Origin of the sequence: Mycolicibacterium hodleri (assembly GCF_025822245.1) — a bacterium.
In the GTDB taxonomy this organism is placed as follows: Bacteria; Actinomycetota; Actinomycetes; order Mycobacteriales; family Mycobacteriaceae; genus Mycobacterium; species Mycobacterium hodleri.
The window spans coordinates 1-114,253 of record NZ_JACKTL010000052.1 but is presented as its reverse complement, the minus strand read 5'-3'; the positions used below and the strand labels follow the sequence as shown (position 1 = coordinate 114,253).

The window sequence follows — 114,253 nt, the reverse complement described above, 5'->3', positions numbered from 1 at the left end:
GGGCGGCGACTACCTCGCCGACCAGGATGCCGTCGAGATCATGTGCAAGGAAGCCATCGACGCGGTCTACGACCTCGAGAAGATGGGCATGCCGTTCAACCGCACGCCCGAGGGCCGCATCGACCAGCGCCGCTTCGGCGGGCACACCCGGGACCACGGCAAGGCCCCCGTCCGGCGTGCCTGTTACGCCGCCGACCGCACCGGTCACATGATCCTGCAGACCCTGTACCAAAACTGCGTCAAACACGACGTCGAGTTCTTCAACGAGTTCTACGCGCTGGACCTGGTCATGTCGGACACCCCCGGCGGCCCGGTGGCGACCGGCATCGTCGCCTACGAACTGGCCAGCGGCGACATCCACGTGTTCCACGCCAAGGCGATCGTGTTCGCCACGGGCGGTTCCGGCCGGATGTACAAGACGACGTCCAACGCGCACACCCTGACCGGTGACGGGCTGGGAATCATCTTCCGCAAGGGACTTCCCCTGGAGGACATGGAGTTTCACCAGTTCCACCCGACCGGTCTGGCCGGGCTCGGAATTCTGATCTCCGAGGCGGTCCGCGGCGAGGGCGGGCGTCTGCTCAACGCCGACGGTGAACGCTTCATGGAGCGCTACGCCCCGACCATCGTCGACCTGGCGCCGCGCGACATCGTGGCCCGGTCGATGGTCCTCGAGGTGCTCGAGGGCCGCGGCGCCGGACCCAACAAGGACTACGTCTACATCGACGTCCGCCACCTCGGTGCCGACGTCCTGGAGGCGAAGCTGCCCGACATCACCGAGTTCGCCCGCACCTACCTGGGCGTCGACCCGGTCACCGAACTGGTGCCGGTCTACCCGACGTGCCACTACGTGATGGGCGGCATCCCGACCACGGTCAACGGACAGGTGTTGCGCGACAACGACTCCATCGTCCCCGGCCTCTACGCCGCCGGTGAGTGCGCATGCGTGTCGGTGCACGGCTCCAACCGGCTGGGCACCAACTCGCTGCTGGACATCAACGTCTTCGGCCGTCGGGCCGGCATCGCGGCGGCCAGCTACGCGCTCGGACACGACTTCGTGGACATGCCCGCCACCCCGGCGAACATGGTGACCGACTGGGTCGGCGACATCCTCTCCGAGCACGGCAACGAGCGGGTGGCCGACATCCGTGGCGCCCTGCAGCAGTCGATGGACAACAACGCCGCCGTCTTCCGCACCGAGGAGACCCTCAAGCAGGCGCTGACCGACATCCACGGCTTCAAGGAGCGGTACGCCCGAATCACCGTGCAGGACAAGGGCAAGCGCTACAACAGCGACCTGCTCGAGGCGATCGAGCTGGGCTTCCTGCTGGAGCTGGCCGAGGTCACCGTGGTGGGCGCGCTCAACCGCAAGGAGTCCCGCGGCGGCCACGCCCGCGAGGACTACCCGAACCGCGACGACACGAACTACATGCGTCACACCATGGCGTACAAGCAGGGCACCGACCTGCTCAGCGACATCCGGCTGGACTACAAGCCGGTCGTCCAGACCCGCTACGAGCCGATGGAACGGAAGTACTGATGAGCCGCTTGCGCGAAGAGGAGACTGCACAGTGAGTGCGCCCGTTTTGGACAAGCCCAACACCGGCGACTCCGCCACCCCGCCCGTTCCCGAGGGCGCGGTGATGGTGACGTTGAAGATCGCCCGGTTCAACCCCGACGATCCCGACGCCCAGGGCTTCCAGAGTTTCCGCGTCCCGTGCCTGCCGACCGACCGGCTGCTCAACCTGCTGCACTACGCCAAGTGGTACCTCGACGGCACGCTGACCTTCCGCCGGTCGTGCGCGCACGGCGTGTGCGGTTCCGACGCCATGCGCATCAACGGCGTCAACCGGCTGGCGTGCAAGGTGCTGATGCGCGACATGCTGCCCAAGAAGCCCGGCAAGCAGCTGACGATCACGATCGAACCGATCCGCGGGTTGCCCGTCGAGAAGGACCTCGTCGTCGACATGGAACCGTTCTTCGACGCGTTCCGCGCCGTCAAGCCGTTCCTCATCACCAGCGGCAACGAGCCGACGCGCGAACGCATTCAGAGCCAGACCGACCGCGCCCGCTACGACGACACCACCAAGTGCATCCTGTGCGCCTGCTGCACCACGAGCTGCCCGGTGTTCTGGAACGAGGGCTCCTACTTCGGTCCTGCCGCGATCGTCAACGCGCACCGGTTCATCTTCGACAGCCGTGACGAGGCCGCCGCCGAGCGCCTCGACATCCTCAACGAGGTCGACGGGGTGTGGCGCTGCCGCACGACGTTCAACTGCACCGAGTCGTGCCCACGCGGCATCCAGGTCACCAAGGCGATCCAAGAGGTCAAGCGCGCGTTGATGTTCGCCCGCTGACCGTCTGATCTCGCCAGGACTGTCACACAATCGGGGGCTGTCTCGTCCGATTGACATGACCAGCCAGACACCCCGTATAGCTCCCCTGCCCCCGAAGAAGGCCTCGCTGACGGCGCGATTGATGTACCGCTACGCCAAGCGCCGATTCGGCGAGGTACCCGCGCCGTTCGCGGTGGGCGCGCACCACATGCCGCTGCTCGTCGCCAACGCCGTGCACGAGACGTTGGTGGAGCGCGGCTCGACGAAGCTGCCCGCCGCCGTCCGCGAACTGGCGGTGTACTGGACGGCCCGCACGGTCGGCTGCTCGTGGTGCGTCGACTTCGGCGCCATGCTGATCCGCTTGGACGGGCTGGACGTCGAAAGACTCGCCCACGTCGACGACTACGCCACCTCCCCGCTCTTCACCGACGACGAACGCGCGGCCATCGCCTACGCAGACGCGATGACCACCGACCCGCATCTGGTCACCGACGAGCAGGTGGCCGATCTGCGGCGGCGCTTCGGCGACGCCGGCGTGATGGAGCTGACCTATCAGATCGGCCTGGAGAACATGCGCGCCAGGATGAACACCGCGTTGGGAATCGCCGAGCAGGGCTTCAGCTCCGGGGACGCCTGCCGGGTTCCGTGGGCCGACCCGTCGAGTGTGCGCTGAGATCGCGATTCGGGCGGATACCCCGATCTCACAGCACACGCGATGCGGTCAGGGAGCGCCGAGCGGCGACGCCGTGAACTTGTCCGGGTTGGCGACGTCCCAGATGGCGCACACCCTGCCGTCGCGGACGGTCAGCGCCTGAATGTGGGGCTGCATGGCGGGCCCGTCGCCGTCGGCCTCGAAGCCGGTGGTCAGCAGCCCCAGCTCACCGTTGACCAACACCGGCTGGGCCGACTCGAGGAACCGCGGCCCGTACCGCTGCGCCAGACCGAAGACGAAGCGCGCCACCTTGTCCGCGCCGTGGATGACGCGGGCGGCGGTGGGCGCCTTGCGGTTCGAGTCGCCGGTGAACGTGACGTCGGGGTGAAGGAGGGCGACGACGGCGGCCATGTCGCCGACGGCCATCGCCGCCGTCAGCTTCCCGACGACCTCGTCGTGTGAGGGATCACGGGTGGGGGCGTCGGCGATCGTCCGCCTGGCCCGGGACGCGAGCTGCCGCGCCGAGGCCGCGCTGATCCCGAGCACGTCGGCGACCTCCCCGAAGGGCACCGCGAAGCCGTCGTGCAACACGAACGCGACGCGCTGGTCCGGGGTGAGCCGTTCGAGCACCACCATCGCGACGAAGCGGGCGTCCTCGTCGGCGACCACGGCGGCGAGTGGGTCCGACCGGTCCAGTGGCGTCACCACCGGTTCGGGCAGCCACTCGCCGAAGTACGTCTCGCGGCGGTGCGCTGCCGACCGAAGTCGGTCGAGCCCGATCCGGCTGACGACCGTGGTCAGCCACGCCCGCGGATCGGTGATCCCGTCCTGCGCGGGGCCGAGCGCCTCCCAGCGCAACCAGGCGTCCTGAACCGCGTCCTCGGCGTCGGCGTAGGTTCCCACGAGCCGATAGGCGACCGCCAACAGATGCGAGCGCAGTGGCTCGAACTCGTCGCGGCGTCGGGCGGAGATCACCAGCTCAGGGTAGTGACGCCCGCCCCGGTGAGCCGATTAGCAAACCGTTGCACATTGGCACTTCCATGACGGATTCCATCCTGTGAAGTGTCTGTGAGAACTAATTTCGTCGTCAGCGAGCGGTTTGGCAACTGAAACCGTATTCTCCAACAGTTCGTCTTGGTGGAACGAGGGAGATGCGATGACTGCGGTCGACACGGGTAATTCGGGGACCGCCGGGACGGTCGACAGCAAGGGCCTCAAGGGCGGTTCGCTCGGACTCCTCTCCAGTGTCGTGGTCGGCATGGCGTCCACCGCCCCCGCCTACAGTCTGGCAGCAGTTCTCGGCCTCATCGTGGCGAGCGGCGCAGGTGTCAAGGCGGCCTCGATCGTGCTGCTGGCCTTCGTCCCGATCTATCTGATCGCCGTGGCGTACCAGGAACTCAACAAGGCCGAACCCGACTGCGGCACCACCTTCACCTGGGCGTCACGCGCCTTCGGCCCGCTGATCGGCTGGATGGGCGGCTGGGGCATCATCGCCGCCGACGTCATCGTGATGGCCAACCTGGCGCAGATCGCCGGTGCGTACTCGTTCACCTTCGTCGGCGACCTCGGCTGGACGGCCGCCGCCGACCTCGCCAACAGCACGCTGTGGTCGACCGTCGCCGGCGTCATCTGGATCGCCGTCATGACCTACATCTGCTATCGCGGGATCGAAGTGTCGGCCCGCCTGCAGTACTTCCTCCTTGGCTTCGAGGTCATCGTCCTCGTCCTGATCTCCATCTACGCCCTGGTGAAGGTCTACACGAGCCACGCGCTGCCCGAGTCGATCCATCCGTCGCTGTCCTGGTTCTGGCCCGGCGGCCTGGACTTCGGCACCGTGATCGCCCCGGCCATCCTGATCGCGATCTTCATCTACTGGGGTTGGGACACCGCGGTGGCCTGCAACGAGGAGTCCGACGATCCCGGCACCACCCCCGGCAAGGCCGCCGTGCTCTCGACGTTCCTGCTGCTGGCCACCTACGCGATCGTCACCGTGGCCACCGTGGCCTTCGCCGGAGTCGGGGAAACCGATGCGGGACTGGGCAATCCGGACAACTCGGCCGACGTGTTCGCCGCCATCGGACCCGCCCTGTTCGGCAACAGCGTCATCGGCCACATCGGTCTGCTCGCACTGTCGGCGACGATCCTGACCTCGGCGTCGGCGTCGACGCAGACCACGATCCTGCCGACCGCCAGGACCACGCTGTCAATGGGCGTCTACAAGGCCCTGCCGACGTCGTTTGCGAAGATTCACCGCAAGTACCTGACCCCGACGGTCTCCACGGTCGTGATGGGTGTGGTGTCGATCTTCTTCTACGTGCTGTTCACCCTCATCAGCAGCAGCCTCCTGCTGGCTCTCATCGGTTCGGTGGGCCTGATGATCGCCTTCTACTACGGCATGACCGGCTACGCCTGCGTGTGGTACTACCGCAAGACGCTCACGACCTCGGCGCGCGACTTCATGATGCGCGGGGTGGTGCCGCTCCTGGGCGCCATCATGCTCACGGTGGTCTTCGCCTACGGACTGATCTCCTACGCCAAGCCCGACTACCTCGTCGACGACGACGGCAACGACGTCACGATCCTCGGCTTCGGTGCGGTTGCCGTGGTCGGCATCGGGGCGCTCGTCCTCGGCGTAATCCTGATGTTCGTGTGGTGGGCGATGTCGCCGAGCTTCTTCAAGGGTGAAACCCTGCCGCGCCGTTCGGATCTCCTGCTCGAGCCCGCCGTCGGCTCGGTCGCCCACTTCGGCCTGCCCGACTCCGGTGACATGCCGACCGTCATCTCGCAGGATCTGTCGAACCTTCCGCGCGGCGAACGGGCCGTCGACCCGTCCACCGGGGAGGAATTCACCAGATAGGGCTGACCGCTCACAGGATTCTCGCAGTACCCAGCCAGGTGGTTCGCAGAACCGTATATTCCCTCGCATGGCGATCGCGGAACCGGCGGCAGGTCCCGTCACAGGAGGCAAGGGCCTGCAGTCCGGGGCGCTCGGCCTGGTCGGCAACGTCGTCATCGGGCTGGCCGCCGTGGCGCCGGCCTACAGCCTGGCGGCGACGCTCGGGTACGTCGTACTGGCCGTCGGGGAGAAGGCTCCCGCGATGTTCGTGCTGGCGTTCATCCCGATGCTGCTGGTCGCCTTCGGCTACAAGGAACTGTCCCAGGACACCCCCGACTGCGGCACGACGTTCACCTGGGGCACCAAGGCCTTCGGCCCGTGGATCGGCTGGATCGGCGGGTGGGGGCTGGCGGTGTCGGCGATCATCGTGCTGGCCAACGTCGCCGAGGTCGCCGCGATCTACCTGTACCGGTTCCTCGGCCTTGAGGAGCTCGCGGACAACCTTGTGGCCAAGGTGCTGCTCGGCTCCTTCTTCATCATCGCCATGACGCTGGTCAGCGCCCGCGGCGTCGCCGTGTCGGAGAAGATGCAGAACGTCCTCATCGCCGTCCAGTTCGGCGTACTGATCATCGTCAGCATCATCGCGCTCATCCGGGTCTTCGCCGGAAACGCTGGCGCGCAGGCGATCACGCCGCAGCTGTCCTGGCTGTGGCCGGGCGGGCTGGACCTGTCGTCAATCGCTGCGGCGATCATCCTGTGCATCTTCATCTATTGGGGCTGGGACGCCTGCCTTGCCGTGGGCGAGGAGACCAAGGACCCCGGCAAGACGCCGGGCATCGCGGCCGTCGTCACCACCCTGATCCTGGTGTGCACCTACGTCCTGGTGGCCTACGCCATTCAGTCCTTCGCCGGTTTCAGCGACGTCGGCATTGGCCTCAACAACGCCAACAACACCGACGACGTCCTCACGGTCCTCGGTGAGCCGGTGGCGGGCAGCGTCGTCGCCTCCCTGCTGCTGCTGACGGTCGCCGTATCGGCCCTGTCGTCGACTCAGACCACCATCCTGCCGACGGCGCGCGGCACCCTGTCGATGGCGGTCTACGAGGCCATCCCCAAGCGCTTCGCGAGCGTGCACCCCAAGTACATGACGCCTGCCTTCGGCACCATCGTGATGGGTTGCGCGGCACTGTTCTTCTATCTGGTGCTGACGTTCCTCTCGGAGAACGCCCTGGCCGACTCCGTGGCGTCGTTGGGCCTGGCCGTCGCGTTCTACTACGGCGTCACCGCATACAGCTGCGTGTGGTACTTCCGCCGCACGCTGTTCTCGTCGGTGCGAAACCTGTTCTTCCGCGGCGTCTTTCCGCTCTTGGGTGCCATCTCGATGACGTGGGCGTTCGTCTACAGCGCGATCGAGATGATGTCACCCGACTACGGCTACACCGCCTTCGGACCGCTGGGCGGGGTCTTCGTGCTCGGCGTCGGCATGCTGGTGCTCGGCATCCCGCTGATGCTGGCCTGCTTCGCGTTCGGCACCAAACGCTTCTTCCGCGGTGAGACGCTCGACGCCTCGACCGAGGTCAAGGTCCCCGACACCTTCTGAACCACTCCGAAAGGGCGTGAACGGCAATGCACTTGACCGTGGGCTACCTGGCAACGCCGACCGGTGAGGACGGCGTCGCGTTGGCCGGCGCATTGGCCAACACCTTCGACGCGACGGTCGACGTCGTACTGGTCGTCCGCGAGGAGTACCCCGACGGCCACCCCGGCCGGGCGGAGTATCAGCAGTTGCTGGTCCGCAAGGGCGAGGAGTGGGCCGACCAGGCCGTCACGGCGCTGGCCAAGGTCGGCGTGGCCGCCGCAGCCCACGTCCTGGTGGGCGAGTCCTACTCCGAGACGCTGATCGCATTCGCCGAGGAGAAGCACTCCGATCTGATCGTGATCGGCGGCGCGCGGGACGGCATCTTCGGCGGCCACGTGATCGGCTCGGTGGCCGGCGCCCTGCTGCACTGCTCCCCCATTCCGGTCGCGCTCGCCCCGCGCGGCTACCACGACGACCCGCCCTCGACGATCACGTCGGTGACGGCGGCGGTCCCGACCAAGGCCGGCGACGACAATCCCCTGCCGTTTGCGCTCGTGCTCGCCAGCGCCGCCGGAGTGCCGATCCGCATGCTGTCGCTGGTGTCCGGTGAGAGCATGGCCCACCTGGACAGCCCGAAAGACGTTCGGCAGGCTCAAGTCACGGCTGCCGAGTCGAATCTCGTCCTCGCCGCGCGCGCCGTGCCCGATGCTCCCGAGATCGAATCCCTGGTGGCCGACGGCGCGACGCTGGAGTCGGCACTGAAGAAGCTCAACTGGGACGACTCCGACGTGTTGGTGATCGGGTCGAGCCGATTCGCCGCCCCCAAGCGCCTTTTTCTTGGGTCGACGGCAGCGCGCATCCTCGCCGGCGTCGACGCGCCGGTGATCGTGGTGCCCAAGGAGGAGTAGCGCTCCGCCGTGCCGACGACGGGATCGCTGCGCGCGCCGGCCGGGGATGCGCTACATTTTGCGGGCTAGAACGCGGGAGCTCGGAGATACCGGGCTGAGAGGGTGGCTGTCGAGCCACCGACCGCTTGAACCTGACCGGGTAATGCCGGCGTAGGGAGAGTGAGCTTTGATGTCCGTCGTCATGCGCCGTGTGCGCCCATCCGGCCGGCGTGGTTCCGCCAACGAGGTCCCGACCACGCTGGTCGAGCCGGCCCCCCGCGTGCTGGGGGTCTTCGACCAGCTGGGCCTGTGGGGAAACCTCGGGGTCAGCCTGCTCGGATTCACCGGCGCGGCAGTCGTTCTCCAGCCGGGCGGCCCCGGAACGCCGCAGCTGTCGCTGATGGCGGCGCTCCTGGCCACCGTCGTCGGGACGGTGCTCGGCGCGGCCGCGATCGCGGCGTCGGCGATACCGGGAGCGCAGACCGGTGCGCCTGCGATGGTGCTGCTGCGTGGTCTGCTGGGCGCACGGGTGTCCTACCTGCCGACGGTGCTCAACATCGTGCAGATGATCGGGTGGGGCACGTTCGAGTTGGTCACCATCGCGACGGCGGCCGCCACCGTGCTGCCCGCCGTACCGCAGTGGATCTTCGTCGTCGTGGGCGGTGTCATCACGACCGGCCTGTCACTGTATCCGCTCGGCGCGGTCCGCGTGCTCCGCAAGTACGTCACCGTCGCCGTGGTGATCGCGTTGGCCTACTTGTTGTTTCAGCTGCTGGCCAAGCCGCTGCCGCCGTTGACGCAAGGCACCTGGTCGGGATTCAGCGTTGGCGTCGACACCACCGTTGCGGTGGCGGTGTCCTGGGTGCCGATGGCCGCCGACTACGCCCGGCACTCCCGGAGTTCGGCGGCGGCGTTCACCGGGGCCTTCTTCGGATACGGACTGACCCAGATCGCCTGCTACGCACTCGGCCTGCTGGCGTTGGTCACCGTGGCCGCCGACGGGGACCAGATCTTCGCCGCGTTCATCGCCGTCCCCCTCGGAGGGCTGGCCTTCGCCGTGCTCGCCATTCGGGAGATGGATCAGTCGTTCGCCAACGTCTACTCGGCGACGGTGTCGACGCAGAACGTGCGGCCCCGGTGGGACCGTCGGTACGTCGCGGTCACGGTGGGAGTGCTCATCACCGTGCTGGCGCTCGTGGTGAACATCTACGGCTACGCCAGTTTCCTGTCGCTGATCGGTTCGGTGTTCGTGCCCTTGTTCGCGGTGCTCACGATCGACTACTACTGCTTCTCCGGTAGGCAGGGGTGGGATCTGACGTCGGAGTCGGCCGCACGCTGGCTGATGCTGGTGCCGTGGGCGCTGGGCTTCGTGACCTACCAGCTGATCTACCCGGGTCAGGTCGGCTGGTGGGCGCAGGCCTGGGGCGACCTCGCGCAAGCGATCGGCTTCGTCGCCCGCCCGTGGATGAGTGCCTCGATCTTCTCGTTCGCCGTCGCGGCGGCACTGACGCTGGTGGTCGGCGGTGCGTCGCGGTGGGCCCGTCGGCGTTCGCCCACCCAGCCGGTCAGCGCTTGCTGACGATGGTGCGGTGCCAGTCCCCTTCCGCCGTGGCGGTGGCGCCGTGCCGCGCGGCAGTACATACCGCCCCGCCACCTAGTGCCTGCCCAGGACGTGCGGCCCCGACCTTGCCGGCGCCCCGTCCGCGAAGCGCGCCAACGACAGTGCCGCCACGTCCTCGTCGGGCGTTCTCCCCTCGGCGAGGTCGGCCAGGACCTCGCCCATCAGCGCCGAGTACTTGAACCCCTCGCCGGAGTCGCCGCACGCGAACACCACGCCCCCTGGCAGACGGTCCACCACGAAGCTGCCGTCGGGCGAGTCGGTCCAGACGCACACCTGCTCGTCGACCACGGTCGACGGTACCGATGCCAGGCCCGCACGTACGAAGTCACGAATGGCGTTGGTGCGAACCGGGTCTGGCACTCGGTTTACGTCGGACTGCTCGTAGTTGCGAAGCGGTGTGTCGAGGCCGATCTTGTAGCCCCGGCCGGGTGTCGGCATGCCGTAAACGCCCGGCCGGTGACCGGTCGGCCCGTCGAACAGACCGGGAAGCGCATCGCTCGAGTGTGGGTCGGCCGGATCGCCGAAGTGCACCACCTGTTCGAGATACGGCTGCAGGTCCACGTCCACGCCGACCCGGCCGAGCAGGGCGGCCGCGCCGGGACCCGCCGCGAGCACCACGACGTCGGCGTCGACGAACCGGCCGTCGGCGAAGGATATTCGAACGCCGGACGTCCGGGTGGCGACGTCGACGACGTCGTGGCCGAACAGCGTTGTGCCCGTGAACAACCCCAATTGCGCACGCAGCGAGATCTCGGCAAGGACGACGCCGGCCACTGGCTGCCACACCGCGTCGCGACCGTCGGGCCGCAGCCCGGGGAAGAACCGCTCGACGTCCTGCGCCGACACCTCGGTGTGCTCGACGTCCTGCTCTGCGAGCGTCTCGAGAAGGGCGGGCAGCGACACGTCGTCGCGCCACACCAGCCCCCGGGTGAGGAACACCTCGATGTTCGCGCGCTCGGCGAGCCGTCGCATCGCCTCCAGCCCGCGACGGGCCAACCTCACCCGGGCCGGATTGGGGTCGGCGAGTCGCCACAGCCGCGAGTGACCCACCGACGACGACAGCGCGTTGAACGGACCGTGGCGGTCGACGAGGATGACGTCGTGCCCGCGCCGGGACATTTCTGCCGCCGCGGGCAGACCCCATGCGCCCGCACCGATCACGATGCACTTCACTGCTCGAACTGATCGCAGACCAACGATCAGCGCTTACTGAAGATGATCCGGTGCCAATCCTTTTCGGCCTTGGCGGTGATGTCGCTCATCACGTGCTTGATGGTGAGGTACTCCTCGAAGGAGTAGTCGCTCATGTCCTTGCCGAAGCCGGACGCGCCGACGCCGCCGTGCGGCATCTCGCTGATGATCGGAATGTGGTCGTTGATCCACACGCACCCGGCGTGCATCTCGCGCGAGGCCCGCTGCGCCCGGTAGACGTCCCGGGTCCACGCCGAGGCCGCCAACCCGTACTCGGTGTCGTTGGCCTGCCGGATGCCGTCGTCGTCGTCGGTGAACGGTCGCGCGACGAGCACGGGCCCGAAGATCTCGCTGCGGTAGGCCTCGGAGCGTTCGTCGACGTCGGCGATCAACGTCGGCCGGTAGAACGAACCGGGCAAGTCGGGGGCGCTGCCCCCGGTGACGATGCGCCCGCCCTCCCCGGGGGCGCGGTCGACGATGCCTGCGACCTTGGCGCGGTGTGCGTGGGTGATCAACGGTCCCAGATCGGTGTCGGGATCGTGCGGGTCGCCGACGACGATCTTGCCCATCAGCTCGCCGACACCCGCGACGAAGTCGTCGTAGAGGTCGCGCGCGACGATGGCCCGGGTGGCGGCCGTGCAGTCCTGTCCGGTGTTGATCAGCGACGCGGCGACGGCACCGTGGATTGCGGCGTCCAGGTCGGCGTCGTCGAACACCAGGAACGGTGCCTTGCCGCCGAGCTCGAGCTGGGTGCGGTGCCCGTGCTGGGCCGCCGCCGCCATCACCTTGCGGCCGACGGCGGTCGAGCCGGTGAACGTCACCAAGTCGACGTCGCGGTGCCCGGCCAGCGCCGTGCCGACGTCGCCGCCGGCACCGGTGACGACGTTGAGCACGCCGGGCGGCAGGCCCGCCTCGCTGGCCAGCCGGGCCAGCGTCAGCGTGGTCAGCGGCGTGACCTCGGCGGGCTTGATCACCACCGAACACCCGGCGGCCAGCGCGGGAATCACCTTCCACACCGCCATCTGCAGTGGATAGTTCCACGGCGTGATCGTGGCGACGACGCCGATGGCCTCGCGACGGATGCTCGAGGTGTGGTCGGCGGAGTACTCCGCGGTGGCCTTGCCGTCGAGGTGCCTCGCCGCGCCGGCGAAGAAGTCGATGTTGTCCACGCTGCCCGGCACGTCGAACTCGGTGGCCAGGCGAACCGGCTTGCCGGTCTGGCTGACCTCCTCGGCCACCAGCGCCTCGGCGTGCGCACCGGCGAGGTGGGCCAGCTTGGCGAGGACCGCGGACCGTTCGGCGGGGGTGGCGGTGGCCCAGCCCGGCAACGCCGACCGCGCCGAGGCAACCGCGACGTCGACGTCGACGGGCGTCGCCAACGCGCAGTCGGCAACGACGTTTCCGGTAGCCGGATCGACGATCTGGTGCATCCCGCCGCCCGTCGTCACCTCGGCGCCGTCAATCCAACTACTCGCGATCGTCATGACTTTTACGCTAGCCGACCTTGCCCGGGCCAGCTACGCATATCCCCCGTGAAGACCGGGTAAAACGAACGATTTCATGCCATTGGTTGCCCTGAACGACGGATTCCGTGCACAATCGTCGTCATGGTCGAAAGGGATGCTCAGCCGGGCGTCCAAGCTGTCTCGTTGCGAATCAACCATTCTCGCCCTGGCGCCGCCTTTCAGCTCGACGAACTCTCCAAGGCGATCATCGAGAAGCTGCAGCAGGACGGTCGACGGTCCTACGCAGGCATCGGCAAGGCGGTCGGCCTGTCGGAGGCAGCGGTCCGTCAGCGCGTGCAGCGGATGGCCGACGCCGGCGTCATGCAAATCGTCGCCGTCACCGATCCCATGCAACTTGGCTTCGCCCGTCAGGCGATGATCGGCATCCGGTGCACCGGCGACACCACCAAGATCGCCGACAAACTCGCCGCCATCGAGTCCGTCGACTACGTGGTGCTCACCGCCGGATCCTTCGACGCCATCGTCGAAGTCGTCTGCGAAGACGACGGCGACCTGCTCGACCTGCTCAACACGAAGATCCGCGCCGTACCAGGGGTGATATCCACCGAAACTTTGGTTTACCTCAAACTCGTTAAACAGCAATATAATTGGGGCACACGATGACTCTCGTAGAATCAGATCCAACCGTATCCACCGACCTGGGCACCAAGGCCAACCGTCACTTGTGGGGCCACTTCGCCCGCCACGGCGAAGGCATCACCCCGACGATCATCACCCGGGGTGAGGGCGTCCACATCTGGGACAGCAACGGCAACAAGTACATCGACGGCCTGTCCGGGCTGTTCGTGGTGCAGGTCGGCCACGGCCGCGCCGAGTTGGCCGAGGCCGCGGCCAAGCAAGCCGAGTCGCTGGCGTTCTTCCCGCTATGGTCCTTCGCCACCCCGCCGGCCATCGAATTGGCCGAGCGCATCGCCAATTACGCTCCCGGCGACCTCAACCGCGTGTTCTTCACCACCGGCGGCGGCGAGGCCGTCGAGAGCGCGTGGAAGCTCGCCAAGCAGTACTTCAAGTTGACCGGCAAGCCGGGCAAGTACAAGGTCATCTCGCGGTCCATCGCCTACCACGGCACACCGCAGGGCGCGCTGGCCATCACCGGCATCCCCGACTTCAAGGCGCCGTTCGATCCGCCGACCCCCGGCGGTTTCCGGGTGCCGAACACCAACATCTACCGGGCGCCCGAGCAATACAGCACCGATCCCAAGGCGTGGGGACGCTACTGCGCCGACCGCATCGCCGAGGCCATCGAGTTCGAGGGCCCCGACACCGTCGCCGCCGTGTTCCTGGAGCCGGTGCAGAACGCGGGCGGATGCTTCCCTCCGCCGCCCGGATACTTCGAGCGGGTCCGCGAGATCTGCGACGAGTACGACGTGCTGCTGGTCTCCGACGAAGTCATCTGTGCCTACGGCCGGATCGGTTCGATGTTCGCCTGCGACGACTTTGGCTACGTGCCGGACATCATCACCTGCGCCAAGGGACTGACGTCGGGCTACTCGCCGATCGGCGCGATGATTGCCAGCGATCGGCTCTTCGAACCGTTCAACGACGGCAAGACCGTCTTCGGGCACGGCTACACCTTCGGCGGGCATCCCGTCTCGTCGGCGGTCGCGTTGGCCAACCTCGACATCTTCGAGCGCGAGGGCATCAACGACCACGTCAAGGAGATGGCGCCGGCGTTCAAGTCGACCCTGGAAAAGCTGTATGACCTGCCGATCGTCGGCGACGTCCGCGGCGAGGGCTTCTTCTACGGCATCGAGCTGGTCAAGGACAAGACGACCAAGGAGACCTTCAACGACGAGGAGTGCGAGCGGCTGCTGCGCGGCTTCCTGACGCCGGCTCTGTTCGAAGCGGGCCTGTACTGCCGCGCCGACGACCGTGGCGACCCAGTCGTCCAGTTGGCTCCCCCGCTGATCAGCGGTCAGAAGGAATTCGACGCGATCTACGACATCCTGCACGGTGTGTTGAGCGAAGCGGGGCGGCTTCTCTAGTCCCCCCGGTAGCCTCGTGGCGGTGACCCAGGTACCGCGACCGTCGATCGATCCCGTCCGGTGGCAACCTCCCCGGTCCAGGCGCCTTCCCGAGCCCGACCTTTCGGCTCGGCTCGGAATCGTCGCCCTGCCGGGCTTCGCGCCAGAGGACGTGGTCGTCGACGGCCGCGGTGGCGTGTACACCGGGGTCGTCGGCGGCGACATCCTGCGCGTCGACGCCGAGTCCGGGACACCCGAGGTCGTCGGCAACACCGGTGGTCGTCCGCTAGGCCTGGCCGTCGCCGGTGACGGCCGGCTGCTCGTGTGCGACAGCCATCGCGGGCTGCTGGCGATGGACGTCACCACCGGCGCAGTCGAGACACTGGTCGACTCCTTCGAGGGCAGGCAATTGACGTTCTGCTCCAATGTCGTCGAGGCATCGGACGGCACCCTCTTCTTCACGGAGTCGACCGACCGCTTTCACTACGAGCACTACAAGGGAGCGGTCCTGGAGGCGCGGGGTTCGGGGTCGCTGTTCCGACGGGACCCCGACGGCACGGTCACGCGGCTGGCGTCGGGGCTGCACTTCGCCAACGGCGTGACGCTCACCTCCGACGAGTCGGCGGTGGTGTTCGCCGAGTCGTTCGCCGCCAGGGTGTCGAAGTTTCGGCTCACCGGCGCGGACGCGGGCACCGTCACGCCGTGGGTGGAGGAGCTGCCGGGTTACCCGGACAACATCTCGACCGGTCCCGACGGCCGCATCTGGGTGGCCATGGTGTCCGGCCGCAACGCCTTCGTCGAGCGACTGGTGACCATGGCCCCGATCCTACGAAAGCTGATGTGGCGCTTGCCCTATCACTGGCTGCCCGGCGTCAAGCCGGTGGCGTGGGTGCTGGGCCTCGACCCCGGCGACGGACACGTGGTCGCACAGTTCCGCGCCGACGACCCCTCCTTCGGGGCGACGACGGGCGTCGTCCAGGAGGGCAATCGGGTGTGGCTCGGCGGCATTGGTGCGGCCACCATCGCCTACTTCGACCTGCCCTGACCCGACGCCGACTGCACGGTTGTCGTACGCATCGCCCGAGAAGGTGCGTGAACAACCGTGCGGTCGGCGCAGGGCGCATTCCCATGGGTAGCACCGGCCACTTTGGTAACAGCGTGGCAACTCCGGAAACCCGCGGCCGTCGCCTAACCTGCAGACACCATGGCGACGTTTCACACCGTGTCCCGACGCGCTGCTGCGTTGGTAGCCACTCCCCTCCTGGCAGCCTTCTGCCTGCTCGGCAGCCCAGCGCTGGCCAACGCCGACGACGCCTGCCCGTACCGGGTGGTGACGCCCCCGGCCGTCGACTCCTCCGAGGTGCCCGAGTCCGGCGACCCGCCCGCACCGCTGCCCGTGCCCGCCAAGCCGCTCGGCGGCGACGCCCTGTCCGGATGCGGAATCATCACCGCACCCGGAACCCCGCCGGTTCCCGACGACGTGTCGGCCGAGGCGTGGGTGGTCGCCGACCTCGACAGCGGCGACATCGTCGCGGCCAGAGACCCGCACGGCAGGCACCGCCCGGCCAGCATCATCAAGGTTCTGGTGGCGACGCAGGCGCTGCGGGAGCTCCCCATCAACAAGCAGGTCATCGGCACCTCCGACGACGCGGCCGCCGAGGGCACCCGGGTCGGCGTCGACAAGGGTGGCAAGTACACCGTCAACGACCTGCTGCACGGATTGTTGATGCATTCCGGCAACGACGCGGCACACGCCCTGGCCGTCCAGCTCGGGGGGATGGACACCGCCCTGGCCAAGATCAACGACCTGGCGGGCAAGCTCGGCGGCCGCGACACCCGCGCCGCCACCCCGTCCGGCCTCGACGGCCCTGGCATGAGCACCTCGGCCTACGACCTGGGGCTGTTCTATCGATACGCCTGGCAGAACGCGGTGTTCGCCAACGTCGTGGCCACCAAGACATACGACTTCCCCGGTCACCCCCGCGACGGCCAAGAGGACAGCCCCGGCTACCAGCTGGAGAACGACAACCAGCTGCTCTACAACTATCCCGGCGCCCTCGGCGGCAAGACCGGCTACACCGACGACGCCGGGCAGACGTTCGTCGGAGCGGCCGAGCGTGACGGCCGACGTCTCGTGGTGATCATGTTGCACGGCACCCGGCTGCCGATCGCCCCCTGGGAGCAGGCCGCGCACCTGCTCGACTACGGGTTCGCGACCGCACCCGGCACCAAGGTCGGCACGCTGATCGACCCCGATCCGTCGCTGACGGTGCGGGCGGCCAACCCGCTCGGCGACAACGTCCCCGCTCAGGACGTGGCGGCGTCGCCGTTGGCGAGCGCCGACGCCGTACCCGTTCGAGTCGGAGTGGGCGTGGTCGGCTCGGTCGTCGTGCTCGGACTCATCATGGGTGCCCGGTCGCTCAACCGGCGGCCCACCGAATCCCGGCGCTAACGCCGCCGCGTCAGCCGCGAAAGGCCAAGGGCGCCAAGCGCACCGACACCGACCGCGGCGATGGCTCCCCGCACGCCGAGCCCGTCGTGCATCTCCACCCGGGTGACGATCTCGGCCGGATCGGGCGGCCCGACCGGTGCCGCCGCGAGATTGTCCGGCGCCGTGGCGGCCCATGCGGTCGCGAACAGGATCAGGCGGGCGGTGATGTAGGCGAACACCATCAGACCGAGGACCGGACCGAAGGTGGCGCCCGCCGGCCCGCGAATCACCGAGGCCAGATAGACCGAGGCCACCAGCTTGAAGACCTCGAAGGCCACCGCCGCGAGAAGACCGGCCCGCGCGGCGCTGCGCAGGCTCACCGACTCCCGCGGCAGCCGGGCGATGATCCAGGTGAACAGCAGCCAGGAGATGCCGAGTGACACCACCATGGACGCGATGCGCAGCAATACTCCCAACCCGGTGAACTCGGGGATGCGGAGGAACTCGACGACGTTGCTCATCACCGTCTTGTTGCCCAGCAGCGACAGCGCGACGGTGAGGACGATCGCCACGAAGGCCGAGAGCAGCGCCAGCAGATCCGACAGCTTGGTGCTCACGAAGCCGCCGGGCTCCCCTCGCTGGTGCCCCCACATCTGGCTGAGCGCCTCCCGGAGGTTGGCCATCCAGCCGAGCCCCGCCCAAGCGGCGGTGGCCAGTCCGATGACGCCGACCGAGGTACGCGATTCGATGGCCGACTTCATCAGGTCGACGAGTTGCTTCCCGAGGTCACCGGACACCGACCCCATGATCTTCGCCTCGACCGTCCCCAGCAGATCCGGCCGGCTGGCGAGCACGAACCCGCCGGCCGCGAACGCGACCATGAGCAGGGGAAAGAGCGCGAAGATCGTGAAGTAGGTGATGCCGGCGGCGTAGAAGTCGCCCTTGCTCTCGTCGTAGCGCCCCTGCGCGCGCATGACGCGGTCGAACCAGTGGTACCTGGCTCGGAGCCGGTCCAATACGCCGGGTTCGGCCGGTTCGGTCACGCCGGTCTCCTGGTGGCCTAGGAACGCTTGTTGAGAAATCCCAATTGGTCGTATACCCGCACGAGCGTCTTTGCAGACACCTCGTTCGCCCGCTGTGCGCCCGCAGCCAGCACGGACTCCAATTCCGCGGGATCGGCCAGCATCTCGTCGACCCTGGCCTTGATGGGCGTCACGAATTCGACGACCGCGTCGGCGGTGTCGGCCTTGAGGTCCCCGTACCCGCGGCCGGCGTACCCCTCGACGAGCGCGTCGACGTCGGTGCCGGTGACCGCCGACTGGATCGTCAGCAGGTTGGACACCCCCGGCTTGGCCTCCCGGTCGAAGCGAATCTCGCGCTCGCTGTCGGTCACCGCCGACCGGATCTTCTTGGCGGTCCTCTTCGGGTCGTCGAGCAGGCTGATCAGTCCCGCGTCGGTGGCGGCCGACTTGCTCATCTTGGCCGTCGGGTCCTGCAGGTCGTAGATCTTGGCCGTCGCCTTCTGGATCATGGGCTCGGGCACCACGAACGTGCCGGGGAAGCGCGCGTTGAATCGCTGCGCCACGTCGCGGGCGAGCTCGAGGTGCTGACGCTGGTCCTCACCGACCGGCACCAGGTCGGTGGCGTAGAGCAGGACGTCCGCCGCCATCAGGACCGGGTAGGTGAACAGGCCGACGGTGGTGGCCTCAGCGCCTTCCTTCTGCGACTTGTCCTTGAACTGCGTCATCCGCGACGCCTGCCCGAAACCCGTGAAACAGCCCAGCACCCAAGCCAATTCGGCGTGCGCGGGCACGTGGCTCTGCAGGAAGACGGTGGCGCGGGCGGGGTCGACCCCCAGCGCGAGGTATTGCGCTGCCGTCACCAGGGTGCGCTGGCGCAACAGCTTGGGGTCCTGCGGGATCGTGATCGCATGCAGGTCGACGACGCAGAAGAAGGCGTCGTAGCCGTCCTGCAGTCCGACCCACTGACTGACCGCCCCCAACGCATTGCCGAGGTGGAGGGAGTCGGAGGTGGGCTGCACGCCGGAGAAGACGACGCGCCGATTCGAGGCACTCATGATGGCGTTGATCCTTCCACCCCCGTCATCCGCCGTGATCTTGGGTCAGGCGTACTCGACGGTCACCGGGGCGTGGTCGGACCAGCGCAGCGCATACGCCTCGGCCCGCTCCACCCGAGCGGTGACGACGCGACGCGCCAGTGTCGGGCTGGCCAGCTGGTAGTCGATGCGCCACCCCGCGTCGTTGTCGAACGCCTTGCCACGCCACGACCACCAGCTGTACGGGCCCGCAACGTCGGGATGCATCGCCCGGACTACGTCCACCCAGCCTGTGGCCAGCAGATCGGTCACCCACTGCCGCTCGGCGGGCAGGAAGCCGGCCTTCTTCTGATTTGCCTTCCAGGCCTTGATGTCGATTAACGCTGCCCGAGGGCACCTTATCGTCGCGGCATGAAAACCGCTTGCTACCTGCGGATGTCCGCCGACCGCGAGCTAGGGATCGACCGCCAACGTGAGGACTGCCTAGCCCTCATCGAAGCCAACGGATGGACACCCGTCGAGTACACCGACAACGAACGTAGTGCCACCCGTGGGGTGCGCCCTGCGTACCAACAGATGCTCACCGACATCGAAGCGGGAGCCATCGGTGCAATCGTCGCGTGGCACCCTGACCGGCTCTACAGGAAGTTGTCCGACCTCCTCCCCCTGATCGACCTGTGCAACGCGAGAGGCGTCACGATCACCACCCATCAGGCGGGGCTCATCGATTTGGGCACCGACGCGGGGCGGCTGAACGCAAAGATCCTCGGTGCCGTCGCGGAGAACGAAGGCGAACGCCGCACGGCACGCCAGTTGCGGGCCTTGAGGCAACGCGCCGAGGCGGGCAAGGGGTGGGGTACCCGCGCGTTCGGATACACCGCCGACGACGCCCTGATGCCACCCGAGGCCGACGCTGTTCGCGAGGCGTACACGGCGGTGCTGCAAGGTGCCACGTTGTTCCGTGTGGCGCAGACGTGGAACGACGCTGGCCTGTTCACGGCGAAGGGTGGCAACCGTTGGGTGGGGTCGAGCGTGCGCCGTGTCCTGCTGAACGCCCGCTACAAAGGCATCCGCGAGTACCACGGCCATGAGTACCCGGCGCAGTGGGAACCTGTCGTTACGAACGACGTGTGGCAATCCGCGGCTGCGATCCTCAACGATCCGAGCCGCCGCAACGGGAAGCGTGTCCGAGTTCATTTGATGACGGGTCTGATGCTTTGCGGAGAATGTCAGCGGCCCATGGGGGTTGGCACCTGCGGTGACCGTTCACACCCGCAGCGCAAGGTGTACATGTGCAAGGCCGTCGGATGCCGCAAGCTGGCCCGAGACTTCGCGAAGGTCAACGCGCTGATAGCCGACCGAGTGGTTGAGCGTCTATCACGCGATGATGCGGCCGACCTCATCGCAAGCGAAGCCGTGGACATGAACTTGCTTCGGGCCGACGCCGCCTCGATCCACTCGCGGCTAGATGAACTGGCCGACGCCCTGGAGCAGGGCTGGACCGTTGCACAGGTAGGCCGCGCCACCCGAACCGCACAGGCGAAGCTGGACGCCATCGAAGCCCAGATGATTGACGCCAACGCCGCACGGATCTTCGACGGCCTAATCGGTGTACTTGACGTACGCGCAGCGTGGGCCGCGCTGAATGTGGACAGGCAACGAGCCGTGGTCGACGCCCTCATGGTCGTAACGGTGCACCCCACCAAGCGTGGACGCGGCTGGCATCCCGAGCACATCGTCGTTGCGTGGCGCAAGGCGGAACACGCTCCCCTGTAATCCCTAAATCGCCCCCCCTAACCTGATGAAGACCGGAGTTGGCGATAGCAAACTCCCCGAGATTAAAGTTGTGGCTTACAATTAGTAGTAGAAGGGGGTGCGAGCTACATGTCCGAGACCAGAGTCATTGGCGGGCGCACCTTCACCGTGACGCACCTTCCCGCTCAGCGGGGATGGACGCGGAACGTCATAGCGCACAAGGGAGCACGTGGCGGCAGACGTGCGATTCATCGCACTGGCCGACCGGGTCCGATCAGAGTGGGCTAGTAGTACCTGAGCAGTAAGGCGGGCAGGCTCAGCGCCATAACTGAGCGTGGTGGACAACCGGGTGCCTATCGTCCCAGACCTAAGCAGCGTTGAGCTGTGAGCGACCCCCAGGCCGATCTTGCAAAAGATCAATCCCGTTGGGACGCATGTATGCCCAAGAGCGAACGGCGAAGCCCCAGAACACCAAGACGGTTGGCCCCCATCGTGAATTCGATTGGTGTTCAGCGTAGTTCGACTCCCTATACCCGAGGAGAACACGGGACATGGAGGCAATGGGGACAGAGACGTTATCCCCTCTCCCGAGCCCGTAATACAGAAGCCACTCACCAGTAGGAGCAGACCCGTGGCGCACACCGATGAACTTTTCACAATCGAGGAGGCCGCCTCGTATCTCGGCCTCGGCACGTCCCGGCTGTATCAGCTTCGGGGGACGGGTGAGGGTCCGGTTTCCTGGCGGCTAGGCAAGCGCCTGGTCTACCCGCGAAGCGGGCTCGACGCATACCGGGCGGATCAGCGGCAGCGGACCATGCGGGGGCATGGCGTGGTGACGGTGTGACCGCACCAGCCGGGGCGGTCCAGGCCGCGAAGCTCGTCAAGATGAACGGCAAGTTCGTCGTAGTCCAGTGTCCGTTTTGCGGTTGTCAGCATGCTCACGCGTCCACGTCACGCGGCTCAGCTGAGGTAGTCGCTCTGTGCCACAAACCATTCCAGCCGTTGCTGACCTACGCCATTCCCCGCGACTACACAAAGAGGACGAACTGATGGGCTATATCGCCATGGCTGACTATGAGTCGACGCCGCGCATCACCGACCCCACCGAGCTGCTGGCCGAGGAGAAGCTGAGGTCCGCATGGCTTCGTCAGCTCCTCGCCGAACGTGACGCCGAGCTGGCGGCACGGGAACGTGCCATCAACGCGGCGTACCTCGACTCACTGGGCTAGTGGCCGACGCACTCCCGCGAGCATGTATCGAATGCGGGACCGACATCGCGACCGGCTCACGGTGCCGTGACTGTCGGCTACCCCGAACGCCCCAGCCTAGCGCCACCGCCCGTGGCTACGACCACCGATGGACCGTGCTGAGCCGACTAGCGAGACAGCAGCAACCCTGGTGCACAACCTGCGGAGCCCCGAACACCGCCGACAACCCGCTTGGGGTGGATCACACCCCAGCCGCTTGGGCGAAGCTCGCCAGCGGTAGACGGCTGACCCTCGCCGACTTCGAGTCAGGTCTGTTAAGTGTGGAATGCCTCCGATGCAATGTCGCCAAGGGCAACGCTCGCGGCAGCAACGTCAACAGGCCCTCAGATCGCCTGTAGCGCAGCATCGCAGCGCCCCAGGTCCATCTCTCCAGCAAACCCCTGAACGCCTGCCAGCGTGGCGCACAGCCCCGGCGATCAGCAAAGGGGTGGCGGGGTGCCCCAAGCTGCCTCGCCGCAGGACGGACGATGCAAAGCGCGAAGCCAATTACTCTCTGGGCGTCGAGCTAGACATCGGTCATCGTCGCGGCAGAGGAACCGCCTTCTAGATTGTCGTCGGCCAGTTCGACCCATGCGCCAGGTGCGAGGTAGTGATGCGCGGTCTGGGTGCCGTCCTTGTTATCCATCGTGATGTGGAGGACACCGCTTTCCATGACCTCGTAGGTGTTCTTATCGGACTTGTAGGTCCGCTTTCCTGACTTGTGTACGACCGTGAATGCCATTTTTGCAGTCTGTCAGAGGCCACCAGTGCTACTTCTCGGCGGCTCTTGGCAGGGTGAACCGCGACTTCAAGGGATAGGCGCTGAACCGCTTTCCTTGTGTCATGCGGTCGAGGTGCCGGTTCATCGACGAGGTTGTGCGCAATGCACGCCGGAGCGCGTTCTGATAGTTCGTCATTGCCCCCTCGACCAGCTTCGCCCGCTCGTCGGCAGGCACTACAAACTGCAGGTCACTCTCCACGTCAACGGCCCAATTCATCACGCCGAGGATGGCGTCTATGAGCACCGATAGATGTCGCTCATTAGGAACCAGGAGCGTCCTGCGCAAAACCATGAGGGCGTTGTACTCGGTCCATAGTTCGGATCGAATGCCCTCATTGAGCATGTGCCCCCCATTTGCGAGACCGAGTGCCTCCCGACACAGCTCGCCCACCTTGTCGATGTGTTCGCCCAGTTCCTTGCGCTTCTCTCGCTGGTCTTCGGTGTAGGGCTTACGCGAATCCCGTCGCCAATTCAGCAGATTCACGCCGAGACTTCCTAGCCCCGCTAACCCTCCGATTTGCGTCAACGTCTCAAACCACCCCATAGGAGCAATGCTGTCATGAGTGCCGGCCCAAAGAGAGCTGTGGACGCTTCGCCGCTGCCGTGGCGTCCACGCTCTTCGGGTTCCGCGCGCTTCGAGGCATTTTGCCTCCGATTCATCAGGGTTCCGAAGGGCGCGGGGGCGCTCGCTCCACTTCGGCTTCGCCCCTGGCAGATAGAGCTAGTCGGTAGCGTTCTAGACGCCGAGCGGACTCCCCGCATTGCCGGATGGGCGCTGCCTCGTGGGCAAGGAAAATCCACTCTCGTCGCTGCTTTGGGCCTCTACGAACTGATGACCGGTGGCGAGGGAGCCACGGTCATCGTCGCGGCGGTTGACGAGCGCCAGGCAGGCATTGTCTTCGGTATCGCCCGCCGAATGGTCGAGCTGTGCCCTGAGCTTGAGTCGCGGGTGCAAGCGTTCAAGGACAAGTTGGTAGTGCCGAGTCGCGGTGCCTCGTTCCAGTGCTTGCCGTCCACCCCGGCATCCCTTGAGGGTCTTGACTATTCGCTCGCAATCTGCGACGAGATCGGACGACAGGATCCCGAGACGTGGCAGGTGATCGCCTTGGCGTCGGGCAAGCGGGAGCGATCGACGCTGATTGGCATTGGTACACCCGGCCCACGGGAGGACAACGTCCTGGCGCAGCTTCGCGCCTATGCCCAGGAGCATCCGGAGGACGGTTCGCAGGTCTACGTTGAGTTCAGCGCAGCGGGCTTCGAGCACGTCCATCCCGTTGACTGTGCGCATTGCTGGGAGCTAGCCAATCCGGCGTTGGATGACTACCTCTACCGCGACGCCCTCCAGGCGCTGCTGCCACCCAAGACGAGCGAGGCCAACTTCCGACGAGCTCGGCTGTGCCAGCCCGTTCACACGAACAGTGACCCGCCGCTGCCACCTGGGGTATGGGACGGCCTGGCTGACGGGGGAGAGATTCCCGCCGGATCGCGGGTAGTCATCGCGTTCGATGGAAGCTACAGCGGTACCGACGCCACGGTGCTCGTGGCCGCGACGGTCTCGCCCAAGCCACACGTACAGCTCATCCAGTGGTGGGGTCGGCCTGATCCGAAGGACACCGAGTACCGCGTGCCCATCCTGGAGGTGGAGCAGGCCATCAGAGACGCGTGCCGCCGTTGGGACGTAGTCGAGATAGCCGCCGATAGTTACCGCTGGCAGCGGTCCCTGGCTGTGCTGGAGGCAGATGGCCTGCCCGTCAGGGACTTTCCCCAAAGCATCTCCCGCATGTCGGCAGCCACCTCGGGATTCCTTGACGCCTGCCGCAACGAACAACTGAGTCATTCAGCCCACCCACTGATTGGCGAGCACCTGAACAACGCCGTCCTGACAGAGGACGGGCGCGGTGGGCGACTGGTGAAGGCCAACCGGTCCCGACATGCGGGCCGTATCGACGCCGCAGTTACCGCCGTGATGGCGGTATCGCGGGCCACCTGGCACGCCACCAAGCCGAAGAAGTCAAAGAAAGCGTGGAGTTTCCCGTCGTGAGTTCACCCCTACTGATCGAGATGCAGCAGCGCCTGTCAGCCGGTCTGCACCGTCGATCCGAAAACCGTTCCTACTGGGATGGCAAGCAACCTCTGGCGTTCCTGGCCCCCGAAGCCCGTGCCGCACTGGGCAGCCGCTTCGGGACACTGTCGGTCAACTTCGCTCGCGTGTCGATTACCGCACTGACAGAGCGGGTGCGGCTGAATGGCTTTGACGGCGTGCCGGTTTGGGACGATCTGCTGGCCCTGGACTACGACCAGCTTGCAGACACCCTGCACCGTGAAGCTCTCCTGCAGGGCGAGGCGTTCGCCCTGGTGTGGGCCGACGAGCAGGGCAATCCCACGATTACCATCGAGTCCGGTGAGACCGTGACCGTCAAGCGCGACGACGTGACCCGCAAGATCGTCGCCGGTATTAAGCAGGTCACGGTGAACACCACGCCAGCGACCGACGGACATACCGATGTCTGGCTCTTCACTGCCGAGACCGTGGAACATTGGCGAAGCAACACCCCGAACGGTGGCGGGGAGTTCCAGCTACTCGACACAGTTCCGAACACGCTCGGCGTCGTTCCCATCGTCAGCTTCACCAACGCTGACCTCCTGCCCTCGACCTGGCGAGGCACCCCGTACCTAGAGTACTCAGGCGAGTCGGAGATCGAACCGCTCAAGTGCCTCATCGACGGACTCGCCAAGACCATTGCCGATCTCGCGGTCGCGCAGGAGTTCACGGCCCGCCCGCGCCGTTGGGCCACGGGCATCGAAGCGGTTGAGGAGGTCATTCTCGACGCTGACGGCAACCCCGTACTTGATGACGACGGCAACCCAAGTACCCGGTCGGTCAATCCTATTCCGGAGGGCAGTCGGGCGATGCTCTCGGCGAATGACCAGGCCCGGTTCGGCCAGCTCGACGGCGCGAACCTGGCGGGATTCCGCACCTCTGTAGACATCTGGGTGCAGGCCATCATGACCGTCTCGGCCGTGCCGCCGCACATGGCCGGGTGTCACCACGGCCAATCCGTCGACCAGTGAAGCGATGCAAGCTGCGGAAGCTGGTCTGACCGCGCGGGCTGAGAGCAAGGCCAAGTTGTTCGGGCGTTCCCATGAGCAGGTGGCTCGCCTGGTCTACGCCATCCGACACGGCGTGGACGTACGGACCGTCAAGGTGCGAGCCATCTGGGGGCCGTTCGATGTGCGCAGCGAATCTGCCGCCGCCGACGCCGCCGCGAAGCTGATGGGCAGTGGCGTCATGAGTCGTCGCCTGCTGTTGGCGCGAATGGGCCTGTCGCAGGACCAGATCGAACGTGAGATGGCCGAAATCAACTCCGACGCACAGAATGCCCGCGACATCACCATGGGCCGCTACGTAGCCGGTCTGCAGGACCGTTAGCCCCACTCACTCCACCCGCACCCCAAAGTCGCTCAGCGTCGCTCCCAGGGGTGCGCAATCGCACCACATAAGGACAGGCATGCCAGAAGAGAACGCCCAAGAGGTTGTCGAGAATCCCGCCCAGGTCATCGCCGATGATCCCGCCGACGAACCGAAGACCTATGACGCCGACTATGTCAACGGTCTCAAGAAAGAGGCAATCGACCACCGGCACAAGGCCACCACTCTGGCCACCCGCTTGCACACCGAGTTGGTGCGCCAGACGGGACGCCTGGCCGATCCCGCCGAACTTGGATTCGACCCCACTCATCTGGACGACCCCGAGGCGCTGAGCGCCGCAATCGACGAACTCCTCACGCGCAAGCCGCATTACGCCGCCCGCACCCCGCACGGCAACGTCGGGCAGGGGGCGAAGGACCAAGGTGCGCAGCCGGGGAATCTCATCTCAACCCTCAAGTCGTTCGTGTAGTTCCATGAGATAATGGTGGAAGCGGGAGTGATTCCCGCGCCATTCTCATTTCGGGTGCGATGCCCATTCCCGCCGGACGTGATGTCCGCCGCAATGCAGGGCGTGATGCCCTAGCCGCATGCGATGAAAAGTTCTATCTCGGAAAGAGATTCCCTCATGGCAATCGCCATTCCCACCGGCAACACGTCGGCAATCAACGCTGCACTGTCCCAGGCCGTCGTCGGCCCCCTGCAGGAGAAGTCCACCTTCCTGTCCCTGCCCGGTATCAACATCGTGGACACCGCCGCACCGCTGCGCATTCCGCTGTCGGCGACCACCGCACCGGCAGCCGCGTTCACCGCCCCCGGCGACGAGATCGCTCAGCAGAACGTCGGCCTCACCGAGAAGGTGCTACTGCCCACTGAGCGAGTCGGCATCAAGTCGCTGACCGCCGTGTCCAACGAGCTGATCCGCATGGCTCAGCTCAACCTGGAGTCGGTACTTCAGCAGCGCATCGTTGAGGACGCCGCCGTGGTCCTCGACGCCGCCCTCTGGAACGGCGCTGGCACCGCCGACTCCATCACCGGCGTCCTGCACGGCGTGACCGCCACCAGCTCCGCTGACCTGCTGACCGATCCCGACGTGCTCATCGACGCCCTGGCCGAGATGGCCGAAAGCTATGTGACCCCAACGGTTCTCGTGATGCGTCCGACTACGTATGCGGCGCTTCGTAAGATCAAGGTGTCCAGCACTGACAACCGCTACGTGATCGACCCCGCCGCTGCGTTCGCCGTTGGTCAGCAGAACCTCTTCGGCGTGGCCGTGGTGACCACCACCGCGGTACCCGCCAACAGTGTGGCCATCCTCGACACGTCGCACATCTGGGTTGGTCGTGACATCGACTCCTCGGTCGTGGTCCTCACTGAGGCACTTGGCACCAAGGACAGCATCGGCATCCGCGCCGTCTCCCGCTACGACGTGCTGACCACACACGCGGCGGCAGTCCAGCTCTACAAGGCCAGCTAGCAATGGCGGCACCGGACAGTGCCGCTCTCGCCGCGTTCCTCGGCAGGTCCGTGAACTCAACGCAGGCCACGGCGGTACTCCAAGTGGTGACGGCACTCGCGAAGTCCTACACCCGTGGACAGGGATTCACCGCCGACGGACCTGCCGAGGACATCGCAGCGGCCATCCTCACCGCGTCAGCACGATTGATCAGCAACAGTTCAGGTCTGCTGTACGACGAGACCGAAGGACCGTCCTCGGTGAGTTACCGGTCTGCGTTCCAAGGGTTCTCAGTCGGTGAGCAGTCGACATTGAACCGGTACCGGGTACGGGCACTGTGATCGGCACCGTCTACCGCGCATCAAAGCGGGACGCACATGGAGACCCGGTCGACCAGCACGGCAACGCCGTTCGCCTCAGCGGTGACGGCGCGAAGCTCGGCACCATCGACGGAATGATCATCGGTGCCCGCACGTCGGACACCCTGGCCGTTCGCGGTGATGTTGTGTCGACCGCTGGTCTGATCGGTTGGCCCGCGTCGTCGGAAATATCCCCGCAGGCGGGTGACGTGGTCGAGCTGGACGGCCAACGGTTCGCGATCACCGGCCCCACCATCTGGGGCAGGCCGCACTCGTTGACGGGATCACCGGCCCGCTACTGCTGGATAACCGCCAGCGCGAACTAGAAGACTTGCCGTCCGTCCAATAGTCCTATGACGGGGATGAACACGGGCGGCACCCAACACGCCACCGAACGCGCCTCACGGCGCAAGGCTGTAAGGCAGCCTGCCAATCGGTGGCCAGGCGGGACTCAATCCCCCGCCGCACGCCCCTGGTCGGATGGGACCGATGCAGGGGCACATACTTCCCGAGAGTCGGTCTCGGGTGTGTGCGCCGTCCTCCACCTGGCAGCACCGCCAAACCCCCGCTGGTCCGCCAGCGGGGGTTTGTGCATTTTGGGTGCCCACATCATCGGGGGAAGGAGGGCTTTGTGGCACCCAAACATATTGCACTGCTTGATGATTCGTGCGCGCGGAGTTAGTGTCCTGGCCATGAATTCATCGGAGACCACTCACTGCCCCACCTGCCTGATCCGGATGCCCCACGGCCACCGCGTACCCGCAATGACGCCCGTGGCGCTCACCGACTCAGAACGCGCACTGTGGGAGAAGGTTAAGCCACTACCCCTGGCCTGAGTCCACGGCAGGCGAGACGTTCTCGATAGGCAAGCCCTGCGCCCATTCCTTGAGGTGCGGTGATCGCAGAGCGTTCTCAAGGACAGTGCGATTCTCAACTGGTACCTCACCGCTATTCGCGTACGCCTGGATGAACCGTTGAAGAACCGGCACATCCTCAATGTCGATGGTGTGTTGGTAACTGACGCCCCGCATGTCGCCGTGCAGGCTCATTACAAGGTTGATGACCGTCGAAAGTTGGGAGCCAATTAAGTCTCCACTCCCGAGCAGTGTCGGCACATCGGGGACGTTCGTTAACGGAGTCTCAACGAGAGCGCCTTGCTCGTAAGCTAAGACCATCTCCTGGAGAGTGCGCTTCGCTTGGGCAACGCTTTCGAGGTCCTGGTAATCGAGTGGGATAGTCCGGTAGACCGTGACGTCGAACGGAAGGGGCGAACCATCGCTGATCTGGATGTAAGGCTTATTGGCGGCGTGCCGGATGGCGAGTTCGTAGAAAACGTTGGCGTTGTTGCCGGTCAGGTCGAAGATCGCGATATCCGCCGATACAACGTGGCTCATGATCTGAGTCGTGATTGACCCGGCGACGGCGAGTTGATCAGCCCTGTTGACTGTGTAACCCATCGGCTGAACCGTCTCCGCGATGACGTGTTCCAGAATGAGGTCACTCCTCTTCCTGATCTCCGAGTTGTCCGGTCCAATTGGGGACGCCACGAAGCACGTCTTGCCCCGATCCGGCTCACCCGACAGTTGCGCAACGTTCATCTCAACCACCTGAGACCTCCTCTACTTTCCAGACTTAACCATGTCCGCGGATTCCCGTGCCGAACGCAACGCGAAATGGTCCCTTCGTGCACGTCAGACTGCTGTCGTTGCGCCGAGTAAGTTGATTGCCATGCCTAATCACGAACCGCTCAAGATCGTGGGAACCGAAGCCCACACCCCGGAGGGTCGGCGCTACGACTCGGAGAAGTACACCGTGCGCCTGACCCTCAATCGGCAACTGACCGACTTTGAGCGCCAGTGGATCAACACCACCGCGTATCAGACCGGTGCCCGCCCGTTGGGTATTAGCGGGGCCAACCCGCAGACCTTGCCGCGCACATTGATGATTTCCGACACGACACTGGAAGAGGTCGCCGCCGCCCGCGATGACATCAAGGCGTTCGTGGCAGCAGTCGAGACCAATGGTCACGAAGCCGAGCGGCAAGCACTGGACGAGGCGGATGCGTATGTCAACGCCGCCCGCGCCGAAGAGATCCGCCGCAAGGCCATTGCCGACTCCATTGACTGGACGTAGCCAAACACTCGTTGTGATGCAATTAACAGCGGCGTTGTCGCAGGTCAGCGCCCTAGGCCAACATTAGTGCCCGCGAACATCCTTGATGTCGTTCTCGGTGTGACCGATGTTCCAGTCGCCGCACAGCACGGCGTCGCGTCCCGCGCGCAGCAGGACCGCCATCCTCGCGGCGATCGCAGCCAGGAAGCGCTCCTTCTCGCGCTGACGCTCCGTCTCGGCCTCCCCGGTGGGCACGTAGACACTCGCGACGGTGAGGCCGGCGGTCTCGACCTCGACGTAGCGGCCGTGAGCGGCGAACTCGTTGGCACCCGGACCGATCAGGGTGCGCGTGATCGGGTGCCGGCTCAACACGGCAACACCGTTGCGGCCCTTGAGGTGTGGATCGGCGGACGCCAGGTGCCAGCCGCCGCCGAGGGCAGGGGCCAGGGCCTCGGCGAGCTGATCGTCGTCGGCGCGGGTCTCCTGCAGACAGACCACGTCGGCCGACGTCTGGTCGAGCCAGGGCAGGAGGCCGAGGTTCTCGGCGGAGCGTTCCTTGACGGCGGCGCGGATGCCGTTGACGTTGACGGTGCTGACGATCACGAGGGACAGACCCTAGCCGACGAGCCCGTCACCATTCTTGCGGTACCGCCGGTATCACCTTAGGGTCGGCGACATGACGACGCGTGACCCGATCCACCTCGGCGACCCCGGCGGAGAGCCGATCCTGATGCTGCATCCATTCCTGTGCTCGCAGGCGGTGTGGCGCACGGTCGCCGAGCAGCTGGCCGACACCGGCGAGTACGAGGTGTTCGCACCGACGATGGTCGGCCACCACGGCGGCCCCAAGGCGAGCTCGTGGTTCATGGGCACGTCCGATCTGGTCGACGACGTGGAACGACGGATGGACGAGCTGGGCTGGGACACCGCCCACGTCGTCGGCAACTCGCTGGGCGGCTGGGTGGCCTTCGAGCTGGAGCGCCGCGGCCGCGCCCGGTCGGTGACGGCGATCGCGCCGGCCGGCGGCTGGTCGCAACACTCGCCCACCAAGTACGAGACGGTGCTGAAGTTCCTCGCCGGCGGGCCCGTGCTGCTGGCGGCGCGCCTGCTGGGCCCCCGAATCCTGGGCCTGCCGTTTGCGCGACGCATCGCGACGCTGGCCGTGAGCGGTCCGGCGGACGGGCCAAGCCATCCGGATCTGGTCGACCTCGTCGACGACGCCACGCACTGCTCGGCCTACTTCCAGCTCTTGGTGAAGACGTTGCGCCTGCCCGGACTGCTGGAGTTGGCCAACGTCGCGGTCCCCACGCAACTGGTGCTGTGCGAGAAGGACCGGGTCTTCCCCACCCCGCGCGGCAACCGATATCTCATCGACAACCTGCCGCCCGACACCCAGGTGGTCCGTCTCGAGGGCCTCGGTCACATCCCGATGCTGGAGGCGCCGGGTCGGGTCACCGAATTGATCGCCGACTTCGTCGGGTCGCTCGCCGAACGCGAACGGGAGATTCCGCCGGCGGGTTAGGGCATCGGGTCAGGCCAGGGCCCTCTTGAGGTGATCGGCGATGGTGGCCAGGTACTCCTCGCTGGTCTGCCAGCTCTGCTCCGGTCCGATCAACAGCGCCAGATCCTTGGTCATGTAGCCGCCCTCGACGGTGCCGATGACCACCTCCTCGAGGGTCTCGGCGAACTCGACGACCGCCGGGGTGCCGTCCAGCTTGCCCCGATGGGCCAGGCCCCTGGTCCATGCGAAGATCGAGGCGATCGGGTTGGTCGAGGTCGGCTTGCCCGCCTGGTGCTGCCGGTAGTGCCGGGTGACGGTGCCGTGCGCGGCCTCCGCCTCGACGGTCTGCCCGTCGGGTGTCATCAAGACCGACGTCATCAACCCGAGTGAGCCGTAACCCTGTGCGACGGTGTCGGATTGAACGTCGCCGTCGTAGTTCTTGCACGCCCAGACGTAGCCGCCCTCCCACTTGAGACAGGAGGCCACCATGTCGTCGATGAGGCGGTGCTCGTAGGTCAGGCCCTTGGCGTCGAACTCGGCCTTGAACTCCTCGTCGAAGATGCGCTGGAACTCGTCCTTGAACATCCCGTCGTAGCCCTTGAGGATCGTGTTCTTGGTCGACAGGTAGACCGGATAGTTCTGCTGCAGACCGTATCTGAACGACGATCGGGCGAAGTCCTGGATCGACTTCTTGAAGTTGTACATCCCCATGATGACGCCGCCCTCGTCGGGGATTTGCACCACGTCGTGCACCATCGGCTCACTGCCGTCGGCCGGGGTGAACGTCACGGTGAACGTACCGGGCCCGTCGACCTTCGCGTTGAAGGCCCGGTACTGATCACCGAACGCATGCCGGCCCATGATGATCGGCTTGGTCCAGCCGGGCACCAGCCGGGGCACGTTGTGGATGACGATCGGAGCACGGAAGATCGTGCCGCCGAGGATGTTTCGGATGGTGCCGTTGGGCGACAGCCACATCTGCTTGAGCCCGAACTCGGAGACCCTGGCCTCGTCCGGCGTGATGGTGGCGCACTTGACGCCGACGTGGTGACGCAGGATGGCATTGGCCGCGTCGACGGTCACCTGGTCGTCGGTCTCGTCGCGGTGCTCGATGCCCAAGTCGTAGTACTCGAGGTCGACGTCGAGATACGGCAGGATCAGCGTCTGCTTGATCAGCTTCCAGATGATGCGGGTCATCTCGTCGCCGTCGAGTTCGACGACCGTGCCGTCGACCTTGATCTTGGACATGTGAGTCACATTACAAGGACCACCGTCACGCGTCAGCCGTGCGCGGACTCCAACGCCTCGTTGAACGTCTTGCTCGGGCGCATCACCGCCGTGACCTTCTCGACGTCCGGGTAGTAGTAACCACCGATGTCGACCGAATCACCCTGCACGCCATTGAGTTCGGAGACGATGGTCTCCTCGTTGTCGGCCAACGCCTTGGCCAGCGGCCCGAAGTAGTCGGCCAGCTCGGCGTCCTCGGTCTGCGCGGCGAGCTCCTGCGCCCAGTACATGGCCAGGTAGAACTGGCTGCCCCGGTTGTCGAGCTCGCCGGTCTTGCGCGACGGGTTCTTGTTCTCGTCCAACAGCTTTCCGGTGGCCGCGTCCAGCGTCGTGGCGAGGATCTTGGCCTTCTGGTTGTCCTCCTTGGAACCGAGCCCCTCGAGACTGGCGGCCAACGCGAGGAACTCGCCGAGGGAATCCCAGCGCAGGTGGTTCTCCTCCACCAGCTGGCTGACGTGCTTGGGTGCCGACCCGCCCGCACCGGTCTCGTACAACCCGCCGCCGGCCATCAGGGGCACGATGGACAGCATCTTCGCGCTGGTGCCCAGCTCCAGGATCGGGAACAGGTCGGTCAGGTAGTCGCGCAGGATGTTGCCGGTGGCGGCGATCGTGTCCTGGCCGCGCATCGCGCGTTCGATGGTGTGCCGCATCGCCCGCTCTTGGCTCATGATCGAGATGTCGAGACCCTCGGTGTCGTGGTCCGCGAGGTAGGTGGTGACGAGTGCCCGCAGCTCGTTCTCGTGCGGGCGTTCCTGGTCGAGCCAGAACACCACCGGCATGCCGGAGTCACGCGCCCTGGTGACCGCGAGCTTCACCCAGTCCCGGATGGGGGCGTCCTTCACGACGGGCATGCGCCAGATGTCGCCCTCCTCGACGTTCTGCGTGAGCAGCACCTCGCCGGTGTCGACGTCGACGATGTCGGCGACGCCGTCTTCGGGAATCTCGAAGGTCTTGTCGTGGCTGCCGTACTCCTCGGCCTTCTGCGCCATCAGGCCGACGTTGGGCACGGTGCCCATCGTCGTGGGGTCGAACTGGCCGTGGGTCTTGCAGAAGTTGACGATCTCCTGGTAGATGCGGGAGAACGTCGACTCGGGGTTGACGGCCTTGGTGTCCTTGAGCTTGCCGTCGGCGCCGTACATCTTGCCGCCGGCGCGGATCATCGCCGGCATGGACGCGTCGACGATCACGTCGCTGGGCGAGTGGAAGTTGGTGATGCCCTTCGCCGAGTCGACCATCGCCAGCTCGGGGCGGTGCTCGTGGCAGGCGTGCAGGTCGCGGATGATCTCTTCGTGCTGCGTCGCGGGCAGCGACTCGATCTTGGCGTAGAGGTCGCTCAAGCCGTTGTTGACGTTGACGCCCAGTTCGTCGAACAGCTGCTGGTGCTTGGCGAACGCGTCCTTGTAGAACACCTTGACGGCGTGTCCGAAGACGATGGGGTGGCTGACCTTCATCATCGTCGCCTTGACGTGCAGCGAGAACATCACGCCGGTCTCGTAGGCGTCCTGCATCTCCGTCTCGAAGAACTCACACAGCGCCTTCTTGCTCATGAACATGCTGTCGATGACGTCGCCCGCGTCGAGCTTCACCTCGGGCTTGAGCACCAGGGTCTCGCCGCTCTTGGTCTTCAGCTCCATCCGCACGGTGTGGGCCTCGTCCAGCGTCAACGACTTCTCACCGTGGTAGAAGTCGCCGTGCCTCATCGTCGCCACGTGGGTGCGCGAGGCCTGCGACCACTTCCCCATGCTGTGCGGGTGCTTGCGGGCGTACTCCTTGACGGCCTTGGGCGCGCGGCGGTCCGAGTTGCCTTCGCGCAGTACGGGGTTCACCGCACTGCCCAGGCAGGTGCCGTAGCGCTGCTTGATCGTCTTCTCTTCCTCGGTCTTCGGCTCGCCCGGATAGTCCGGAAGGTCGTAGCCCTTGGCCTTGAGCTCCTTGATGGCGTTCAGCAGCTGCGGCACCGAGGCGCTGATGTTCGGCAGCTTGATGATGTTGGTCTCCGGCAGCTGCGTCAGCTTGCCGAGCGCGCCAAGGTTGTCCGGCACCCGCTGCTCTTCGGTCAGGTAGTCGGAGAACTCGGCCAGGATGCGGGCCGCGACGGAGATGTCGCTGGTTTCGACCTCGATGCCGGCGGCGCCGGCGAAGGCGCGCAACACCGGGAGGAAGGCGTACGTCGCAAGCAGCGGCGCCTCGTCGGTCAGCGTGTAGATGATGGTCGGCTGCTCAGTCACTTGTCTGTCTCCCGGCGTCACGGTCGGTCTGCGTTCACGGTCATTATCGCGTCGAGTACGAACCTACGCGTAGCTCTCCTGCCGTAGATGGCGTGGGTGACCCGCGTCGACCCGACCACCGACCGGTACATGCCGCCGGTCACACCGTCGACGAATCGCGCCTAATTGACGCAAGGGAAAGTTACGATGCCGCCTCGTGAGGCGACTACTGGCAGCGGCCACCGCAATCCTGACGATGGTGCTGACGGCCAGCTGTGGCACGGAGCCCGCCGCACCGCAGGAACCCCAGAAACGTCCGGCCTCCCAAGCCGTCGTGATCGTCTCCGGCGGGGACGCGACCAGCCCGTTCACCACCCCCGACCAGGCCTGCGCCACCGGTCTGGCCGCCGGCAACACCGACACCGCCCTGCGCGCACACCTGCTGAAGCAGGGCTACGCCGTCTTCACCTCACCGGCCATGGCCGGTCGTGGGCAGGTGGTGGACCAGACCGGTTTCGGCCCCTTCGGAATCTGCCCGGTCACGCTGCCGGAGAACATGACGGTCGACTCGACCGCCAGCATCGACACCGCCGGCGAACACCTGGCCCGCTTCCTCGACTGGCTGCACGCCAACAAGGGAGTCACCGACGTCGACGTCGTCGCCCACTCGATGGGCGGCCTGTACTCACGGGCCGCCATCCGGGTCCTGACCAGCACGAACTCACCGGTGCACGTCCGATCGCTGACCACCCTGGGCACGCCCTGGCAGGGCTCCTACCTGTCGGACTACGCCAACGGGAACCTGCCCCTGAGCGACTGCCTTGGCAACCACCTCTGCGAATCCGCGATGACGGGCATGAAGGACGAAGTGCTGCGCCTGATGTCCGGCAGCGGCCGCGAGGTCAACCAGGCCTTCCTGATGGGCGCGAACGGGTGGAACCAGTTCCAATCCGGGGTGCTCGACCAGATCCCGGTCGTGTTGATCGCCGGGAAGAGGTTCACCATGCCGGGCAAGGTCAATCCCGCCGTGTGGCCCAACGACGGACTGGTCGCCCTGTCCAGCGCGCACGCGGTCGACGTCGCCGACTCGGTACTGCCGCACCGTCGCTGCTACACCGTCGACGACACCCACAGCATCTTCGTCTCCAATGCCGCCGGGCTGGAGTGGAATACGGCGATGACGTGGGACCCACGGGTCCTCGACCTGGTGCACCAATCGATCGAGGACGCCCCCAAGGCACTCGACGCGCCCACCCGCCAGGGCTGCCCCACGTAGAACCCACTGGCACCACCAACGGATCACGAGATACGCTTCGTTTCGGTCATGAGTGCCAGCGTCAAGCCCCGGCTCGCTGGCCGGCAACCCTCCAACCGCGGTGGGGTGCCCCGGGTGATTGACCAGGTTGAGTAGTCGTTCGGACGACACCGAACGGCTACACGGCAAGCGCGGGCCCGCCATGACGGGCCCCTTAGTAGACAGGGAAACCTGATGCGGAGGCCCCCGTTGTGTTGTTGACGCTGAACCATTCCCACACCTGATTCGTGCCGCCAGGGCACCCCCATCTCATTTCAGGAGACATTCCTTCATGACCGACGACTTCGACCCGACTGCCACATGGGCATTCGAGACCAAGCAGGTGCACGCCGGCCAGAGCCCCGACGTCGCCACCGGCGCGCGTGCGCTGCCGATCTACCAGACCACGTCGTATGCCTTCCGAGACACCGACCACGCGGCGGCCCTGTTCGGGCTGGCCGAGCCGGGCAACATATACACCCGCATCATGAACCCCACCCAGGACGTCGTCGAACAACGCATCGCGGCACTGGAAGGCGGTGTCGCCGCGCTGTTCCTGTCCTCGGGGCAGGCGGCCGAGACCTTCGCGATCCTCAACCTCGCAGGCGCGGGAGACCACATCGTGTCCTCGCCCCGGTTGTACGGCGGCACGTACAACCTCTTCCACTACACGCTGCCGAAGTTGGGCATCGAGACCACCTTCGTCGAGAATCCCGACGACCTGGACTCGTGGCGGGCGGCCGTGCGGCCCAACACCAAGGCGTTCTTCGGTGAGACCATCTCCAACCCGCAGATCGACGTCCTCGACATCCCCGGCGTCGCGGCGGTGGCCCACGAGAACGGCGTCCCGCTGATCGTGGACAACACGATTGCCACGCCGTACCTCATCCAGCCGATCGCCCACGGCGCCGACATCGTGGTGCACTCGGCGACCAAGTACCTGGGCGGGCACGGCACGGCGATCGCCGGCGTGATCGTCGACGGCGGAAACTTCGACTGGACCCAGGGCCGTCACCCCGGCTTCACGACCCCGGACCCCAGCTATCACGGCGTGGTGTTCGCCGAACTCGGACCGCCGGCCTACGCCCTGAAGGCGCGGGTGCAGCTGCTGCGCGACCTCGGCTCGGCGGGCGCACCATTCAACGCCTTCCTCATCGCCCAGGGCCTCGAGACCCTGAGCCTTCGCGTCGAACGGCATGTCGCGAACGCCCAGCGGGTCGCCGAATTCCTCAGCGCTCACGACGGCGTGGTGTCGGTCAACTACGCGGGGCTGCCGACGTCGCCGTGGTATGGCATCGGAAAGAAGTTGGCGCCCAAGGGAACCGGCGCAGTGCTGGCCTTCGAGCTGGCCGGCGGCATCGAGGCCGGCAAGGCGTTCGTCAACGCCTTGACGCTGCACAGCCACGTCGCCAACATCGGCGACGTCCGGTCCCTGGTGATCCACCCCGCCTCGACGACACACGCGCAGCTCTCACCCGCCGAACAACTCGCCACCGGCGTCACGCCCGGGCTGGTCCGGCTGGCCGTCGGAATCGAGGGGATCGACGACATCATCGCCGACCTCGAGCAGGGCTTCGTCGCCGCCAACGCCGTCTCCGCGGCCCCGCAGGCCACGGTCTCGGTGTGACGGTGAACCTCGTCGTGAGAGAAGAGAAGTGACGATCATCGAAGCCCCCGACACTCCCCTGGTGACGCTGCCCGCAGAGGGCGAGATCGGCATCGTCGACGTCGGTTCACTGACCCTGGAGTCCGGGGTGGTTCTCGACGACGTCCGCATCGCGGTGCAGCGGTGGGGTGAGCTGTCGGCGAATCGCGACAACGCCGTCGTCGTCCTGCATGCGTTGACGGGCGATTCCCACGTGACCGGCCCCGCGGGACCCGAGCACCCCACGCCCGGTTGGTGGGACGGAGTGGCCGGACCCGGCGCACCCGTCGACACCGACCGCTGGTGTGCGATCGCCACCAACGTGCTGGGCGGCTGCCGCGGCTCGACCGGCCCCAGTTCGATTGCGCCAGACGGAAAGCCATGGGGGTCGCGGTTCCCCGCGATCACGGTGCGCGACCAGGTCACCGCCGATCTCGCGGCCCTCGCGGCGCTGGGCATCACCCAGGTCGCCGCGGTCGTCGGCGGATCGATGGGCGGTGCCCGCGCACTGGAGTGGATCGTCGGACATCCCGAGACCACCAGGGCGGCACTGGTTCTGGCGGTGGGAGCGCGCGCGACCGCCGATCAGATCGGCACCCAGTGCACGCAGGTGGCGGCCATCAAGGCAGATCCCCACTGGCAGAACGGCGACTACCACGGCACCGGCCGCTCGCCGCAGGACGGCATGGAGATCGCCCGCCGCTTCGCGCACCTGACCTACCGCGGCGAGGCCGAGCTCGACGAGCGGTTCGGCAACGACGCCCAGGGCAACGAGAACCCCGTCACCGGCGGGCGCTACGCGGTGCAGAGCTACCTCGAGCACCAGGGCGGAAAGCTGGCCCGCCGTTTCGACGCCGGCACCTACGTCGCGCTGACCGACGCGTTGAGCAGTCACGACGTCGGCCGCGGCCGGGGTGGGGTGGCGGCAGCCCTGAACCGGGTCACCGTGCCGGTGATCGTCGGAGGCATCACCTCGGATCGCTTGTATCCGTTGCGATTACAGCAGGAGCTGGCTGACCTGCTGCCGACGTGCACCGGGCTCAACGTCGTCGACTCGGCCTTCGGTCACGACGGCTTCCTCGTCGAGACCGACGCGGTCTACGCGTTGATCAGGCAGACACTGGAGTTCGCGGCGACGTGACCACCGACGAAACGCGGCAGCGTTCCCTGTCCTTCGGCGAGGAGGCCGCGGCCTACGAACGGGGCCGACCGTCCTACCCGCCGGAGGCCATCGACTGGCTTCTTCACAGCGGTGCACGCAACGTGCTCGACCTCGGCGCCGGCACCGGCAAGCTGACGATTCGGCTGGTCGAACGCGGGCTCGACGTCATCGCCGTCGACCCCATCCCCGAGATGCTCGAGGTCCTGAGCCGGTCGTTGCCCGACACCCCCGCGCTGCTCGGCAGTGCCGAGGAGATTCCGCTGCCCGACGACAGCGTCGACTCGGTGCTGGTGGCCCAGGCCTGGCACTGGTTCGATCCCGAGCGCGCCATCAAGGAGGTCGCCCGGGTGCTGCGTCCCGGCGGACGCCTGGGCCTGGTATGGAACACCCGCGATGAACGCCTGGGCTGGGTGAAGGATCTCGGCCGCATCGTGGGCCACGAGGAAGACCCGTTCAGCCGCCAGGTCACGCTGCCCGCGCCGTTCGTCGGGCTGGAGCGTCAGCAGTTCGAGTGGACGAGTTACCTGACGCCGCAAGCGCTCATCGACCTGGTGGCGTCGCGGAGCTACTGCATCACCTCCCCTGCCGCGGTGCGCTCCAAGACCCTCGAAGACGTGCGCACGCTGCTGGCGACGCACCCCGCTCTGGTCAACACGACCGGCTTGGCACTGCCGTACATCACGGTGGGGGTGCGGGCCACGCTGGCCTGACCCCCGCCGACTGCACGCACGTTCACGGGGTCTCTCGACGGATGCGTACGTCATGCGGGCGGTCGGCGGGCAGTCCTCCGGTGACCACGTCGCGGACCAGCGGAACGCCGGGCCGATAGGCCAGGTGGACGTACGACGGCGCGTCCAGCACGACGAAGTCCGCCCGCCGACCGACTGCGAGGACCCCGACGTCGTCACGGCGCAACGCCTTGGCGCCGCCCGCGGTCGCCGACCACAGCGCCTGCGCCGGGGTGAAGTACATGTCGCGCACCGCGACGGCGATGCAGAACGACATGCTGGAGGTGAACGACGACCCCGGGTTGCAGTCGGTCGCCAACGCGACCGTGGCGCCGGCGTCGAGGAACCGTCGGGCGTCGGGCCACGTTGCGCGAGTGGAGAACTCCGCGCCGGGAAGCAACGTCGCGACCGTCGTGTCGGCCGCCGCGGCGAGCGCGGCGACGTCGGCGTCGGCGGCGTACGTACAGTGGTCCACCGAGGCCGCCCCCAACTCGACGGCCAACTGGATCCCCGCGCCCTGCTCGAGCTGACCCGCATGCAGCCGCGGCACCAAACCCGCGGCCATCCCCGCCTGCAGGATCGTTCTGGTCTCGTCGACGTCGAAGGCGCCTCTGTCGCAGAAGACGTCGACCCAGCGCGCCAGCGGCGCACACGCCTGCATCATCGGGCCGACGACCAGGTCGACGTACCCGTCGCGGTCGTCGCGGTACTCCTGGGGCACGACGTGGGCCCCGAGGAAGGTCGTCTCCTCGGTGAACGCGCCCGCCAGCCGCAACGCCCTGGCCTCGTCGGCGACGGTCAAACCGTAACCGCTCTTGGTCTCGAACGTCGTGACGCCACCACGGAGGAGTTCGTCGGCTAGCCGCTGGAGGCCGTGATCGAGGGTCGAATCGTCGGCAGCCCTGGTGGCCGCCACCGTGGTGGCGATGCCGCCGGCCGCGTAGGCCTGCCCGCTCATCCGCGCCGCGAACTCCGCGGACCGCTCCCCCGCGAACACCAGATGCGCATGGCTGTCCACGAATCCGGGGATCACGCTCGCGTAGCCGAGGTCGACGCGGGAGTCGGCGTCCGGGGCGTGCTCCCGTTGCCCGACCCACGCGATGCGGTCCCCCTCGACCACCACCGCGCCGTCCCTGACGATGCCGAGGGCAGTTCCGTCCCCCTGGCTCGGGTCGTTGGTGACCAGTTCGCCGATTCCGGTGTACAACGTGGTCATCGAGCGGACTCCTCCATCAGCGCCGAAATGGTCTCGGCCAGTGCGCCGCCCACGTCGTCGACGCCGCGGTGCCGCCGATCGGCCACCACGACGCGACCGTCGACGACGACGTCGGTGACGTCGGCGGCAGTGGCCGCGAACACCACGTTCTCGACGGTCGCACCGCCACCGGCGGTGCGCACCGACGCCAGGTCCACCGCCACCAGGTCGGCGCGCGCACCGACGCGCAGGACACCCGCGTCCGCCCACCCGAGGGCCTGATGTCCGTCGAGAGTGGCTGCGGCGAGCAATCTCTCGGCCGCCACGATGCCCCGTTCCCGGCGGGCCAGGCGCTCGTCGAGTTCGGTGGCGCGGGCCTCCTCGAACAGGTCGACCACCGCATGGGAGTCCGACCCGAGACTGAACGGCCCGCGGCCGGCCAGGAGGGCGGCGGCCGGCCCGATGCCGTCCCCGAGGTCGCGCTCGGTGGTCGGGCAGAAGCACACCCCCGTGGCAGTTCGGTCGAGGTCGACGAGGTCCTCGTCGGTCAGGTGCGTGGCGTGCACGGCGGTGGTCCGGGGACCGAGTACGCCCGCGTCCCGCAGCAGCGCCGTCGGGGTGGCGCCGTGCACGGCGAGGCACTGGTCGACCTCGGCGGTCTGCTCGGAGGAGTGCACGTGCAGGGGGGCGCCGTGCGCGTCGGCCCACTCGACGACCGCCGGCATGTGCTCGAGTGGCACGCCGCGCACCGAATGCAGTGCCGCGCCGACGACGACGTGGTCGTCGGAGACCTGCCGGTGAAGCTCCTCCACCCGCTCGGCCCAGCGGTCGCCACTGCCGTCGCCGAAGCGCTCCTGCGGCCCCGGGGCCAACGGTGCGCCGTCGACTCCCGCACTCAGATAACACGTGTCGAGCAGGGTCAGCCGCACGCCGGCGTCGGCGGCAGCGGCGATCAGAGCCTTGCCCATCTCGTTGGGGTCGGCGTACGGCACGCCGCCGACGTCGTGGTGCAGGTAGTGAAATTCGCCGACCGCCGAGATCCCGGCCAGGGCCATCTCCGCGTACACCGCCGTGGCAAGCCGTCGATAGCCGTCGGGGTCCAGCCGACCCGCGGCCCGGTACATCAGGTCGCGCCACGTCCAGAACGACCCGCGATCCCGCTGGGTGCGGGAGCGCAACGCGCGATGAAAGGCGTGGGAGTGCGCGTTCGCCAGGCCGGGCACGACGAGACCCGCCAGCCGCCGCGACGACGGGGGTGGCGCGACGCCCACGTCGACGGAGGTGATGCGGCCGTCGGACTCCGTGATGGCGACCCGGTCGGCGACCGTGTCTCCGCCCAGCCACGCGTGTTCACACCACCAGGTGCTCACCCCACCCACTCCGTCATGACGTCGGCGAGCGCCTCCGCACCGACGTGGCAGTCGGCGGTCTCGGCGTGCTCCTCCGGGGAGTGCGACACCCCGGTCGGGTTGCGCACGAACAGCATTGCCGTCGGCACCCTCGCCGACAGGATCCCGGCGTCGTGGCCGGCCTGTGTAGGCAGCACCGGCACGTCGCCAAGGCGGGCCAGCGCACGCTGCAGCCGCGCGCGTGGGCCGTCCGGGAATTCGACGATGGGCGTGACGGATTCGGCGACCACGCGGAGGTCGACGTCGTCGGCGGACGCGAATCCCCCGGCTTCGGCGCTGATTTGTGCGACCAGCGCCGTCAGGGTTGCCTCGTCGGCGGCGCGGGCGTCGAGCCATGCCCGGACTCGGGACGGAATCGCGTTGGCGCCGTTGGGCGACACCAGCACCTTGCCGAAGGTGGCGACCGCCTCGTGCCGGGCCGCCGCCGACCGGGCGGCGTGCACCGACGACGCGAAGGCCAGCATCGGGTCACGCCGGTCGACGAGCCGAGTGGTGCCCGCATGGTTGGCCGCGCCGTCGAAGGTGAACTCCCACCGCCCATGTGGCCAGATCGACGACGCCACGGCGATGGGACGGTCGACGAGGTCCAGCGCCCGGCCCTGCTCGACGTGGAGCTCGACGTAGACGCCGATGCGTGCGAGCAGCGCGTCGTCGACGCCGAGGTGCTCGGGATTGCGCCCCGCCCGCGTCAGGGCCTCGGCGAGCGTGACCCCGTCGTTGTCGCGCAGTCCACGGGCCCGATCAGCACTCAGGGCACCGGTGACGAGTTGCGAACCCACGCAGGCGACGCCGAAGCGGGCCCCCTCCTCGTCGGAGAATGCCGCTATCGCAACGGGAATCGTCGGCACGACGCCGCGGGCACGGACGACGTCGACCGCCGCGAACGCGGAGACGACGCCGAGCGGCCCGTCGTAGGCGCCACCGTCGGGCACCGAGTCCAGGTGCGATCCGGTGACGAAGGCGCCCGTCGGCTCACCCGTCCATCCCGGCGGTAGCCACCAGGCCCACAGGTTGCCGTTGCGGTCCTCCTCGAAGGACATCCCCCGCTGCTGCGCGCAGCCACGGAACCACTCGCGCAGCGTCAGGTCGGCGTCCGACCAGGCGAACCGGCGGTAGCCCCTGGTGTCCTTGTCCTGACCGACGTCGAGGATGGATCCCCACATCGAGTCGAACGAGGTCATTCGCTCTCCTGCATCGGGATTCGCACTCCTCGCCTGGCGGCCACCTCGACGGCGTACTCGTACCCCGCGTCGGCGTGGCGGATGACGCCCATGCCGGGATCGTTGGTCAGCACGCGCTCGAGCTTCTGGGCTGCCAGTTCGGTTCCGTCGGCCACCGACACCTGCCCGGCGTGGATGGAGCGGCCCATGCCGACCCCACCGCCGTGGTGAATCGACACCCACGTCGCACCGGACGCCGTGTTCAGCATCGCGTTGAGAAGCGGCCAGTCCGCGATCGCGTCGGAACCGTCGAGCATGGCCTCGGTCTCGCGGTAGGGCGAGGCCACCGATCCCGAGTCGAGGTGGTCGCGGCCGATGACGATGGGGGCGGACACCTCGCCCGAGGCCACCATCTCGTTGAACTTCAGTCCGGCCCGGTGCCGTTCGCCGTATCCGAGCCAGCAGATGCGGGCGGGCAACCCCTCGAACTCGACGCGCTCACCCGCCATGGTGATCCACCGCCGCAGATGCTCGTTCTCCGGGAACAGCTCCAGGATCGCCTTGTCGGTGGCGGCGATGTCCTTCGGGTCACCGGAGAGGGCGGCCCACCGGAACGGGCCGAGACCCTCTTCGAACTGCGGCCTGATGTAGGCCGGCACGAAACCGGGAAAGTCGAAGGCACGGCCGTAACCCGCCTTTCGGGCTTCGTCGCGAATCGAGTTGCCGTAGTCGAAGACCTCGGCGCCCTTGTCGAGGAAGCCGACCATCGCGGCGACCTGCTTGGCCATCGACTCCTGCGCCTGCTCGGTGAAGTAGGCCGGATCCTTCTCCGACATCTTCTTCATGTCCTCGAGGTCGATCCCGATCGGCAGATAGGACAACGGGTCGTGCGCCGAGGTCTGATCGGTGACGATGTCGATGGGTGCGTCGCGTTCGAGCAGGGCGGGAAAGACCTCGGCGGCGTTGCCGACCACTCCGATCGACAACGGGCGCTTGGCATCTCGCGCCTCGACGGCCTTCGCCAGCGCGTCGTCGAGGTCGGTGGCCTTGACGTCGAGATACCGCTTGGAGATGCGCCGGTCGATGCGCGTCTCGTCCACGTCGACGCAGATCGCGACGCCTTCGTTCATGGTGACCGCCAGCGGCTGCGCACCACCCATGCCGCCGACGCCACCGGTGAGGGTGATGGTGCCGGCGAGGCTGCCGCCGAACTTCTTCTTGGCGATCGCCCCGAACGTCTCGTAGGTGCCCTGAAGGATGCCCTGGGTGCCGATGTAGATCCACGACCCGGCCGTCATCTGGCCGTACATCGTCAGACCCGCCGCCTCCAGTGCACGGAACTGCTCCCAGTTGGCCCAGTCGCCAACCAGATTCGAGTTCGCGATCAGCACTCGGGGTGCCCACACGTTGGTGCGGAACACGCCGACCGGCTTGCCGGACTGCACCAGCATGGTCTCGTCGTCCTCGAGCCCGCGAAGCGTTCGCACCAGCGCGTCGAAGGCCGGCCAGCTGCGGGCCGCCCGCCCCGTGCCGCCGTAGACGACCAGGTCGTCGGGATGCTCGGCGACCTCGGGATCGAGGTTGTTCATCAACATGCGCAGGACGGCTTCCTGTTGCCAGCCCTTGCAGGAGAGTTCGGTTCCGCGCGGGGCACGGACAGGACGGGGACCGGCGACGGGGGCGGCCCCAGAGGTGGTGGTCATGTCAGATGACGTCCTTTGTCGAAGTGCCTAAGATCCGCTGATGCCTGCGCCGGCAAGCCACTTCTTCGCAATGTCAGCGAGATTGGTGCCCGTGGCGGCCTCGGCGTTCATGGAGATGAGGTCGTCGGTGGTGAGCTTCGCCGAGACGGCGTCGAGCGTCTTGGTGATGGTGTCGTTCTCCTTGGCCTTCTTCATCACCGGAACCACGTTCTCGGAGGCGAACAGATGCTTGTCGTCGTCCAGCGCGACGAGGTTGTTGGTCTTCAGACCGGGGTCGGTGCTGAACAGGTTGCCCGCCTGGATCTGGCCGTTGGTCAGCGCCGCCATGGTCAAGGTCCCCCCGGCGTCGAGAGTGACGAAGTCCTTGAAGTTGATCCCGTAGACGTCACGCAGACCGACGACGCCCTGCTGGCGGGTCTTCCATTCCGCCGCTGCGCCGAGGACCATCTCGCCCGCGTGCGGCGCCAGATCCGAGAGGGTCTTCAGCTGGTACTTGTCGGCGGTGGGCTTGGTGACGGCGACGACGTCCTTGTCCTCGGCGGGCGAGGCCGTCAGCATCGACAGTCCCTGGGGCATCTTGGTGGTCAGCTCGGAGGTCACCGCCTCTTGGGTCGCGGCGGTCGACTTCGGGTCCAGGTAGCTCAGCAGCGCACCGGTGTACTCGGGCACGAGGTCGATCGACCCGTCCTTGAGCGCCGCGATGTAGACCTCGCGACTGCCGATGTTGAACTGCTCCTTGACCTTGACGCCCTTCGCCTGCAGCGCCTGGGAGTAGATGCTGGCGATCAGCTGGCTCTCGGTGAAGTCCGCGGAGCCGATGATGACCTGCGAGCCGGATGAGCCTTGGTCGTTGCCTCCGCCGGACAGGGGATCCGATCCCCCACCGCCGCACGCGCTGAGTGCCAGCACGGAGGTGAGGGCGAACGCCGACAGGATGGCGCGTTTCTTCATGGTCATTCTCCTTGGTAGGCGGTGCCGGGTGGCACCTAGGCGGCAGCTTTGGTGGGGGCTGGTGACGAGTTCTTCGTGGAGCGGCGGAGTCCCGGCGACACGACGAGGCTGCCGAGCCCTGCGAAGCCGAACTCCAGCAGCAGCGCGAGCGCGGCGACGAGGATTGCGCCGCCGGCCATCTCGCTGAAGTTGGCCTGCGCGCGGCCGTCGAGGATGAACCGGCCGAGGCCCTGCAGACCGAGGTAGGCCGCGATGGTCGCGGTCGAGACGATTTGCAGTGTGGCGCCCCTGACCCCGGAGAGCAGTAGCGGCAGGGCGCATGGCAGCTGGACCCGGACCAGGATCTGACGCTTGGTGTAGCCCATCCCGCGGGCGGCGCCCACGGCGTCGGGATCGGCGTTCTGGATGCCCGCGTAGGTGCCGGTCAGGATCGGCGGCACCGCGAGCAGGACGAGCACCACGGTGGTCGGCAGGACGTAGACGAGTTGCCCGGCCACGACCGGCGAGATGATCAGGAACAGTAGGACGAGCAGCCCCAGCGACGGCAGCGCGCGCAACGCGTTCGCGGATCCGGCCACCAGCGCCTCGCCGCGGCCGGTGTAGCCGATCACGATGCCGAGCGGCACCGCGACCGCCAAGGCGACCACGAGGGCGACGCCGGAGTACAGCAGGTGATAGCCGATCTGGGTCGGGATGCCGCCCGACCCGGTCCAGTTGGCGGGGTCGGTGAGCCAGCCGAAGATGTTCACGACGTCACCGTCCGCTGCCGCCACGGGGTGGCGAGTTTGTTGGCCCAGATGATCAGTCCGTCGAAGACCACGGCCAGCACGACGCAGAGGACGACACCGGTGACCAGCGGCGCGTACAGCCGGAGCTGAAAGCCCTGGGTGAACAGCGAGCCCAGCTGCGGAATGCCAAGCAGCGCAGCCATCGTCACGATGCTGACGTTGGAAACCACGGCCACCCGCAGGCCCGCCGCGATGACGGGGACCGCAACGGGCAGTTCCACCAGCAGCAGCCGCTGCCAACTGCGGTAGCCCATGGCCTCTGCCGCGGCCACGGTGTCGTGAGGTACCGAACCGAGCCCGTCGGCGACCACGCGCACCAGCAGCGCCAGGGTGTAGAGCGTCAGTGCGACGACGATGTTGACCGGATCGAGGATCTTGGTGCCCAGGATCGTCGGCAGGATGATGAACAGCGCCAACGAGGGAATGGTGTACAGCAGACCCGCGGTGCCGACGATCGCCGCGTACCCGCGCCCCGACCGGTGCGCCCACCACCCAAGGGGTAGTGCGAGCACCAGGCCGATCGCGGTCGGCACCAACGTCAGCCACACGTGGCTGATCGTGAGGTCGACGATCCGGCCAAGATTGGACGATATCCAGTTCATGCCGAAACCGCCGCGCTACGAGCGTCCTTGGCGCGTCTGATCGCGTCCAGTACGTCGTGGTCCGTGGCGGTGCCGAGCAGGGCGCCCGACTCGTCGGTGACGACGCACCGGCCACTGGGACTCGAGAGTGCGGAGTTGAGCAGATCCCGCAGCGGGTCGCTCCTGCGGGCCGAGGTGGCACTGAGGTTGACGTCTGCCTCCTCGACGCGGTCACCCCGCAGGTTGGCGGTGTCGACCCAGCCGATCGGAGCGTTTGCCACGTCGACGACCAGGATCCACCTGTCGTGGGACGCCCCGACGGTCGAGACCGGTTGTCCCACTTGAAGAGTCGGCTCGTCGGCGAGTGTGAGCAGGTCGTCGCAGGTGTGGAAGCCCAGTGCGCGGTAACCGCGGGCGGATCCGACGAAATCGGCGACAAAGGCGTCCTTGGGGGCGGCGAGCAGATCGGCGGGGGTGGCGGCCTGGGCCAGCGTCCCGCCTTGGCGTAGCACCACCACCTGATCGCCCAGCTTGAGGGCCTCGTCTATGTCGTGGGTGACCATGACGATGGTCTTGGAGATGTCGGCCTGGAGGCGAAGGAACTCGTCCTGCAACTGGTTTCGGACGATCGGGTCGACGGCGCTGAACGGCTCGTCCATCAGCAGGAAGGGTGGATCGGTGGCCAAGGCGCGAGCCACCCCCACGCGCTGCTGCTGGCCGCCGGACAGCTGCCAGGGATATCGTCGGGCGAATTTGGCGTCGAGCCCGACGCGCTCGAGAAGTTCCATTGCCGCCGAGCGGGTTTGCTTCTTCCCCCCGCCGAGCAGACGGGGCAGGGCGGCGACGTTGTCGACGACCGTGCGGTGCGGGAACAGGCCCGCGTTCTGGATGACGTAGCCAATCCTGCGCCGAAGAGCGACCCGATCCAGCGTCTGGGTGTCGACGCCGTCGAGTTCGATGGTGCCCGAGCTGGGTTCGATCAAGCGGTTGATCATCCGCATCGAGGTCGTCTTGCCGCAGCCGGACGGCCCAACCAAGACGGTGATCTTGCCGTTGGGCGCCATGACGTCGAGGCCGTCGACGGCGACGGTCCCGTCGGGGTACACCTTGGAGACGTTGTCGAACGTGATCATGACGATCCTTCTGGTGTGCGTGATTCGGTGGGACTGCTCAGACGGGCGGACACGTCCGCTGCTGCGGCGTACAGCATTCGACCGTACTGCGTCGTCTGGTCCGTGTTGACCCTGTAGCTCGGAATGACGAGGCTCAGCGCGGCGACGATTCTGGCCTGCGAGTAGACCGGGCAGGCGATCGCGGTGACGTCGGTCTCGACGCCGCGTTCGACGATTGCGTATCCGTCCTCGGACACCTTGCCCCGCAATGCCTGTCCGGCCGCCGAGACGTCCAACGGAACCGTGCGTCCGACCCAGCTGGCGTGGCGCACCGAATGTGTGCCCTCGACGATGTTGATGTACACCGCGGTGCCGGCGTGTCCCACGACGCTCAGGTACACCGACTCGCCCGTCTGAGTGGCCAGCTCGTCCATGGCGGGTCCGGCGAGGTCGACCAGCGACTCGTCGCTGAGGGCTTGGGCACCGAGTTGGATGATGCGGCTGCCCGGCCGGTAGGTGCCGGATTCGTCCTTGCGCACGAATCCGGTGGCCTCCAGGGTACGTAGCAGACGCAGCGCCGTACTCGGGGCCAGCTCGCAGTCCCTGGCGGTGTCCGCGAGATTCGCGCCGCCGCGGTCGCACACGCTCGCCAGCAGGGCCAGCGCCCGCTCGACTGTTCGGGTTGCTTGATCGGCCAACGTGACCTCCTCTCGGCACGAAGGTTAGGACGGCAGCGTTTCCTCCAGCAGCCCTTCTGTTGCTACTAGGTAAAATTTGGATTCCACCTGGTGGAATCATTGGCCTTCGGCGATGATAGGGCCCGTCGGGCGGCCATGGTGGAAGAACGAGGAGATCCTTGATGATCGAGCTGAGCGGAACGATGACCGTCGGCGACGTCGTGGCCCTGGCCGACGGTCGCGAGGCCGTCTCCGTTCCAGCCACCGTCCTCTCCGCCGTCGAGCACCTGCACCATTTGGCCGCGGATCTGAGCACCCGCTACGCGACCTACGGCCGCACCACCGGCGTCGGCGCCAACAAGATCGACACGATTCCGCCAGACGACCAGGAGTACGGCATGCGACTGCTGCGCAGCCATTCGGTCGACGCGGGTGACCCGCTGAGCGGCAGGACGGTGCGCTCGATGCTCGCGGTCCGACTCATCCAATTGTGTTTTCCGGGTGCGGGTTTGGACCCTGCGATCCTCACCGGCCTGCAGCGGATGCTCAACGACGACGCACTGCCCGAGGTGCTGCAGTACGCCTCCATCGGCACCGGCGACCTGGCCGCGCTCGCCGGAACGGCGCTGACTCTGATCGGCGAACGTCCCGCGACCCGCGATCTGACGCCGATGCCGCCGTGGGGTGCAGACAGCGCCTTGCCGTTCATGAGCAGCAGTGCGCTCACGGTGGGGCGCAGCTGCCTGGCCGTCGACGAACTACTCCGGCTGGAACGCGCGTCGAGTGTCATCTACATGCTGAGTTTCCTTGCTCTGCAGGGTAATCCGTCGGCCTTCTCGCCCGTCGCAGCACGGGCTGCAGCCGCCACGCAGGTGGAGACCGTCGCCACCAGGCTGCGCGACCTCTACGCCGACAGCGCCGACCCCGCCCGTCCACCTGCGCGCATCCAGGACCCCTACGGTCTGCGGGTGTACCCGGTGGCCCACGGCAGCGTCGTCGCCTCGCTCTGGTCGCTCGTCAGGCAGCTCGAGCGGACGCTCAACGCTGCGCAGGAGAATCCACTCTTCGACGCCGACGGCGACGAAGTCGTCCACCACGGCGCGTTCTACCAGGCGTCGCTGTCCCTCGAACTCGACGGTGCCACCTTGGCGCTGGCCCTGACCGCGCCCATCACGCACTCCCGAATCAGGATGCTCAACGACCCGGACACCAACGGCGGCAACGCGTTCCTCGCCGCCGATGCGCACGGCTCCTCCGGGCTCATGATGGTCGAGTACGTGGCGGCTGGCGCCATTGCGGAGATTCGCAACGCCGCGCAGCCGGCGTCGGTCGGGACCCTGGTGCTCTCGCGCGGCGCAGAGGAGGACGCCACGTTCGCCTCGCAGGGCATTCACCAGCTCGAGCGATCGGCCGCGGCCTACCGCGTGCTGCTGTGCTGCGAGCTGGTCGGGGCCGTCCGACTGCTACGGCAACGCAGGATCGACCGCAGCCTGACCGGAGTGCTCGGCCACGCGGTGGAACTGGCGTCGGGCCTGCCGCGCAACGACGAGGACCGCGACCTTCGCGGCGACATCGCCACGGCGGAGCCGCTTCTCGATCAGCTCGGGCAGTTGATCTAGCTGGTGCCCAGTGGATCGATGGTCAGCGCGATGTAGGCCAGCGCCGCGCTGACCGTGGCGGTGGTGGCGACGTCGACGGTCCGCGACCGCACCACCAGCAGCCCGGCCCGGTCGTCGGTGAACGCCAGCCGCAGTGCCGCGGCCACGCCGACGCCGATGGCCAGCACCAACGCACCGCGCCGCCAGTACCCCGCCACCACCAGACCGAACGCGGCGAGCAGGAACAACCCGACCGTGAGGATGGGCCACTGACCCGCGAAGACCCGGTGGGCGAGTCCCCGTGCGGTCACGCGAGCTCGGCTTCCCTGCTCTTCGCGGAAGCGCTCAGCACGCCCTCCTCGAGTTCGACGACGTTGGTGAGCAGGAACGCCCTCGTCAGAGGTCCGACGCCACCCGGGTTCGGCGACACGTGACCCGCGACGTCCCACACGCCCGGATGGACGTCTCCGACGAGTGCGCCCGCGGCGTCACGGCTCACGCCGACGTCGACTACAGCGGCACCCGGCTTGACCATCTCCGGGGTCACCATGTGCGGCACCCCCACCGCGGCGATGATGACGTCGGCCTGGCGCGTCAGGGCGGGCAGATCACGGGTTCCCGTGTGGCACAACGTCACCGTGGCGTTCTCGGAGCGGCGCGTCAGCAGCAGCCCCATGGGCCGGCCGACCGTGACGCCGCGTCCGATCACCACCACGTGCGCACCGGCGATCGGCACCTCGAACCGGCGCAGCAGGTGCACGATGCCGCGCGGCGTGCACGGCAGCGGCGCCGCCTCGTTGAGCACCAGCCGACCCAGGTTGGTGGGATGCAGACCGTCGGCGTCCTTGGCGGGGTCGATGCGCTCCAGGGCGGCGTTCTCGTCGAGATGCCTCGGCAACGGCAGTTGCACGATGTAACCGGTGCAGTCGGGATTCGCGTTCAACTCGTCGATGGTGGCGTCCAGCGTGGCCTGGCTGACGTCGGCGGGCAGATCCCGCCGGATCGAGTTGATGCCGACCTTGGCGCAGTCCGCGTGCTTGCCACGCACGTAGGCCTGGGAGCCGGGATCGTCGCCGACGAGGACCGTGCCCAGCCCCGGTGTGCGGCCCGCGGCGGTCAGCGCCGCGACTCGCTGCTTGAGGTCGACGAAGATCTCGTCGCGCGTCGCCTTGCCGTCCAACGTCATCGCAGCCACGGGACCATTCTGACATCAGCCCTCGTGAGTCCCTCATTGACACTGCGCCGCACGACGTGGTCAGCTGCCCAAATGAACACTCCGCCCGAAGTGTTCACCGACGTGTTTGGCGAGGCCAAGCTCGGCCCGGTGACCCTGCGCAACCGCATCATCAAGGCGGCAACCTTCGAGGCGTCGACCCCCGATGCACTGGTCACCGACGACCTCATCCGCTATCACCGGCTGCCCGCCGCGGGCGGAATCGGCATGACGACCGTCGCCTACTGTGCGGTGTCCCCCGGCGGACGGACGGACGGCTGGCAGCTGTGGATGCGACCGGAGGCCGTGCCGGGGCTGCGTCGCCTCACCGACGCAATCCACGCCGAGGGCGCGGCCATCAGCGCCCAGATCGGCCATGCCGGTCCCGTCGCCAACGCCCGGACGAACGGCGCGCCCGCATTCGCCCCGGTGCGCTTCTTCAACCCGTTGTCGATGCGGTTCGCCAAGAAGGCGACCAGTGCCGACATCGACGACATCACCGCCGCGCACGCCAACGCCGCCAGGCTGGCCGTCGAGTCCGGTTTCGACGCCGTCGAGGTGCACCTCGGCCACAACTATCTGGCGAGCTCGTTCCTCAGTCCGCTGATCAACCGTCGCACCGACGAGTTCGGCGGCTCGCTCGCCAATCGCGCCAAGGTGGCCCGCGGCCTGGTGCGGGCGGTCCGGCAGGCGGTCGGCGGCCGGATCGCGGTGACGGCGAAGCTCAACATGTCCGACGGGGTGCGGGGCGGCATCTCGCTGGAGGAGTCTCTGCAGACCGCCAGGTGGTTGCAGGAGGACGGCGGGCTCGACGCGCTGGAACTCACCGCCGGGAGTTCGCTGCTCAATCCGCTCTACCTGTTTCGCGGTGACGCCCCGATCAAGGAGTTCGCGAACGCGTTCAAGCCACCCCTGCGGTGGGGCATCCGCATGTCGGGCAAGAAGTTCCTTCGCGAGTACCCCTACCGCGAGGCCTATCTGATGGACCAGGCCAAGCAGTTTCGCGCGGAGCTCGACATGCCGTTGATCCTGTTGGGCGGCATCACCAATCGGGACACGATGGACGCGGCGATGGCGGCGGGCTTCGACTTCGTGGCGATGGGCCGCGCGGTGCTCGCCGAACCCGATCTGGTCAACCGCATCAAGGCCGACGGCGCCGCGCACTCCGTGCGGTCTCTGTGCACGCACTGCAACAAGTGCATGGCGACCATCTACAGCCGGACCCACTGCGTCGTGACGGGCGCCCCGACCGCGACGGTCTAGCGCGCGCCGACCTCCGCCGGCAGCGGTGGCGGAAGCGGGGTGGACGGCGTGGTGGTCTCGGGGATCGCACTCGACTGCGTCGGTCGGGTGGACGTCGTCGGGGCCGACGAGGTCGACGACCCGGACGTCGAGCTCGGGGCCGATCCGTGGAAGTCGACCATCGACTCAGTCCTGATCTGCTGACTGCCGTTGCTGATGATCAGAGCGTTCGAGGTGACGGTGTAGGTGATCCCGTCGTTCTCGGCGACGTATCCACGATCGGTCGACGTGGCCTGGAGAATCAGCCGGGCGCCGTCGGTGACCCGCACGCCCCGGTATTGAAGCTGGCCGGAGGACTCGTCCTTGCAGATCGCCACCCGGGAGCTCGACGTGTAGCCGTAGGCGACCGCGGTGCTCGGCGGCGCACACCGCGCAGTGGAGTCGACGAAGCCGCGGGGGTCGGTCGGCGGGGGCGCGGCGGCACTGGTCGCCGTGGTGCCACACAGGCCGACCACGACCGCTCCCAGTGCCACCCCCGCCAGCCCCAGCCATCGCGTCTGCTGACGGTCCACGACCTCGCCCTTCGATTGCGTACGTCTCATCGGTCCCATCGTCGCACTGAAGTGCGGCGTCGTGGCGGCACGAAGGGAGCGCGTCGCAAGATCAACTGATCTGGCGGTTGGCCGTCTGCTGCGCGACCACCGTGGGGACCCGGTAGTCCACGAACTCGGTCATCGGTTCGTCGCGTAGCACCCGAAGCCCGGCCGTCAGAAGGAGTTTGCGCTCCGACACGGTGTAGTCGACGTCGTCGGAGCGGGCACCGAAACAGCCGTTGGACATCGGCCTGGCGGGCAGGACGAGGACCGCCCGATCGCTGAGCCGGACACCGCGGTACTCGTAGTGCCCGCGGCCGTCGGTGCAGACGGCGACGAGGGACAGAGCCGTCCGGCCCAGTACGACGGCCGTGCGGTCGGGGCCGCATCTCGCGGCGGGGTCGACGCGACCCTGGCTGTCCGCCGACACGCTCGGTGGCGTGGCCGCGGCACTCGGCAACGTCGATCCCGTAGCTGTCGCGAGAGCCGAGATTCCGGCGACGACAAGGGCGGCAACGCAGCTGCGCATTGAAGCAGAGGCAATCCTCGTCGCCGACATCCGTCTACGACACCACGCGAACTGGAAAATCCCTAGGGTCTCGGGCATTCCTCGGCCAAATCGACATCCGCCCGAGACCTGTTCACGGCAACCGTCGCCTGGTGGCGTCAACCCAGGTAGCCGCATTTGCCACGCAACCTCGGCGCGCGCGGACGCCGGGACCAACCTCACTCACGACGTCGATACCGATACAGTTGGACCCGATGACGCGATCTGCCCCACCCGCGCTGACAGTTCGGTATGACGGGTCCCCCCGCACCTTCTCGCCCGGCAACGACGTCGTCGTCGGGCGTGACCTGCGCGCCGACGTCCGCATTGCCCACCCGCTGATCTCCCGCGCGCACCTGCTGCTCCGCTTCGACCAGGGCCGCTGGGTCGCCGTCGACAACGGCAGCCTCAACGGGTTGTACGTGAACGGTCAGCGCGTCCCAATGGTCGACATCACCGACGGCATGGCCGTCAACCTCGGCAACCCGGACGGTCCGCGCCTGACGTTCGAGGTCGGCCGCCACCAGGGCTCGGCGGGCACCCCGCCGCAAACCGCCAAGGTGCCGGTCGCCGGGCGCCCGAGCGGGTCGTGGACCAGCCAGCCCAGCCAGCCGTCGACCGGCTATCCCCGCACCCAGCCTCCCCCGTCACGGACGCAACCGACCTATTCGCAGTCGTCGTCCCGACCGCAGCCGATGTACCCGGCGGGACCGCCGCCCACCAGCGGACCCCAGGCCTACCGCCCGCCCAGCGCCCCGCACCCCGTCCAACGGCCGCTGACGGCTACCAACGTCGACCCGACCGCCACGCAAATGGGTCCCGCCGCGGCCCCGCGTGCGCCCGAGGGCAACCTCGCGACCAGCATGCTCAAGATCCTGCGGCCGGGCCGGGCACCCGAGGTGCCCCCCGGCGGGATCAAGATCGGTCGCGCCACCGACAACGACATCGTCATCCCCGACGTCCTGGCCTCCCGTCATCACGCCACGCTGGTCACCGGCCCCGGCGGCACCCAGATCCTCGACAACCGCAGCATCAACGGCACGTTCGTCAACGGCCAGCGCGTCGACTCCGAGGTGCTGCACGACGGCGACGTCGTCACCATCGGCAACATCGACCTCGTCTTCGGCGGCGGCACCCTCGCCCGCCGCAACGAATCCGACGTCGCCACCCGCACCGGCGGCCTCGACGTTCACGGCGTCACGTGGACCATCGAGGGCAACAAGACGCTGCTCGACAACATCTCGCTGGCCGCCCGCCCGGGCACCCTGACCGCACTGATCGGTCCGTCGGGTGCCGGCAAGTCGACCTTCGCCCGGCTGATCGCCGGCTACACCCATCCCACGTCGGGCACCGTGACCTTCGAGGGCCACGACGTCCACGCCGAGTACGCCTCGCTCCGCTCTCGTATCGGGATGGTGCCGCAGGACGACGTCGTCCACGGGCAGCTGACCGTCCGGCAGGCGCTGATGTACGCCGCCGAACTCCGGTTGCCCCCCGACACCGACAAGGAGGACCGCGAGCGGGTCGTCATGGAGGTGCTCGAGGAACTCGAGATGACCAAGCACCTCGACACCCGCGTCGACAAGCTCTCCGGCGGCCAGCGCAAGCGCGCCTCGGTCGCCTTGGAGCTGCTGACCGGCCCGTCGCTGCTGATCCTCGACGAGCCCACCTCCGGTCTCGACCCGGCGCTGGACCGCCAGGTCATGACGATGCTGCGGCAGCTCGCCGACGCCGGCCGCGTCGTGCTGGTGGTGACGCACTCGCTGACCTACCTCGACGTGTGCGACCAGGTGCTGCTGCTCGCGCCTGGCGGCAAGACGGCCTTCAGCGGGCCACCGAGCCAGATCGGCCCGGAGCTCGGCACCACGAACTGGGCCGACATCTTCTCCTCCGTGGCGGGCGACCCCGAAGGCGCCAAGCGCAAGTACCTCGAGCGCCACGGCCCGCCACCGCCGGCACCGCCGAAGCAGGAAGCCGCGGAGCTGGGCAAGCCCGTGCACACCAGCACGATCAAGCAGTTCTCGACGATCGCCCGCCGGCAGATGCGGCTCATCGTCTCCGACCGCGGGTACTTCGCGTTCCTGGCGATCCTGCCCTTCATCATGGGCGTGCTCTCGCTGTCGGTGCCCGGCTCCACCGGCTTCGGCCAACCCAATCCGCTGGGCGACGCGCCCAACCAGCCGGGCCAGGTGCTGGTGCTGCTCAACGTCGGCGCCATCTTCATGGGTACTGCCCTGACGGTCCGCGACCTCATCGGTGAACGCGCGATCTTCCTGCGCGAACAGGCCGTCGGGTTGTCGACCACCGCCTACCTGCTTGCCAAGGTCTGCATCTACTCGGTGTTCGCAATCGTGCAGTCCGGGATCGTCACGGCGATCACGCTCATCGGCGTCGGGTTGCCGAAGAACGGTCCCCTGGTGCTCGGCGGCGGCGACGTGTCCGCCGCGCTCGAACTGTTCATGGGCATGGCCGCCGCCACCATCTGCGCGGCCACCGTCGGCCTCGCGCTGTCGGCGCTGGCGAAGACCAGCGATCAGATCATGCCGCTGCTCGTCGTGGCGGTGATGTCGCAGCTGGTGTTCTCCGGCGGTCTGATCCCGGTCACGGGCCGCATCCCGCTGAACCAGATGTCGTGGGTGACCCCGGCCCGCTGGGGCTTCGCGGCGACGGCCTCGACGGTGGGCGTCACCGACATGGTGAAGCCGCCGATCATGCCCGACGATTCGCTGTGGAAGCACAACTCGGGTACCTGGCTCTTTGACATGGCGATGCTGGGCGCGTTGTCGATCTTCTACTTGTGCTTCGTGCGCTTCAAGATTCGCCTCAAGGCGGGCTGACCCCGGGCGTCACCCGCCGTGGACGTCCAACCCGTGCGCGGCGGCATATCCGAGGGCCTGGTTGACGTCGATCTTGGCACCCCGCACCGATGCCGTCGTCCAGAACGTCGGGTCGGTCAGCGCACCCCGCAGATCGGCCTCCTCGAGGCGGACGTTCTGCGTTCTCGCCCCACGCAGGTCGGCCCCGCGCAGCACCGCCTTGCGCAGGTCGGTGCCGACGAGGTTGGCCTCGCGCAGTCGACAGTCCGCGAGGTCGATGCTGCGCAGATCGCACCCGCCGAGCACGGCGAGCGTCAGATCCACCTCGACCATCGTGACGGGCCGCAGCCGGCACTCGGTGAACACCGACCCCAGCAGCGTGCACTGGCGGAACACGGTGTGCATCAGCGACGTGCGGCGGAAGGTGCAGTTGCGGAAGGCCGACCCCTGGTGCTCGGATTCGGAGAGGTCGACGCCACTGAAGTCGCATTCGGTGAACACGACGCGTTCGGTGCGCAGCCGGCTCAGGTCCTCGTCGCGAAAGTCGTGCCCGGTGAACTCCTGGTCCACCCACTGCTGGTCGAAGCCGCTCACCGTCAGCCGGGCATCGAGCTGAGGTTCATCAGCGCGTACTCGGTGATCGCGATCAACGCCGCCTTCGCCGAGTTGCGGTCCCGCGCGTCGACGTCGAGCACCGGGATGGTGGGGCGAAGCGCGAGGGCCTGGCGGACCGCGTCCGCCGAATACCGGGGCCCACCGTCGAATACGTTCACGGCGATGAGGAAGGGCAGCTGGCGGGCTTCGAAGAAGTCGACGGCGGCGAAGCTGTCCTCCAGGCGCCGCACGTCGACCAGGATGATCGCGCCGATCGCGCCGCGAACCAGGTCGTCCCACATGAACCAGAAGCGGCGCTGCCCGGGCGTGCCGAACAGGTAGAGCACCAAGTCGTCGGGCAGGGTGATGCGGCCGAAGTCCATCGCCACCGTCGTGGTGTTCTTGTTCGGGGTGGCGCCGAGCACGTCGAGGCCCTGCGACGCGTTGGTCACGATGGCCTCGGTGCGCAGGGGCATGATCTCCGAGACGGCGCCGACGAAGGTGGTCTTGCCGGCGCCGAAGCCGCCGGAGATGACGATCTTCGTGCTTGAGCGCCTGCGCGACGACCCTGATGCGGCGGCTGAGCGCTCAGAGTGCCCGTAGGCCACGCAGTGTCCTTCCGATCAGTTCACGTCTCTCGTCGGTGGTCGCCGACGCGCCCAAGGTGGCGTCCACTCGAAGATAGTCCTGCGTGACCAGATCGCCGATCAACACGCGCGCGACGCCGAGCGGCAATGCGAGACGCGCCGCGATCTCCGCCACCGAGGGGCCGTCGACGCCGAGTTCGAGGATCTTGGCCCGCACGTCGCTGCTCGGCCATCGGGGCGCGGGCGCGGGGTGCAACGTGCGGATGGGCGCCTCGAGCGGAAGGTCGACCGGCGACGTCGTCCGGCCGGCGGTCAGTGTGTACGGCCGGACCAAGCTGACCTCGATCAGCGGTCTACCTGGCTCCCAGGCATCGCGCGGCGGAAGTGTCATCGGCGCTCACGAACGCGGGGCCGTGCGGCGGGCCGACTGGATCACGGTGCCGACGCGTTCGACCAGGATCGCCATCTCATAGCCGATCTGACCGATGTCGCACGACCTGGTCGCCAACGTCGCGAGGTTCGATCCGTCGCCGACCCGCATCAGCAGCAGGTAGCCGTTCTCCATCTCGACGACCGACTGCAGCACGTGTCCGCCGTCGAAGAGCTGGGCGGCCCCCGCCGACAGACTGGCCAGACCCGACGTCACCGCCGCGAGCTGATCGGCGCGCTCGACGGGCATGTGTGCACTGGAGGCCATCAGCAGACCGTCGGCGGACACCAGGATGGCGTGCGATACGCCAGCCACCTCGTGGGCGAACTTGGAGACCAGCCAGTCAAGGGAGTCACGCTGGGTCGGACGGGTCATGTATCGGTCAGTCCTCGTCCGTCGAACTCGCGTCGCGGGCATGGGAGCGGCCCGCGTGCACGCCGCCGAAGTGGCTGCCGATGCTGCTGCGAACGGCCTCGGGGTCCCGCGGAATCATGATCGGGCCGGTGTCGAAGGTAGAGTCGTCGAGTTCCTCGGGCGCGTCGGCCCCACGATGGGCACCGCCGTTGCGCCCGTTGCGGCCGCGGTCGTCGGGGGCCGCGGCACCAGGAATGAGCCGCGCGCCGGGCTGACGCACCGGCAGACCTTCTTCGGTGCGCTCCCGTACCGGGGCCTCCTCGGCCGCCGCGGCGGCCGACCAGCCCTGATCCCACACGGTCTTCCAGTCCAGGTCGCTGCTCTTGGCGAGCTTGAACGGGTCGTCGATCAACCACTCCGAGACCATGGTGTCGAAGATCGATCCGCCGGTGGCGGGCCGGGGTTCGGGCGCCGACTCCGCCTCCGGTGGCTCCACCGGTTCGGGGTGACGCGCATCGTTGCCCGAACCGCCCCCGAAGAACGACGACGTGTCGGTCGGGACCGGTCGTGCGGCGGTCGGATCGGCCGGCCAGTCGTCCTCGGGCCACCGTCGTTCGTCCCAGCGCTCCCGGGTGTCCGCGGGCTGAGGTTCGATTGGTGCGGACGGAATGTTGGCGATGCCACTGGCTCCTGGATTGCGTTGCGGCAGAAGCGAAATCGGGACGTCGGCGTGGCCGTTGCGGTACTCGGGGTATTCGGGCGCGCTGGCGACCTCGTCGTGATGTTCCGGCTGCTCCAAGTAGTCCTCGTAGTGCTGGTAGCCCGAATACTCGTCCTGCTCGTCGGCGGAGGAATGCGTCGGCACCACGGCGAGGTGCGGTTCGGCAGGCATGCCGTAGTCCGACGCGACGGGTTCGCCAGGGCCGTGCAGGAGCGACTCGGCGGGAATGAACACCCCGGCCGTGGTCCCCGAATGCGGTTCGGCGGCAATGGTGTTGCGCAGACGGACCACCAAACCGTGCTGCGCCGCCAGCCTGCCCACCACGAACAGACCCATGTGCCGGGCGGTGTACGGGTTGACCTCACCGCCGGACTGCAGGCGAGTGTTGGCCACCCGCAGATCGGCGTCGGTCATGCCGAGGCCGTAGTCGCCGACCTCGATGACCAAACCGCCGTTGCCGGTGCGCACCGCCGTCACCTGGACGTCGGACACGGGCGGCGAGTACCTCAGCGCGTTGTCCAGAAGCTCGGCGAGAAGATGGACGAGGTCACTCGCGACCACACCGGCGATCTCGCTCTCGGGCAGGTGCCCGGTGACGATCCGGGCGTAGTCCTCGACCTCGGAGGCGGCGGCGTTGACGACGGTGGCGACCGGGACCGGGTCGGTCTCCTCGCGCTGCACCCGGGACCCGGCCAGCACCAGCAGGTTGGCGCCGTTGCGTCGCATGCGGGCGGCGAGGTGGTCGAGCTTGAAGAGACTGTCCAACCGCTCGGGATCTTCCTCGTCGCGCTCGAGGCGGTCGATGATTCCCAGCTGCTGGTCCACCAGAGAACGGCTGCGGCGCGACAACGTCTCGAACATGTCGCCGATCTGAAGCTGAAGCCGGGCTTGCTCGCCGGCCAGGAAGACCGCCTGCTCGTGTAGTTCGTCGACGGCGTGGGCGACCTGCCCGACCTCCTCGGTGGTGTTCACCGGCAGCGGCTGAACCGGCCCCGGCGCACCTCCCGACCGCACCCGCTCGATCTCCTGAGCGAGGTCTTCGTGCGCCACCTTCAGCGCGCCGTCGCGCAGTTTCCGCAGGGGCCGCACCAGGGAGCGAGCCACGAACAGCATGATCACGAGCGCCAGGAGGACGGCCGCTCCGACGATCGCCGAGTCGCGGATCGCCTCGTGACGCTTGGCGTTGGCTTGATCCTCGACCCCGGAGGTGACGGCCGCCGTCGTCGAGTCGACGACCTTCTCGGCGATGTCGTTGGTGGTCTGCAGCGACTGACTCAGTTCGGGGTTGGCGACCAAGCCGACGGCGGGGTCCGACATCAGGGCCATCCGCCGGACCATTTCTTCTTTCAGCTTCTGCGCGTCCGGCGAGCCGACGCCGAGCACCTGCGACATCCCGGACAACGTCGACGGCTCGGTGCCGGCCAACGTGATCATCGAGGTGCGCAGTTCCGGTTCGGGAAGTTCGCCGCCGAGGTTGACCAGGAGCTGCTCCATCGCCATCTGGCCACGCGCGCCCACGGCCCGACTGAGGCCGAGCGCCTCGGCACGGATGCGTTCGTCGTCGACGCGTACCGATCCGTTGATCGCGTCCTCGGCGGACAGCAGGATCGGCGCATAGGCGGTGATGCGGCCCCGCAGGTCGACGCCGTTGGCCGTGACCTCGTTCAGCAGGGACTGACCGTCGTCGAGCAGACCGGTCACGCCGGCCCGCACGTCCGGTTCCACGTCGGTGGCCGAGAGTTGGTTCTGCAGTTTCTGCTTGCTGGTGTCGAACGCGTTCAACGACGCTTGGACGTCACCGCCTGCGGAGTTGGCCAACAGGGCGCCGTCCAGTGCGGCCATGTACTCGGAAATCGAGGGCACCAACTCGGCACGGTCGGCCGCCAACCGAAGCTCGCTTGCGGTGGTCCATCCCGAATGAACCCGCAAGCCGCCCAGGACGCCGACCAAGAGCAACGGCACCACCACGATCGCGAGAACTTTCCAGCGAACGGGCCAGTTGCCCAATGCCCACCGTGCAGGACGTTTGGCCTTCCCCGTCGTCTGCCGCGGTGAAATGGCCGGGAATTCCTGCGACGCATTGTCGTGCGGCGACTCGGCGAACACGCTCATCGCGCCCCGGCCATGAAACCGGTGGCTCGTCCATTGTTTCTTGCTTGCGCGTCGTTCATAAGGCTTCCTGCAGCAGTACGCCCACGTATCGGCAGGCACCGGAAGTACCAGTCCGACCGGCAATTTGTCGAGTATGACAGCGATGCGCGGGCGTTTCCACAGTTCTTACTGAACAGACAGAGTTCGTGACCGTGGCGTTGCGTACCCGTGTGCTATGCGAGCAAATGTCGTTGCACGACCGAGACTTTGCCGGAATGTTCGGCGGTAAATGGCGTGCCCAACCCCCCCATTACGTCTTCGGACCCGGCGAAGTGGGTAAAGGGGAAACATGACCGAACGCCATGGAGACGAACGCCAACACGACGACACCGACGAGACGGAATCGGTCAGCGCTCCCGGTGGTGAAAGCCCCGACCCCGAATTCGGCGACGACGCGACCATCCCCGATCAGGAGACGTGAGTTGGGCTGACTCCGCGCGGACGTAGGCTTCCTCGTACTTGTGTACCGGGAGGCACGCACCGCTGTGTTCAGGGTCATGTTCAACTCACCACGCATTGCCCCGAACACCGGCAATGCGATCAGAATGGTCGCTGCGACCGGATGCGAACTACATCTCGTCGAGCCGCTCGGATTCGATCTGTCGGAACCCAAGTTGCGACGCGCCGGCCTCGACTACCACGACCTGGCGTCGGTGACGGTGCACCCCGATCTGCCGTCGGCGTGGGCGGCGGTGATGCCGGCACGGGTGTTCGCGTTCACCGCGCACGCCGAAACGTTCTTCGGCGACGTCGACTACGTCCCCGGCGACGTATTGCTGTTTGGTCCCGAACCCACCGGGCTGGACGCCGAGACGTTGGCCGATCCGCACGTCACCCAGCGCGTGCGGATACCGATGCTAGCGGGACGGCGTTCGCTCAACCTCTCGAACGCCGCCGCGGTCGTCGTCTACGAGGCCTGGCGGCAGCAGGGGTTCACCGGCGCCGTGTGAGGACCTACCAAGAATTCCAGTGGCTGAGTTGTTCGGCAGGCAGCCGCTTGGCCTTCTTGAAGTTGGTGCCCTTGGTGTAGGCGATCGGAAACAGACCGCCCTGGGCGTACTTGTCGAAGGGGATGCCGAGGATCTCGGCGACCTGCTTCTCGCCGTCGCCGATGAGGTGCAGCGTCGTCCACGCCGACCCCAGTCCTCGCGAACGCAGCGCGAGCATGAAGCTCCACGCGGCGGGCAGGATCGAGCCCCAGAAGCCGGCGCTCGCGCCGGCGGGCGCCCCGTCCGGACGGCCTTCCAGGCATGGAATCAGCATGACCGGAACCTCGTGCAGATGGTCGTTGAGGTACTTCGCGGAGTCGATGACCAACGGGGTGCGCTCGTCGCGGCTGTCGCCGTAGGTGGGCTTCTCGGCGTCGAGGTACGGGGTGGCCGCGATGCGGTAGACCTCGGCGATGGCCTTCTTCTTCTCCTCGTCGTCGACGAAGACGAACTGCCAGCCCTGCGAGTTGGACCCGGTCGGCGCCTGCAGCGCCAGGTCGAGGCACTCCATGATGACGTCGCGCGGAACGGGCTTCTCGAGATCGAGCCGTTTGCGGACCGAACGGGTAGTGGTCAGCAGTTCGTCGAGGGTCAAGTCGAGGGTTTCAGAGGCCATGTTCGGAGACTACATTCGCCATCATGACTGCCGCGTTGACGCCTGAAGTCACCGATCGCCTCAACCGGGACCACTACGGATGGTTGACCACCGTGGCGAAGTCCGGCCAGCCGGTGCCGAGGCTCATCTGGTTCTACTTCGACGGGGAAGCGCTGTTCGTCTACAGCAATCCCGCGGCGGCGAAGGTCGCACACGTCCGGCGCCACCCACAGGTGAGCCTGAACCTGGATTCCGACGGCAACGGCGGCGGGATCGTCGTCGTCGGTGGCGAGGCGATCGTCGACGCGGAGGGCGCGGACTGCCGCGACGACGGACCGTACTGGGCCAAGTACGGGGCGATTGCCGATCAGTTCGGCCTCACCGAGTCGATGGCCGACTACAGCACCCGCCTGCGGATCCGCGTCGACAAGGTGTGGACCACGCCAACGGCCTGACCCCGCCTGATCCGGAGGGTTGTGCGGGGTCGCGGTTTCGGCCGCACGCATGGCTCCACCACCGGGCCGCGACCGGCGAGACTCCGTGCACCGTTCACCAGGGCGAGCTTCGCCGAGTCGGGCGAGGTTGACCGCGGCGTCGTGATCACGGTCGCTCGCAGCAGCTTGACACCCATGGAGAGCATCAAGTGACCGCCAGCACCTCTGCCGCCGCCCGCTGACCCGAGCGGACCGCGCCCTCCATGTAGCCCGTCCATTCGCGGGACGTTTCGGTGCCGGCCCAATGGATGGCGCCGACGGGCGCGGTGAGCGCGGCGCCGTAGGACGTCCAGGCGCCCGGCGGGAAGTGCCCGCTGTAGCAGCCTCGGGTGAATTCGTTCATGCTCCAGTCGTATTCGAGGTATTCGACCGGATTCGCGGCATGCTCCCCGAACACCTGGACCGCAGTCTTCGTGAACACGGCGCGCCGGTCCTCGGGTGTCCGCAGGTGCCACGTCAGCGAGTCGGCACCCTCGATGAAGGAGACCAGGACGCCGCGGGGATAGCCGGGTGGAGTGTTGTCCATGATCACGGGGATGGGTCCGCTGTCGAGGACCGCTTCCCCGCTCAGTCCGGCGTCGCGCCAGAATGGCCGGTCGTAGACCAGGTAGAGCTTGACGACGGCGATCGAATGCAGCCGCTGGCTCAGTTGGTCGCGGTCACTTGGCAGGATCGGATCATAGGCAATCCGCGCCGACATCGGCGGTGCTGCCGTGACGATTGCGCGGCTGGCCGTGCGGCGGAAGCCACCGTCGCACATCGCCGTAATACCGTCGTCGCGCACCAACTTTCGTACCGGTGCGTTCAGGCGCACGGCGTTGCCGAGGTCGTCGGCCATCCGCTCGCAGAGCGCCGACGGACCACCCTCGATGCGCCAGTCCTGGGCTTGCCGGTCGATACCGCGCAGTGCGCCGACCAAACCGGTCGAACGGAAGTAGAACGCCGCGTGTAGCAGTGACACCTCGACAGGGTCGGGAATGAACAGCGCCGCACAGGCTGCGGTGAACTGGGCCCGTGCCACGGCGTTCGGCAGTGCCGTACGAATCCAGCCGGCGAAGGTCTGTTCGTCCAACAACGCGGCATCCGGGGTGTGCCACGGCTCCCCCATGTCCACGGACTCGGCGATGGCCGCGAAAACCGTTATCGCGGCACCGACTTCGTGTTGCTCCGCCGCGACCTCACCGTCGTGCACATGGACTACCCGGCCGGGACTGACCGCGTCGAGCAGCTGCAGCCCGAACCGAGAGACCAGCCCGCGCAGCGACGAGTGCTCGGCCGACACCCACTGCCCGCCGAGTTCCAGCCACTGCCCGTCGGCAGTGAATCCGCCCCGCGTCCGCCCGCCGACCCGGTCGGCGGCTTCGAGGACCTGCACCGTCGCGCCGGCGTCGACGAGAGTCCAAGCAGCGGTGAGGCCGGCCAGGCCGGCGCCCACCACGACCACGTCGACGTCGGTCACTCGGTGAGTCCGACGCGCTGGGCTTCGGAGTTGGACAGTTCGAACTCCGGTCCGGCGGGCAGGCTTTCCTGCGCCCGGACGGTCCGCCGACCCAACAGTAGGTAGCCGCCGAAACCGATGACGAGGGCGACGATCACGCCGAGATTCGAGTACGCCCAGGCGCCTTCGGTGCCGCCGAGTCCGAGCGGGCCGAGCAGGTAACCCTGCCAGCCCAACCACGGCGCCATCGAGTTGGTGACCAGTCCCCAGCCGATGACGGTGGCGACGGCGATCAGCGCGATCGGCATCCAGTGGATGTCACCGTATCGCCCGCGCGGATCGAACAGGTCACGTTCGGCATACGGTCCGCGGCGCAGCGCGAGGTCGGCGATGAAGATGCCGCACCAGGCGGTGATCGGCACGCCGAGGGTGATCAGGAAGCCCTGGAACGGTCCGATGAAGTTGGGCGAGAGGAAGACCACGGCGATCGCACCGAGCAGCATGATGACCGCGTCGACCCCGACGGCCGTCACCCGCGAGGTCTTCAGGCCCAGGTTCAGCAGGGCCAGACCGGACGAGTAGATGTCCATGATGGCGCCGGCCACCAAACCGACCACGGTGACCACCGCGAAGGGGATGAGGAACCAGGTGGGCAGGATCGTGGTCAGTGCGCCGACGGGGTCGCTGGCGATGGCGTCGTTCAGCGTGCTGGACGAACCGGACAGCAGCACACCGTAAATGAGCAGTACCGCGGGCGGCAGCGAGCAGCCCAGCGTGGTCCAGCCGATGATCCCCTTCGAGGACGCGGTGCGGGGCAGGTAACGCGAATAGTCCGCTGCCGCGTTGACCCAGCCCAGCCCGAAGCCGGTCATCACGAACAGGATGGCGCCGATGACGATCGGCGTGCCGCCCGACGGGAGTGCGGCCAGCGCGTGCCAGTCGACCTTGTTGATGGTGAACGCAATGTAGAGCGCGGTCAGTACGGCGGTGAGCACGGTCAGCCAGCGCTGCAGCTTCATGATGACGTCGAAGCCGAGCATGCCGCCGGCGACGATCATCACCACGATCACCAGTAGCGCAACGACTTTCACCAGTACGCCGCCGGTCCATCCCAGCCGTTCGAAGATCGTCGACGTCGCCAGCACCGCGACGACCACCAGGCTGGTCTCCCACCCGACGGTCAACATCCACGACAGCAACGACGGCAACCGGTTGCCCCGGACGCCGAAAGCACTGCGGCTCAACGTCATGGTCGGTGCCGAACCGCGTCGTCCCGCGGTCGCGATGTACCCGCAGAGCAGATTCGACGCGATCACGCCGATCACGACCACGGCCAGCGCCTGCCAGACCGACATGCCGAACGCCAGCACGAACGAGCCGTAGCTGACCGACAGCACCGATACGTTGGCGGCAAACCACGGCCAGAACAGGTCTCGCGGTGTGCCTTTGCGTTCGTGTTCGGCGATGGGGTTGATGCCGTTGGTTTCGACGGCGAACGCTTTGTCGATCATGATCGTCCTCTGCTCGGGTGGTTGGTGCTCAACGCTGAGCGAGGGAGTTTCATCGGGCGGTACTCACGGCCGCGGGGCGCCGTACTGCGCCCTGCCCGAAGATTCGTTCGCGCAGGGTGCCGCGGCGCGGTTCGGTCGGCAGCAGGCCGCGTCGACGCAGTTGCGGCACCACGTCGTCGATGAACTCGGCGTACGAGCCGGGTGAGACGAACGGCGTGACGTTGAACCCGTCGAGGCCGGTGTAGTCGGCCAGGGCGGCGATCTCGTCGGCGACCTCATCCGGGGTGCCGACGACGATCAGCTCCCGCATGCCGCGGCGCAGGAAGTCGGCGGTGGCTTCGGCAACGGTGTTGTCGCGGTAGCGGTCCACCTGGGTGCGGCCGCCTTCGGTGCGGACGTCGGCGAAGGAGGCGTCGGGGTCGAGGCTCTTCAGGTCGATGCCGGTCATGCTGGCGTAGTAGGTCCGGGCCGCTTCGGGGTCGACCCAGGACAGGTACTCCTCGAGCCGCTCTTCGGCCTGCGCCCGCGACGGCGCGGTCACCACCGACAGGCCCGAAATACTTTTGATCGCATCGGGTTCGCGGCCGGCGGCCACCGCGGCGGCCCGCAGATCGTCGACCTGGCCGCGCAGCATGGCGGCGTCCTTTCCTTGCAGGAAGGACACTTCCGCGTTGGCGCCGGCGAATCTGCGGCCGGCCGGGGAGGCGCCGGCCTGCAGGATCACCGGGGTGCGTTGCGGCGACGGTTCGCAGTTGAAGTAGCCGGACACCGAGAAGTACGGGCCGTCGTGTTCGATCGGATGGATCCGGGAGGCATTGGCATACAACCGGGCTGCCTTGTCGGCCACCACCGCGTCGTCCTCCCAGGAGGATTCGAGCAGCTTGTAGGTGACGTCGAGGAAGTCCTGCGCCATGGCGTAGCGCTCGTCGTGCGGCACGGGTGTCCGGCCGAACAGCTCGCAGACCACGGCGCTGCTGGTGGTCACCACGTTCCAGCCGAGACGACCGCCGGTCAGGTGGTCGAGGGTGGCCAGGCGCCGCGCATTGGCGTAGGGATGTTCGAAGGTGGTCGAGGTGGTGATCGCGAAGGACAGCTGGTCGGTGTGGCTGGCCATGGCGGGCAACAGCAGCATCGGGTCGTTCTTCGGGATCTCCACCGCCTGCTCGAACGCGACGTCGGGCGTCGTGCCGTTGAGCACCGGGTAGCCGTACGAGTCGGCCAGGAACAGCAGGTCGAAGCCGCCGCGGTCGAGCAGCTTGGCCAGGTCGACCCAGTAGTTCAGGTCTTTGTAGCGGTAGGTCTGGTTCTCGGGGTGCGCCCACAGCCCCTGGCTGGTGAGGTTCACCCCGTTGATTTCGAACGCCGACAAGATGAGGTGCTTCATCGCGGTTCCTCCTGGAGCCATGCGTCGATGGCGGTGGTCATCCGGGTTTTTGTGCTGGTACTCATGCCTCGCGCGGACGTTCCGGACCGCGCGAACTCGGCGAGGGTGTGGTCGTCGAGAGCCCAGGTGCGCCGGGCGATCTCGTATTGGCCGGTGATGCCGACGCCGAACCACAGCTGGTCGTCGGCGTTGAGCGTCACCGGCACGCCTGCCTTCAGCAGAGCTGGGGCGGGATGGGAGGCCAAGTCGGCGACGACGCCGAGTGCGACGTTCGACACCGGGCAGACGTCGCAGCAGACCTGATCGGCAGCCAGCCGGGCCATCAACTCCGGGTTCTCGATCGAGCGGAAGCCATGCGAAAGTCGGCTGGCGCCAAGCACATCCAAGGCTTCGCGCACGCTGTCAGGGCCACCGGTCTGGCCGGCATGGCTGACGATCGGCAGCCCCGCCGCGCGGGCTTTGTCGGCGGCGGCGGTGTAGCGATGCAGCCCGGCGGGTTCGACGAACCCGGCGGTGCCCAGCGCCGTCACACCCGTTCCTGCGAAAGCGGCTGCGACGGAGGCGAGTTCGACGGCGATCTCCTCGTCGGCGTCGGTGTTGATGGTCAGGGTGGCGCCGACCTCGATGCCGGTTTCGGTTGCAGCTTCGGCGAACGCCCGCAGGATGGTGTCGGTGACGGCTGTCAGGGTGCCGAGTCTTGCGTAGAGCTGCGGTTCGATGGCCGGCTCCAGGTAGACGACGCCTTCTTCGGCTTCCTGGTGCACCAGCGCCCGGCACAGCCCGGCGAGGTCTTCGCGGGTTTCCACCAGCGCGGGCACCGTGCCGTACGCGTCGAAGAACGCCCACACGTCGGGAAACTGGGCGGGCCGGTCGAACGGCGTGCGGCGGCGCTGGGCCAACTCCTGGACGGCGGCCACCGGGTAGGAACCGTCGAGGTGGGCGTGCAGATGCGCCTTGGGCAGGTCGCGAAGGGAGCGCATGCAACGGGAGCCTAAGTTCAGCGCGCGAACGCCGTCGAATAGGCGTTTAATCAGCGCTCATAGGCCTGACCAATCAGGCCAGCTCATCGTGTCGCTGGAGGTCTGGGCGTGTCCGATCTCGACCTTCGGCTGCTGCGGTACTTCGTCGGCCTGGCCGAGTCTCGCAGCTTCACCGAGGCGGCCCGGGCGTTGCACGTGGCGCAGCCGACGCTGAGTCAGGGTATCGAGCGGCTGGAGAAGATCGTCGGGACCCGGCTGGTCGACCGTGGCCCGCGCGGGTCGACGCGTTCGGTGGTGCTGACCGAGGCCGGGCAGGTGCTGCTGCCCGCGGCGGTCGACATTCTGCAGCGGGTGGACCGGGCGCTGCAGTCGACGCGCAGCACCGCCCTCTCGGCACCTTTGGCGGTCGGATTCGGCAGCAGCACACCGCGAGACGTGACGAGCCACCTGCTGGGGACCGGCGACGAGCTCGGGATCACCTTGAGCCTGGAGCATGTGCCGTGGGGCCACGAACTCGACCGGCTGCGCAGCGGCGTACTCGATCTGTGCTTCCTGCAGGTGCCGCAGAATTTCACCGACCCGGCGCTGCGGGTGGTGCCGCTGCGCCGGGTGCGCCGGGTGGCGGTGTTCCCTCGCCTGCATCAGCTGGCCTCACGGGCGCAGCTTGCGCTGGCTGAGCTCGACGACGAGCCGATCGTCGATGCGGCCAGCGACCGGGACTACTGGATCGTCAACCCGCGGCCGGGCCGTCGCGCACCGCGGACCGTGGGGCCGCCCGCCAGGACGGTCGAGGAGATGATGGCGTTCGTGACGGCCGGGCGTGGCATGGCGATCACCAGCTTGTCGGTCGCACAGGCGCACGGCGGTGCGGAGCTGTCGTTCGTGCCCATCGTCGACCTCGACGACGTCGCATTGGTACTGGTCGGCAATGCGCAGGACCGCCGCCCGGCGGTGTCGGCACTGCTGTCGGCGATGGACGGCGATTAGCGCTGAATTCGCCCGCGCACGATCTCCAGCCAGCAGCGAGCCGCGTGACTCGAATAGGAGCATCAAAACCCGCCCCGGAAATACATCAGGCCCTCCCCCGGGGATTGGTTGGGGAGGGCCTGATGGGTTCTGGGGTGGTGCGGGCCGGGCTACTTGCCGGTGAGGTGGGCAATGTAGGCGGGGCCGTGGTTGCCGTACCAGCCGGGGCCGACGGTGGGGGCCGGGGTGGCGTAGGTGCCGGGGCTGAAGACGTTGCCCGGGCCCTGCGGCGAGGTGGAGGTGGAGGCGCTGGCGGCTCCGGCCAGTCCGAGTGCGGCGGCACCGATCATGGTGGCGGCGGCGATGGTGCGGAAGATGGTGGTCATGTCGAATCCTTCTGTCTAAGTGGCCCTTTGGCCCTGGCTGGCCGGTGTGTTCCGGCGATGAGACAACTATGTCGCGGCGCGGCGACAAAGTCTGTCGGGTGACCGGTGGACGGACGGGATGAACGCGCTGTCCACCGATTGGGGGACGGGCTACTGGTTCTACGCCATCGGTGGCAGGTGAGCACCCGTCGCAAGCTCGGCATACTCGGACAACAGCCGCAGGGCCGTCGCACGGTCTAGCGCTGGGTCACGCGCCACGATGCGATAGCCGAGGTAGTCCTCCAGCGCCATCAACGTCATCGCGATGTCGCGGACCGGCGAGCCAAGGCGGAACTCACCCGCCTCAGCCCCGGTGGTGAGAACCCGAACGTAGAGCTCGACCTGCCGGTGGTAGATGCCCTGGACGTCGCGACGCTGGTCCAACTCGAATCCGGCTGCCAGGACCGCGCGCCAGATGGCTCGCCATTCAGCGTCCTCGGGACCGGTGGGAAGCCCTGCGGCGATCGTCAACGCCAGCTGTGCGCACGCGCCGTCGGTGCGTTCGACCACCGCGAGGCGCTCGTCATAGAAGCGAACGTCAGACCGCAGCGCCAGGTCCGCCAACAGCTGATCCATGTCCTTGAAGTAGTAACGGACCGCATTGGCCGTCAGTCCGAGTTCGGCGGCGACATCGGTGATCCGCAGACTCGCCAAGTCGTGTCGCTCGATCAAACCAATTGCCGCATCGAGGATTTCGCTGCGTCGCTCCTCTTGCCGGCTAGGCCGTGCCACGCGTCACCCGCTTCCCGCCACCCGTCGACTCGATCCGTTCGTTGATCAGGCGAGGGTACTTGCCGACGCGTCGGACTCCGAACGAGCCGACACCAATTTGGTCGTTCCACTTGCGCAGACCTCCACCTGCGCGCATTCTTTTCACTCACGGAAAATAACTACCGGACCTGGAGGATCGCTTGCGCGCCAGAGATCTCGGCGTCGTCGTCGGTGAACACCCCACCGGGCCGAACAACGCCATCACCGACGTCACCGGCGTGCGCGTCGGACACGTCACCCTCGACGAGCCTGGGTCCCCGGGCGTCCACACCGGCGTCACCGTCGTCGTCCCGCACGACGACATCTGGACCGAACCGGTTTTCGCCGGAGCCCACCGCCTCAACGGCAGCGGCGAACTGACCGGGCTGGAGTGGATTCGCGAATCCGGCGAGCTCACCTCCGCCATTGGCCTGACCAACACGCACAGCGTCGGAGTGGTTCGGGACGCCCTGGTGTCCGCCCAGGTAGAGGCCCGCGGCGAAGGCGTCTACTGGTCCCTACCCGTCGTCGGTGAAACCTACGACGGGCTTCTGAACGACATCAACGGCCACCACGTCCGCGCCGAGCACGTCCGATCCGCACTCGACTCCGCGCGCGGCGGGCCCGTCGCCGAGGGCAACGTCGGAGGTGGCACTGGCATGATCTGCCACGGCTTCAAGGGAGGCATCGGAACCTCCTCCCGAGTCACCGACACCGCCACCGGGCGATACACGGTGGGAGTCCTGGTTCAGGCCAATCACGGTCGGCGCGAACGACTCCGCATCAACGGCGTACCCGTTGGGGAGCGGATCGGACCCGACGCGGTGCCTCTTCCCGAAGTGTCCCGCCGCTACGAGCCAGGATCAGGATCGATCATCGTCATCGTCGCCACCGACGCTCCGCTGCTGCCACATCAGTGCGCCCGACTAGCCCAGCGATCAGCGCTCGCAGTGAGCCGGGTCGGCGGTAGCGGCGAGCAGTACAGCGGGGACATGATGCTCGCATTCGCAACCGGGAACCGCGGCATCCCGCCCTACGCATGGGACGAAGATCCCGACGCCGCCGTCCCCGAAATTCCCTTGCGCATGGTCGCCCCCCAGCTGATGACCCGTCTCTTCGACCTCACCATCGAGGCCACCGAGGAAGCCATCGTCAACGTGTTGACCTCCGCCACGACCCTCGTCGGCCGCAACGGACTGACCGCCCATGCCCTAGATCACGACCTCCTCCACGAGGCACTCACCACCCCGTTCCCGGAATTCCAGGAGACCCGATGACCGAACACCCGCTGCCCAAGAAGGACAATCGCCTCACCGGTCGGCTCGGCACCGTCGGCATCGTCTTCATGGTGATCGCCGCGGCCGCGCCACTGACCGTCATCGGCGGCAACATGCCGTTGGCAATGGGACTTGGCAACGGTGCAGGCGCACCGGTGGGCTTCCTCATCGCCTCACTGGTACTCCTGCTGTTCAGCGTCGGCTTCGTGACCATGACACCGCACGTGCCCGAGGCAGGTGCCTTCTTCTCCTACGTGACGGTCGGCCTCGGCCAACGAGCGGGAAAGGGCATAGCGGTCGTCGCGCTGATCGCCTACACCGCCATTCAGGTCGGCATCTACGGCTACATCGGGTGGGCGATAGGTGACACCGTCGGCCATTACGACGGACCGCAAATACCTTGGCCCGTCTATTCGTTCGCAGTGCTCGCCATCGTCGCGCTGCTCGGCTACCGCCACATCGAACTCAGCGCCAAGGTACTGGGAGTCGCACTGGTCCTGGAGATCGGCATCGTCGTATTGCTCGACCTCGCGATCGTCGCCAAGCCCGGCCCCAGCGGCCTGAGCCTCACCTCGTTTCAGCCCGACGTGTTCACCCACGGCGTGCTGGGCATCGCCGTACTCTTCGCCCTCACCGGCTTCATCGGCTTCGAGGCGACCGCGGTCTTCCGCGACGAAGCCCGTGATCCCGAACGCACCATCCCCCGAGCCACGTACGCAGCGGTCCTCATCATCGGCGCCTTCTACACCGTGACGTGCTGGGCCTTCGTCGTGGCGCTCGGTCCGGACCAGGTGGCTGCCGTCGCCCAGCGCACCCTTGCCGGTGACGGCAACATGCTGCTCGACACCACCGAAGCGAGTCTTGGCCGAATAGGTCGCGACGTCGTCAACGTCCTGCTGCTGACCAGTCTGTTCGCCTGCGTGCTGTCCTTCCACAACGTGATCGCCCGCTACCAGTTCGTGCTCGCCGGAAAGGGCCTGCTTCCCGAACGTCTTGCGCAGGTGCACGGACGCCACGACTCTCCGGCGTTCTCGTCGGCGGTGCAGACGGTGACAGCCGCGGTGATCGTGGCGATCCTGGCGATACTGGGAATCGACCCCCTGGTAGGTGTCTTCGGCTCGATGGCCGGCGTCGCCACCGTCGGCATGGTGCTGCTCATGCTCACCACGTCGGTCTCAGTGCTCGCCTACTTCGTGCGCCACCGCGAGCACTCCGGTGGACGCATCTGGCAGACGCGAATCGCGCCAGCACTGGCTTGCCTCGGCCTGGTCGCGAGCATGTGGCTGGTCCTGACGAACTTCACCCTCGTCACCGGCGGAAGCGCCACGCTCAGCACGGTGCTGGCCGCCATTCCGTTCATGGGTCTCGTCGTCGGCGCCCTTCTGTGGCGACCCTCACGGTCGCTGTCCGAAACCTCCAGGGGCTGAGGATCACTCACTGCTGCGCCTACTGGAAGTCGCGGGACTTGGTCTTCACCCTCAGGTCGACGGGCCCCATCCGGTCGGCCGCAATGGTGACCGCGCCCGTCGCGTTCTGCACGATGCCCCGGATCACCAGCGCCGACGCCGTCTGCGCCAGCTTGCGGTGCCGCGCCCACACCCCCTTGGAGCACATCACGTTGACCATGCCGGTCTCGTCCTCGAGGTTCATGAACGTCACCCCCTGGGCGGTCGCGGGTCGCTGCCGGTGGGTCACCGCACCGGCGACCAGCACCCGGGTGCCGTCGGGTACCGACAAGAGCTGGTTGGCCGGCACGACGCCCAGCTCGTCGAGGCGTTCGCGGAGGAACTGAACGGGGTGGCTGCCCGGCGAGACCCCGGTGGCCCAGACGTCGGCGGCCGTCAACTCGAGTTCGGTCATGCCGGGCAGGGACGGGACGTGGGAGGACGACCCGACGCCGGGCAGCCGGTCGGGACGTTCGGATGCCGCGGCCCCCGCCGCCCACAGCGCCTCCCGCCGGGTGACCCCGAAACAGCCGAGCGCACCCGCGGTGGCCAACGCCTCGGTCTGCGGCACCGACAGCTGAACTCGGCCTGCCAGGTCGACCAGTGACGTGAACGGGCCGTGGGCATTTCGGTCCTCGACGATGCGCTCGGCCAACTCGTCGCCGACGTGCCGCACCGCACCGAGACCCAGCCTGACCTCGAGGCCACGGTTCTCCAGCGTGGCGTGCGCCAGACTGGCGTTGACGTCGGGGCCGTGCACCAGCACGCCGTGCCGACGGGCGTCGGCGACCAACGACTGCGGGGAGTAGAACCCCATCGGCTGCGCGCGGAGCAGCGCGGCACAGAACACCGCGGGGTGATGCAGCTTGAACCACGACGAGTAGAACACCAGTGAGGCGAACGACAGCGAATGACTCTCCGGGAAGCCGAAGTTGGCGAACGCCTCCAACTTCTCGTAGATCCGGTCGGCGACGTCGCCGGTGATGCCGTGCCGGGCTCGCATGCCGTCGTAGAACCGGCTGCGGAGCCGCTTCATCTTCTCCGTGGACCTCTTGGACCCCATGGCGCGACGCAGCTGATCGGCCTCGGCGGCGGAGAAGCCCGCGCAGTCCACGGCCAACTGCATGAGCTGCTCTTGAAACAGCGGAATTCCCAACGTCTTCCGCAGAGCCTGCTCCATCGACGGGTGATCGTAGGTGACCACCTCGTCTCCGTTGCGGCGCCGTATGTACGGGTGCACCGAGCCGCCCTGAATGGGCCCCGGGCGGATCAGCGCGACCTCGACCACCAGGTCGTAGAACACCCGTGGCTTCAACCGGGGCAGCGTGGCCATCTGCGCGCGGGACTCGACCTGAAACACCCCGACCGAGTCGGCGCGCTGCAGCATCTCGTAGACGGCCTCCTCGGACAGGTCGAGCTTGGACAGGTCGACCTCGAGACCCTTGTGCTCGGCGGCCAGGTCGATGGCGTAGTGCAGCGCCGAGAGCATGCCAAGCCCGAGCAGGTCGAACTTCACCAAACCGATTGCCGCACAGTCGTCCTTATCCCACTGCAGCACGCTGCGGTTCTCCATCCGCGCCCATTCCACCGGGCACACGTCGGCGATCGGCCGGTCGCAGATCACCATGCCGCCGGAGTGGATGCCCATGTGCCGAGGCAGATCCTTGATCTGCAGCGCCAAGTCGACCACCGGCGTGGGAATCTCCTCGACGTCGGGTGAGTCGGCAAGCCCGTTCCACTTGCTGAGCTGCTTGCTCCAGGCGTCCTGCTGCCCCTGGGAGAACCCCAGCGCCCTGGCCATGTCGCGCACCGCGCTGCGGCCGCGGTAGGTGATGACGTTGGCGACCTGGGCGGCGTAGTCGCGGCCGTAACGCTGGTAGACGTATTGAATCGCCTTCTCGCGCAGGTCCGATTCGATGTCGATGTCGATGTCCGGCGGTCCGTCGCGCGCCGGTGACAGGAACCGTTCGAACAGCAACTCGTTGGCGACGGGGTCGACGTTGGTGACGCCGAGGGCGTAGCAGACCGCGGAGTTGGCCGCCGATCCCCGACCCTGACAGAGGATGCCGTTGTCCTTGCAGAACCGGGTGATGTCGTGCACCACCAGGAAGTAGCCGGGGAAGTCGAGCTTGGCGATGACGCTCAGCTCGTGCTCGATCTGGGCGTAGGCCTGCGCGGCACGCTCCGGCGGGCCGTACCGATCGCGCGCACCCGTCATCACCAGGTGCCGCAGCCAGCTGTCCTCGGTCTGCCCCGCCGGCACCTCGAACGGGGGCAGCTTCGGGGCGATGAGGGCCAGCCCGAACGCGCACTGCTCCCCCAGTTCGGCCGCGGCCGCCACCGCGCCGGGATGGTGGGCGAACAACCTGGCCATCTCGTCGCCCGACCGCAGATGCGAACCACCCAGTGGGGCAAGCCATCCGCTGGCCTCGTCCATCGAGTTGCGGGCCCGGATGGCACCCATCGCCATGGCCAGCCTGCCGCGGGTCGGTTCGGCGAAGTGTGCGGCCGTGGTGGCCACGACGCCCACCCCGAACCGCGGCGCCAGGGCGGCGAGCTGGGCGTTGCGTTCGTCGTCGAGGGGGTGTCCGTGGTGGGTGAGCTCGACGCTCACGCGGTCGGCGCCGAACCGGTCGACGAGGTCGGCGAGCGCGGCGGTGGCCGCCTCGGGTCCACCCGTCGACAACGCTTGGCGCACATGGCCCTTGCGGCAACCGGTGAGGATCTGCCAGTGTCCGCCGGCGGCCTCGCTCAGTGCGTCGAAGTCGTAGCGCGGCTTTCCCTTCTCCCCGCCTGCGAGGTGGGCGGTGGCAAGCTCCCGCGACAGTCGCCGATACCCCTCCGGTCCGCGCGCCAGCACCAGCAGGTGCGGCCCCGGCGGATCGGGCGTCTCGGTGCGGGGCACGTTTTCCAGCGAGAGCTCGGCGCCGAACACCGTCTGGACGTCGAGTTCCCGGGCCGCCTCGGCGAATCGGACCACTCCGTAGAGCCCGTCGTGATCGGTCAGCGCGATGGCCTGCAGGTTCAGCCGGGCGGCCTCCTCGACGAGTTCTTCCGGGGTGCTCGCCCCGTCGAGGAAGCTGTAGGCCGAGTGGGCGTGGAGTTCGGCGTACGGGGTGGACGCGCCCGTGCGCTGATGATCGTCGGGCCGCTCGTAGCTGCCCCGCTTGCGGGACCAGGCGGGGCTGTCACCGCCGTCGCCGGTGGGCTCGGGCAGGCGGGACCCGGCGCGGCGCGGCTTGCTGGTGAGCACGCGCTGCATCTCGCCCCAGGTCGACGGCCCGTCGTTCCAACCCATCGGCCCAGTCTATCGAACATGCGTTCGACAGTCGACGCGATGACTTTCAGGCGTCGACCGGGTCATCATCGGAGGAACCCAACCGCGAGGAGACACCCATGACCACGCCCGCCATGCCCCCGGTGGTCGACCAGGCCACCTGGCGCACCGCCCTCGACGACCTCCGCGCCCGGGAGAAGGCCGCGACCCGCGAACTCGACGCGATCGCCGCGCAGCGCAGGCGGCTGCCGATGGTCGAGATGCCGCCCTACACGCTGGTGGGACGCGACGGTCCCGTCCCGCTCGTCGACGTCTTCGACGGTCGCCGACAGCTCATCGTCTACAACCACATGTGGACCGACGGCGCGGACTGGCAGTGCGGCGGCTGCACGGGGTTCACGTCGCAGTTCACCCGGCTGGAGTTCCTGGCCGCCTACGACGCCCGCTTCGTGATCGTCACCAACGGACCCATCGACGAGGCCCTGGCCTACAAGGCCAAGGTCGGCAACCAGATGGAGTGGTACTCGTCGTCGGAGAGCAGCTTCGGCGCCGACGTGGGTGCGGCACCGGGCACCGGCTTCGCCGTCAACGTGTTCCTCCGCGACGGCGACACCGTGTACCGCACCTGGCACACCGACGGTCGCGGCACCGAGCAGCTCAGCCACAGCTTCGCGCTGATCGACCTGCTGCCGTGGGGTCGTCAGGAGGAATGGCAGGACTCGCCACGGGGATGGCCGAAGGCTCCCACCTATTCCAAGTGGTTGGACTCCCCCGGCATCGCCGCGGCGTACGGCACCGGGTAGCGCAGCGGAATAACTGCGGTCCAAAGTGGATTGTGGCCATCGTGACGCGACGACTCGACAACACGGTGGCACTGGTCACGGGCGCAAGCAGTGGCATCGGCGAGGCCACGGCGATCGCCCTGGCCGCCGAGGGCGCGACCGTTGCCCTGCTGGCCCGGCGCAAGGACCGGCTCGACGACCTCACCGCCCGCATCGAAGCCGCCGGGGGCACGGCGCTGGCCGTGGAGGCCGACGTGTCCGACCAGTCTCGGGCCGCCGCCGCGGTCGAGCGGGTGGTCGACCGCCTCGGCAGGCTCGACACCCTGGTCAACAACGCGGGCCTGATGCTGATCGGACCGGCCGCCGACGCCGACCCCGCCGACTGGGACACGATGCTGTCGGTCAACGTCGCGGGCGTGCTGTACATGACGCGGGCCGCCCTGCCGCACCTGATCGCGGCCGCCGCGGATTCGCCGCGCGGTGTCGCCGACGTGGTCAACATCAGTTCGACCGCGGGTCGCGTCGCGCGCCCGGGGACCGCCGTCTACTCACTGACGAAGTTCGGCGTCGGCGCGTTCTCCGAGGCCGTCCGCCAGGAGGTGCTGGGCCAGCGGGTCCGGGTCGGCCTCGTCGAGCCGGGGACGGTGCAGACCGAGATCACCGACAACCTGTCCGTGGCCGATCGGGAGGCCATCGAACAGCGCAGCCCGGGCATGGTGAAGCTCGAGCCGGGCGACATCGCCGACGCGGTCACCTACATGGTGACGCGCGATCGCCGGGTCGCCGTCAACGAAATCCTGGTGCGGGCGGCCGAACAGACCTGGTGACGGCGCCCGGCCCCGGTGCGGCTAGCGCGCGTCGAACGTCCTGCCGCGGCGCTGAGGTCCCGTCAGTCCACGTACTCCGCGGTGCCGTCGTCGAGCACCACGCGCGCGTTGGACCCGTCGGCCCCGGCAGCCTCGGTGCGGAACACCGCGTGCCCGGGTTCGGTGCGCCACACCGACGTCGTCAGCGTCTCGCCGGGGAACACCGGCGAGGTGAACCGTGCGCCGACCGCGGTGATCTTCGTGGCGTCGTTGCCGCCGAGTTCGGCCACCAGCACCCGGCCCGCGACCCCATAGGTGCACAGCCCGTGCAGGATTGGCCTTGGGAAGCCCGCGAGGTTCTGCGCGAACCAGGGATCACTGTGCAGCGGATTGCGGTCCCCCGACAGCCGATAGATCAGCGGCTGATCCTCGGTCGTGGGCAGTGCGACCGTGGCATCCGGCTCGCGATCCGGGATCTCCGGGGCGACGGGGCGTTCGCCGGGCTGACCGCCGAAGCCGCCCTCGCCGCGAATCACGGCCGTCGACGTGGTCTCGGCGACCACCTTGCCGGTGTCGGGATCGGTGCCGACGCCCTTGAACACCAGGATGGCGTTCTTCCCCTCGCCCTTGTCCTGGACGTCGACGACCTCGGAGTGGACGTCGAGCCTTCCCGACGGCGGAAGAGGCTCGTACAGCCGGATCTGCTGCGAACCATGCAGCAGCATGGCGAAGTTGAAGCTGCCGACCTCGCCGACCGCCCCCCACGCCGGGCAGGCGATGACGGCGTAGGTCGGCAGTACCTGCTGCTGGATGTCGTGGCTGTTCTCGGTCGTGAACGCCAGATCTCGTACGCCCGCGCCGACCCCGAGCGCATAGAGCAGCGTGTCGCGCTCGGTCCACTCGAACGGTTGCGGTGCGGTGGTGGCACCGATGGCGTCGGGGTTGATCGGCATGCTCTTCTCCCTTGAAGGCGGTGGCGGCTCAATCGGACGATAGCGCGACGGTCCCGCACCGAGGCGCGGTGGGTTGACCTTTGCCGGAACTAGGGTGACCATGTCTCGCATGCGCTATGTCGTTACCGGCGGTACCGGGTTCATTGGCCGCCGCGTCGTGTCCGCGATTCTGGCCAGAACCGACGATTCCGACGTCTGGATCTTGGTCCGCCGGGAGTCGCTGTCCCGGTTCGAGCGGCTCGCCGCACAGTGGGGCGAACGCGTGAAACCGCTGGTGGGAGACCTGACGTCAGCCAACCTGGGCCTGTCCGAGGCGGCCGTCGCCGAACTCGGATCCGTCGACCACGTCGTGCACTGCGGCGCCGTCTACGACGTGACGGCCGACGACGAGGCTCAACGCGCCGCCAACGTCGACGGTACGAAGGCGGTGGTCGACTTGGCGTTGCGGGTGGACGCCACCCTGCACCACGTGTCCTCGATCGCGGTCGCCGGCACCTTTCCCGGCGTGTACACCGAGGACGACTTCGACGTCGCACAGGATTTGCCGACGCCGTACCACCAGACGAAGTTCGAAGCAGAGATGCTGGTCCGCGCCGCACCGGGTTTGCGATACCGGGTCTACCGGCCCGCCGTCGTCGTCGGGGACTCCCGCACCGGCGAAATGGACAAGGTCGACGGTCCGTACTACTTCTTCGGGCTGCTCGCGAAGCTGGCCGTGCTGCCGAGATACACGCCGATCATGCTGCCCGACACCGGCCGCACCAACGTCGTCCCCGTGGACTACGTGGTCGACGCCGTCGCGACGCTCATGCACCTCCCCGACCGAGACGGGCAGACGTTCCACCTGACGGCACCGAAATCGATTGGCCTGACGCACATCTACCGCGGCGTGGCCAAGGAGGCACGTTTGCCGGAGCTCCGTGGCTCACTGCCCGGGTCGTTGGCGACGCCGTTGCTCACCGCCACCGGACGGGCCAAGATCCTGCGCAACATGGCAGCCACCCAACTGGGCATCCCGGCGGAGATCCTCGACGTCGTCGACCTTGCCCCGACGTTCACTTCCGACAATGCCGTAGAGGCCTTGCGCGACAGCGGAATACGGGTTCCCGACTTCGCGTCCTACGCACCCCTGCTGTGGCGTTACTGGGCCGAGCACCTGGACCCGGACCGGGCCCGCCGCGACGATCCTGCGGGTGCGCTGGTCGGCCGCCACGTCGTCATCACGGGTGCGTCCAGTGGCATCGGCCGGGCCTCCGCCCTCGCGGTGGCCGAACGCGGGGCGCGCGTGTTCGCCTTGGCGCGCAACGCCGACGCACTCGACGACCTGGTCGCCGAGATCCGCGAGGCCGGTGGCGACGCGCACGCATTCACCTGTGACGTCACCGATTCGGCGTCGGTGGATCACACCGTGAAGGACATCCTCGGTCGGTTTGGCCACGTCGACTACCTGGTGAACAACGCGGGCCGCTCGATCCGGCGGTCGGTGTCGGCCTCCACCGACCGGCTGCACGACTACGAGCGCGTGATGGCGGTGAACTACTTCGGGTCCGTGCGCATGGTGCTTGCACTGCTACCCCATTGGCGCGAACGTCGCTTCGGCCACGTCGTCAACGTGTCGAGCGCGGGCGTACAGGCCAGCAGCCCGAAGTACAGCGCCTACGTTCCCAGCAAGGCCGCACTCGACTCCTTCGCCGAAGTGGTTGGCACCGAAACGCTTTCGGACCACATCACCTTCACCAGCATCCACATGCCGTTGGTCAAGACACCGATGATCGCGCCGTCGCGCAAGCTCAACCCGATGCCCGCCATCACCGCGGACCACGCGGCCGCGATGGTGGTCCGCGGGCTGGTGGACAAGCCCGCCAGGATCGACACGCCGGTCGGCACGCTGGCCGACGTCGGGCACTACTTCGCACCCGGGTTGTCCCGTCGGATCCTGCACCAGTTGTATCTCGGCTATCCCGATTCGCCGGCCGCCCGAGGAGTCGCCACGCCCACGGAGCACCAGCCGACGCGACGGCCGAGACGACCCGTTCGCATGCTGGGCCCGGGCTTGGTGAACCTGCGCACACCGGGACCGATCAAGCGGGCGGTCCGACTGGTACCTGGTGTGCATTGGTGACGGCCCCGCCCTAGTGTTGGCCGCGTGACGGAGGTCGTGAGGGCGGGCGCGGACGTGACGACTCGATTGCCCGTCTTCGCCGACGTCGACACGGGTGTGGACGACGCGATGGCGCTCGCCTACCTACTGGCCAGTGCGGACGCCGAGCTCGTCGGCGTCGCCTCGACCGCGGGCAACGTGCCCGTCGACCAGGTCTGCGTCAACAACCTTGGGCTGCTCGCCCTCTGCGGTGCGGGCGACGTCCCGGTGTCGAGGGGTTCGGAACGTCCGTTGGCGATGCCGCTGCGCACCGCCGAGGACACCCATGGCCCCGAGGGCCTCGGCTACGCCCGACTACCGGCCGGCGACGGCCGACTCACCGACTACGACGCCGCCACGGCCTGGGTGCGTGCGGCCCGCGAGCACCCGGGTGAGCTCGTCGGCCTGGTCACCGGACCGTTGACCAATCTGGCACTCGCCATGCGCCTCGAACCGAGCCTGCCCCGGTTGTTGCGACGGCTCGTCATCATGGGCGGCGCGTTCGACTACCGCGGCAACACCACCCCGGTGGCCGAGTGGAACATCAACGTCGACCCGGAGTCGGGCTCGGAGGTCTTCACCGTGTGGGGTGCGGCGTGGGGGCTGGACAAGCCGACGCACCTGCCAATCGTGTTGGGGCTCAACCTGACCGAGAATGCCGTGATGACACCTGCGACCCTCAGCCGGCTGGCGGCGGCGGCCGGGTCGGCCACCACGCCGATGAGCGTGCTCGACGACCGAGGGACCAGATCGGCGGCGTCGAACCCGCTGATACGCGTGCTCGAGGACGCGATGCGCTTCTACTTCGAGTTCCACTTCGACCAGGGCGAGGGTTACCTGGCCCACCTGCACGATCCCCTCGCCGCCGCGGTGGCACTGGACCCCGACCTCGTCGGCTGCCGGCAGGCGACCGTCGACGTCGAGCTGACGGGCACCCTCACCCGCGGGATGACGGTCGCCGACTGGCGTGGACATTGGGGCCGATACCCCAACGCGCACATCGGAGTCGACGTCGACCCGGAGGTCTTCTTCGACCGGTTCATCGCGCGGGTGGGACCCTTCGCCGCCACCCTCGGGTGAGCGTCAGTCGTCGGTCACCACGAGGGTGACGTCGATGTTCCCGCGGGTCGCGTTCGAGTAGGGGCAGACCTGGTGCGCCTTCTCGGCGAGCGCCTGTGCGGTGGCGTGGTCGACGTTGGGCAAGGTGACCTCCAGCTCCACCGCGAGACCGAAGCCGCCGTTGTCGAGCGTGCCGATCGACACCCTCGAGCCCACCGTCGAATCCGAGACGTCCGCCTTCTCCTGCCGGGCGACCAGTCGCAGCGCCGAGTGGAAGCAGGCGGCATAGCCGATGGCGAACAGCTGTTCGGGATTGGTGCCGTCGCCGCTGCCGCCCATCTCTTTGGGAATGGCCAGCTGGAGGTCCAACCTGCCGTCGGCGCTCCTGGCCTGTCCGTCGCGCCCTTCGCCGGTGGCCAACGCCTCTGCGGTGTACAAGGTCTTCATTGCGGTTTCCCTTCGTGTGATTCCTAGTGCGGACTCGTGGATCGTGCGTGGGAAGCGTCGGGTGACGCGGCGAGCGCCTCGGTGAGCCGTCGCACCGCATCACGCAGGTCGGCGGCGTCTTGCTCGGTGATGCCGGTGGACGCGAACAGTCGTTCGGGGACGCACTGCGCGCGGCTCTCCAGGGAGCGTCCGCTCTCGGTGAGGGTGACCTCGACGAGGCGCTCGTCGTCCCGCGAGCGCTCGCGACGGACGAACCCGTTGGCCTCCAACCGCTTCAGGAGCGGAGACAGCGTCCCGGAGTCCAGCTGGAGACGTTCGCCGAGCTGGCCGACGGTGACGCGCCCCTCGGCAGTCGCGGCCTCCCACAGCACCAAGAGCACGAGGTACTGGGGATAGGTGAGGTTCATCTCCGCCAAGACCGGTCGGTAGGCCGCGGTCATCGCCCGTGACGCCGAATAGAGGGCGAAGCACAGTTGCCGATCGACGCTCAGAACCGCCATGCCAAAACCGTAGCTCACAATTCAATTGTGCACAATCGTTATTCGTAGACCCCCTCCAAGAACCACTGCCGCTGCCGATAGCACAGCAGCATCGCCCGGTCGACCACGTCGCCTCGACCTCCCGGTTCCTCGACCAGTACCTGCACCCGCGCCGTGCGCCCCGCCTTCCCCGACTCCTGCGGGTCCCACCACCTTTCGTCCACCGGCCACGGGCCAGCCCACCACCTCAACCGTCCCGACCTTCGGCCGTCCCCGGTCAGCCGCACCGGATCAGCCGAGAACAACCCCCGCCCCGTCACCCGGACCGGATTGCCCTCGGCGTCGAGCAGTTCCACCGGATCGTCGAGCAGCACGGCCGGCGACGGTTCGGGGAGCTGCCCGGGCCAGGGCTGGCCCGGATCGGCCCGAGGTACGGGCTCGTCGCCCAACGGCGTGAAGGTGATGCGCTCGGCGGGCCCACGCCCGCCGCTGAGCACCGGCACCTGCACCGATTCCGGCCCGAGCAGTCCCTGGACGCGGACCAGTGCCCGACGGGCCCGCAACCGGTCGTCGTCACCGGAGGAACCCCACAGCGGCAGCTGCAACGCCGAGGCCGACACCACCTCCACCGGCTGCAGCCGCAGGGTGACGATCGGGCCACCGAGCCCGGCCGGGCGCCCCTCGCGCCGACGGTTCAGCCAGCCGTCGAGCTGCCAGCGCACCCGGTCGGCCGTGGCATCCTCGGTCAGCGGCTCGGCGCAGCGCCAGACACGGTGCATCTGCTCACCGTTGGCCGTGACCGCATGGATCGCCAACCGCGTACAGCCCACCCCCGCCGCCTCCAGGCTGCGATGCAGCTCGCCGGCCAGCGAGCGGCCGGCGAAGGCGGCGGCGTCGACCCGGTCCACCGGTGGATCGCAGTCCATGACCGCGTCGAGCTCCGGTGGTGACTCCCGACCCGACGGCCCGCGCATCGACTCCCCGCGGGCGAACCGGTGGGCGGAGATCGCATCGGCCCCGAACCGGGAAGCCACGTCGGTACGCGACAGCTCGGCGAACTGCCCGATGCTGCGAATCCCCATGCGCCACAACAGGTCGGCCAAATCGTCCCGACCGGGTGCCGACAGGCTGGGTTCGGTGGCCAGCTGCCGGATCGACAGGGCGGCCAGGAAGGCCGCGTCCCGGCCGGGTTCGACGATGCAGCCGGCGCGAGCGGCGAATACGGCAGTGGCCAACTGGTCGGCGATGCCCACCTGGCATTCCGCGCCGGCCGCGGCGACGGCGTCGACCAGCCGCTCCGAGGCCGACTGCTCCGACCCGAAGTAACGGGCCGCGCCCCGCACCGACAACACCAGCAGGCCTGGTCGCAGCACCTCCGCACGTGGCACGACCTCGTCGACGGCCGCCGTCACGCCTTCGAAGTGCCTGGCGTCGCGACTGGGGTCGGCGGTGACGACGTGGACGCTGGGACAGCGCGCCTGCGCCTCCCTGCGACGAAGCCCCCGGCGCACCCCGGCCGCGCGAGCCGACGCCGAGCACGCCACGACGCGATTGGCCAGGGTGACCACGACGGGATCGGTCGCCGGCCGACCCGCCGCGGCAGCCGCCGCCACCGCGGGCCAGTCCATGCACCAGATGGCCAGCACTCGGCCTGGCACGTCATCCGCCCACTACTCGGGCGAGACCGACCGAGCGGCCGGAGGCCTTGGTCGCCAACCTCACCCGGCTTATCCGTCCGCATCCCGGGGTGGGGGCACCGGCGCCCGCACCCGTCACCTCGAAACCGGAGACCCTCGACTCCAGCCGTGCCGAGGCTCCGTGCCAGTCGCCGTCGACGACCAGCAGGGTGCATCCCTTCTGCCGCGCCCTCGCCGTGACGGCACGCGCCCTGGTCGGCGAGACCGCCCGTCCGCCCAGGCCGAGCACCACCAAATCCAATCCGTCCATCAGCACCGCAGCCACCTCCACCGGATCGGCACCGGGGTCGGGGATCACCGCAAGCCTGCTCAGGTCGGCACCCATCTCGACGGCGGCAAGCAGACCCGCGCCCGGCTGACCCACGATCGCCGCATGCCCACCCGCCGCCGTCACCGCGGCCACCAATCGAAGCGGCAGGGACCGGGCTCCCGACAGCACCGCGACCGAACCCCGCGGCAACGAGTCAGGCAGCAGTTCGGACAGCGATTCCGGCATCGGCAGCAAATTTTCCGAGGTCGGAATCGAGGCGCGCGAGGGCATGGAACCGCGGTGCGTCGCACCCGCCGTGGGCGACGTCCTGCCGGACACCTCGGCCATCTTGCGTCGAAGGTGTTCCACCTGTTCAGCGCGGCTTTTCCCGGACTGAGTCACATCCATCACGACTGCCACGAGAACACCTTCCGCACCATCCGACTCGTTCCCTAATTCGAAAATATGTTCGATTGGACGAGTAAACACTTACCCTCTGACACCGTCAAGCGGGTCGAGGTCACCGGGAGGCCCCTCTACGCCTCCAGTGAAATACCTGCGTGGTCGTTCCCGTGGTCAGCTAGAGTTTTGTCACCGGAACCCGCTTCGGGATGGGGCTGGTGCGCGCGTCCAGCACCAGGGACCGTGCGGAATCGCCTCGCGATTCGCCGAAGGACACGCGTTCGCAATTCGGGGATTAGTAAGGACAGCATCATGAGGTCACATCGCCTGGCTCGCCGTGTCGCGGCCTACGCAGGAGGGGCCGCCGTCGTCGCGATGGTCGGCCTGACCGCAGCGTGCGGCGGCAGTTCGAACAAGGCCCCCGAAACCACGCCCACCACGACCACCGCCCCATCGTCGTCGACGTCGGCCCCCTCGGTGACGCCCACCGAGAAGTCGATCAACCCCACGGGCGGCAACCTGTTCACACCTCCGGTCAAGGCGCCCCCCGCACCGACGGCCATCCCCGGCGACAACTGACATTCCGTCGGTTCACGAATCCGTCGCGGGACCACGTCACGACACCATGCCGTCACCGACCGTGACAGCACCACGGACCAGGCGTTCGAATGCCTGGCCGTGGCTGCTGCCCGTCATCATGCTGGCCGTTCTGGCGCTGGCCTCCGATCTGCGGATCGCCCCGGACGCCGACCGGTCCAACGTGATCGACGGACCCTTTGCCTCGCTGTTGGCCGCGTCGACCGATCTGGGACCGGCCCGCGGCAACCACGTCCAACTCACCGCGATGTTGCACGACGACCGTCGTCCCGTTGCGCTGATCGACTGGGCGAGCCGGCACGGTCTCTCCGTGCAATGGCGCACCAGTGACGGCTGGGCCGTGGTGGAGGGGCCGCCCGACCACGTGGCAGCGGCCTTCGCCGTCGAGGTCCACGACTACCTCGGCCGGCGTGGCCAAGAGTTCTACGCCTCACCGCAGCAGCCGGAGGTACCCACGCCACTACGGGGTGAAGTGCTGCAGCTAGGCCGAATCCTCAGTTACACACCGCATCACGAGTCACGGCCCGACATCCTGCCGCTCGACGTCCCCGACCGCGGACTGACGCCCACCGCCCTGCTCAACACCTACAACGCGGCAGGCATGGCACGCAGCGGCTTCACCGGCAAGGGCACCACGATCGTCATCTTCGCCTTCAACGGTTTCGCTCAGTCCGACCTCGACATGTTCGCCACCCAGAACGCACTACCCAAGTTCACCCCCACCGTCGTCGGCGACCAACTGAACGAGCCGTACGGCGAGACCACGATGGATCTCGAAGTCGCCCATGCGATTGCACCCGACGCCAAATTGGTCGTGGTCAACGCCCGACCGACCGTCCAGGGTGACGGCGCCTTCCAGAAGATCGGGCAGATGCTCGAGGACACCAATGAGAAGTTCCCCGGGTCGATTTGGAGCCTCTCGATCGGCTGGGGTTGCGACAAGCTGCTCACCGCAGCGGATTTGGAGCCGGTCCGCTCCGCGCTCGCCGACGCCCACGAGAACGGCACCACCGCGTTCAACGCCAGCGGCGACCTCGCCGGCCTCGAGTGCAAGGGCGGTGACGACTGGGACTCACCACCCGGACCGGCCGACGTCGGGCTGGATTCCATTGCCTCCGTTCCCGAGATGACCAGCGTCGGGGGCACCACTTTGTCCACCGACGCCCAGGGCAAGTGGCTCGCCGAGCAGGCGTGGTTCGACGTGCCGCTCTCTCAGGGCACCGGCGGGGGCGTGTCGACGCTCTTCGACCGGCCCCCGTGGCAGCAGGTTGCCTCCGGACAGATTCCCGCGGACCGCAATACGGGCAAGCGACTGACCCCGGACATCTCCGCCGTCGCCGACCCGTTCACCGGGGTGAAGATCGTGCTCAACGGCGACAACGTCGTCGGCGGCGGAACCTCGCAGTCGGCACCCATCTGGGCGGGGCTGACCGCGGTGATGACACAGTTCTTGAAGGAGAACGGTGGTCGCGAGATCGGCGACATCAACCCCCTGCTCTACCGCATCGCTCAGGGCGCGCCGCTGCCCGCCTTCCGCGACGTGACGTTGGGCGGCAATGCCGTTGACATCGCGGGACCGGGTTACGACCTGGTCAGCGGGCTCGGAACCCCCGACGTCGACAACCTCGCCCGCAACCTGCTCACCATCCAGAGGATCTCGCCATGAGTACCCAACCCGACACGGACGACCCCACCCCGGGAATGGTCGAGTGCCGGGTGTGCAAGACCGAGGTGCCCGAAGGCGAGTACTGCGGACTGTGCGGCATCCCCCTCAGCGAGCACCGCGCCGACGGGCCGGGCTGGTTGCGGGCCAGGGCCTACAGCGCATCACCCGGGGAGCATCTCTTCCGGCCCAACATCGTCAGCTCGCTGTTCCCCCACCTGTCCCCGAATTCGCGCATGCCGTTCCTCGTCGGCCTCGGGGTGATCCTGGCGGCCCTGGTGGCCACCAGCCTGTTTCGGCTACCGGCGGCGTTGATCACCGTCGCCGCACTGGGTTTGCCCCTGCTGTTCCTGATCTACCTGCAGGAGTCCGACGTCTACGACGACGTCCCCACCGGAACCCTGGTGGCCACGGCGGGATTGGGCATCGGACTTGGCGTCGGATGGGTGCTCCTCACGGGGGCCGTCGTCGCACGGGCCTACGACGTCGGTCTGGGGATGGGCATCGCCGGATCCCGCATCCTGCACGACGGGCTGGGCGTCCCCATCGGCGGCGTGGTGCTGATGCTCGTCCCCGCCCTGTTGGTGAGGTTGGTGCGACCCGGTCAGCGAGAGGCCCTCGACGGTTTCGCCATTGGCGCACTCGGCGCCCTGATGTTCACCGCGGCGGCCCAAATGACCCGGCTGGCACCGCAGTTCGCGGGCGGCATGATCGCCCGGTCGCGCCCGATGAACGGTCTGATCGTCGAAGCCGGCATCCGGGGCGTCGCCGTGCCACTGACCGCGGCCGCGGTCGGCGGTCTGATCGGCACGGCGCTCTGGTTCACCCGTCCGGAGAACAAGAAACACCAGCACCGCAACTACGTCCGCCTCGCCGTGGCTGTCTTCGCACTGGTGGTGCTGGTGCTCTACGCAGGCCTTGGCCTCGTCGACGTGGCCAGGATGCCCCAATTGCTCCAGCTCGCCTTGCATCTCGGCGTGGCGGCAACCGCACTACTCGCGTTGCGGGTCGGCTTGCATCTGGCGTTGCTGCACGAAGCCCACGACGAGATCCTCTCCGACCAACCCCTGCTATGCCAGCACTGCGGGCACGTCGTGCCCGACATGGCGTTCTGCGTGGCTTGCGGAGCGGCCACCCGAGCGTCCTCGCGATCGTCGCGGCAGGCCCGGCGTGAGATCAGGCCGATCCGCGTCGACACCGAGCCGGGTTCGGGCGACGCGTGACGACGATCGTCCAGGGTTACTCGACGCACGCGGGCACCTACACCGCGCCGGCGCTGCGCAAGACCTCACACCGCCGGCTCCTCGTCGTCTGGGTGGCGGCCATCGGCCTGGTCGCCGCGGGCCTCGTCGTCATGTCCGGTGCGATCGAGAAGCCGTCGGCTCGGTACGTGTGTCCACCCGACTGCGGGCGACCACCGCTGGGACTGCCGGTGACGGTCAATCCCCGCTTCACCGCGCCGGACGGGACGTTCTCAGTCGCCTACCCGGCGGAGGGGACGGCCTACAACGTCACCACGGGCGACCATGGCGTCACCGCCGACCTGCTGGCCGGCGACGGCGGCACCCTGCGGTTGTTCAGCGAACCCGCGACCGGCCGCACCCCGAAACAGATCGCCAACCAGCTGGTCAAGGCGACCTTTCCCGACACGAAGATGGCTTACGAAATCCCCAACGCAATGGTCGGGTACCAACCGGGCTACGGCCTGGTCGCCGACTGTTGGCCGCAGGGTTCCAACGCGAGCTACAGCCGCATGCGGTTGGTCGTCGTGGTGGCGGTGAAGAACGACCTCGCCTTGGTCGCCGGCGCCGTCGGGCCGTATCACGCCTTCGGGCCCGACTTCGGCTCGGGAAAACCGTCGGCGGCAAACCTGCAGATCGCCCTTGACATGGGAAAATACGTCAACAGCTTCCTCTGGCGCGGCGACCCGCTGCGCTGACCCCTTCCGTCGCCCCTCGCTGTGGCCTAACTCTCCCACGCTTAAATGGTGACATTGACAAATGTCACCAATCGCTGTTGTACTTTCGGCGTGACGACCGACACGATTCCCCACCGGGGCTCCAAGCGATCGCGGGCCGCGGCCACGGTCAGCGGACTGACCCTGCGACAGATCAGCGCGGCGTTGCCGCCGGAACGGGCCTGGGGGTTGTGGGCGTCCCGCCGGATCGTCGAGCGGATCATGGACGCCTTCGGCCCGTCGCTGGCGGGCACCGAGGTCGAGAAAGTCGACGTCCGCCTTCGCGACGGCAGCCGAGTCGTCGGCGAGTGGGTGCGGGGCGCCGGCGTCACGGCCGCCGGGGGGCAGGAGCCGGGTGAGTGCATCTACTTCCTGCACGGCAGCGGCTTCGCGCTCTGTTCACCCCGCACGCACCGCAGGCTGACGGCCTGGCTGTCGCGCCTGACCGGGCTGCCCGTGTTCTGCCTCGACTACCGCCTGGCTCCGCGCCACCGCTTTCCCGCTGCCGCCGTCGACGTCCGGTCCGGCTGGGAGTGGCTCTGCACGGTGAAGGGTTTCGCCCCCGATCGGATCGTCGTCGCGGGCGATTCGGCCGGCGGACATCTCGCCGTCGACCTGCTTCTCCAACCCGATGTGGCGCATCCCGCCGGCCTTGCGCTGTTCTCCCCGCTGCTCGACCTGACGTTCGGGCTGGCGCGCACCAGGGAGGAGCTGCGCCGCGACCCCGCGATCCGCGCCGCCGACGCTGCGAAACTGGTCGGACTGTATTGCGCCGGAACGGATCTCACACATCCCCGACTCTCCCTCGACGTCGCGGGTGGTCGACGGATGCCGCCGACCCTCGTCCAGGCCGGTGGCGGCGAGATGCTGGTCGCCGACTCTCGCCGGCTGGCGGCCGACATCACGGCTGCCGGCGGCGACTGCGAGTTGCAGGTGTGGCCGGATCAGGTGCACGTCTTCCAGGCACTCCCGAGGCTCACCCCCGAGGCCGCACCGGCAATGCGGGAGGTTGCGGCGTTCATCGCAGAGTCGTTGCGCAACAGAGCAATTGACCAGGCGGCCGGGTGAACCTCTTCGGATCCTCACCCAAGCGCAGCCACGGGGCAGCGGCCGTCATCACCGGAGCCGGCAGCGGGATAGGCGCCGCGTTCGCCGTCGAACTCGCCAAGCGTGGTGGTCGGATCGTGTGCAGCGACGTCGACGAGGGGTCGTCGCGGGCCACGGCCGACGCCATCGTCGCCGCGGGCGGTCACGCCACCTCCGTCCGCTGCGACGTCTCGCAACTCGACGACGTGGCACACCTGGCCGAGGCGGCGCAGTCGTGGTTCGGCGGACCGCCGACGCTGGTGGTCAACAACGCGGGCGTCGGCGCGGGAGGCGCCGTCATCGGTGAGATCGAGATGGACGACTGGAACTGGGTTCTCGGCATCAACCTGTGGGGACCGATCCACGGCTGCCAGGTGTTCACGCCGATCCTGCGGGAGGCGGGTCAGCCCGGCGGCATCGTCAACGTCGCCTCGGCCGCCGCGTTCGGAGCAGCCCCCGGCATGGCGGCCTACAACGTCAGCAAGGCCGGCGTGCTGTCGTTGTCGGAGACGCTGGCCGCCGAGCTGTCCGGCACCGGAATCAACGTGACCGTGCTGTGCCCGACGTTCGTCAAGACCAACATCGTCGAGGCGGGCCGCATCTCGGCGCGCTCGACCCAACTCGCCGACCGCCTGATGCGGTGGACCGGCTTCTCTCCCGAGCGCGTCGCCCGGACGTGCCTGGATGCCAACGACCGCGGCGCGCTGTACTGCATGCCGCAGCCCGATGCCCGAATCGGCTGGGGCATCAAACGATTCACACCGACGGTGTACACCCGTGCCGTCGGGCTGACCAATCGCGCGACCACTTAGGAGACGACCGTGGCAATCGACATGGATGCAATGCTGGAGAAGATCAAGGACCGGCAATGGGCGCTGGCCGACATCGACTGGGACGCACCGGGCGCAGAGACCATCAGCGACGAGTTCCGGCCCAAGCTCAAGGCCTTCATGGCCGACCTGTGCTGGATCGAGAACGTGGGCGCCCGCGGGTTCGCCGCATTGGCCAAGAAGGCGCCGACGCCCGTCCTCGCCGAGATCTACCGCTACTTCCACGCCGAGGAGCAGCGGCACGCCAACGCCGAACTCGCCCTGATGAAGCGGTGGGGCATGCTCGAGGACGGCGAGATGCCGGAACCGAACATCAACATCCGGTTGGCCATCCAGTGGCTGGACAAGTACTCCGACGACATGTCGCTGTCGATTCTCGGCACCGTCATCCCGATGCTGGAGGTCGCCCTCGACGGCGCGCTGCTCAAGTTCCTGCTCGAAGAGGTGCACGACCCGGTGTGTCACCAGGTGTTCGAGAAGATCAACAACGACGAATCCCGCCACATCGCAGTCGACTTCGACGTGCTCAACATGATCGGCAACGCGACCGCGCGCCGGCTGGCCATCCAGTTCGTCGGCAACGTCGCCTCGCCGGGGGTGATCCTCGGCATGCTGATGTACGCGCCCCTGCTCAACCGGATGCGCAACAACATCGTGGAGATGGGCCTGCAGCCCGAGCGGCTCTACGACGCCATGATGCGCTTCAAGAAGATGGGCGAGCGCGCCGAGTTCACCCGCCGCGTCCCGACCTACCAGCTGCTGAAGTTCCACTCCCGGTTGGTGGTCAACCCGAACAACCCGTATCACTACCTGGCGAACTCGATGGTCTGGCTCTCCGATCGCTACCCGAACAGCCTGCTGAGTCCCATCCCCACCTGGTTCAAGGAGCTGACCTATGAACCGGCAGCGTGACGTGCACGTCTACGACACCCTGATCGTCGGCACCGGGTTCACCGGGATCGGCGCGGCGATCAAGCTGACCCAGGCCGGCGTCGACGACGTGGTCATCGTCGAACGCGACCAGCGCGTCGGCGGCACGTGGCGGGACAACACGTATCCCGGTGCGGCATGCGATATTCCGTCACTGCTTTACTCCTTCTCGTTCGTCGCCAACCCGACCTGGTCGCGGGCCTACTCCCCCGCCGAGGAGATCCGGCTACACATCGAGGACCTGGTGGACCGCTTCGACCTGCGGCGTCGGATCGACTTCGGCACCGAGGTGAGCGGGCTGTCCTTCGACGAGGCCGAGGGCGTCTGGGACGTCCGAACCACCGGACGCAAGCGTTACCGTGCCCGCACGGTCGTGCTGGCGTCCGGCCCGCTGCCGGATCACGCGTGGCCCGACGTCCGCGGCATCGACACCTACGAGGGCCACAAGATTCACAGTGCCCGTTGGGACCACGACTACGACTTCACGGGAAAGCGCGTCGCCGTGATAGGCACCGGTGCCAGCGCCGTGCAGATCGTGCCGGAGCTGGTCAAGCAGGCGGCGTTCGTCAAGGTCTTCCAACGCACGCCGGGTTGGGTGATCCCGCGTCTGGACGTCGCCACCCCGGCCCGGGCCCAGGATCTCTTCGCGAAAGTGCCTGCGGTGCAACGGGCAGCGCGGCAGGCGCTGTTCTGGGGGCACGAGGCCAGTGCCACCGCGCTGGTGTGGAAGTCACCGCTGAGCGGGCTGGTCGCCCGACTGGGCAAGGCGCACCTGCACCGCCAGGTCAAGGATCCGTGGCTGCGCAGGCAGCTGACGCCCGACTTCACCCCGGGCTGCAAGCGCATGCTGGTCTCCAGCGACTACTACCCCGCCCTGCAGCGCGACAACTGCAAGCTGATCGACTGGCCGATCGCCACGATGAGTCCGGTGGGCATCCGCACCGGCGACGGCATCGAACATCACCTGGACTGCGTCGTGTTCGCGACCGGGTACGACGTGCACCTGACGGGCCCGCCGTATGAGGTGACCGGGCTGGGCGGGCGGTCACTGGCCGAGGAATGGGTCCGCGGCGCGCAGGCGTACAAGAGCATCAACGCCAGCGGCTACCCGAACCTGTTCTTCATGACGGGTCCCAACTCCGGGCCGGGGCACAATTCGCTCCTGGTCTTCGTGGAGGGCCAGCTCGACTACGCCGTCGCGGGCATCACCACCATCCTGCGCGAGGACCTGCGTTACCTCGACGTCCGCGCCGACGTTCAACGCCGCCACAACGAGGACCTTCAACGGCGTTTGACCAAGACGACGTGGATGAGCGGATGCAGCAGCTGGTATCTGACGGCCGACGGATTCAACGCCTCGATGTACCCGGGGTTCGCCACGCAGTATCTTCGACAGATGCGTGACTTCAGGTTGGGCGACTACGAGGCGGTGCCGTCGGGCAGGAGCGAAGCGACCGGGGGATCGTCACCGGCGGGTGCACCCGCCGTGAGCATCAGTTCGTCGGCCTGACGTGCCGCCCGCCAAGCAGCCGCGGCAACAAGCGGGCGCGATCTCGACGATCCTCAACGGGCTTCGTCGTGCGCCGCGGCAGATTCGGCGGGGCTCTCGCGACGTCATCGAGAACGCAGTGTCACAGCTGTTCGACGCCGCGGTCCAACCTCACGGCGTCGCGGCGTCCGGGGAGTACCGGATCGACGAGCTCGCGCGGCTGGCGGGTACCACCACGCGCAACATCCGCGTGTACCGCGACCGCGGCCTCCTGCACCCGCCGCTACGGGTGGGCCGCATCGCGCTGTTCAACGACACCCACCTCACCCGGCTACGCCTGATCACCTCGATGCTGGACCGGGGCTACAACATCTCCCACGTGCACGAGATGCTCAGCGCCTGGGAGGAGGGCAAGAACCTCGGCGACATGTTGGGCCTGGAGTCTGCGATCGCGGGCAGCTGGGCCTCGGAGAAGCCCGACCGGATGTCGGTCGCCGAGGCCAGGAGCCTGGTCGACGACGACGGCGCCTTCGACCGGATGGTGGGCCTCGGCGTCATCACCGTCGAAGACGACGTGGCAACGGTGGTGCGGCCCAAGCTGATCGAGGCCTTCAACGAGATCAAGCAGTACGGCGTCAGCACCGACAAACTCGTCGACATCCACGAGCAGACCGCACCGCTGATCGACGAGATCAGCGGCATCCTGGTGCGCGCGGGCGTCGAGCACGTCCTCACCCGGATCAACCCGGGCGCCGCCCTTCCGCCGGATACCGAAGTGGCCGAACTGATTACGATGCTGGTGCGGTTCCGCACGCAGGCGGTGGCCGCGGTGTCGGCGACCCTCGCATTCTCGATCGAGTCGACGATCGAGTCCTCGGTCAGTCAGATCCTCGGCGACCTCATCGACAAGTCCGAAGACCTCTGACCGGGAGGCGCTACTCCCACTCGATGGTGCCGGGCGGCTTGCTGGTGACGTCGAGAACCACCCGGTTCACCTCGGGCACCTCGTTGGTGATTCTCGTCGAGATCCGCTCGAGCACGTCGTACGGGACGCGGGTCCAGTCGGCGGTCATCGCGTCCTCGCTGGAGACGGGCCGCAGCACGATCGGGTGGCCGTAGGTCCGGCCGTCGCCCTGTACGCCCACCGACCGTACGTCGGCGAGCAGCACCACCGGGCACTGCCAGATCTGGTTGTCCAGCCCGGCGGAGGTGAGCTCCTCGCGGGCAATGGCGTCGGCCCTGCGCAGCGTGTCCAGCCGGCTCGCGGTGACCTCGCCGACGATGCGAATCGCCAAACCAGGTCCCGGAAACGGTTGGCGCCCAACGATTTCCTCCGGCAGACCGAGTTCGCGACCCACCGCGCGCACCTCGTCCTTGAACAGCAACCGCAGCGGCTCGACGAGTGTGAACTTGAGGTCGTCGGGCAGCCCGCCAACGTTGTGGTGGCTCTTGATGTTGGCCGCACCGGTGCCGCCGCCGGACTCGACGACGTCGGGGTACAGCGTCCCCTGGACCAGGAAGTCGACGTCACCGCCGCCGTCCTCGACCAGGGTCCGCACCGCGCCTTCGAACGCGCGGATGAATTCGCGGCCGATGATCTTGCGCTTGCCCTCCGGATTGGTCACCCCGGACAGGGCTTCGAGGAACCGGGCCTCGACGTCCACCGTGACGAGGTTGGCGCCGGTGGCGGCGACGAAGTCGCGCTGCACCTGCCCCCGCTCCCCGGCACGCAGGAGGCCGTGGTCGACGAAGACACACGTCAGCCGGTCACCGACGGCGCGCTGCACCAACGCCGCGGCCACCGCGGAGTCCACGCCGCCGGACAATCCGCACAGGGCACGGCCGTCGCCGATCTGGGCGCGGACCTGCTCCACCAGCGCGTCGGCGATGTTGGCGGGCGTCCACGTCGAGTCGATGCCCGCGAACTCGTGCAGGAACCGGCTCAACACCTGCTGACCATGCGGGCTGTGCATGACCTCGGGGTGGTACTGCACGCCGGCGAGTCGGCGCTCCCGGTTCTCGAACCCCGCGACCGGCGCACCGGCACTGGTGGCGACGACGGTGAAGCCGTCGGGCGCCTCGGTCACGGCGTCCCCGTGGCTCATCCACACGGGTTGGCTGACCGGCAGGTCGGCGTGGAGCTCTCCCCCGGACACCTTTAGGTCAGTGCGGCCGTACTCGCTGGTGCCGGTGTGGGCGACGGTGCCACCCAGGGCCTGGGCCATCGCCTGGAATCCGTAGCAGATGCCGAAGACGGGGACGTCGAGGTCGAAGATCGCCGGATCCAGTTGCGGCGCACCGTCGGCGTACACACTCGCCGGGCCGCCAGACAGCACGATCGCGGCCGGGTCCTTCGCCTTGATTTCGTCCACGGTCGCGGTGTGAGGGACGACCTCGGAGTACACGCGTGCCTCGCGGACGCGTCTTGCGATCAACTGCGCGTACTGCGCTCCGAAGTCGACCACCAACACGGGCCGGGGTGATGCGGTTTCCACCCGCTCAGTCTAGTGGCGCACGCCGTTCAGGCCCGCCACAGCACGGACACGCCCTCGTCGGTGACGGCGATCGCCCGGATGAACTCCTCGTTGTCGAAGCCGGGGAGGTCTTGCAGTTCGCCGAAAAGGTCGTGGGCCTCGCCGACCGGGACCGACGACGTGCGGCCGTCGTGGTAGGTGAGAACGAAGAAGGCGTCGTCGTCGGCGGAGTCGCGCGAGGTGGTCATCAGCGCCACCTGGGTCAGTCCGTCGGAGCTGCGGGTGTTGGGTTGCGCCGCGCGGTGGGCCTCGAGCAAGTCCTCGACCTCGCGGCCGAACGGCTGCAGGACGGCGGGATCGCGGCGGGGCAGGGTGAACCTGATGGCGCGGTAGACGCCGAGCTGGACCGGGCCCACCTTGCGGTCGAGGCCTTCCTCGTCGATCTGGGTCTGGTTCAGGGGCCACGACCCGACGAGTCGCTCGCCACGGTCGGGGTCGAGCTCGTCGGTTTCGACGATGAACAGCCGGGTGGCGCCCGCGCCGATCAACGTCCACATCGGCAGGCCGCCGGCGAGGTCCTCGCGCCCGGACGCCCCGGCTTGGGCGCCCATGCCGCTGCCCACCCAGGTGAAGTTGGCGACGGCCGTCAGCGGCTCGTCGGCGAAGGGCTGCGCCCGTCTGATCAGCAGCCGCGCGCGGCGGCGCTGAATGTAGTTCACGGCGTCATTGTCTCAGCCGGGCGACCGGAACTGCAGCCATCTTGGTCACCAGGGGATGTCGATCAACCCGCCGAGCTGACCGGTTCGATCGGTAGGCGACGCAACGCCGCAGGTGCGTGGGCCGGGACGACGGGATGACGGGGGGCGACGGGCTCCAGACGCTCGTACGGCTGACCCTGCGCGGGCCGCTGGTCAACCTCGCCCTTGTTGGGCCACAGCGAGGCCGCACGCTCGGCTTGGGCGGTAATGCTCAACGACGGGTTGACGCCCATGTTCGCCGAGATCGCCGCGCCGTCGACCACCGACAGCGTCGGATAGCCGTGCACCCGGTGGTACGGGTCGATGACGCCGGTCTCGACGCTGTCGCCGATGGTCGCGCCGCCCAGGAAGTGTGCCGTCAACGGAATGTTGAACAGCTCTCCCCAGGTACCGCCCGCAACGCCGTCGATCTTCTTGGCGATCCTGCGGGTGACCTCGTTGCCCGCCGGAATCCAGGTCGGGTTGGGCAGCCCGTGGCCCTGCTTGCTGACCATCCGCCGGAATCCCAGCCTGCTCTTCTTGGTGTAGGTGGTGATCGAGTTGTCGAGGTGCTGCATCACCAGCGCGATCATCGTGCGCTCGCTCCAGCGGCGCGGGTTCAGCAGACGCAGAGTGCCCTTGGGGTCGGACTGGGCGGACTGGATTAGTTGCTTCCAGCGCGGCACGCCGGTCCCGTCCGGGAGGACGCCGTCGGTCATCAGCGTCTGCAGCAGGCCCATGGCGTTGGACCCCTTGCCGTAGCGGCAGGGCTCGATGTGGGTGTCTTCGGTCGGATGGATCGACGACGTGATCGCCACGCCGTGGGTGAGGTCGAGATCGTCGCGCACCCGCAGGCGGCCCGCCCCGACGATCGATTCGGAGTTGGTGCGGGTGAGGACGCCGAGCTGGTTGCTCAGCTTGGGCAGGCGGCCGGTGTCGCGCATCTTGTGCAGCAGCTGCTGCGTGCCCCACGTGCCGGCGGCGAGGATCACCGTCGAGGCGGTGTAGGTGTGCTTCTTCTTGCGCAACCAGCGACCGGTTCTGACGGTGTGGACCTTCCAGCTGCCGTCGGGCTGTTCGTCGAATCCCGTCACGGTCGTCATCGGAATGATCTGTGCACCAGCGGATTCCGCGAGTCCGAGGTAGTTCTTCAGCAGGGTGTTCTTGGCGCCGTAGCGGCAGCCGGTCATGCACGAACCGCACTCGATGCACCCGGTGCGGGCGGGGCCGGCGCCACCGAAGTAGGGATCGGGCACCGTCTTGCCCGGCTCCTTCTTTCCGTCCTCGCCGAAGAACACGCCGACCGGAGTGGGGACGAAGGTGTCCCCGACGCCCATGTCGTCGGCCACCTCCTTGAGGATGCGGTCGGCATCGGTGAACGTCGGGTTGGTGACGACGCCGAGCATGCGGGTGGCCTGGTCGTAGTGCGGCATCAGTTCGGCACGCCAGTCGGTGATGTGGGCCCACTGCTTGTCGGCGAAGAAGGGCTCCGGCGGGACGTAGAGGGTGTTGGCGTAGTTGAGCGAGCCGCCGCCCACCCCGGCGCCCGCGAGGATCATGCAGTTGCGCAGGAGATGGATGCGCTGGATGCCGTACATGCCGAGCTTCGGCATCCAGAGGAACTTTCGGAGGTCCCACGACGTCTTCGCCATGTCCTGGTCTTCGAACCGGCGACCGGCCTCCAGCACCCCGACGCGGTAGCCCTTCTCGGTGAGCCTTAGGGCGCTCGTGCTGCCGCCGAAACCCGAGCCGATGATCAAGACGTCATAGTCAGCAACCATGTGCCCATTATGAACTTACCGGCGGGTAACTAGCTAGACAGGACACCCTAACTTGTAAAGCCGCGCTTCGGGTAGCAGGGAAAACGGGTCAGGAACCGACCGTCAGACCAACCTTCTGGAATTCCTTGAGATCGCAGTAGCCGGCCTTGGCCATCGACCTCCGCAGGCCACCGACGAGGTTCAGCGAGCCGAACGGATCGTCGGACGGTCCGGTGAGCACCTGCTCCAGCGACGGGCGCTCGCCGTGGGCGACCTGAAGCATGGCGCCGCGGGGCAGCGACGGGTGCGCGGCAGCCGAGGGCCAGAACCAGCCGTCGCCGAGCGCCTCGGAGGCCGTCGCCAGCGGTGTCCCGAGCACGACGGCGTCGGCACCGCAGGCGATGGCCTTGGCGAGTTCGCCGGAGGTGTGGATGTCGCCGTCGGCGAGCACGTGGACGTAGCGGCCACCGGTCTCGTCGAGGTATTCGCGGCGCGCGGCGGCCGCGTCGGCGATGGCGGTGGCCATGGGGACGCTGATGCCGAGCACCTCGTCGCTGGTGGTCACCCCCGAGGTCGAGCCGTAGCCGACGATCACGCCTGCCGCGCCGGTCCGCATGAGGTGCAGTGCGGTGCGATGGTCGAGCACGCCGCCGGCGACCACCGGCACGTCGAGCTCGGAGATGAAGGTCTTGAGGTTCAGCGGCTCGCCGGACCCGTTGCGATCCTGGGCGACGCGCTCGGCGGAGATGATGGTGCCCTGGATGACGAGCAGGTCGATCCCGGCGGCGACGAGTGCCGGGGTGAGGGCCTGGGCGTTCTGCGGGCTGACGCGCACGGCGGTGGTGACGCCGGCCTCGCGAATGCGGGCGACGGCGCTGCCCAGCAACTCCGGATCCAACGGCGCCGAGTGGAACTGCTGCAGCAGCCGGATCGCGGCCGACGAGTCGGGCTCCTTCGCGGCGGCCTCGACCACCTGCGCGACCTTGGCCTCGACGTCGGCGTGCCGGCCGATCAGCCCCTCGCCGTTGAGCACCCCGAGACCGCCGAGCCGGCCCAGCTCGATGGCGAACTCGACCGACACCAGGGCGTCGGTGGGATGTGCGACGACGGGAACCTCGAAGCGGTAGGCGTCGAGCTGCCACGCCGTCGACACGTCCTGCGACGACCGCGTCCGTCGCGACGGCACGATGTTGATGTCGCGGAGTTCATAGGTACGGCGGGCGGTTCGGCCCATGCCGATTTCGACCATGTCACGCATGTTTCGGATTGTCTCTCTTCGCGCGAGCGCTCATCGGCGGTTCCCTAGCGCGCGTAGTAGTTGGGGGCTTCGGTCGTCATCGTGATGTCGTGCGGATGGCTCTCCTTGAGCCCCGCCGCGGTGATCTGGACGAACTGCGCCTGCTGAAGGTGCTCGATGGTCGGCGACCCGGTGTACCCCATCGCCGCGCGGAGCCCACCCGTGAGCTGGTGGATGACGGTCGACAGCGGACCGCGGAACGGCACCCTGCCCTCGATGCCCTCGGGCACCAGCTTGTCCTCGCTCAACACGTCGTCCTGGAAGTAGCGGTCCTTGGAGTAGCTCTTCTGCTCGCCCCGGCCCTGCATGGCGCCCAATGACCCCATGCCTCGGTAACTCTTGAACTGCTTGCCGTTGACGAAGATGAGGTCGCCGGGCGCTTCGGCAGTGCCCGCGAGCAGGGACCCCAGCATGGCGGTCGACGCGCCGGCCGCCAGGGCCTTGGCGATGTCGCCCGAATACTGCAGGCCGCCGTCCGCGATCACCGGAACGCCATGCGGCGCGCACGCCGCGACGGCTTCGAGGATGGCGGTGATCTGCGGTGCTCCGACTCCGGCGACGACGCGCGTGGTGCAGATGGAGCCGGGGCCGACGCCCACCTTCACGGCGTCGGCGCCGGCCTCGACCAGCGCGAGGGCCGCAGCGCGGGTGGCGACGTTGCCGCCGACCACCTCGACGCGGTCCCCGGCGACGGTCTTGACCCAGTGCACCATGTCCAGCACGCCACGGTTGTGGGCGTGCGCGGTGTCGACGATGACGACGTCGACGCCCGCGTCGACGAGGGTCATGGCCCGCTCCCGGGCGTCGCCGCCGACGCCGACCGCGGCGCCGACCAGCAGACGGCCGTCGCTGTCCTTGGTGGCCAGCGGGAACTGCTCGGTCTTGACGAAGTCCTTGACGGTGATGAGGCCGGTCAGCTTGCCGTTGCCGTCGACGATCGGCAGCTTCTCGATCTTGTGCCGACGCAGCAGGCCGAGCGCGGCGTCGGCCGTCACACCCGCTTGCGCGGTGATCAGCGGCGCCTTGGTCATCACCTCGGACACCGGCTTGTTCATGTCGACTTCGAAGCGCATGTCACGGTTGGTGATGATGCCGACGAGTTGCCCGTTCCCGTCCACGACGGGCAGCCCCGAGATGCGGAACCGGGCGCACATGGCGTCGACTTCGGCGAGCGTGTTGGACGGGGAGCACGTGACGGGATCGGTGACCATGCCCGCCTCGGAACGCTTGACCGTCTCGACCTGCCCGGCCTGTTCGGCGACGGGCAGGTTGCGGTGCAGCACGCCCATGCCGCCGGCGCGGGCCATCGCGATGGCCATCCGCGATTCGGTCACGGTGTCCATCGCCGAGCTGACCAGCGGCACCCGCAGGCGGATGCGCCTGGTCAGCTGGCTGGACGTGTTCGCGTTGGCCGGAACGACGTCGGATGCCGCGGGGAGCAGGAGAACGTCGTCGAACGTCAGCCCGAGCATTGCGATCTTGGTGGGATCGTCCCCTCCGGTGGACACCGGTACGGCGATGGGAAGGTCGCTTTCAGCGATCGACATGGGTGGGCCTCCAGGTGGCGCAGGACTAAGGGACCATCCTATCGGGGTCCCGCGCAGAGCTTGGGTTCCACGCACCGTTGGCAACGCGGTTGCAACACCGGACATGCCGCGAGCGAGCCGTGGTCTACGGTGTGGACGGCTGGCGCGCACCCCGGCGTGCTGAGTAGTGTGGAGCCGTGCGTGACCATCTGCCACCGGGTTTGCCGCCCGATCCCTTCGCCGATGATCCGAGCGACCCCACCGCGGCGCTCGACGCACTGGAGCCTGGCCAGCCACTCGACTCCCAGGAACGCATTGCTGTCGAGGCCGATTTGGCCGATCTTGCCGTGTACGAAGCGCTTCTGGCGCACAAGGGCATTCGCGGTCTGGTCGTCTGCTGTGACGAATGCCAGCAGGACCACTATCACGACTGGGACATGTTGCGGGCCAACCTCCTGCAGCTGCTGGTGGACGGCACCGTGCGACCCCACGAGCCCGCCTACGATCCCGAACCGGATGCCTACGTCACGTGGGACTACTGCCGCGGTTACGCCGACGCCTCGCTGAACGAGGCGACGACGGAATCCGACGGATATCGCTGAGGGCTTACTTCTCCCTCGTCACACCCAAGCCGGCTAGGCCGGCGGTACGACCGTCGTCGTGGTCGTCGCGGTTGGTGCCGCGGGCGCCGTCGAGGTGGCCGCCGGGCTGGGCTGCGCCGGTGCGGTAGCGGCTGGCGCCGGCGTCGGGGTTACCCGCGGGGGAACCGCAGGTGGTTCCGCGATGGTCGAGGTCGGCCGTTCGGCGGGCGACGAGGCGGTCGGTGACGTCGACGACTGCTGAGTAGCGGCCGGCTGCCGCGTCACGGTCGTGGTGGTGGTCGTGCTCGGGGCAGCGGTGGTGGTCACGGTCGTGCTGCTCGGCGCTGCCGCGGTGCTGCTCGGCGGAGTCGACGACGGGGGCCCGGGTTCCGCCACCGGCGACGACCCAGACGTGGACGGCACGGACGTCGAGGTCGGCGACGCGGTCGAGGACGACGGAGACGTCGACGTTTGGTCGGACGGCGGCGTGGTGCTCCCGGGCGCCACCGTCGAATCCGAGGGCGAGGTCTCGGTGGTCTCGGTGGTCTCCGACGTCGACGGCGTAGTGGTCGGCGAGTCCGACGTCGTGGTGTCCGAACTCGGGGTCGCGTCGATCACCGGCACCGGCAGCCAGGTCAACGGCGACGAGGGCAGGGCCGGCAACGGCTCCCCCGGCGGCAACGTGGCGGCGGGGTCCTGCTCGACCACCTTGTAGGTCAACGCGTTCCACTGCTCGACGAGCTGCTGCTTCTGTTCGACCTGGCCGACGTCCTGCACGGTCGTGCTGACGGCGACGAGCTTGCTCTGCGCCTCTTCCCACTGCCCGTTGTCGATGAGCTGCTGCACCTGCTGAAGCTGCGCGGACGCCAGGGACACCTGGTCGTCGCGGGTCTGCTCGTGCTGCCCGAACAGGGCGGTCCGTATGCCGTACAGGCTGTCCCCGGGCCCGGCGCCGTACACGGCCGTCCCGAAGCCGCCGATGCACAGCATGGCGGCGGCCACCGAGCCGACGACCGCGAGATGTCGGCGGGGGCTTCTGTTCTTGGCCATGCCGCCGTTGAGGGCCTCGACGGCGGCACTCAGCGAGACCGGCGAGGTGACCGGCGCGTCGCGCACGTCGTCGCGGAGCCCGGCGAAGAGGAAGGCCAGTTCGGCCTCCGCATGGTCGGTCGGGTAGGCGGGTTGCTTGGCGGCGAGCGCCTCGAAGAAGCGATCGGCGCGGTTGATCTCGTTGAGCGACGGATCTCCGCCGCCATTGGTCCACCGACTGGAATCAGGCATCAGCGCGTCCCGTTCCGTTCAGTTCGCCCTTGAGTCGTGCCAGCGCCCGGTGTTGGGCGACCCGCACGGCGCCGGCAGTGCTGCCGACGGCCTCGGCGGTCTCCTCGGCGCTCATGCCGACGACCACCCGCAGTACCAGGATCTCTCGTTGCTTCTCGGGCAGGATTGCCAGCAGTTTGTTCATGCGTTCAGCTGCGTCCGAGTCCATCGCCATCTGTTCGGGACCGGCCTCGAGCGAGGGTCGGTCCGGAAGGGTGTCGGTTGCGTCGGCCCGGTTGCGCCCTTGGGCGCGGTGAGCGTCTGCAACCTTGTGAGCGGCGATGCCGTAGACGAAGGCCAGGAACGGTCGTCCCTGATCCTTGTAGCGCGGCAGCGCCGTGATGGCGGCCAAGCACACCTCCTGAGCAACGTCGTCTGCTGACAGACCGCTGCGTTCCGCTGATCCGACCCTCGCCCGGCAATACCGGAAGACGATCGGCCGGATGGTCTCCAGCACTTCCCGGAGTGCATCCCGATCGCCGTTAACCGCTCTGGCCACGACACCATCGAGACTGTCTCCCGAAATTGTCATCGTGGGCAGTATCTCCAGCGTTACGGATGGGGCGGATATCGGCGGGTGTGCCAGCTAAAGACTAGTGATCGTCCAGTGACTCGCAGACTCACCGCGCCGTCCACGCGCCGCCCCGGTGGCGGACGAGGTCTGCCGACGCGTCGCGAACTGCGGCAATCTGCGCCGGGGAGTGCACGGCGCTTCCGATGTCGGCGAGCAGGCACGCCACGGCCCAGATCAGCGGCACCAGCCCGAGCCCCTTGGCGCTCGACAGGGCGTCGTCGGCCACGTCACGGGACGCCTCGAGGTCGCCGACGGAGCAGAGCGCGGCCGCCAGGACGACCCGGGACTTGGTGTCATGGCGCGCCGAGCCGAAGTCCGACGCCAGGTCCACCGCGCGCCTGGCGTGAGCCACCGCGGCGGCACCGTCGCCGGTGAACATCGACAGTTCCGCGCTGACCCAGGCCAGGCGGATCGGCAGTCGGCCGGCGCCGGCGCCCAGCAGATTGTGGGCGCGTAGCAACAGTTGCGCCGACAGAGCGAATCGGCCCACGCCCAACGCGTCGGCGGCCAGCCCGACGAGCGCATCGGTGCCCGCGGTGACGTCCGAGCCGGCGGCCGCCCAGGCCCGGCCGTCCCAACCACGGGCGACGCGGTGTCCGCCCAACTGGCGAAGGAACGACGCGCGGGTGCTGCTGGCGAGCGACGCCACTGCGCCCTGGGGGTGGATACGGGCGAGCGCGTCGAGGTCGGCAAGGGCCGCGCAGTAGCGGCCCTGTCCCCCGGCCGCGACGGCACGTAGCCACAGGTCCGTCGGGGTGGTCGCCGGGGGAAGGGGCCAGCGGCCGGGTTGTTCCCCGAATGCGGCGTCGGCGAAGTCGGTCATCAGCGGGGACGTTATCAACGTGGAACGCGTGCCGAGACGCCCGTCGGCGGGGTCGAACCCGCCGTGTCGCCGTTGCACGTGCCAAGTTTGGTTAACAGTGAATGCTCGCCGTGTTACGTCCAGGTCAACCGGGGCGGCGCGCTCTACGCGCATGGATGCCGACCATGGGCTCGCGAACAGCGCAAACGCAGGATCACGTCGGCCTGAGCGAGATGTCGAGTGGTCGGTCTCGTTTCGCCCGCGTCGCATTGATGAACGTGATGTAAATTCTCGGCCTGCCGTTATGTGGTTGAGCACATGCGCGGGCTATTGACCCATGTTCACGAGCCCTTCTAGTTTGTGTGCACGAGTAGTCATCGGCGACACGTGCTCGGATCGGTTACACGACTCACGCTTTCGATCGTTCGCGAAAGATGTGCGTAGAGAGGGGTTTTCCCAATGCCACAGCCGCAGCAGTTGCCCGGGCCCAACGCCGACATCTGGGATTGGCAGATGTCAGGACTTTGCCGGGGCGTCGACTCTTCGATGTTCTTCCATCCCGACGGGGAGCGTGGACGTGCCCGTGCCCAGCGGGAAATGCGCGCCAAGGAGATGTGCCGCAGTTGCCCGGTGGTGACGCAGTGCCGGTCGCACGCCCTTGCAGTCGGGGAGCCCTACGGCATCTGGGGTGGCCTCAGTGAGTCCGAGCGCGAGCTCCTGCTCAAGCGGGGCATTCGCCGCAGCGCCTAGCTACGGCTTCCCGTTCATCGCCCGGTCGACCGCGTGCGCCGGGTCGACGAACGCGGCGTGACCGTCTGATCCCGGGCGGGCCCGACGGCTGAGTCGGCGTACCTGGAGCCGCCGTGTGCGGACCTGGAAGGAGCTCCACTCGCCAAGGGTGACGCCGGCCGCCAACGCGGTACCGATGGCCATTGCCCCCAGCACCGAGGCGAACCCGACGGCGTGTTGATCGTTGAGGATCGCGTAGATGCCGTGCAGCAGGGCCAGACCCGGCAGCAGCGGGACGATGCCTGCGATGGAGACGACCAGCGGCGGTGCCAGACTGCGGCGCTCCATGAGCCGGCCGACGAGTCCGATCGGGACCGCGGCGGCGAATGACGCCACCACCGCACCCAGGCCCAGTCCCTGAGCCAGCAGGAACACGACCGTGCCCGCGGCACCGCCGAACGCGGCGGCCACCGCCGAGTTGCGTTCGGCGTAGCAAGCCAGGGCGTAGGCCGCCGCGCTCGCGGCACCGAAGGCCACCCTCGCCGGCATCTCGGCCAGCGCCGGCGGCGCGTAGGCGCCGATCGCGACGAACGGCGCGCCGAACTGGCTAGCCAGGTGCAGCACCAGGGCCACACCGGAGATGGTGGCGGCGGTCATCATGACCAACTCGAAGAACCGGGCCGCGGCCGTCACGGGCGCACCTGTGATGACGTCGCCGACCGAGCCGACCAGAGACAGCCCGGCCAGCAGGACGACGAGTCCCGCGGCAATTGCGACGGTTGGCTCGAAGTCCAGGCCGATCTTGGGACTGAGCCAGTAGAGCACCAGCGGCGGCGCGGTCGCGATCGCGCCCCCCACCGCGTACTGGAAGAAGAACGGCAGTCCGTGCCTGTTCAGTTGGCGGTTGACCCGATCGATCGTCATGGCACTCAGCGCACTGACGAGGCAGGCGAGCAAGCTGGCGCCGAGGGTTCCGGCGGTGGCGAAGGCGAGCGCACCCCAGGCAAGGGTGGCGATCCACCGCTTGTAGGGATGTGGCGCGGTGGTGATGGCGTCGAGTTCGTCACGCGCGGTCGTCGGGGACAACTCCCCCGCGCGGATGCGGGTGATCAGCCGGTCGACGGCGGCAAGTCGGCTGAAGTCCATCGACCTGCTCTGCACGATGTGCAGGGTGCTGGCAGGCGCGGCCGTCGGGCCGCGGTAGGCGGACACGTGGATCGTCGTGTTGATGACGTCGACCTCGCAGCGCTCCAGGCCGTAGGCGAGGGTGATCGCGGTGACGTTCTCCATCGTCGCGGTGGCCGGCATTCCGGACGCCATCAGGATGGCGCCGATCGATCCGGCCAGGTCGAGCACCTCACCCACTCGCGCGCTATAGGCGGCGTCGAGTTTCTGGCTACTCTCCGTGATCCGCGGGAGGCTGCCGGTCGGCGGGTCGGTTTCGCGCACGATGCGATTCAGAATGTCGCGCTGACGCGCCCGCCACTGCTGGCCCGCATGACTACCGGGCATGTTCACTGCACTGATCTCCTGTTTCACGGCCGCTCCGACACTCATCGGTGTGGGTCAGGAGCAAAATCGATTTTACTCATGGCAACCCCTTTTTCGGTGCTTAGGCACTCGTGAGACTGGGCACACAAGCGCCACGAGCGGCGTTTTCTAAGCGATCTATTAGGTTAGCTTCCTACTTTGATGGGCATCCATTGCTCAACGCATGAGCGACCCAACGGAAAGGCACCGGCGATGACGTCAACCATCGAAAACGGAACCACGCATTGCCCGCGGTGCGCGGCCCCACTCAACTTTCAGCTCGACGCCGTCAGCGGCGGCGGTCTGCAGTACGAGGTGTCGTGCTCGCCGTGCAACCAGATCTACTTCCACGTCAGTACGTCGCAAACTCGTCTGCCCGTCGCAGCCTGAGGTAGCCCTAGCCGTCGAGCGGGTTGGCCGCGATGCGGCCAGCGCCCCCGCTGGCCATCGAGGCGGCTGCGGCACCGTCGGGTTTGCGCGCCGCCTGGTCTTGGAAGCACGCGACGAACTCGCGCCCGAAGCCCAGCCGCGGATGGCGCCCCACGATCTCCGCCCTCGCCGCCAGGGAGAATTCCTCGGGTCGCCGCCCCGCCACGTCCCAGCTGGTGGCGACCTGCAAGAGATGAGACTCGGGGTCGACGGCCGCCGAGACGTCGTCGCGCATGTGCCGCACGATGATCTCCGTCGCCCTCTCCGCCCGATCGGCGGGCCACCCCGCCGCCACGCCGAAGACCCAGGCCACGTCGCCGCCGGCTTGCTCGAACGACATCCGATGGCTGTCGAACGAGTCGGTCAGGGCGATGTCGTGAAGCATCGCCGAGACGTAGAACAGCTCGTCGTCGACGGCGACGTCGTGCGCGGTGGCGTATACCCGCCCCCACAGGTACGAGCGCACGCAATGGTTGAGCAGTGCCGGCGTGTAGAAGCGGGTCGCCACGGCCAGCGCGGCCGTCGCCGCCGGCGTTTGGGGAATGTCCGTCATCGGCCGTCTCCCTCCGGTTGACCCTCGTCGACGACGCGGATGACGGGCTTGCCTTGACCGCGCGTGCCCGGGGCGAACGCGTCGGGTGCGTCCTCGAGGGCGTACGTCGCGCCCAGGAGAGGCCGCAGCCGGCCGTCTCGAAGCCGGATCTCCAGCTCGGCGAGCCCTGCGCGGTCGGGCTCGACGACGAAGAAGACGGCCCGTCCCGCCTCGGGCCGGGTCCGCGGCGGTTCGGCGATGCTGACGAGCGCACCGCCGCGGCGCACCAGCGCCGCCGAGCAGTTCAGAAGCTCGCCGCCCAGTACGTCGAACACGACGTCGACCCGGCCGACCCCGTCGAGCTGGTCGTGCTCGAGGTCGACGAAGGAGTGCGCACCCAGGTCGAGCACGGCCTGTCGATGAGCGGCGCGGCCGGTGCCGATCACCCGGGCTCCCACCTCCCGCGCCAGTTGAACCGCGACGGAGCCGACGCCGCCCGCGGCGCCGTGAACGAGGACGGTCTGACCGGCGTCGAGGCGGCCGTGGGTGAACAGGCCCTGCCATGCGGTCAGGCCCGAGATCGGCACCGCCGCGGCGGTGACGTCGTCCACCTCGTCGGACAGGGCGACGAGGTTGCGCGCCTCCACCGCGACGTATTCGGCCAGTGTGCCGTCGCGGCACCAGTCGGTGATCCCGAAGACGCGCTGCCCAATGTCCAATCCGGTTGTGCCGTAACCCAATTCGGTGACCACACCGGCGACCTCGTGGCCCGGCACGGTGGGCGTCCGATCCCGCCCGGCCCGGTCGGTCCAGGTGGCGGGCCAGTCCAGTTCACCCGGGGTGAAGCCGGCCGCGTGCACCCGAACCACGACGTCGTTCTCCGCGGCGTGTGGATACGCTACGTCGGCGAGCTCGAGCCCGGCGGTGCGATTCCGCGCGATGACCGCCCGCATGGTCGTCACGCCGATCCCTGACGAACGGCGGGGAGACGCAGGGCGACCTTGGTCGTTCGGATGGCCACCATGCGTTCCACGCTAGCCCCGAATCGGCCCCGTCGACGGGCCAATCGAACGCCGCGAGCGAGGGCCAAACGAAACAGCGCCCCCGACCGCGTGGCCGGGGGCGCTGCTCGAGCGAACTCTCCTAGTGCGAGTGTCCGTGATGCCCGTGGCCGTGTCCGTCGTCCTCGGACGGGGCGGGCTTCTCGACCACCGCGGTCTCGGTGGTGAGAATCATCCGGGCGACCGACGCCGCGTTGAGCACCGCGGAGCGGGTCACCTTGACGGGGTCGACGACACCGTCGGCCAGCAGGTCGCCGTAGGTCAGCGTCGCGGCGTTGAAGCCCTGACCCGCCGACAGCTCCGAGACCTTGTTCACCACGACCGAGCCGTCCAGCCCGGCGTTGGTGGCGATCCAGAACAACGGCGAGGACAGCGCGGAGGCGAAGACGGTGACGCCGAGCGCCTGGTCTCCCGACAATGACTCACGCAGGGCCGGCAGAACCGACCCGGCCTGGACGAGGGCACTGCCACCGCCGGTGACGATGCCCTCCTCGACGGCAGCCTTGGCCGCGGAGACCGCGTCCTCGACGGCTTCCTTGCGCTTCTTGAGATCGGTCTCGGTGGCCGCGCCGACCTTGATGACCGCGACGCCGCCGGAGAGCTTCGCCAGCCGCTCCTCGAGCTTCTCGCGATCCCAGTCGGAGTCGGTCGCCTCGATCTCGGCGCGCAGCTGAGACTTGCGGCCCTCGATGGCGTCCTGGCTGCCACCGCCGTCGACGATCACGGTGCTGTCCTTGCTGACGACGACGCGCCGGGCGGTACCCAGCACCTCGAGGCCGACCTCGCGCAGCAGCAGACCGACGTCGGGGTTCACCACCTGGCCACCCGTGACGACCGCGAGATCGTCGAGGAACGCCTTGCGGCGGTCACCGAAGAACGGCGCCTTGACGGCGACGGCCTTGAGCGTCTTGCGGATGGCGTTGACGACGAGGGTCGACAGTGCCTCGCCCTCGACGTCCTCGGCGATGATCAGCAGCGGCTTGCCCGACTCGGCGACCTTCTCCAGCAATGGCAGCAGGTCCGGTAGCGAGCTGATCTTCTCCCGGTTCAACAGCACCAGTGCGTCTTCGAGGACGGCTTCCTGGGCGTCGAAGTCGGTGATGAAGTAGGCCGAGGTGAAGCCCTTGTCGAAGCCGACGCCCTCGGTGACCTCGAGCTCGGTGTTCAGCGTCGAGGACTCCTCGACGGTGACGACGCCGTCGTGGCCGACCTTGGTCATGGCCTCGCCGACCAGGGCGCCGATGACCTCGTCACGCGAGGACACGGTGGCGACCTGCGCGATGCCGTTCTGGTCGGTGATCGGGGTGGCGGCGGCCAACAGTGCCTCGGACACCGCGTCGGCGGCCTTGGCGATGCCGAGTCCCAGTTCGATGGGGTTGGCGCCGGCGGCCACGTTGCGCAGACCGGCCTTGATGATGGCCTGGGCCAGCACGGTGGCGGTGGTGGTGCCGTCGCCCGCGACGTCGTTGGTCTTGGTGGCCACGGACTTGACCAGCTGCGCGCCGAGGTTCTCGAACGGATCCTCGAGGTCGATCTCCCGGGCGATGGTCACGCCGTCGTTGGTGACGACCGGGCCACCGAAGGCCTTGGCCAGGACGACGTGCCTGCCCCGCGGCCCCAGCGTCACGCGGACCGCGTCGGCGAGCTTGTCGACGCCGGCTTCCATGGCCCGGCGCGCAGTCTCGTTGAACTCAATCTGCTTGCTCATGATGGTTCTTTCTGTCTACGTAGATGAGACGCAACGCATGCCGCCCCGGACATCACCCGCGTATGACGGGGATCTCCGGGGCGGAATGGGTGATGCTTACTTGGAGACGACTGCCAGCACGTCACGTGCCGACAGAATCAGGTACTCCTCGTTGTTGTACTTGATCTCGGTGCCGCCGTACTTGCTGTAGATGACGGTGTCGCCCTCGGAGACGTCCAGGGGGATGCGCTTCTCGCCATCCTCGTCCCAGCGGCCGGGGCCTACTGCGACGACGGTGCCTTCCTGCGGCTTTTCCTTGGCGGTGTCGGGGATGACCAGACCAGAAGCGGTCGTAGTCTCGGCCTCATTGGCCTGAACGAGGATCTTGTCCTCGAGTGGCTTGATGTTCACGGCCACGATTAGCCCTCCACATTGATAGGGGTGCGATCCGGGACGATTCCCGGACCTTCACGGATTTCCTGCAATTGTCATGTCGATCGGCACACGTCCTGAACCTCGACACCGTCGTCGCGGGAGCCGGAGCGGGGTTTGGCCGCCTGCCACTTAGCACTCTATACACGCGAGTGCCAGTACTCAAGGGTGGGTCCGCCTCTCGTGGATCTTGATCGCCTCGACCCCGAAGAACGTCGGGTCGTAACCTCGGACGAATGCTGGTGTGGATCAACGGCGCGTTCTGCTCTCGCGGCGACTGCCAGGATCTCCGCCAGCGGCGGACCCGGGTGATGTCCACCGTGCGTCACGCGGAGGCGTCCCATGACGGTCGGGCGCCGTCGACGTGCGGCATCACGCGCCGACCCCTCACCGGACACCCAGCGCCGACGTCTGCGGGCTGGCCTAGGTGGGAGGCCGCGCGCTCGGCCGGCTAAGTGTCGCCTTGTCCGATTCGTGGTGTCCCATCAGCGTGTCATACCCCCTATCTACAATCGAACACATGAGCGAATCGGGAGCGTCGGCGGCGTTGCTGCAGCGGATGTGCTCGGCTGCGCGGGCCGAGGCCTGCGCCGCCGCCGAACGGCTCGTCGCGATCGGAGAGCTGGTGTCGTTGCATACCCCCTATCTACGCCACCGACGCGGTCACCCTGGAAGTCGCTGCCGCCCTGGGCATCAGCCGCGACCTGGCCGCCAGCCACGTCCGCTACGCCCACGCCCTGCGGTTCTGCCTCCCCCGCTTGGGTAGGGCGTTCATCGCCGGCGACATAGACGAGACCACCTTCCGGGCCTGTGTGTTCCGGACCGGGCTCATCGTCGACGACGACACCCTGGCCGCAGTGGACGCCGAACTCGCAATCAGCGCCCCGCGCTGGGGGTCGTGCAACCGCTCCCAGCTCGCCGCGCGCATCGACCGGGTCATCGCCAAGGTCGACCTCGACGCCGTGCGGCGGCGCCGTGACCGCCTCGCCGGACGCGACGTGGTCGTCGGCGACGTGGACAACGGGCTGGCCGAGATCCACGCCACCGTCTCCGCACCCGACGGGCACGCCTTCAACGACCGCCCAAGGTCGACCTCGACGCCGTGCGGCGGCGCCGTGACCGCCTCGCCGGACGCGACGTGGTCGTCGGCGACGTGGACAACGGGCTGGCCGAGATCCACGCCACCGTCTCCGCACCCGACGGGCACGCCTTCAACGACCGC

General features: G+C 67.8%; 106 protein-coding genes, 3 pseudogenes and 2 riboswitches (1 of these 111 cut by a window edge). Of the genes and pseudogenes, 53 read left to right on the top strand and 56 right to left on the bottom strand.

From position 1 onward, the window contains the following. The 3 genes and pseudogenes from sdhA to H7J06_RS22350 form a co-directional block, all read left to right on the top strand. Positions 1-1,540, top strand: the 3' portion of a protein-coding gene (gene sdhA / locus H7J06_RS22360) for a succinate dehydrogenase flavoprotein subunit (protein WP_264041369.1). The gene continues 215 nt to the left of window position 1, outside the view; 1,540 of the gene's 1,755 nt are visible here — the last part of the coding sequence; the start codon falls outside the window, past its left edge; its stop codon occupies positions 1,538-1,540. Positions 1,541-1,571: 31 nt separating this feature from the next. Then, positions 1,572-2,357: a succinate dehydrogenase iron-sulfur subunit gene (locus H7J06_RS22355; protein WP_308205817.1), complete on the top strand. Its 786-nt coding sequence runs from the start codon at positions 1,572-1,574 to the stop codon at positions 2,355-2,357. 43 nt (positions 2,358-2,400) lie between these two features. After that, positions 2,401-3,009 (top strand): annotated as a pseudogene (locus H7J06_RS22350) (carboxymuconolactone decarboxylase family protein); the annotation flags it as partial. Positions 3,010-3,057: 48 nt separating this feature from the next. Here the strand turns inward: H7J06_RS22350 and H7J06_RS22345 are convergent. Beyond that, positions 3,058-3,963 (bottom strand): sigma-70 family RNA polymerase sigma factor, encoded by a 906-nt coding sequence (locus H7J06_RS22345; RefSeq protein WP_264041367.1) that lies wholly within the window; start codon positions 3,961-3,963, stop codon positions 3,058-3,060. 181 nt (positions 3,964-4,144) lie between these two features. On the opposite strand from H7J06_RS22345, the gene H7J06_RS22340 reads away from it, so the two are divergent. From H7J06_RS22340 to H7J06_RS22325, 4 genes are all read left to right on the top strand, one after another. After that, a complete protein-coding gene (locus H7J06_RS22340; RefSeq protein ID WP_264041365.1) occupies positions 4,145-5,845 on the top strand; it encodes an APC family permease in 1,701 nt (566 codons plus the stop codon). A gap of 67 nt (positions 5,846-5,912) precedes the next feature. Next, complete coding sequence (locus H7J06_RS22335; RefSeq protein WP_264041364.1) at positions 5,913-7,424, top strand: APC family permease; 1,512 nt, start codon at positions 5,913-5,915, stop codon at positions 7,422-7,424. A 26-nt stretch (positions 7,425-7,450) separates the two neighbouring features. Further along, positions 7,451-8,311, top strand: a complete 861-nt coding sequence (locus tag H7J06_RS22330; RefSeq protein ID WP_264041363.1) for a universal stress protein — start codon at positions 7,451-7,453, stop codon at positions 8,309-8,311. Between the two features lie 62 nt (positions 8,312-8,373). Then, positions 8,374-8,485: riboswitch (TPP riboswitch) on the top strand. Beyond that, on the top strand, positions 8,481-9,869 hold the full coding sequence (locus H7J06_RS22325) for a purine-cytosine permease family protein (RefSeq protein WP_264041362.1): 1,389 nt from the start codon (positions 8,481-8,483) through the stop codon (positions 9,867-9,869). Its footprint overlaps the riboswitch before it by 5 nt. A gap of 75 nt (positions 9,870-9,944) precedes the next feature. Here H7J06_RS22325 and H7J06_RS22320 read toward each other — a convergent pair whose 3' ends face one another. Together H7J06_RS22320 and H7J06_RS22315 are read right to left on the bottom strand one after the other, a co-directional pair. Then, positions 9,945-11,084 (bottom strand): FAD-dependent oxidoreductase, encoded by a 1,140-nt coding sequence (locus tag H7J06_RS22320; RefSeq protein ID WP_264041361.1) that lies wholly within the window; start codon positions 11,082-11,084, stop codon positions 9,945-9,947. 26 nt (positions 11,085-11,110) lie between these two features. Next, on the bottom strand, positions 11,111-12,586 hold the full coding sequence (locus H7J06_RS22315; protein ID WP_264041360.1) for a gamma-aminobutyraldehyde dehydrogenase: 1,476 nt from the start codon (positions 12,584-12,586) through the stop codon (positions 11,111-11,113). Positions 12,587-12,709: 123 nt separating this feature from the next. Between H7J06_RS22315 and H7J06_RS22310 the strand changes: the two genes are divergently transcribed. The 4 genes from H7J06_RS22310 (at position 12,710) to H7J06_RS22295 (ending at position 17,044) form a co-directional block, all read left to right on the top strand. Then, positions 12,710-13,231, top strand: coding sequence for an Lrp/AsnC family transcriptional regulator (locus H7J06_RS22310; protein ID WP_173008016.1), 522 nt, complete (start codon positions 12,710-12,712; stop codon positions 13,229-13,231). Further along, complete coding sequence (locus H7J06_RS22305) at positions 13,228-14,613, top strand: aspartate aminotransferase family protein (RefSeq protein WP_264041359.1); 1,386 nt, start codon at positions 13,228-13,230, stop codon at positions 14,611-14,613. Before H7J06_RS22310 ends, H7J06_RS22305 begins: the two co-directional genes overlap by 4 nt. Before the next feature lie 22 nt (positions 14,614-14,635). Beyond that, entirely contained in the window at positions 14,636-15,637 is a 1,002-nt protein-coding gene (locus tag H7J06_RS22300) for an SMP-30/gluconolactonase/LRE family protein (RefSeq protein WP_372515386.1), read from the top strand. A gap of 159 nt (positions 15,638-15,796) precedes the next feature. Then, positions 15,797-17,044, top strand: a complete 1,248-nt coding sequence (locus H7J06_RS22295) for a D-alanyl-D-alanine carboxypeptidase family protein (protein ID WP_264041356.1) — start codon at positions 15,797-15,799, stop codon at positions 17,042-17,044. On the opposite strand, the gene yhjD is transcribed toward H7J06_RS22295, so the two are convergent. The 3 genes and pseudogenes from yhjD to H7J06_RS22280 all read right to left on the bottom strand — a co-directional run. After that, entirely contained in the window at positions 17,041-18,066 is a 1,026-nt protein-coding gene (yhjD, locus tag H7J06_RS22290) for an inner membrane protein YhjD (protein WP_264041354.1), read from the bottom strand. The genes H7J06_RS22295 and yhjD overlap by 4 nt on opposite strands. Positions 18,067-18,083: 17 nt before the next feature. Further along, positions 18,084-19,100: a tryptophan--tRNA ligase gene (trpS, locus tag H7J06_RS22285; RefSeq protein ID WP_264041352.1), complete on the bottom strand. Its 1,017-nt coding sequence runs from the start codon at positions 19,098-19,100 to the stop codon at positions 18,084-18,086. Between the two features lie 45 nt (positions 19,101-19,145). After that, a pseudogene (locus H7J06_RS22280) lies at positions 19,146-19,454 on the bottom strand (exodeoxyribonuclease III); the annotation flags it as partial. A 36-nt stretch (positions 19,455-19,490) separates the two neighbouring features. On the opposite strand from H7J06_RS22280, the gene H7J06_RS22275 reads away from it, so the two are divergent. The 3 genes from H7J06_RS22275 (at position 19,491) to H7J06_RS22265 (ending at position 22,063) form a co-directional block, all read left to right on the top strand. Beyond that, entirely contained in the window at positions 19,491-20,855 is a 1,365-nt protein-coding gene (locus tag H7J06_RS22275) for a recombinase family protein (RefSeq protein WP_264041350.1), read from the top strand. 610 nt (positions 20,856-21,465) lie between these two features. Beyond that, positions 21,466-21,678, top strand: a complete 213-nt coding sequence (locus tag H7J06_RS32455) for a helix-turn-helix transcriptional regulator (protein WP_264041348.1) — start codon at positions 21,466-21,468, stop codon at positions 21,676-21,678. 220 nt (positions 21,679-21,898) lie between these two features. Next, positions 21,899-22,063 (top strand): hypothetical protein, encoded by a 165-nt coding sequence (locus H7J06_RS22265; protein ID WP_264041346.1) that lies wholly within the window; start codon positions 21,899-21,901, stop codon positions 22,061-22,063. A gap of 544 nt (positions 22,064-22,607) precedes the next feature. On the opposite strand, the gene H7J06_RS22260 is transcribed toward H7J06_RS22265, so the two are convergent. Both H7J06_RS22260 and H7J06_RS22255 read right to left on the bottom strand, forming a co-directional pair. Further along, entirely contained in the window at positions 22,608-22,823 is a 216-nt protein-coding gene (locus H7J06_RS22260; protein WP_264041343.1) for a hypothetical protein, read from the bottom strand. A gap of 28 nt (positions 22,824-22,851) precedes the next feature. Next, positions 22,852-23,346 carry a hypothetical protein gene (locus H7J06_RS22255; protein ID WP_264041341.1) on the bottom strand — a complete coding sequence of 165 codons (495 nt, stop codon included), beginning with the start codon at positions 23,344-23,346 and terminating at the stop codon, positions 22,852-22,854. 75 nt (positions 23,347-23,421) lie between these two features. Between H7J06_RS22255 and H7J06_RS22250 the strand changes: the two genes are divergently transcribed. From H7J06_RS22250 to H7J06_RS22220, 7 genes are all read left to right on the top strand, one after another. Then, positions 23,422-24,903, top strand: a complete 1,482-nt coding sequence (locus H7J06_RS22250; protein ID WP_264041340.1) for a terminase large subunit domain-containing protein — start codon at positions 23,422-23,424, stop codon at positions 24,901-24,903. Further along, positions 24,885-25,934 carry a phage portal protein gene (locus H7J06_RS22245; protein WP_264041338.1) on the top strand — a complete coding sequence of 350 codons (1,050 nt, stop codon included), beginning with the start codon at positions 24,885-24,887 and terminating at the stop codon, positions 25,932-25,934. Before H7J06_RS22250 ends, H7J06_RS22245 begins: the two co-directional genes overlap by 19 nt. A gap of 4 nt (positions 25,935-25,938) precedes the next feature. Then, positions 25,939-26,292, top strand: coding sequence for a phage portal protein (locus H7J06_RS22240; protein WP_264041336.1), 354 nt, complete (start codon positions 25,939-25,941; stop codon positions 26,290-26,292). Between the two features lie 79 nt (positions 26,293-26,371). Next, complete coding sequence (locus H7J06_RS22235; RefSeq protein WP_264041334.1) at positions 26,372-26,761, top strand: hypothetical protein; 390 nt, start codon at positions 26,372-26,374, stop codon at positions 26,759-26,761. A 156-nt stretch (positions 26,762-26,917) separates the two neighbouring features. Beyond that, entirely contained in the window at positions 26,918-27,766 is an 849-nt protein-coding gene (locus H7J06_RS22230; protein ID WP_264041332.1) for a phage major capsid protein, read from the top strand. A gap of 2 nt (positions 27,767-27,768) precedes the next feature. Then, the gene (locus tag H7J06_RS22225; protein WP_264041331.1) at positions 27,769-28,086 is read left to right on the top strand and encodes a hypothetical protein; all 318 of its coding nucleotides are present in this window, start codon (positions 27,769-27,771) and stop codon (positions 28,084-28,086) included. After that, complete coding sequence (locus H7J06_RS22220) at positions 28,083-28,430, top strand: hypothetical protein (protein WP_264041329.1); 348 nt, start codon at positions 28,083-28,085, stop codon at positions 28,428-28,430. Before H7J06_RS22225 ends, H7J06_RS22220 begins: the two co-directional genes overlap by 4 nt. Before the next feature lie 495 nt (positions 28,431-28,925). On the opposite strand, the gene H7J06_RS22215 is transcribed toward H7J06_RS22220, so the two are convergent. Next, positions 28,926-29,711 carry a hypothetical protein gene (locus H7J06_RS22215; protein ID WP_264041328.1) on the bottom strand — a complete coding sequence of 262 codons (786 nt, stop codon included), beginning with the start codon at positions 29,709-29,711 and terminating at the stop codon, positions 28,926-28,928. A 121-nt stretch (positions 29,712-29,832) separates the two neighbouring features. Between H7J06_RS22215 and H7J06_RS22210 the strand changes: the two genes are divergently transcribed. Beyond that, positions 29,833-30,237, top strand: coding sequence for a hypothetical protein (locus H7J06_RS22210; protein WP_264041326.1), 405 nt, complete (start codon positions 29,833-29,835; stop codon positions 30,235-30,237). A 66-nt stretch (positions 30,238-30,303) separates the two neighbouring features. Here the strand turns inward: H7J06_RS22210 and H7J06_RS22205 are convergent. Continuing rightward, a pseudogene (locus H7J06_RS22205) lies at positions 30,304-30,819 on the bottom strand (exodeoxyribonuclease III); the annotation flags it as partial. Positions 30,820-30,892: 73 nt separating this feature from the next. On the opposite strand from H7J06_RS22205, the gene ephH reads away from it, so the two are divergent. Next, entirely contained in the window at positions 30,893-31,738 is an 846-nt protein-coding gene (ephH, locus tag H7J06_RS22200) for an epoxide hydrolase EphH (protein ID WP_264041325.1), read from the top strand. A 9-nt stretch (positions 31,739-31,747) separates the two neighbouring features. Here the strand turns inward: ephH and H7J06_RS22195 are convergent, their stop codons facing one another. Together H7J06_RS22195 and H7J06_RS22190 are read right to left on the bottom strand one after the other, a co-directional pair. Continuing rightward, positions 31,748-32,965, bottom strand: a complete 1,218-nt coding sequence (locus H7J06_RS22195) for an NADP-dependent isocitrate dehydrogenase (protein ID WP_275079744.1) — start codon at positions 32,963-32,965, stop codon at positions 31,748-31,750. A 32-nt stretch (positions 32,966-32,997) separates the two neighbouring features. Continuing rightward, complete coding sequence (locus H7J06_RS22190; protein WP_264041322.1) at positions 32,998-35,232, bottom strand: NADP-dependent isocitrate dehydrogenase; 2,235 nt, start codon at positions 35,230-35,232, stop codon at positions 32,998-33,000. Positions 35,233-35,428: 196 nt separating this feature from the next. Between H7J06_RS22190 and H7J06_RS22185 the strand changes: the two genes are divergently transcribed. The 4 genes from H7J06_RS22185 to H7J06_RS22170 all read left to right on the top strand — a co-directional run bounded on the left by H7J06_RS22185 (position 35,429) and on the right by H7J06_RS22170 (position 40,022). Beyond that, complete coding sequence (locus H7J06_RS22185; RefSeq protein ID WP_264041320.1) at positions 35,429-36,487, top strand: esterase/lipase family protein; 1,059 nt, start codon at positions 35,429-35,431, stop codon at positions 36,485-36,487. A gap of 44 nt (positions 36,488-36,531) precedes the next feature. Beyond that, positions 36,532-36,664, top strand: a riboswitch (SAM riboswitch). 133 nt (positions 36,665-36,797) lie between these two features. Beyond that, a complete protein-coding gene (locus H7J06_RS22180; RefSeq protein ID WP_264041318.1) occupies positions 36,798-38,132 on the top strand; it encodes a bifunctional o-acetylhomoserine/o-acetylserine sulfhydrylase in 1,335 nt (444 codons plus the stop codon). A gap of 28 nt (positions 38,133-38,160) precedes the next feature. Beyond that, entirely contained in the window at positions 38,161-39,291 is a 1,131-nt protein-coding gene (metX, locus tag H7J06_RS22175) for a homoserine O-acetyltransferase MetX (protein WP_308205816.1), read from the top strand. Continuing rightward, on the top strand, positions 39,288-40,022 hold the full coding sequence (locus H7J06_RS22170; RefSeq protein ID WP_264041316.1) for a class I SAM-dependent methyltransferase: 735 nt from the start codon (positions 39,288-39,290) through the stop codon (positions 40,020-40,022). Before metX ends, H7J06_RS22170 begins: the two co-directional genes overlap by 4 nt. 22 nt (positions 40,023-40,044) lie before the next feature. On the opposite strand, the gene hutI is transcribed toward H7J06_RS22170, so the two are convergent. From hutI to H7J06_RS22125, 9 genes are read right to left on the bottom strand one after another with little or no spacing between them, the layout of a single operon-like run. After that, on the bottom strand, positions 40,045-41,256 hold the full coding sequence (hutI, locus tag H7J06_RS22165; protein WP_264041314.1) for an imidazolonepropionase: 1,212 nt from the start codon (positions 41,254-41,256) through the stop codon (positions 40,045-40,047). After that, positions 41,253-42,605 carry a formimidoylglutamate deiminase gene (locus tag H7J06_RS22160; protein ID WP_264041312.1) on the bottom strand — a complete coding sequence of 451 codons (1,353 nt, stop codon included), beginning with the start codon at positions 42,603-42,605 and terminating at the stop codon, positions 41,253-41,255. Before H7J06_RS22160 ends, hutI begins: the two co-directional genes overlap by 4 nt. Next, entirely contained in the window at positions 42,602-43,825 is a 1,224-nt protein-coding gene (locus H7J06_RS22155; RefSeq protein ID WP_264041311.1) for an allantoate amidohydrolase, read from the bottom strand. The genes H7J06_RS22160 and H7J06_RS22155 overlap by 4 nt, the downstream gene beginning before the upstream one ends. Continuing rightward, positions 43,822-45,507: a urocanate hydratase gene (gene hutU / locus H7J06_RS22150; protein ID WP_264041309.1), complete on the bottom strand. Its 1,686-nt coding sequence runs from the start codon at positions 45,505-45,507 to the stop codon at positions 43,822-43,824. The genes H7J06_RS22155 and hutU overlap by 4 nt, the downstream gene beginning before the upstream one ends. 27 nt (positions 45,508-45,534) lie before the next feature. Next, positions 45,535-46,458 carry an ABC transporter substrate-binding protein gene (locus H7J06_RS22145; protein WP_264041307.1) on the bottom strand — a complete coding sequence of 308 codons (924 nt, stop codon included), beginning with the start codon at positions 46,456-46,458 and terminating at the stop codon, positions 45,535-45,537. Between the two features lie 35 nt (positions 46,459-46,493). Further along, positions 46,494-47,231 carry an ABC transporter permease gene (locus H7J06_RS22140; protein ID WP_264041306.1) on the bottom strand — a complete coding sequence of 246 codons (738 nt, stop codon included), beginning with the start codon at positions 47,229-47,231 and terminating at the stop codon, positions 46,494-46,496. Next, on the bottom strand, positions 47,204-47,848 hold the full coding sequence (locus H7J06_RS22135) for an ABC transporter permease (protein WP_264041305.1): 645 nt from the start codon (positions 47,846-47,848) through the stop codon (positions 47,204-47,206). Before H7J06_RS22135 ends, H7J06_RS22140 begins: the two co-directional genes overlap by 28 nt. Further along, entirely contained in the window at positions 47,845-48,960 is a 1,116-nt protein-coding gene (locus H7J06_RS22130; protein WP_264041304.1) for an ABC transporter ATP-binding protein, read from the bottom strand. Before H7J06_RS22130 ends, H7J06_RS22135 begins: the two co-directional genes overlap by 4 nt. Next, the gene (locus tag H7J06_RS22125) at positions 48,957-49,637 is read right to left on the bottom strand and encodes an IclR family transcriptional regulator (RefSeq protein WP_264041302.1); all 681 of its coding nucleotides are present in this window, start codon (positions 49,635-49,637) and stop codon (positions 48,957-48,959) included. The genes H7J06_RS22130 and H7J06_RS22125 overlap by 4 nt, the downstream gene beginning before the upstream one ends. Positions 49,638-49,798: 161 nt before the next feature. Between H7J06_RS22125 and H7J06_RS22120 the strand changes: the two genes are divergently transcribed. After that, positions 49,799-51,235, top strand: a complete 1,437-nt coding sequence (locus H7J06_RS22120; protein ID WP_264041300.1) for an aromatic amino acid lyase — start codon at positions 49,799-49,801, stop codon at positions 51,233-51,235. Here H7J06_RS22120 and H7J06_RS22115 read toward each other — a convergent pair. Further along, positions 51,232-51,525 (bottom strand): DUF3017 domain-containing protein, encoded by a 294-nt coding sequence (locus H7J06_RS22115; protein WP_264041297.1) that lies wholly within the window; start codon positions 51,523-51,525, stop codon positions 51,232-51,234. The genes H7J06_RS22120 and H7J06_RS22115 overlap by 4 nt on opposite strands. Further along, positions 51,522-52,409 carry a bifunctional methylenetetrahydrofolate dehydrogenase/methenyltetrahydrofolate cyclohydrolase gene (locus tag H7J06_RS22110; protein ID WP_264041295.1) on the bottom strand — a complete coding sequence of 296 codons (888 nt, stop codon included), beginning with the start codon at positions 52,407-52,409 and terminating at the stop codon, positions 51,522-51,524. Before H7J06_RS22110 ends, H7J06_RS22115 begins: the two co-directional genes overlap by 4 nt. A 72-nt stretch (positions 52,410-52,481) precedes the next feature. Between H7J06_RS22110 and H7J06_RS22105 the strand changes: the two genes are divergently transcribed. Further along, complete coding sequence (locus H7J06_RS22105) at positions 52,482-53,690, top strand: NADH:flavin oxidoreductase (protein ID WP_264041292.1); 1,209 nt, start codon at positions 52,482-52,484, stop codon at positions 53,688-53,690. On the opposite strand, the gene H7J06_RS22100 is transcribed toward H7J06_RS22105, so the two are convergent. Together H7J06_RS22100 and H7J06_RS22095 are read right to left on the bottom strand one after the other, a co-directional pair. Further along, on the bottom strand, positions 53,687-54,271 hold the full coding sequence (locus H7J06_RS22100; protein ID WP_264041290.1) for a hypothetical protein: 585 nt from the start codon (positions 54,269-54,271) through the stop codon (positions 53,687-53,689). The genes H7J06_RS22105 and H7J06_RS22100 overlap by 4 nt on opposite strands. 61 nt (positions 54,272-54,332) lie before the next feature. Beyond that, the gene (locus H7J06_RS22095) at positions 54,333-54,791 is read right to left on the bottom strand and encodes a hypothetical protein (RefSeq protein WP_264041287.1); all 459 of its coding nucleotides are present in this window, start codon (positions 54,789-54,791) and stop codon (positions 54,333-54,335) included. Positions 54,792-55,024: 233 nt separating this feature from the next. Between H7J06_RS22095 and H7J06_RS22090 the strand changes: the two genes are divergently transcribed. Beyond that, positions 55,025-57,646, top strand: a complete 2,622-nt coding sequence (locus tag H7J06_RS22090) for an ATP-binding cassette domain-containing protein (RefSeq protein ID WP_264041285.1) — start codon at positions 55,025-55,027, stop codon at positions 57,644-57,646. 9 nt (positions 57,647-57,655) lie between these two features. Here H7J06_RS22090 and H7J06_RS22085 read toward each other — a convergent pair whose 3' ends face one another. From H7J06_RS22085 to H7J06_RS22065, 5 genes are read right to left on the bottom strand one after another with little or no spacing between them, the layout of a single operon-like run. Continuing rightward, positions 57,656-58,219 (bottom strand): pentapeptide repeat-containing protein, encoded by a 564-nt coding sequence (locus H7J06_RS22085; protein ID WP_264041283.1) that lies wholly within the window; start codon positions 58,217-58,219, stop codon positions 57,656-57,658. 2 nt (positions 58,220-58,221) lie between these two features. Then, positions 58,222-58,827: a GTP-binding protein gene (locus H7J06_RS22080; protein ID WP_264041282.1), complete on the bottom strand. Its 606-nt coding sequence runs from the start codon at positions 58,825-58,827 to the stop codon at positions 58,222-58,224. After that, a complete protein-coding gene (locus H7J06_RS22075) occupies positions 58,808-59,197 on the bottom strand; it encodes a DUF742 domain-containing protein (protein WP_264041280.1) in 390 nt (129 codons plus the stop codon). Before H7J06_RS22075 ends, H7J06_RS22080 begins: the two co-directional genes overlap by 20 nt. 6 nt (positions 59,198-59,203) lie before the next feature. Then, entirely contained in the window at positions 59,204-59,611 is a 408-nt protein-coding gene (locus tag H7J06_RS22070) for a roadblock/LC7 domain-containing protein (protein WP_264041279.1), read from the bottom strand. 7 nt (positions 59,612-59,618) lie between these two features. Beyond that, positions 59,619-62,423, bottom strand: coding sequence for a HAMP domain-containing sensor histidine kinase (locus H7J06_RS22065; RefSeq protein WP_264041277.1), 2,805 nt, complete (start codon positions 62,421-62,423; stop codon positions 59,619-59,621). Positions 62,424-62,751: 328 nt separating this feature from the next. Here H7J06_RS22065 and H7J06_RS22060 point away from each other — a divergent pair, with 328 nt between their 5' ends. Next, positions 62,752-62,883 carry a hypothetical protein gene (locus H7J06_RS22060; RefSeq protein ID WP_264041276.1) on the top strand — a complete coding sequence of 44 codons (132 nt, stop codon included), beginning with the start codon at positions 62,752-62,754 and terminating at the stop codon, positions 62,881-62,883. Between the two features lie 64 nt (positions 62,884-62,947). After that, a complete protein-coding gene (locus tag H7J06_RS22055) occupies positions 62,948-63,412 on the top strand; it encodes a tRNA (cytidine(34)-2'-O)-methyltransferase (protein WP_264041275.1) in 465 nt (154 codons plus the stop codon). Positions 63,413-63,416: 4 nt separating this feature from the next. On the opposite strand, the gene H7J06_RS22050 is transcribed toward H7J06_RS22055, so the two are convergent. Next, positions 63,417-64,067 carry a nitroreductase family protein gene (locus H7J06_RS22050; RefSeq protein ID WP_264041274.1) on the bottom strand — a complete coding sequence of 217 codons (651 nt, stop codon included), beginning with the start codon at positions 64,065-64,067 and terminating at the stop codon, positions 63,417-63,419. A gap of 23 nt (positions 64,068-64,090) precedes the next feature. Between H7J06_RS22050 and H7J06_RS22045 the strand changes: the two genes are divergently transcribed. Next, positions 64,091-64,501 carry a TIGR03667 family PPOX class F420-dependent oxidoreductase gene (locus H7J06_RS22045; RefSeq protein WP_264041273.1) on the top strand — a complete coding sequence of 137 codons (411 nt, stop codon included), beginning with the start codon at positions 64,091-64,093 and terminating at the stop codon, positions 64,499-64,501. Positions 64,502-64,685: 184 nt separating this feature from the next. Here the strand turns inward: H7J06_RS22045 and H7J06_RS22040 are convergent, their stop codons facing one another. From H7J06_RS22040 to add, 4 genes are read right to left on the bottom strand one after another with little or no spacing between them, the layout of a single operon-like run. After that, on the bottom strand, positions 64,686-65,999 hold the full coding sequence (locus H7J06_RS22040; protein WP_264041272.1) for a flavin monoamine oxidase family protein: 1,314 nt from the start codon (positions 65,997-65,999) through the stop codon (positions 64,686-64,688). Beyond that, positions 65,996-67,489: a purine-cytosine permease family protein gene (locus H7J06_RS22035; RefSeq protein WP_264041270.1), complete on the bottom strand. Its 1,494-nt coding sequence runs from the start codon at positions 67,487-67,489 to the stop codon at positions 65,996-65,998. Before H7J06_RS22035 ends, H7J06_RS22040 begins: the two co-directional genes overlap by 4 nt. 49 nt (positions 67,490-67,538) lie before the next feature. Then, positions 67,539-68,873 carry an NtaA/DmoA family FMN-dependent monooxygenase gene (locus H7J06_RS22030; protein WP_264041268.1) on the bottom strand — a complete coding sequence of 445 codons (1,335 nt, stop codon included), beginning with the start codon at positions 68,871-68,873 and terminating at the stop codon, positions 67,539-67,541. Further along, positions 68,870-69,853, bottom strand: a complete 984-nt coding sequence (gene add, locus H7J06_RS22025) for an adenosine deaminase (RefSeq protein WP_264041267.1) — start codon at positions 69,851-69,853, stop codon at positions 68,870-68,872. Before add ends, H7J06_RS22030 begins: the two co-directional genes overlap by 4 nt. 108 nt (positions 69,854-69,961) lie before the next feature. Here add and H7J06_RS22020 point away from each other — a divergent pair, with 108 nt between their 5' ends. Continuing rightward, positions 69,962-70,840, top strand: coding sequence for a LysR family transcriptional regulator (locus tag H7J06_RS22020; protein ID WP_264041266.1), 879 nt, complete (start codon positions 69,962-69,964; stop codon positions 70,838-70,840). 149 nt (positions 70,841-70,989) lie between these two features. On the opposite strand, the gene H7J06_RS22015 is transcribed toward H7J06_RS22020, so the two are convergent. Then, positions 70,990-71,205, bottom strand: coding sequence for a hypothetical protein (locus tag H7J06_RS22015; protein WP_264041265.1), 216 nt, complete (start codon positions 71,203-71,205; stop codon positions 70,990-70,992). A gap of 159 nt (positions 71,206-71,364) precedes the next feature. Next, positions 71,365-71,976, bottom strand: a complete 612-nt coding sequence (locus tag H7J06_RS22010; protein ID WP_264041264.1) for a TetR/AcrR family transcriptional regulator — start codon at positions 71,974-71,976, stop codon at positions 71,365-71,367. Between the two features lie 179 nt (positions 71,977-72,155). On the opposite strand from H7J06_RS22010, the gene H7J06_RS22005 reads away from it, so the two are divergent. Further along, complete coding sequence (locus H7J06_RS22005) at positions 72,156-73,271, top strand: DmpA family aminopeptidase (RefSeq protein ID WP_264041263.1); 1,116 nt, start codon at positions 72,156-72,158, stop codon at positions 73,269-73,271. Further along, positions 73,268-74,698 carry an APC family permease gene (locus H7J06_RS22000; protein ID WP_264041262.1) on the top strand — a complete coding sequence of 477 codons (1,431 nt, stop codon included), beginning with the start codon at positions 73,268-73,270 and terminating at the stop codon, positions 74,696-74,698. Before H7J06_RS22005 ends, H7J06_RS22000 begins: the two co-directional genes overlap by 4 nt. 19 nt (positions 74,699-74,717) lie before the next feature. On the opposite strand, the gene H7J06_RS21995 is transcribed toward H7J06_RS22000, so the two are convergent. Then, complete coding sequence (locus H7J06_RS21995) at positions 74,718-78,014, bottom strand: error-prone DNA polymerase (protein WP_264041261.1); 3,297 nt, start codon at positions 78,012-78,014, stop codon at positions 74,718-74,720. 98 nt (positions 78,015-78,112) lie between these two features. Here H7J06_RS21995 and H7J06_RS21990 point away from each other — a divergent pair, with 98 nt between their 5' ends. Together H7J06_RS21990 and H7J06_RS21985 are read left to right on the top strand one after the other, a co-directional pair. Further along, the gene (locus tag H7J06_RS21990; RefSeq protein WP_264041260.1) at positions 78,113-78,796 is read left to right on the top strand and encodes a DUF899 domain-containing protein; all 684 of its coding nucleotides are present in this window, start codon (positions 78,113-78,115) and stop codon (positions 78,794-78,796) included. A 41-nt stretch (positions 78,797-78,837) separates the two neighbouring features. Beyond that, complete coding sequence (locus H7J06_RS21985; RefSeq protein WP_264041259.1) at positions 78,838-79,602, top strand: SDR family NAD(P)-dependent oxidoreductase; 765 nt, start codon at positions 78,838-78,840, stop codon at positions 79,600-79,602. 62 nt (positions 79,603-79,664) lie between these two features. Here the strand turns inward: H7J06_RS21985 and H7J06_RS21980 are convergent, their stop codons facing one another. Next, positions 79,665-80,534, bottom strand: a complete 870-nt coding sequence (locus tag H7J06_RS21980) for a MaoC family dehydratase (protein ID WP_264041258.1) — start codon at positions 80,532-80,534, stop codon at positions 79,665-79,667. Between the two features lie 109 nt (positions 80,535-80,643). Here H7J06_RS21980 and H7J06_RS21975 point away from each other — a divergent pair, with 109 nt between their 5' ends. After that, positions 80,644-82,656 (top strand): SDR family oxidoreductase, encoded by a 2,013-nt coding sequence (locus H7J06_RS21975; RefSeq protein WP_264041257.1) that lies wholly within the window; start codon positions 80,644-80,646, stop codon positions 82,654-82,656. A gap of 66 nt (positions 82,657-82,722) precedes the next feature. Further along, complete coding sequence (locus H7J06_RS21970) at positions 82,723-83,754, top strand: nucleoside hydrolase (protein WP_264041397.1); 1,032 nt, start codon at positions 82,723-82,725, stop codon at positions 83,752-83,754. Positions 83,755-83,757: 3 nt separating this feature from the next. Here H7J06_RS21970 and H7J06_RS21965 read toward each other — a convergent pair whose 3' ends face one another. Genes H7J06_RS21965 through imuA' form a run of 4 tightly spaced genes read right to left on the bottom strand, consistent with a single transcriptional unit; the run spans position 83,758 to position 87,026 of the window. Continuing rightward, positions 83,758-84,180 (bottom strand): organic hydroperoxide resistance protein, encoded by a 423-nt coding sequence (locus H7J06_RS21965; protein WP_264041255.1) that lies wholly within the window; start codon positions 84,178-84,180, stop codon positions 83,758-83,760. 23 nt (positions 84,181-84,203) lie between these two features. Then, complete coding sequence (locus H7J06_RS21960) at positions 84,204-84,680, bottom strand: MarR family winged helix-turn-helix transcriptional regulator (RefSeq protein WP_264041253.1); 477 nt, start codon at positions 84,678-84,680, stop codon at positions 84,204-84,206. 38 nt (positions 84,681-84,718) lie between these two features. Further along, the gene (locus H7J06_RS21955; protein WP_264041396.1) at positions 84,719-86,287 is read right to left on the bottom strand and encodes a DNA polymerase Y family protein; all 1,569 of its coding nucleotides are present in this window, start codon (positions 86,285-86,287) and stop codon (positions 84,719-84,721) included. Positions 86,288-86,318: 31 nt separating this feature from the next. After that, entirely contained in the window at positions 86,319-87,026 is a 708-nt protein-coding gene (imuA', locus tag H7J06_RS21950; RefSeq protein WP_372515383.1) for a DnaE2-dependent mutagenesis accessory factor ImuA', read from the bottom strand. 294 nt (positions 87,027-87,320) lie between these two features. On the opposite strand from imuA', the gene H7J06_RS21945 reads away from it, so the two are divergent. The 9 genes from H7J06_RS21945 to H7J06_RS21905 are packed head-to-tail and all read left to right on the top strand — an operon-like array spanning position 87,321 to position 96,485. Next, a complete protein-coding gene (locus H7J06_RS21945; RefSeq protein WP_264041251.1) occupies positions 87,321-87,587 on the top strand; it encodes a hypothetical protein in 267 nt (88 codons plus the stop codon). A 46-nt stretch (positions 87,588-87,633) separates the two neighbouring features. Then, a complete protein-coding gene (locus H7J06_RS21940; RefSeq protein ID WP_372515382.1) occupies positions 87,634-89,271 on the top strand; it encodes a S53 family peptidase in 1,638 nt (545 codons plus the stop codon). Then, on the top strand, positions 89,268-90,491 hold the full coding sequence (locus H7J06_RS21935) for a zinc ribbon domain-containing protein (RefSeq protein ID WP_264041249.1): 1,224 nt from the start codon (positions 89,268-89,270) through the stop codon (positions 90,489-90,491). The genes H7J06_RS21940 and H7J06_RS21935 overlap by 4 nt, the downstream gene beginning before the upstream one ends. Continuing rightward, complete coding sequence (locus tag H7J06_RS21930; protein ID WP_264041246.1) at positions 90,488-91,207, top strand: hypothetical protein; 720 nt, start codon at positions 90,488-90,490, stop codon at positions 91,205-91,207. Before H7J06_RS21935 ends, H7J06_RS21930 begins: the two co-directional genes overlap by 4 nt. 45 nt (positions 91,208-91,252) lie before the next feature. Further along, positions 91,253-92,293: an alpha/beta hydrolase gene (locus H7J06_RS21925; RefSeq protein ID WP_372515381.1), complete on the top strand. Its 1,041-nt coding sequence runs from the start codon at positions 91,253-91,255 to the stop codon at positions 92,291-92,293. Further along, positions 92,290-93,123: an SDR family NAD(P)-dependent oxidoreductase gene (locus H7J06_RS21920; protein WP_264041242.1), complete on the top strand. Its 834-nt coding sequence runs from the start codon at positions 92,290-92,292 to the stop codon at positions 93,121-93,123. The genes H7J06_RS21925 and H7J06_RS21920 overlap by 4 nt, the downstream gene beginning before the upstream one ends. Positions 93,124-93,132: 9 nt before the next feature. Next, a complete protein-coding gene (locus tag H7J06_RS21915) occupies positions 93,133-94,053 on the top strand; it encodes a ferritin-like domain-containing protein (protein ID WP_264041240.1) in 921 nt (306 codons plus the stop codon). Beyond that, positions 94,037-95,581, top strand: a complete 1,545-nt coding sequence (locus H7J06_RS21910) for a flavin-containing monooxygenase (protein ID WP_264041239.1) — start codon at positions 94,037-94,039, stop codon at positions 95,579-95,581. The genes H7J06_RS21915 and H7J06_RS21910 overlap by 17 nt, the downstream gene beginning before the upstream one ends. Position 95,582: 1 nt before the next feature. Further along, entirely contained in the window at positions 95,583-96,485 is a 903-nt protein-coding gene (locus tag H7J06_RS21905) for a MerR family transcriptional regulator (protein WP_372515380.1), read from the top strand. Positions 96,486-96,495: 10 nt separating this feature from the next. Here H7J06_RS21905 and guaA read toward each other — a convergent pair whose 3' ends face one another. The 5 genes from guaA to guaB all read right to left on the bottom strand — a co-directional run bounded on the left by guaA (position 96,496) and on the right by guaB (position 103,375). Then, a complete protein-coding gene (gene guaA / locus H7J06_RS21900; protein ID WP_264041237.1) occupies positions 96,496-98,055 on the bottom strand; it encodes a glutamine-hydrolyzing GMP synthase in 1,560 nt (519 codons plus the stop codon). A gap of 26 nt (positions 98,056-98,081) precedes the next feature. Then, the gene (locus tag H7J06_RS21895) at positions 98,082-98,753 is read right to left on the bottom strand and encodes a hypothetical protein (protein WP_264041235.1); all 672 of its coding nucleotides are present in this window, start codon (positions 98,751-98,753) and stop codon (positions 98,082-98,084) included. A gap of 62 nt (positions 98,754-98,815) precedes the next feature. Further along, positions 98,816-100,552: an FAD-dependent oxidoreductase gene (locus H7J06_RS21890; RefSeq protein ID WP_264041234.1), complete on the bottom strand. Its 1,737-nt coding sequence runs from the start codon at positions 100,550-100,552 to the stop codon at positions 98,816-98,818. 88 nt (positions 100,553-100,640) lie between these two features. Next, a complete protein-coding gene (locus tag H7J06_RS21885) occupies positions 100,641-101,789 on the bottom strand; it encodes a GuaB3 family IMP dehydrogenase-related protein (protein WP_275079742.1) in 1,149 nt (382 codons plus the stop codon). A 44-nt stretch (positions 101,790-101,833) separates the two neighbouring features. Next, positions 101,834-103,375, bottom strand: a complete 1,542-nt coding sequence (gene guaB, locus H7J06_RS21880) for an IMP dehydrogenase (RefSeq protein WP_264041231.1) — start codon at positions 103,373-103,375, stop codon at positions 101,834-101,836. A gap of 176 nt (positions 103,376-103,551) precedes the next feature. On the opposite strand from guaB, the gene H7J06_RS21875 reads away from it, so the two are divergent. After that, positions 103,552-103,956: a DUF5319 domain-containing protein gene (locus H7J06_RS21875; RefSeq protein ID WP_056556921.1), complete on the top strand. Its 405-nt coding sequence runs from the start codon at positions 103,552-103,554 to the stop codon at positions 103,954-103,956. A gap of 33 nt (positions 103,957-103,989) precedes the next feature. Here H7J06_RS21875 and H7J06_RS21870 read toward each other — a convergent pair whose 3' ends face one another. From H7J06_RS21870 to H7J06_RS21860, 3 genes are all read right to left on the bottom strand, one after another. Beyond that, complete coding sequence (locus H7J06_RS21870; protein WP_264041230.1) at positions 103,990-105,216, bottom strand: anti-sigma-D factor RsdA; 1,227 nt, start codon at positions 105,214-105,216, stop codon at positions 103,990-103,992. Next, a complete protein-coding gene (locus tag H7J06_RS21865; protein ID WP_264041228.1) occupies positions 105,209-105,787 on the bottom strand; it encodes a sigma-70 family RNA polymerase sigma factor in 579 nt (192 codons plus the stop codon). The genes H7J06_RS21870 and H7J06_RS21865 overlap by 8 nt, the downstream gene beginning before the upstream one ends. A gap of 88 nt (positions 105,788-105,875) precedes the next feature. Then, positions 105,876-106,652, bottom strand: a complete 777-nt coding sequence (locus H7J06_RS21860) for a hypothetical protein (protein ID WP_264041226.1) — start codon at positions 106,650-106,652, stop codon at positions 105,876-105,878. A 438-nt stretch (positions 106,653-107,090) separates the two neighbouring features. Between H7J06_RS21860 and H7J06_RS21855 the strand changes: the two genes are divergently transcribed. Further along, a complete protein-coding gene (locus H7J06_RS21855; protein WP_056556934.1) occupies positions 107,091-107,381 on the top strand; it encodes a WhiB family transcriptional regulator in 291 nt (96 codons plus the stop codon). On the opposite strand, the gene H7J06_RS21850 is transcribed toward H7J06_RS21855, so the two are convergent. After that, entirely contained in the window at positions 107,382-108,899 is a 1,518-nt protein-coding gene (locus H7J06_RS21850; RefSeq protein ID WP_264041225.1) for a threonine/serine exporter family protein, read from the bottom strand. A gap of 204 nt (positions 108,900-109,103) precedes the next feature. Between H7J06_RS21850 and H7J06_RS21845 the strand changes: the two genes are divergently transcribed. After that, positions 109,104-109,280 (top strand): hypothetical protein, encoded by a 177-nt coding sequence (locus tag H7J06_RS21845; protein WP_264041224.1) that lies wholly within the window; start codon positions 109,104-109,106, stop codon positions 109,278-109,280. A 7-nt stretch (positions 109,281-109,287) separates the two neighbouring features. On the opposite strand, the gene H7J06_RS21840 is transcribed toward H7J06_RS21845, so the two are convergent. The 4 genes from H7J06_RS21840 to groES all read right to left on the bottom strand — a co-directional run bounded on the left by H7J06_RS21840 (position 109,288) and on the right by groES (position 113,019). After that, positions 109,288-109,872: an HD domain-containing protein gene (locus tag H7J06_RS21840; RefSeq protein WP_264041222.1), complete on the bottom strand. Its 585-nt coding sequence runs from the start codon at positions 109,870-109,872 to the stop codon at positions 109,288-109,290. Then, positions 109,869-110,804, bottom strand: a complete 936-nt coding sequence (locus H7J06_RS21835; RefSeq protein ID WP_264041391.1) for an NADP-dependent oxidoreductase — start codon at positions 110,802-110,804, stop codon at positions 109,869-109,871. The genes H7J06_RS21840 and H7J06_RS21835 overlap by 4 nt, the downstream gene beginning before the upstream one ends. Before the next feature lie 190 nt (positions 110,805-110,994). Beyond that, a complete protein-coding gene (gene groL, locus H7J06_RS21830; protein WP_264041220.1) occupies positions 110,995-112,620 on the bottom strand; it encodes a chaperonin GroEL in 1,626 nt (541 codons plus the stop codon). 96 nt (positions 112,621-112,716) lie between these two features. Continuing rightward, complete coding sequence (gene groES, locus H7J06_RS21825) at positions 112,717-113,019, bottom strand: co-chaperone GroES (RefSeq protein ID WP_149480186.1); 303 nt, start codon at positions 113,017-113,019, stop codon at positions 112,717-112,719. Between the two features lie 581 nt (positions 113,020-113,600). On the opposite strand from groES, the gene H7J06_RS21820 reads away from it, so the two are divergent. Further along, a partial coding sequence (locus H7J06_RS21820; protein ID WP_308205818.1) for a DUF222 domain-containing protein occupies positions 113,601-114,253 on the top strand: 653 nt, incomplete at its 3' end.

What these genes read in the sequence shown, in the direction of transcription:
- H7J06_RS22230 (WP_264041332.1), top strand. Translation starts at nt 26,918, where the DNA reads ATGGCAATCGCCATTCCCACCGGCAACACGTCGGCAATCAACGCTGCA.
- H7J06_RS22295 (WP_264041356.1), top strand. Translation starts at nt 15,797, where the DNA reads ATGGCGACGTTTCACACCGTGTCCCGACGCGCTGCTGCGTTGGTAGCC.
- H7J06_RS22250 (WP_264041340.1), top strand. Translation starts at nt 23,422, where the DNA reads ATGAGTGCCGGCCCAAAGAGAGCTGTGGACGCTTCGCCGCTGCCGTGG.
- H7J06_RS22155 (WP_264041311.1), bottom strand. Translation starts at nt 43,825, where the DNA reads ATGACCTCGTTCGACTCGATGTGGGGATCCATCCTCGACGTCGGTCAG.
- H7J06_RS22120 (WP_264041300.1), top strand. Translation starts at nt 49,799, where the DNA reads ATGATCGAGCTGAGCGGAACGATGACCGTCGGCGACGTCGTGGCCCTG.
- H7J06_RS22035 (WP_264041270.1), bottom strand. Translation starts at nt 67,489, where the DNA reads ATGATCGACAAAGCGTTCGCCGTCGAAACCAACGGCATCAACCCCATC.
- H7J06_RS21865 (WP_264041228.1), bottom strand. Translation starts at nt 105,787, where the DNA reads ATGACAATTTCGGGAGACAGTCTCGATGGTGTCGTGGCCAGAGCGGTT.
- H7J06_RS22100 (WP_264041290.1), bottom strand. Translation starts at nt 54,271, where the DNA reads ATGAGACGTACGCAATCGAAGGGCGAGGTCGTGGACCGTCAGCAGACG.
- ephH (WP_264041325.1), top strand. Translation starts at nt 30,893, where the DNA reads ATGACGACGCGTGACCCGATCCACCTCGGCGACCCCGGCGGAGAGCCG.
- H7J06_RS22065 (WP_264041277.1), bottom strand. Translation starts at nt 62,423, where the DNA reads ATGAGCGTGTTCGCCGAGTCGCCGCACGACAATGCGTCGCAGGAATTC.
- H7J06_RS22130 (WP_264041304.1), bottom strand. Translation starts at nt 48,960, where the DNA reads ATGATCACGTTCGACAACGTCTCCAAGGTGTACCCCGACGGGACCGTC.
- H7J06_RS22225 (WP_264041331.1), top strand. Translation starts at nt 27,769, where the DNA reads ATGGCGGCACCGGACAGTGCCGCTCTCGCCGCGTTCCTCGGCAGGTCC.
- H7J06_RS22075 (WP_264041280.1), bottom strand. Translation starts at nt 59,197, where the DNA reads ATGACACTTCCGCCGCGCGATGCCTGGGAGCCAGGTAGACCGCTGATC.
- H7J06_RS22325 (WP_264041362.1), top strand. Translation starts at nt 8,481, where the DNA reads ATGTCCGTCGTCATGCGCCGTGTGCGCCCATCCGGCCGGCGTGGTTCC.
- H7J06_RS21975 (WP_264041257.1), top strand. Translation starts at nt 80,644, where the DNA reads ATGCGCTATGTCGTTACCGGCGGTACCGGGTTCATTGGCCGCCGCGTC.
- H7J06_RS22265 (WP_264041346.1), top strand. Translation starts at nt 21,899, where the DNA reads ATGGCTGACTATGAGTCGACGCCGCGCATCACCGACCCCACCGAGCTG.
- H7J06_RS22195 (WP_275079744.1), bottom strand. Translation starts at nt 32,965, where the DNA reads ATGTCCAAGATCAAGGTCGACGGCACGGTCGTCGAACTCGACGGCGAC.
- H7J06_RS22030 (WP_264041268.1), bottom strand. Translation starts at nt 68,873, where the DNA reads ATGAAGCACCTCATCTTGTCGGCGTTCGAAATCAACGGGGTGAACCTC.
- H7J06_RS22145 (WP_264041307.1), bottom strand. Translation starts at nt 46,458, where the DNA reads ATGAAGAAACGCGCCATCCTGTCGGCGTTCGCCCTCACCTCCGTGCTG.
- H7J06_RS21840 (WP_264041222.1), bottom strand. Translation starts at nt 109,872, where the DNA reads ATGACGGACATTCCCCAAACGCCGGCGGCGACGGCCGCGCTGGCCGTG.
- H7J06_RS22210 (WP_264041326.1), top strand. Translation starts at nt 29,833, where the DNA reads ATGCCTAATCACGAACCGCTCAAGATCGTGGGAACCGAAGCCCACACC.
- H7J06_RS21995 (WP_264041261.1), bottom strand. Translation starts at nt 78,014, where the DNA reads ATGGGTTGGAACGACGGGCCGTCGACCTGGGGCGAGATGCAGCGCGTG.
- H7J06_RS21990 (WP_264041260.1), top strand. Translation starts at nt 78,113, where the DNA reads ATGACCACGCCCGCCATGCCCCCGGTGGTCGACCAGGCCACCTGGCGC.
- H7J06_RS22060 (WP_264041276.1), top strand. Translation starts at nt 62,752, where the DNA reads ATGACCGAACGCCATGGAGACGAACGCCAACACGACGACACCGACGAG.
- H7J06_RS21945 (WP_264041251.1), top strand. Translation starts at nt 87,321, where the DNA reads ATGAGGTCACATCGCCTGGCTCGCCGTGTCGCGGCCTACGCAGGAGGG.
- trpS (WP_264041352.1), bottom strand. Translation starts at nt 19,100, where the DNA reads ATGAGTGCCTCGAATCGGCGCGTCGTCTTCTCCGGCGTGCAGCCCACC.
- H7J06_RS22235 (WP_264041334.1), top strand. Translation starts at nt 26,372, where the DNA reads ATGCCAGAAGAGAACGCCCAAGAGGTTGTCGAGAATCCCGCCCAGGTC.
- H7J06_RS22310 (WP_173008016.1), top strand. Translation starts at nt 12,710, where the DNA reads ATGGTCGAAAGGGATGCTCAGCCGGGCGTCCAAGCTGTCTCGTTGCGA.
- H7J06_RS22330 (WP_264041363.1), top strand. Translation starts at nt 7,451, where the DNA reads ATGCACTTGACCGTGGGCTACCTGGCAACGCCGACCGGTGAGGACGGC.
- H7J06_RS22275 (WP_264041350.1), top strand. Translation starts at nt 19,491, where the DNA reads ATGAAAACCGCTTGCTACCTGCGGATGTCCGCCGACCGCGAGCTAGGG.
- H7J06_RS21845 (WP_264041224.1), top strand. Translation starts at nt 109,104, where the DNA reads ATGACGTCAACCATCGAAAACGGAACCACGCATTGCCCGCGGTGCGCG.
- H7J06_RS22105 (WP_264041292.1), top strand. Translation starts at nt 52,482, where the DNA reads ATGAACACTCCGCCCGAAGTGTTCACCGACGTGTTTGGCGAGGCCAAG.
- add (WP_264041267.1), bottom strand. Translation starts at nt 69,853, where the DNA reads ATGCGCTCCCTTCGCGACCTGCCCAAGGCGCATCTGCACGCCCACCTC.
- H7J06_RS21965 (WP_264041255.1), bottom strand. Translation starts at nt 84,180, where the DNA reads ATGAAGACCTTGTACACCGCAGAGGCGTTGGCCACCGGCGAAGGGCGC.
- H7J06_RS21835 (WP_264041391.1), bottom strand. Translation starts at nt 110,804, where the DNA reads ATGCGGGCGGTCATCGCGCGGAATCGCACCGCCGGGCTCGAGCTCGCC.
- H7J06_RS21885 (WP_275079742.1), bottom strand. Translation starts at nt 101,789, where the DNA reads ATGCGTGACATGGTCGAAATCGGCATGGGCCGAACCGCCCGCCGTACC.
- H7J06_RS22315 (WP_264041360.1), bottom strand. Translation starts at nt 12,586, where the DNA reads ATGACGATCGCGAGTAGTTGGATTGACGGCGCCGAGGTGACGACGGGC.
- H7J06_RS21910 (WP_264041239.1), top strand. Translation starts at nt 94,037, where the DNA reads ATGAACCGGCAGCGTGACGTGCACGTCTACGACACCCTGATCGTCGGC.
- H7J06_RS21890 (WP_264041234.1), bottom strand. Translation starts at nt 100,552, where the DNA reads ATGGTTGCTGACTATGACGTCTTGATCATCGGCTCGGGTTTCGGCGGC.
- H7J06_RS21860 (WP_264041226.1), bottom strand. Translation starts at nt 106,652, where the DNA reads ATGACCGACTTCGCCGACGCCGCATTCGGGGAACAACCCGGCCGCTGG.
- hutU (WP_264041309.1), bottom strand. Translation starts at nt 45,507, where the DNA reads ATGACCACCACCTCTGGGGCCGCCCCCGTCGCCGGTCCCCGTCCTGTC.
- H7J06_RS22340 (WP_264041365.1), top strand. Translation starts at nt 4,145, where the DNA reads ATGACTGCGGTCGACACGGGTAATTCGGGGACCGCCGGGACGGTCGAC.
- H7J06_RS22070 (WP_264041279.1), bottom strand. Translation starts at nt 59,611, where the DNA reads ATGACCCGTCCGACCCAGCGTGACTCCCTTGACTGGCTGGTCTCCAAG.
- hutI (WP_264041314.1), bottom strand. Translation starts at nt 41,256, where the DNA reads ATGACCACGTTGTACACCGGAATCGGCGAACTGGTCACCAACGACCCG.
- H7J06_RS22305 (WP_264041359.1), top strand. Translation starts at nt 13,228, where the DNA reads ATGACTCTCGTAGAATCAGATCCAACCGTATCCACCGACCTGGGCACC.
- H7J06_RS22095 (WP_264041287.1), bottom strand. Translation starts at nt 54,791, where the DNA reads ATGCGCAGCTGCGTTGCCGCCCTTGTCGTCGCCGGAATCTCGGCTCTC.
- H7J06_RS22335 (WP_264041364.1), top strand. Translation starts at nt 5,913, where the DNA reads ATGGCGATCGCGGAACCGGCGGCAGGTCCCGTCACAGGAGGCAAGGGC.
- H7J06_RS22000 (WP_264041262.1), top strand. Translation starts at nt 73,268, where the DNA reads ATGACCGAACACCCGCTGCCCAAGAAGGACAATCGCCTCACCGGTCGG.
- H7J06_RS22015 (WP_264041265.1), bottom strand. Translation starts at nt 71,205, where the DNA reads ATGACCACCATCTTCCGCACCATCGCCGCCGCCACCATGATCGGTGCC.
- H7J06_RS22090 (WP_264041285.1), top strand. Translation starts at nt 55,025, where the DNA reads ATGACGCGATCTGCCCCACCCGCGCTGACAGTTCGGTATGACGGGTCC.
- H7J06_RS22180 (WP_264041318.1), top strand. Translation starts at nt 36,798, where the DNA reads ATGACCGACGACTTCGACCCGACTGCCACATGGGCATTCGAGACCAAG.
- H7J06_RS21960 (WP_264041253.1), bottom strand. Translation starts at nt 84,680, where the DNA reads ATGGCGGTTCTGAGCGTCGATCGGCAACTGTGCTTCGCCCTCTATTCG.
- H7J06_RS22050 (WP_264041274.1), bottom strand. Translation starts at nt 64,067, where the DNA reads ATGGCCTCTGAAACCCTCGACTTGACCCTCGACGAACTGCTGACCACT.
- H7J06_RS22045 (WP_264041273.1), top strand. Translation starts at nt 64,091, where the DNA reads ATGACTGCCGCGTTGACGCCTGAAGTCACCGATCGCCTCAACCGGGAC.
- H7J06_RS21935 (WP_264041249.1), top strand. Translation starts at nt 89,268, where the DNA reads ATGAGTACCCAACCCGACACGGACGACCCCACCCCGGGAATGGTCGAG.
- H7J06_RS21940 (WP_372515382.1), top strand. Translation starts at nt 87,634, where the DNA reads ATGCCGTCACCGACCGTGACAGCACCACGGACCAGGCGTTCGAATGCC.
- guaB (WP_264041231.1), bottom strand. Translation starts at nt 103,375, where the DNA reads ATGTCGATCGCTGAAAGCGACCTTCCCATCGCCGTACCGGTGTCCACC.
- H7J06_RS21980 (WP_264041258.1), bottom strand. Translation starts at nt 80,534, where the DNA reads ATGCCGATCAACCCCGACGCCATCGGTGCCACCACCGCACCGCAACCG.
- H7J06_RS21870 (WP_264041230.1), bottom strand. Translation starts at nt 105,216, where the DNA reads ATGCCTGATTCCAGTCGGTGGACCAATGGCGGCGGAGATCCGTCGCTC.
- H7J06_RS21855 (WP_056556934.1), top strand. Translation starts at nt 107,091, where the DNA reads ATGCCACAGCCGCAGCAGTTGCCCGGGCCCAACGCCGACATCTGGGAT.
- H7J06_RS21955 (WP_264041396.1), bottom strand. Translation starts at nt 86,287, where the DNA reads ATGGACTGGCCCGCGGTGGCGGCGGCTGCCGCGGCGGGTCGGCCGGCG.
- H7J06_RS21925 (WP_372515381.1), top strand. Translation starts at nt 91,253, where the DNA reads ATGGTGACATTGACAAATGTCACCAATCGCTGTTGTACTTTCGGCGTG.
- H7J06_RS22135 (WP_264041305.1), bottom strand. Translation starts at nt 47,848, where the DNA reads ATGAACTGGATATCGTCCAATCTTGGCCGGATCGTCGACCTCACGATC.
- groL (WP_264041220.1), bottom strand. Translation starts at nt 112,620, where the DNA reads ATGAGCAAGCAGATTGAGTTCAACGAGACTGCGCGCCGGGCCATGGAA.
- H7J06_RS22260 (WP_264041343.1), bottom strand. Translation starts at nt 22,823, where the DNA reads ATGGCATTCACGGTCGTACACAAGTCAGGAAAGCGGACCTACAAGTCC.
- H7J06_RS22240 (WP_264041336.1), top strand. Translation starts at nt 25,939, where the DNA reads ATGCAAGCTGCGGAAGCTGGTCTGACCGCGCGGGCTGAGAGCAAGGCC.